Source organism: Longispora urticae (assembly GCF_053902585.1).
Map to the genome: position 1 here is coordinate 1 of NZ_JAQZSH010000012.1, position 114,938 is coordinate 114,938.

A 114,938-nucleotide genomic window follows, 5' to 3' on the forward strand; every position below is an offset into this window, starting at 1 on the left:
CACGTCCTCGTAGCCGTACGCGTCGATCCCGGAGTAGCCGAGGTGGCGCTGCCAGGCGGCGTACGCCGAGACCGTCGAGGAGCCGAAGTGGCCGTCCACGGCGGACGCCGCGAGCAGGCCCCTGCTGTTGAGGGCCTGCTCGACGGCGAGCACGTGGGCCTTGGCGCCCGGGGTGAGGCCGGTGTCCGGCTTGGGCGGGTCGAGCTGGGCGGCGAGGAGGACGAGTTCCATGTCGACCACGGGGAGGGCCGCGGCTCGGGCACCGGGTACGACCCCGGTCGCCGCGGCGGGTGCGGCTCCGAGGGGGAGGGCGGCGATCGTCGCGGCGGTGAGCGCGGCCCGGGTCAGCAGCCAGCGCCTGGTGGGAAGCTCCATCGTGTCGCTCCGTCCTCCGTGGGGGTGGAGGTCCGAGCCTGGCCGGGGCGCCTCCAGCCGGGCTCCAGATCGGCTCCAGACCCGCGCTGCCGGCGCGCCCCGTCCGGTACCCCGCTGGTGGGTCCTCTGGTGTTGCGCTCTTCCCGCGCGGTCACCGGAAGGCCGGCAGGTTGCGCGTGACCCAGTCGGCGAACGGGCTGGCCGGGCGGCCGAGGACGGCGGCCACGTCGGGGCTGACGACCTGCTCGGCCGGCAGCGGGACGCCGAGGACGTCGAGGGTGCCGCCGATGACCTCCTCGGGCATGAACCGCGCCAGGTGCGCGCGGGCCTCGGCGCGGGACAGCTCCACGAAGGCCACCTCCTCCCCCAGCGCCCCGGCGAGCACCTCGGCCTGCCGGCGTGGGCTGATCGCCTCCGGGCCGGTCAACTCGTAGACGCGGCCGGCGTGGCCGGGGCCGGTCAGCGCGGCGGCGGCGACCTCGGCGATGTCGGCCGGGTCGACGACGGGCAGGGCCACGTCCGCGAACGGGGCGAGAACCACGCGTCGGGTACGGACCGACTCGGCCCAGGCGAACGCGTTGGACGCGAACCCGCCGGGGCGCAGGATCGTGTGGTCCACCCCGGACGCGCGCACCGCCGCCTCGAACTGGCGGAGCCGGTGGTGCGAGGGCGCGTCCGGGCGGGTGGCGCTGACCTGGGAGGAGACCAGGACGATCCGCTTGACCCCGGCGTCGACCGCCGCGTCCAGCAGGGCGGCGGGGTGCTCGCCGTGGCCGTTGAGCTCGCCGCCCAGCAGGAGGAAGAGCGCGTCGGCGCCGTCGAGGACCGGCCGCATGTCCGCGGCGGAGCCGAGGTCGGCGACGGCGGGCCGGACGCCGGCCCCCGCGGGCTGTGGCCGGCGCGAGACCGCCACGACCTGCTCGCCCGCCCCGGCCAGCAGCGGCACCAGCGTCCGACCGATGTTGCCGGTGGCACCCGTTACTACGATCATCGTGAACCCCAAGTTAGTTAGTTGGCTGACTTGGAAGAAGGTAGCACAGCTCCCCCGCGGCTTGTCTATAGTTGGTTGGGTGACTAACTCAGTACCGACGCGGGCGGTCCGGGCGGCCGACAAACGCCGCCGGCTCACCGCCGCGGCGGCCCAGGTCCTGCACGAACGGGGCGTCGAGCGCACCACGCTCGCCGACATCGCCAGTGTGGCAGAGGTACCCGTCGGGAATGTGTACTACTACTTCAAGACCAAGGACGACCTGGTCCGCGCCGCGCTGTCCGAGCACACCGCGCACCTGGACGCACTCACCGGCCGGCTCGACCAGGTGCCCGATCCGCTCGACCGCCTCAAGGCGCTCGTGGAGGCCTGGGTGGGTCAGCGCGACCTCGCCGCCCGGTACGGCTGCCCGACCGGCACCCTGGCCGCCGAACTCGACAAGCGCGCGGACGGCACCCTCGACGCCGAGGCCGCGGTGGTGATCCGGCGGCTCCTCGACTGGGCGGCATCTCAGTTCCGGGCGCTGGGACTGGCCGATCCGGACGGGCTCGCCCTCACGCTCGTGGCCGGGTACCAGGGCATGTCGCTGCTGGCCAACGCGCTGCGGGATCCGGGGGTCATGGACCGCGAGGGTGACCGGCTGCTCCGCTGGCTGGACTCGCTCGGGAAGCCCTAGAGGCTTCGGGGGGCCGGGCAGCCGGGCTGGGCCGGGAACCGAGGGATGGCCGGTCGGGGCCGAGGGCTGGCGACGGTGGCTTTCGACGCCATCTGGGGACCGGCGGTGGCGAATTCCGGGTGCCGGTGGCGGTGGGTGCCGCTAGTGACTATCGGCCATGGTCCGTAGACGAAAGACAGTGCCAGGGGCCGCTCCGGCGGCGGACGATGAACAGGTAACGCCCGCTCACCGCCGTGTCCGCACGGCTCCTGGACCTGGAGACGCCCCTGACCGGAACCCACGACTCCCCCCGCCGGTACGAGCCCGTGGTCATGTGCGCCATCGACGACCGGGCCGCCGCCGACGCCCGGGGCCGCCGACTGCGCGTGATCACCGTCGAGGGGCCCGACACCGTGCGGTCCAGGAAGGACACGTTCGTGGACTCCTACCTCAACTTCCACGTGGTCAACGGCGCCGTGCTCACCGCCCAGTTCGGGGACCGGGCGAAGGACGCGGCGGCGCGGGCGGCCCTGGCGGCGGCGTACCCCGGGCGGGAGGTCGTCCAGCTCGACGTGGACCGGCTGATGTCCGGTGGCGGCGGGATCCACTGCTCGACGATGCAGGAGCCGCTCCCCTAGCGGTGCGCGCGATCGACCACGAAGGGCGAATCCTCTTCGGTACCGTGATCAATGAACCATTCTCATCCCGGAGTACCCCATATGTCAGGTTTTATGGTGTCCCGTCGGACGGTGCTGCGCTCCCTGGCGGGGGCCGGCGCGGTGGCGCTCGGCGCGGCGGCCTGCTCGTCGCCCGACGACGCGGACGGGCCCGACCCCGCACCGTCCACCGGCGGCGGCACCCCCTCGGGCCGGCGGTTCGGCGCCGAATGGGAGCCGCACGCGCGCACCTTCATGGCCTGGCCCGCCTCCACCGGCATCTGGGGCGGACAGCTCGGGGCCGTGCGCCAGGACATCGCCGGGATCGCCCGCGCCGTCGCCCGCTACGAACCGGTGGTCCTCCTCGCCCGCCCCGGCCAGGAGGACGAGGCCCGGCGCGCGTGCGGTGCGGACGTGGAGGTCGTCGCGATCCCGGTCGACGACCTGTGGACCCGGGACACGGTGCCGGTGTTCGTCGAGGACGCCGGCAAGGTTCTGGGCGTCGACGTCAACTTCAGCGGCTGGGGCGGCAAACAGCAGCACGCCAACGACGGCCACGTGGCGCGCGCCGTCCTCGCGAAGTACGGCATCGGGCGGGTCGAGACCCCCGTCGTGGCCGAGGGCGGCTCGTTCGAGACCGACGGCCAGGGCACGCTCCTGGTCACCGAGAGTTCCGTGGTCAACGACAACCGCAACCGGGGCAGGTCCCGCCAGCAGATCGAGACGGACCTCGTCGCGGCCCTGGGCGTCCGGAAGGTGATCTGGCTCGCGGGCGTCCGCGGCCAGGACATCACCGACGCGCACGTCGACACCCTGGTCCGCTACGTCGCCCCCGGGGTCGTCCTCCTCGACAAGCCCGCCCCCGACTCGCCCCCGGACGTGTGGTCCCGCTCCATCGACCAGGCCAGGGGTGTCCTGCGGGACGCCACGGACGCGCGCGGCAAGGGCATCGAGGTCATCGACCTGCCGCAGCCGGACCCCGACCGGATCACCGGGCAGGGCGAGGAGTTCGTGTCCTCCTACGTCAACTTCTACGTCGCCAACAAGGCCGTCTTCCTGCCCGGCTTCGGGGACGCGGCCGCCGACGACCGGGCCAAGCAGATCCTGCGGGACCATTTCCCGGACCGGGAGATCGTGCAGCTGAAGATCGACGCGATCGCGTCCGGGGGCGGGGGCATCCACTGCTCCACCCACGACCAGCCCGGCGGCCCGACCGGCTGAGCGGGAGGCCGGGGTGGTGGCGTGGCCGAGTTGTCGGGTGGCGGCGCGAGGCACCCACCGTCGCGCGGTGGCGCCAGAGCTGAGGAACGGCTCGCCGGCACCCCGCCGCGGGCCAACCGGGATCGGACGGTGACGGGACCGTGGCGGAAGTCGGCTGTTTGTGTCGGTGGTCGGTGGCAGGATCACTCGGTATGGCAGGTGCTAGCAGTTTTCAGTTGAAGACCGTGGTGTTCGACGCGCGGGACCACCGGGGCCTGGCCCGGTTCTACGTCGCCCTGACCGGCGGCGACGAGCGCTACGCCGACGACGAGTGGGTGACGGCGTTCACCGGCGACGGTTGGCGGCTCGGCTTCCAGGCCGCCCCCGACCACGTCGCGCCGCGGTGGCCCGACCAGGGGCACCCGCAGCAGATGCACCTGGACTTCCAGGTGGCCGACCTGGCCGCGGCCACGGCGGAGGCGGAGAAGCTCGGCGCGCGCAGGATCGGCGGCGGCGCCACCTGGAACGTGCTGGCCGACCCGGCCGGGCACCCGTTCTGCCTGTGCGCCAACGAGCAGACCGAGCCGATCAGGACGTTCGCGGTCAACATCGACTGTCCTGACGGTGAGCCGCTGTCGGCGTTCTACGCTGCGCTGCTCGGATACCAGGTCAAATACCTACAGGACAAGATGGCCATGATCGGTACGGCGGAGCCGGCCCCCATGGGCGAGATCCTCTTCCAGCCTGTGGCCGACTACACCGCGCCCCGGTGGCCGGATCCGGCGCACCCGCAGCAGTTGCACCTGGACATCATGACCTCGGACATCGAAGAGGGCGAGCGCCGGGTACTGGAACTCGGCGCGACCAAGCTACCGGGCGAAGGCGAGAACTGGCGGGTGTACGCGGATCCCGCCGGTCACCCGTTCTGCCTGCTCTGGACGGTCTGATCCCGCGCTGGTCGGCGACGGGACGGTGCGCCTCGTCCCGCCGCCGACTGAGCCGCCTACCACCTGGCCGCCCCCTCGAGTTCTCTCCCGGGCCGGCGGCCTGACGCCTACCAGCTCCACAGTGGCGCCCCGTAGCCGTACCCGTGTCTAGGGGTTGTCCCTGACTCTTTTCAGGGCTTCGCCCCCGCCGCCCACCGATGCGCCTAGGGTCCCCGCCCCGGCAGGCTCACGATCATGAACGAGATCACCGACCTGCTGCACCAGGTCATGGGTTCCCCGTGGATCTACGTCGCCCTCTTCGCGCTCGCGTTCCTCGACGGCTTCTTCCCCGTCGTCCCCGGCGAGACCGCCGTCATCACCGCCGGCGTCTTCGCGGCCACCGGTTCCCCGAACCTCTACGGCGTCATCGCGGTCGCCGCCGTCGGCGCGTTCCTGGGCGACCACGTCTCCTACGCCATCGGCCGCACCTTCGGCGCCAGGATGCTGAGCCGGGTCAAGCCGGACACCCGGCGGCACCGGGCCCTGACCAGGGCACGGGAGGCGATCGACGTCCGGGGCGGGATGATCCTGGTGGTCGCGCGCTACATCCCGGGCGGGCGCACGGCGGTCACGCTCACGATGGGCTCGATGGGCTTCCCGCTGCGCAGGTTCGCGTTCTACGACGCGTTCGCGGCCCTGTCGTGGGCGGTCTACTCGACCCTGATCGGGTACTTCGGCGGGCTCGCGTTCGAGCAGGATCCGCTGCTGGGGCTGCTGCTCGGGCTGGGGATCGCGGTCTCGATCACGGCGGTCACGGAGCTGGTCCGGTTCGCGCTGGCCCGGCGGAGGCGGCGCGCGCCGGCCGGGCGGCGCGAGCTCGTCGGGGCGGAGCGCTGAACCCCCGACCCCGAAAACCTCGACGGGTACGCGTACGCGCGGGTCCATGATCACCGGCGCGCGGGGCCGCTCCGCTCTCCTTGATCAACTTGTGTACCCTGCCGGTCGGCACCTTTCGCGTGTCGACTCATCCACTGGGGAAGGATCCTGTTTTGAAGACCCTCGCAAGGATCGGCGCGCTCGTCACGCTCACGGCCGCCGCGGTGTTCGGCGTCACCGGCCCGGCCAGCGCCGGCCCCTCGGGCTGTTCCAGCGTCACCCAGATCGGTACGACGGGCGTCGCGTACATCGGCGGCTCGCCGTTCGCGTCGGTCAAGCAGTTCAAGGGCTGCGGCAAGAACTACGCCTACGCGTACGTGTGGACCAGCTACCGCAACAGCCACAGCTCGTGGGAGATCTGCACCGCCATCTTCGCGAACAACCGGTTCACCGACGGCAACTGCGCCTCGGGCCGGCCGGTCGAGGTGTGGTCCTGGGGCTCGAACACGCTGACCGCGTGCACGCACGCGGGCGGCTGGTGGGAGGGCGTGACCTCCGCGCGGACCGACGAGCGCTGCTAGTCGGAGGGGCGGAGGCCGGCGGCGCTGCTCCCGTCCGCCGGCTCCGCCCGGCCGACCGGAGTCCCCGGGCGGGGAGTCCCACCCTGCGGCGGGCACCCGCCGGAGCTACTCGCGGCCGACCCCGGTCGCGACGCACGCCTCGTCGCCCACGCCGCCGGCGGACGCGGCGGACCGCCCTCCGTCGGCGGTCACCCGGCGACGGGGGCGGGCCGCCGGATGTCAGCCGAGCAGGTGCCGGACCGCCTCGCGCTCTTCCTCCAGCTCGGCGATCGTGGTCCGGAGCCGCCCGGTGGCGCGGTCCCCGTGCTGGAGACCTTCCTGGACGCTCCACGTGCCGTCCGCCCGCGCGTTCACCGGGTAGCTGAAGAACAGCCCCTCCGGGACGCCGTACTCACCGCGGCTGGCGACGGCGACCGAGGTCCAGTCGCCGGCCGGAGTGCCCGCGTTCAGGGAACGGACGTTGTCGATCACGGCGTTCGCCGCCGACGCCGCCGACGACAGCCCGCGCGCCCTGATGATGGCCGCGCCCCGGGTCTGTACCGAGTGGATGAACTCCCCGTCCAGCCACGCGTCGTCGCCGATCACCTCCGTCGCCGGCTCACCGCCGATCCGGGCGTTGGCGAAGTCCGGGTACTGCGTCGCCGAGTGGTTGCCCCAGATCGCCAGGTTGCTCACCTCGCCGACCGGCACGCCCGCGCGGGCCGCGAGCTGGGACTTCGCCCGGTTCTCGTCCAGGCGCGTCATCGCGAACCAGCGGTCGGCCGGCACGTCCGGGGCGTTGGCCGCCGCGATCATCGCGTTCGTGTTGCACGGGTTGCCCACCACCAGCACCCGCACGTCCCGGGCCGCGCCCCGGTTGATGGCCCGCCCCTGGGGGCCGAACAGCGCGCCGTTCGCCGTGAGGAGGTCCCCCCGCTCCATGCCCTCCCTGCGCGGCGACGCGCCGAGCAGGAGGGCCCAGGAGGCGCTCTCGAATCCCCGGTCGGCGTCGTCGGTGACCACCACGTCGGACAGCAGCGGGAACGCCCCGTCGCTGAGCTCCATGGCCACGCCCTCCAGCGCGCCCAGCGCGGGGGTGATCTCCAACAGCCGGAGCACCACCGGGACTTCGGGCCCGAACACCTCGCCCGCCGCGATCCGGAACAGCAGGGCATATCCCACCTGGCCGGCCGCGCCGGTCACAGCGACGTGCACCGGGCTTCGCTTACTCACAGTCATCTCCTCCGGGGCCAGCGCGGCCAGGGAAGATCGCACCGCCCCCGGGTCGCGCTCAGATACGAGTCACGCGGTGGCCGCTCCGTGGCGGACCCACCGCGTGCTCAGGCTACAAAAGATGGTCCGCCCGGGTGGGCCGGTACGTGTGCGTCATATGTCACGGCGAGCCGGACCGGACGCCCCATGTGGTGCGTGACCGTCGCGCGGTTCGTCGAACCGGCCGCCGGCACGTCCGACGCGGAGCGGGCGTCGTACCGGTCTTAAATCCCTTATGGAAACACACAGGAGCACTTAACCGATCGTTCCCGATACTTCACCCTGCGGTCCGGCACGTCCGGTTGCGCCCCCGGGGAGCCGTGGCCGCGCCGTGGCACAACTACACCCAGGAGTCCACCGATGGCGACCCGCACCCGCCTGCGCCGTTCACTGTCCGGGGCGGACATGGTGATGTTCGGGCTGGTGGCGATGGTGCCGCTGGCCCCGTTCGGGGCGTTCGGGCAGATGTACCAGGTCAGCGGCGGCATGATCGCCCTCGGGTACCTGGCCGGGGCGGCGGTGGCCGTCGTCACCGCGTACGGGTATGCGGCCCTGACCCGCGCCGCGCCCTCCGCCGGTTCCGTGTACCACTTCGGCACCGCGCTGATCGGCCGGCCGGTCGGGTTCCTCGGCGGCTGGGTGACCCTGCTGTGCTACCTCGGCGCGCCGACGCTGGCGTGCGTGGTGACCGGGTACACCCTGGCGGGTCTCGTACCCGCCGTGCCCTGGTGGCTGTGGGCGGTCGTGTTCGTCGGGGTCGGCGGGGCGGTCAACTGCCTGGGCACCCGGGTCACGATGCGGGTGATCCGGGTGCTGCTGGCGGTGGAGCTGTTCATTCTCGCCGTCGTCCTGCTGTTCGGGGTGCTCACCCTGGCCATGGGCGTCAACCAGGGGCTGCGGCTCACCCCGCTGTACGACCCGGCGACCTTCACCGCGGGCACGGTGACCGGTTCCCTGGCGCTGGCGGTCTTCGGCTTCGTCGGGTTCGACGGCGTGGCCACGCTCGCCGAGGAGAGCCGGGACGGCACGGCCAGGACCGCCCGCGCGATCGTGTTCGCCGCGCTCGCCGCCGCCGCGGTCTTCGTCGTGCAGAGCTGGGTGTTCACGCTGTTCGTGGACCCGGAGACCAGCGGGCGCCTGCTCGCCGAGGGCGATCCGGCCGGCACGGCCCTCCTGGACATCGCGACCGGCTTCGGCGGCCCCCTCGTCGCGGTGGCCTGCGCGGTGGCCCTGTCCCTCGCGATGGGCATGGCGGGGGTCCCGGTGCAGGCCTCCGCCGCCCGGATCCTGTACGCGATGGCGCGCGACGGGCACCTGCCCGGCCGCCTGGCGCGGCTGAGCCCCCGGCGCGGGGTGCCCGCCACCGCGACCGTCGTCGGCGCCGCTGTCTCCGCGTCGGGCGTCGGCCTGATGGCGTTCGGCCCCGAGGTGGGCGCGTACCTCACCGACACGGTGTTCGACGCCGCGCTGGGCATGTTCCTGCTCGTCCACGTGTGCTGGGCGGTGCACCTCGTCCGCACGCACCGCCGGGCCGCGCTGCCGCGCCTGCTCGCCCCGGTCGGCGGCGCGGCCGTCACGGTCTACCTCCTGTACCGGATGTGGAGCCCCACCACCGTCGTCCTCGGCGTCTGGCTGCTCGCCGGGCTGGCCGCGCTCGGGTACGGCTGGCTCCGCCGCCGGCGCACCGCAGCCGTCCGGCCGGGGCACGCGCCGGGCGGGCCGAACCTGGGCCCGTACCCCTTTCTGTGGTTGGGGCGGTTCACGCTCTCGCTCGGGGAGGGCGGCCGGGTGCAGGCGCTGGTGGCCGTCGGCTACCGGCACGGCCGGGGCGACCTCCTCGACCTGCGGTTCCACCCGGACGACACCCCGGCCTGGCAGCCGTTCCTCGACGGGCTCGTGCACCGCGGCCTCGCCGGGGTCCGCCTGGTCAGCTCCGACGACCACGAGGGCCTGTCCGGGGCCGTCGGCGAGGCGCTGCCGGCGGCCCGGTGGCTGTGGCGGGTACTCCCCCAGACCCACGACCTGGTGCACCGGGCCGCCCCCGAGAATCAGCTCTGGATGGCCGCCCGGCTCCGGGGCCTCGTCGACGAGCACGACACGGTGGGTACCCGCAACCGGCTGACCGCGTTCGTCGCCGCCCTGCGCGCCGAGGCCCCCGACCTCGCCGACCACCTCTGGGCGGCCCGCGACGAACTGGTCACGCACCCGTTGTGCGCGCCCGACGCGCCGTGCGACCGGCGGCACTCCCCGTACCAGGCCAGCCGGGTCATCCAGCGGCGGCTCGACGGGACCGGGGCCTTCGCCCACGAGGCACACGCCGCCGCCGTGCTCACCGCGCTGGTCGAGCACGTGGCGGGATCGCGTCGAACCGCGCCGATCGGCGGCTGATGATCATCCGGCGGTCCCCGGTTATGGCGCGGAGTTCACCTGCTGTTCGGCCGGGTGGTCTTGGATCGGGTCATCCGTACCCGACTTCCGGAGGTTGCACGTGCGCGCGCTCACCATCACGGCGGCCGCGGCGACGCTGGCCCTGCTCGCCGCCGGTTCGCCGGCCGCCAGCCAGCCGCCACCCGCGAACGGCGCGGCCTGCTCCGCAGACGCCGCGCTGCTCGGTTTCTCCGACCAGCTCGACAAGACCACCTTCGAGGGTACGGCCGTCGCCGGCCTGTCCGCGGTGGCGTTCAACCGGCCCGGCGAGCGCCCGTTCGCACTGGTCGACAACATCGGCACCTCCCCGGCCCGCATGTACGAGCTGGACCTCACCGCGCACTCGGCGAGCGTGAAGGACGTCATCACGCTGACCCGCCCCGACGGCACCCCCTACACCGGGGCGGACTTCGACGGCGAGGGCCTGGTCGTGGAGGCCAGCGCGCGCTACGCGTGGGCCAGCTCCGAGACCGAGCCGTCGATCCGCCGGTTCCGGCTGCGCGACGGCCGGCAGGTCGACGAGCTGCCCGTGCCGGCCCGGTTCCGGGTCGCCCCCGCCGGGGACGCCGTCCGCAACCAGACGTTCGAGGCGCTGACCCTGAGCCCGAACGGCCGCGACCTGTACGCCGGCATGGAGGGCGCCCTCGCCGCCGACGGCCCCGGCCGCAACCGCGTCCTGCACTACCGCGACTCCCAGCTCGTCGGCCAGTACGCCTACCAGCCCGACGCCGGCCTCGGCCTCGTCGAGCTCACGGCCCTCGGGGACGACCAGCTGCTGGCCCTGGAGCGCGGGTTCACCCCGGGCGTCGGCAACACCGTCCGGGTGTACCGGGTGTCCGCGACCGGCGTCCCCGACGTCACCGACACCGCCTCGCTCGGCACCCTGAACGACCCGCGGGCCTTCCTCGGCAAGCAGCTGCTGTTCGACCTGGGCGCCTGCCCGGCCTCCGGCGCGACCGCGAAGCAGCCCCAGCCGAACCCGCTGCTGGACAACGTGGAGGGCATGGCCCTCGGCGCGGAGCTGCCCGACGGCCGGCGCGCCCTGCACCTGATCTCCGACGACAACGGCAGCGCCACCCAGATCACCCGGACCTACACGCTCAGCGTCAAGCTGCGCGCCGAGGCCCGGCTGCTGTCCCGGGCGATCCTGCCGGCCACCGCGTACCAGCCGGGTCCGGTCTCCGGCACCCAGCTGTCCACCGCCCCGGTCAACGGGATCAGCGCGCCGTTCCCCGGCCAGCCGATCCCCGGCTTCTCCGCCGTGCTCCAGGGTAAGGACGGCCGGCTGCTGGCCATGCCCGACAACGGGTTCGGCTCCAAGGGCAACTCGGCGGACTTCCTGCTCCGCGCGTACGACATCACCCCGCGCTACCACCAGCACGAGGTGAAGGTCAACGGGTTCATCAGCTTCGCAGACCCCGACCACATGGTGCCGTTCCCGCTGACCCGCCCCGACCGGCTGCTCACCGGCGCGGACTTCGACATCGAGTCCATGGCCCGCGACGCGCGCGGCGACCTGTGGCTGGGCGAGGAGTTCGGCCCGTACCTGCTCCGCACCGACCCGAACGGCAAGGTGCTCCAGGCGCCGATCCCGCTGCCCGACGGTGGCAAGTCCCCGCAGTCCCCGGACCTGAAGCCGGGCGAGGAGCCGACCGTGCGGGGCAGCCGGGGCTTCGAGGCCCTGGCGGTCAGCGCCGACGGCTGGACCCTGTACCCGATCCTGGAGGGCCCGAAGACCGACGACCCCGACCAGCGCCGGCGGATCGTCTACGAGTTCGACGTGAAGGCCAACGCGTACACGTCGCGGACCTGGTCGTTGCGGGTGGACAGCCCCGAGCTGGTCGTGGGCGACGCCGCGGTGCTCGACGGCCGCCGCCTCGTGTTCATCGAGCGCGACAACGAGATGGGCCGCGCCTCGCGGATCAAGAAGCTGGTGGTCACGGACCTCGACCAGGTCGGCCCCGACGGGTACCTGACCCGGCGCACCGCCGTGGACCTGATGCGGATCGCCGACCCGCGCGAACTGTCGGGACCGGCCCGGCCGGGCGAGTACGGCGTCGGCCCGCTGTTCTCCTTCCCGCTCCAGTCGGTGGAGACCGTCCTGCCGCTGGGCGGGGACCGGGTGCTCGTCGCCAACGACAACAACTTCCCCGGCAACGACGGGCGGATCCCGGGCCGGGCGGACGACACCGAGCTGATCGTGATCGAGGTGCCGGGCCTGCGGGACCGGTGACCTGACCCGATGCGGAGCCCCGTCCCGGCGGTCATGCCGGGGCGGGGCTCCGCCGTGCGCGGCCCCGCCCGGCGTCCCGGGTCACTGCCCGCGCCCGCCCCGGCGTCTCCGGCGCGGTCGACGCGGTGGCGGCGGAGGCGGCGGCCGGGTCGGATACGAGGGTTCCGGAGGCAGGGGCTTCGCGGCGAACCAGCTGAGCGCGAACAGCACGGCCACGAACGGGAGCGGATAGGTCCAGGCCCAGGGCGAGATTCCGCCCTCCTCCTCGACGACCTCCACCGGGACCGGGTGGAACAGTCCTTCCGGATCCACCACCACCACGATCGTGCCGCCCACCGGATGGCGCCCGCCCACCTGCGCGTGGCCCGGGATCCGCCGGCCCTCGCCGTCGGCGAGGGTGAGCACCCGGTCCTGCCCCTTGCCGTGTTCCTTGCGCTCGGCGACCACGGTCGCGTCGACCGTGACGCCCCGGGCGGCGAGCACGGACTCCGGCACCGCGAGGGCCGGGACCACGAACAGGAAGAAGGCCAGCACCCACACGCCGACCAGCCAGCCGGCCCTGGCCGTCGCGCCGAACAGGGTGAGGGAGAGGGTCAGGGCGCCGATGTAGGTCGTCAGCCACACCGTGAACTGGGTGTCCAGCGGGAACGGGGTGCTGGCCCCGATGACCGGCAGCGTCATCGCCACCAGCTGGATCGCCACCATCCCGCCGAACGTCACCAGCCGCGAGGGCGGGTCCCGCCGAAACCACATGCGCCCGAATCCTCCCTGGTCGTCGTCGCGGGACCGCCGTCCGGCCGCCCCGCCCCGGACCACGACGCGGGATCGCCCACGGGCGAAGAACGACCCTACCCGAGGGGTACGCCGGCCGCCCGCCCCCGACCGTCGGGAATTCGGCCCACATCCGGCACACCGAGCCGTCGATCTTGTCCGGCCCGTCGATCTACAGTGGATCCAATCCCGGCGATCGGGCCCGGGTCGTACTATCGGGGAGTTTTTCATGTTCTCAGCGAAGAGAGCCGTCGTCGCGGTCGTGGCGGCCGCCGCGTTCGGAGTGCTCGGGCTGACAGCGCCGGCCTCCGCCGACATCACCATCAACCACTATGTCGCGACCATCTCGAACGGCACCTGGTCCTTCAAGGTGCACCTGAGCGAGCAGACCGACATCACCGAGGCGTTCGCGTCGCTGAACAACACCAGCAACAAGCACGTCAACGGCGCGATCCTGCGCACCGGCCCCGAGTACAACGAGGGCTACAGCTGGCACCTGGACAGCCACGACGTGAACTTCGTGGACATCTCCATGGAGATCTGCGACGGCAGCCCGCAGGACGTCGAGGACGGCACCCTGAGCGGCAACCGGTACTGCCCGTGGGGCGGTCGGGTCGTCGCGATGGAGCAGGTCACCTTCTAGGGAGTTCCGGACGATCGGCGCCGCCCGCGGACAACCCGGGGCCCGACCACCGTCCGGACACGACAGTGGGGCCCCGCCGAGCACGGCGGGGCCCCGCCCGTCAGCCGCCCAGCGCCACCGCGTCGGCGTCCGCCTCGAAGTTCAGGTGCACGGCGCGGGTCTGGAACCCCAGTTCCCGGTTGATCCGCAGCATCGCGCCGTTGTCGTTCGCGTTGGCGGTGTGGATCCGCTCCACCTCCGGGTGCCCGGCGGCGATCCGGGCGAGCATCGCCGTCTTCATCGCCATGCCGAGGCCGTGGCCCCGGTGGTCGGCCAGCACGGCGGTGTCGTCCTGGTACGCGGTCGGGACACCGGCCCGGATGTTGACGACGGTGTGGCCGGCAACCTGGCCGGTGGCCTCGTGCACCGCCGCCACCACCAGGTGCGCCAGACCCGCCTCGCGCCGGGCGGCCTCGTGATCACGGACCCGCTCACCCGTCCAGCGCGGCGGCCGGTAGCTCATCTGGTGGAACGGGGCGTCGTCGATCGCCCGCCGGGCCCGGGCGTAGGACTCCAGCAACTCGTCGGGGGCGTGGCCGGTCCAGGTCTCCAGGCGGTACCCGGCGGCCGGCACGGTCACCTCGCGCGGTCCGTCGAGCTCCAACAGCTGGACGTGGTGGCGGTAGACCCGCTCGAAGCCGCGCCGCTCCGCCCACGCCGGGCCGGGGCCGGACTCGGTCACGCACGGGGTCAGCAGGCGGGTGCGGCCGAGGGACCCGGCGGACCGCACCGGGGGCGCGAGGAGGGCGGACCCGACGCCCCGGCCACGGTGGGCGGGGTGCACGTTGACGCAGATCGCGGCCAGTCCGTCGTTGGGGGCCTCGAGCTCGCCCAGCCAGGACAGCCCGACGAGCTCGCCGTCCTCGCGCGCCGCCCAGAACCGGTAGCGACCGGGCCACGAGGGCTGGTCGCGCAGCATCGCGTCGACGGCGGGCCGGGCGGGCGGGGGGAACTGGGGGGCGTCGGTGGCCACGGTCGCGGCGCGCAGCCGGTAGTGGGCATCGAAGTCGGATCCGGGAGCGGTGTGCGGGTCGAACGGCTCGACGATCATGGCATCCACGCTAACGGATCGGCCGCCGCCCGGCTGTCCCCCCGAACAGCGGGTCCGGATCCAGGCGGTGCGCGGGTTCGTCCGGCTCGCCGACGTGGCCGGCGCGGTCCTGGCGACCGGCGACGGCGCGCGCGAGGTCCGGGACGCCGACGCGGACGTGCGCGCCTAAGCCCGCCGGGCGCTGCGATGCCCGATTTAAGCTAACGTGCCAATCTATGGGCATCTATATCTTCTTCGGTCGGCCGGCGGCATCCTGCTCTCATGTGGATCAGAGCCGTCGCCACCGCGACCCTCCTCGCCGGCCTGTTGGCGCCGGCCGCCCCCGCCGCCGCCTCCCCCTCGCTCGCCGCCCTCGAGGAACGGGTCTATGTGGAGACCACCGTCGACTCCGACCACGACGGGAGGAAGGACCGGGTCGCCCTCGACATCGCCCGCCCCGCCAGCGGCGGCCCGGTGCCCGTCATCTTCGAGCACAGCCCCTACCGCACCGGACTCAACGCGGTCACCAACCACAACGTCAACGTCGACCGGTTGCCGCAGGAGAACCAGCTCCAGGGGGGTACCGGCGACGGGCCGACCGTCCTGAAGGCCATGCCGGACCTGCCCGGCTGGTACGACGAGTACTTCGTGCCCAAGGGTTACGCCGTCGTCCTCGGGCACAGCATCGGCACCGGCTCCTCCGACGGCTGCCCGACCAGCGGGGACGCCGCCGAGACCCTGTCCACCACGGCCGTCATCGACTGGCTCAACGGCCGGGCCAAGGGCTACTCCCCCACCGGAGCGCTGGTCACCGCCTCCTGGAGCACCGGCAAGGTCGGGATGACCGGCATCTCCTACAACGGCACCCTGCCGAACATGGCCGCCACCACCGGCGTGGACGGGCTGAAGACCATCGTGCCGATCTCGGCCATCTCCAGCTGGTACGACTACTACCGCGCCAACGGCCTCGTCGTCGCGCCCGGCGGGTACCAGGGCGAGGACGCCGACATCCTCGCCAAGGCCGTCGTGCAGCGCCCCGGGTGCGCGGACGAGATCGCGACCCTGACCGGCCAGCAGGACCGGACCACCGGCGACTACCAGCAGTTCTGGCGGGACCGGGACTACACCCGGCTGGCGTCCGGGGTGAAGGCCTCCGTGTTCGTCATGCACGGGCAGGGCGACTGGAACGTGAAGGGCAAGCAGTACTCGTCGTGGTGGGACGCCCTGGCCCGCAACAACGTGCCCCGCAAGATCTGGCTGCACCGCGGCGGGCACGGCGCGCCCTCCCGGACCGACTACCAGGCGACCCTGGGCCGGTGGTTCGAGTACTGGCTCAAGGGTGTGAACAACGGGATCATGGACGAGCCGACGGCGGACGTGCAGTACGCGGACGGCACGTGGAAGCAGTACGCGAACTGGCCGGACCCCGCCGCCCGGGACGTCACCCTGAACCTGACCGCGACCGGTGAACTGGCGACCGCCCCAGTGCCCAGCGAGACCCGGCAGGCGTTCACCGACGAGGGCCGGACGAAGACCCCGGCGACCCTGGTCGCGAACCCCGACACGGCCAACCCCAACCGGCTCGTCTACCGGACCGCCCCGCTGGCCTCCGCCGTGCGGCTGTCGGGCACGCCGAGGGTGTCGTTGCAGGCGGCCGTGACCAACCGGCCCGACGCGAACCTGACCGCGCTGCTCGTCGACTACGGCACCGGCACGCCGGTCATCGTCACCCGGGGCTGGCTCGACCCGCAGAACCGGACCGGCGCGGACGTCACGACGCCGTTGACGCAGGGCACGGAGTACACGCTCCGGTTCGACATGCAGCCCAAGGACCACGTGTTCGCGGCCGGCCGGCGGATCGGGCTCGTCGTGATCTCCACCGACTACGACTTCACGCTCCGCCCGCTCGGCGGCACCGGACTGCGGCTCGCCCCCGCGTACAGCTCGCTGACCGTGCCCGTGGTGGGCCTGAACCCGGGCACCGTGGTCTTCGGCGACGACTTCGAGACCGACCGGGGCTGGCAGGTCGACCCCGACGGCACCGACACCGCCACCGCCGGCCGGTTCGAGCGGGGCAACCCGGAGACCACGACCAGCGGCGGGACGATCCAGGAGGGCACCACCCCGTCGGGCTCGTACGACCTGGTCACCGGGGCGCTCGCCGGGTCCTCGGTCGGGGCCAACGACCTCGACGGCGGCGTGACCAGCGTCCGGTCGCCGGCGATCGCGTTGGCGGCGGGGTCCTCGTACACCCTGAGCTTCGCCTGCTACCTGGCGCACCTGAACAACGCGTCGGGCGCCGACTACCTGCGGGTCCGGGTCGTGCACTCCGGCGGCACCACGACCGTGTTCACCCGGGTCGGCGCGGCCAGCCAGGTCGGGGCCGCGTGGACCGTGGAGTCCGTGGACCTGTCCGCGTACGCCGGGCAGAGCATCCGGATCCTGGTCGAGGCCGCCGACACCGATCCCGGGTCGCTGCTGGAGGCCGGGGTGGACGACGTGCGGGTGCTGCGGGTCTGACCGGGGCCGGCGGGGCCGGCGGCCGGCCCCGCGTGCCGGGTGGACCGCCGCCCTGGGCCGGCGCGGGCCGGCCACCCCTGGCCTGCCCGCCCCGCGCCGGCCCCACCCTCGGCCTGGCCGGCGCGGGGCGGCCACTCCCGGCCTGGCCGGCGCGGGTCAGCCGCCCTGGTCCGCCGCACGGGGCGCGGCCGGTTCCGCCCGCCCCGGCCCCGCGCGGCGGGCCGCGACATGGCCGCGTATCGCCGCGGCCCACGGCGGCGTGGCGTAGGTTCACGGAGGTCGGGGAACCTTCTCCGACGCCTGGACGTCGTCGTGCGGCGCGGGTGTGGCCGCCCGACGGAGCCCCACCGGGAGGCCGCAGACCATGACCGACTCCGAACTGGCCGACCTGCGCCGACGCGCCGACGACGGCGACCCGGACGCGCTGGACGAGCTCATCGAACTCGCCGGCGAGCGCGGCGACATGGCCGAACTGCGCCGCCTGTCCGACGGCGGCAACGCCACCGCGACCGACCAGCTGATCGAACTCGCCGGGGAGCTGGGCGACATGGCCGAGCTGCGGCGGCTCGCCGACGACGGCAACCGGACCGCCGCCGACCAGCTGATCGAGGTGGCGACCGAACTCGGCGACATGGCCGAACTGCGCAGGCTCGCCGACGCGGGCGACACCACGGCCGCCGAGCAGTTGGCCGAACTCACCGCCGAGTGAACTGAGCCCTCCGGCCCGGCGCCGGGTGGGCAACGTCGCCGCCGGCATCGGACCCCGCCCGGCGCCGGGCCGTACCCATCTGCGTTGTTCCATGGGTTTCCCCGGGGGCCCGCCCGGGTTCCGTGGAGCGCTCCCCCGCGGCCGTTCTATGCGGATCCGGGTGTTGCAAATGTGGAACACGGATCCGCCGGACGGCGGGTGTCACCCCTGTCCGGCGGCGCGGCGCGAACGTAGCGTGTTTCGCGGGAGCGACCACAGGGAGCCACGGGGAGGGTGCGGTGCGCGGACCGGACGAACGCCCACCGACCGCGGCGGAGGAGCTGATCACCGCGATCGACGCGGCGTGGAAGGACTCCGACAGCAGGCGGTCGGGACGCCGCAGGGCCGCCGTGGCTCCCCACGCCACGGACCGGGGCAGGTCCGCGGGTGCGTCGCCGGGTCACGTCGCCGGTCCCCTCGGCACCGGTGGTGTGGCCGTCGAGCCCTCCGGCGCCGTCGCCGCGCTCCCCGACCCCGCCCACGCGGGTTCGGGTGCCGTGCCCTTCGACTCCGGCGTCGAGCCTCTCGCATCCGGTGCCGCGCCGTTGAGCCTCGCCGACGAGCTCTTCGGTTCCGGTGTCGGGCCGGTGGGCCCCGCCGACGTTTCGCTCGACGCCGCTGACGGGGCCCGGGTGCGGGGCGGGACGGGATGAGGCTGCTGCCGGATCCCGCCGACCGGGTCGCCTGGGCCCAGCTCGTCGCCCTCGCCCGGGCGGTGCTGGACGACCACCACCGGGGTGAGGAGACCTCCTCGTGTGTCCGGTGCGGGGTGCGCTGGCCCTGTCACGCCGCCGACCTCGCCGACCTGGCCTTGTCCACCGCACCCGGCCGCTGAGACCCTGCGCACCCGGTCGCCGAGTGCGCGACCGGCCGGGCCGCCGCACCGGGCCGCTGACGCCGGCTCAGCGGGACGCGTAGGCGGAGGCGTCCTCCCGGATGGCGCGCAGCTGGAGCAGTACCTGCGGCCTGAGGCGTTTCCTGAGCAGCGCGTCCGCGGAGCCCGCCGTCTCCGGGCGGCCCGGGAGCAGCTGCGGCGCGAGGTCGCGGGCCGCGAGGAGGGCGCTGGCGGCGTGGTCGACCTCGTTGAGCCGGAGGTTGACGGTGCACATGTTGAGCTGCCAGAGCAGTGCCGTGAACGGTTCCGGCGGCGGGGTGCCGGCGAGGGCGTGCGCGCTGTGGAAGTCCCGGCGGGCGACGGCGATCTTCATGTGCCACAGGTCCAGATCGGAAGGACGGAAGATGCCGGTACCGAGGAGGTCGGCCGTGCCGGCGGACCGCGCCAGGAGCCGCCGGGCCCGGTGGACCTGGTCGCTGCCGTCGGACCGGCGGGTGTGGGCGTGGGCGAGTCCCTCGATGAGCGCGAGGGTGGCGTGGCCGGCCGCCGCCGCCGGACCGTCGACGGGGGCCGGGCGGGCGTGCTCGACCAGGGCCAGGGCGGTGGCGGGCTCCTCGTCCTCCAGGGCGAAGACACCCCGCAGGGCCGTCACGACAGGCGACAGCGCGGCGGTCGCCACGGCCAGGTCCGCCGCCTGTTGGGCGATGTTCAGGGCGATGAACGCCGTGCTGAGGTGGCCGAGCATGCGCAGCGCCAGCGCGACGTCGTAGCACGCGTGGGTGGTGTCGTCGGGACGGTCCCGCACGGACAGCGCGCGCAGGACCGGCGGCGCGACGGCCAGGACCTGGACGAAGTCGCAGGCCACCCGGGCGGTGCGGAGCGCGGCCAGGTCGGCGGCGAACTGCGGGTACGGGGTGGCGGCCCGGTGGGGGGCGGTCAGGGGGAGCAGGGACCGGTACACCTGGTGGGCCAGGTCGTTGACCGCCTGACGGGTCGGCGGGCCGCCGAGGAGGAGGACGGAGACCTCGCACTCCAGGGCCCTGGCCAGCATCGTCACGATGGTGAGGCTGACGCCGTGCCCGGTGCCGGACTCGATCCGCGACACGGTGGCGTTGCTGATCTGGGCCCTGGCAGCCAGTTTCCGTTGGCTCCAACCGCGTTGCCGACGCAGGGCGTACAGGCGGTCGGCGAGGGTGGGGAGAATCGGTGACATCGTCTGGAGATGACCTTCGCGACGTGGGCTACCAGTCTCCCACGCGGGTCGCCCGCGCCGCCCGTGGACACAGCCGGGTGTCGGACCTCCGACTCCCCGAAAACACCGCCGGCGGCATGACCGGGCACCGGGCCCGTGGCACCCGAGGACGCTCCGGCGGCACGTCAGGTGCCGTGCTCCCGCGCCCCGTCGGGCCCGGGGCCGACCGGGAACGGACCGCGGCCCCCAGCGGGGTGTCGGCGTGGGCGCGTCCGACATTCCGCTGGGGGCCGCCCGGGGAGTTCAGCTCACGGCCTGTTCCAGGAGCGCGGCGATCCGCTTCCCGGCGGCGGGGGTCAGTTCGGTCAGCGCGAACGAGTTCGGCCACAGGGTGCCGTCGTCCAGGTTGGCCTCGTCGCTGAAGGCGAACGTCGCGTACCGGGTCTTGAACTTCCCGGCGGCCACGAAGTGGCACACGATCCTGCCGTCGCGGGCGTAGGCGGGCATGCCGTACCACAGCTTCGCCGTGAGGACCGGCGCGTGGGCCTTGATCAGGGCGTGCAGCCCCTCGGCGAGCGCGCGGTCGGCGTCCGACATCTCGGCGATCTTCGCGAGCACCTCGACCTCCGGGTCGACCTTGACGCGCTTGGCGCCCGCCTTCAGTTCCTTGGCGCGCTCCTTCATCGCGGCGCGCTCCTCCTCGGTGAAGCCGTCGTACTTCTCGCCGGTCGTCGTGCTGGCCTTCTTGGTGGTCGCCATGACTAGGTTCCTCTCAGAAAAGTGGACGGACTGCCCGGCGGGCGTACCCACCGATTGTGGCATTGTTGATCTTGTGGTTGGAGCTGGATCAGGAACAGCCGGCCTGCTGGCGGGTCGGCGCGTTGAGCCGGTTGTAGGCGTTGGTGAGCGCGATGTTGAGCAGCAGCGCGGCCAGTTCCCGCTGGTCGAAGTGCTTGGCGGCCAGGTCCCACACGTGGTCCGGCACCGGGTCCGCGCTGTCGGCGAGCCGGGTCACCGCCTCGGTCAGGGCCAGCGCGGCCCGCTCCGGCCCGCTGAACCAGGGCGTCTCCCGCCACGCGGCGACGGCGTGCACCTGCTCGGCGGTCGCGCCGTGCCGGACCGCCCGGTCGGCGCCCCCGGCCACGCACGGGCCGCAGCCGTTGATCTGGCTGGCCCGCAGGTGGCTCAGCGCCAGCAGCCTGCCGTCCAGCCCGGTACCGGCGATGGCCTGCTCGACGCCCGTCAGGGCCTCCATCGCCCCGGGGATCAGAACCGCCGGGTTCGGCATGCGCTCGGTCGACATCGTGTCCTCCTCCGTGGGCGTCGCTGACAGGAGTCATCCGACCATCGACGCCCCCGTCCCCGCGCCGCCCGTGGGACACCGTGGGACACCCGCGACCCCTTCCACCAGGGCAGACGTGGCTCAGAACAAAAATCGGGCAACGGGACGGGTACGGTGTTGCACGTGTCCAGCCCCCACGACCACCTGGTCGGCCAGCTCTCCCGGATCAAGGAGCTGAGCGGTCTCAGCCTGCGCGCCCTCGCCGTCCGGGCGGGCCTGAGCAGCTCGTCGCTGTCGCGGTACCTGGCCGGTCGGCTCGTGCCGCCGTGGGAGGCCGTCGTGGCGCTGTGCCGGGTCGTGGGCCGCGACCCCCGACCGCTGCGCGCCGTGTGGGCCGAGGCCGCCAGGGCCGGTGCGGCCCCCGCCCCGCGCCGCAACGACCTGCCCGCCGACCTGTTCGACTTCACCGGGCGGGAGGCTGAGTCCGCGCTGGTCGAGGAGCTGCTGCGCACGGCCGGCGCGGTCGCGGTCGACGGGATGGGCGGCGTCGGCAAGACCAGCCTCGCGGTGCACTTGGCCCACCGGCTGGCCCCGGCGTACCCGGACGGCGGGCTCTACCTCGACCTGCACGGCTTCACCCCCGGCCAGGAACCCCTGGAGCCGCAGGCCGCACTGGGCCGACTGCTCGCCGCGCTGGACATCGCGCACCCGCCGGCCGGCGCGGCCGAACGCGCGGCGCTCTGGCGGTCGGAGCTGTCCCGCCGCCGGGCCCTCGTCGTTCTCGACAACGCCGCCGACGCCGAACAGGTGCGCCCGCTGCTGCCGGGCGCGGGAAGGTCCGCCGTCTTGGTCACCAGCCGGCACCGGCTCGTCAGCCTCGACGGGGTGCCCCCGGTGTCCCTGGAACCGCTGGCCGACGGGGACGCGGAGCGCCTGTTCGGCCGGGCCGCCGGGCTCACCCTCACCGGGAAGGACGCGGTCAGCCAGGTACTGCGGCAGTGCGGCGGACTCCCCCTCGCCCTGCGGATGGCCGGCGCGCGGCTCCGGCACCGCCCCGGTTGGACGGTGGCGGTGCTGGCCGAACGGCTCCGGGACAACGCCGGCCGGTTCGACGCCGTGTTCGGCATGTCGTACCAGCAGCTCGACACCGACCAGCGCCGGATGTTCCGGCTCCTGGGCGTGCTGCCCGGCACCGACTTCGACGCGGCCGCGGCGGGCGCGCTCGCCGACACCGCGCCCGACCAGGTGCTGGAGGAACTCGTCGACGCGCACCTGGTGCAGGAGCCGGCCCCGGGCCGGTACCGGATGCACGACCTGATCCGGCGGTACGCGGCCGACCTCGCCGCCGAGGAGGAGCCGCGGGCCGGGGCCGCCCTGCGCCGGGTCCTGGACCACTACCTGGCGCGGGCCGTCGCCCACGACGCGACCCTGCCCTCCCCGCACCGCCCCCGGCCCGCGCCGGGCGATCCGGCGGCGGCGATGGCCTGGTTCGACCTCGAGTACGTCAACCTGGTCGCCTGCTTCGACGCCGCCGTACGCCTCGGCGCGGACGAGATCGTGGCCGCCCTGCCACAGGCCATGCGGGTCTGGTTCTTCCGGCACCGGGGCACCGACGACCAAGCCCGGCTCCTCGAGGCCGCGGCGGCCGCGGCCGGGCGTCTCGGCCGCGACCGGGAGCGGGCGTCGCTCCTCGCGGACCTCGGCTTCGCCCACGCCGCCGCCGGCCGCCTCACCGAGGCCCTCGCCGCCTACGAACGGGCCGCGCGGTCCGGCCCGGACGACGACGAGCTCGCGGCGGGCCTCGCGCTGCGGACCGGTTTCGCGCTCCGGGATCTCGGCGACCTGGAGGCCGCCCGGGAGCGGTTCCGGTGGGCGGGCGCGCTGTTCGGGAAGCTCGGCCGGCCCGCCGGACGGTCCCAGGCGCTGGCGTTCGAGGCCTGGGTGACCCTGCACCTCGGGCGGCCCGGCGAGGCCGTCGACCTCGCCCGCGCGTCCCTGGCCCTGGCCGACGGGCCCGCCCGGATCACCGGACTCGTCACCCTCGGCCTCGCCCTGGCCCCGGATGAACCGGCGGAGGCGTTGCGCCTGATCCGGGAGGCGTTGGAGCTGGCCGAGCGGAACAACCTCGCGCACAACCAGGCGTGGTGCCACAACTACCTCGGCGTCGCGCTGCGGATCACGGGTGCGTACGAGGAGGCCCTCGCAGAACACCGGCGCGCCTCCGAGCTGCTGGAGCCGCTGGCCGAGGTGCAGTTGGAGATGAACGTGCTGCACAGCTACGCCGAGACCTGCCGGGTGGCGGGGCGCCGCGAGGAGGCGTTGGGGCTGCTGGAGCGGACGATCGGGCTGGCGCGGGAGCTGGGGCGGCCGTACGACGAGAAGGTGGCGCGGGAAGCCGTCGGCCTAATCCGGTAGCGGCAACGGTCGGGGCCTGGTGGGATACCGCCTGACGTTGTCGAACACACCAGGGGGTCCTCATGGCCACGTTCCGGGTCACGGTCTGCCTGCCGCCGACCGAACCGGCGGACGTGGTGGCCGCGCTGACGGCGGCCCTGGCCCCCTTTGACATGAACCGGCCCGGCGAGTGGAACGAACAAGGCCACTGGGACTGGTGGACCGTCCGCGCGGGCCGTGAGCGCCTCCTGGTGAAGGCCGGACACATCGGCGACGCCCGGCTGGTCCACCAGGGCGTCGAGCGGGGCGAGGCACCGCCGGAGCCGCCGTCGGCCGGGTGCGACGGCGGGCCGAGGGGTCTGCTGGACCTCGACGCGACCCGGGAACGGGCGGCGCGGATCGTCCGCGAGGAGTGGGACGCCGCGTTCGCGGACTGGGAGCGGGCCGTCGCCGACCATCCACCGGCGCGACCGTGGGCATGGTTCCAGGACCGGCACGAGGCTGACCCCCGACGGTACCCGCTGGAGCAGGCGCGGATCGACCACCGGGAACAGCCGCTGAACCAGGCCCTGGCCGACCACACCGTGACGAGCCGCTATCCGAACGTCGGCATGTGGTGTCTGGGCAGCGACCCGGTCGCCTACTTCGCCTGCGGCGGGCAGCAGCAGTTCGATCTGGCAGCGGACTACGCCGTCGCGACGTGGGCTCTGTTGACCACCGACGGGACGTGGATCGACGGCGACCAGGACGACCAGGGCACGGGCGACGCCCACCTGCGGAGCGTCGCCGCGTACCTCGAGGCGCTGGACGACGACGTGCTGATGATCCAGGTGCTCTGCCACTGCTGACGCCGCGCGGCCCGGCCCCGCGCCGGCCGGCGGGGTCAGTCCGCCGCACGGGGTCAGTTCCACCCGGCCGGCCGACCCGGGGACCAGGGCGTGGATCCGCACCGCGTCCAGGGCGGAGGGCAGGCCGGCGATCGTCGCGCGCAGGCCCGGGTGGGCCCCGACGAGCGCGTTGACGACCGCGCCGGCCCCGTTGCCGACGGCGGCGAGGGCGGGCACGGTCGACCAGTCGTAGGCGGTGACCACGGCAGGGGCGACCCAGAGGGCGGTCTCCTCGATCGCCGAGCGGGCCGAGACGACGCCGACTGAGGGTGCCTTGCCTATCCGGCGTTCCGCGCGGGGGTCAGCCGCGCCAGGTACCCGTCGAGAAGTCGGATCTGTCGTTCCGGCGGGTAGTCGTCCGCGCCGCCGAGCAGCACCTGCACGATGAGCCCCAGAACGAACGACTGGATGTCCGCCGCGAGCTCGGCCGGGTCGCCCGGCGACAGCTCCCCCCGCGCCTGCGCCGCCCGGACGAGCAGACCGAGGCGCTCGCGCGACCGGGCGTAGCGGGCCGCGTGCCCGGCCGCGAGCTCCGGATCGGCCAGCGCGGTGTCCCAGGAGCTGACCCAGATCCGGTTGTCGGCGGCGGCGTCGGGCGTCAGCGGGAGGATGTCCAGCAGCGCGGCGCGCAGCGCGGAGAACCCTTCGAGACCCTCCTGAGGGGTACGCCGCGGCCGGGTCGCCCGGTGCTCGTCCAGCAGCGCCAACGCGTGGGCGACCAGGTCCTTCTTGCTGGGGAAGTAGTGCGTGAGCAGGCCGGTCGTGGCGCCCATCTCGGTGGCGACCGCGCGCATCGTCAGGCCGCCGAACCCGTGCGCGGCCAGCACCCGCCACACGGCCGCCGACACGTCCCGGCGGCGGGCGTCGTGATCTCCCTTGTGGCGTGGCATGCCGCCAGGATACATTCGCGAAACACTTGTTATGTAAATGGAGGGCCGATGTTCGTCATCCCGCTGCGCGACAACGCCGAGCTGCGCGCGCTCGAGCCGTGGCACGCCGAGGAGTTCCTGGCCCACCTCGACCGCGCCCGGACCCATATCGCACCCTGGGTCGGGGCGGGCTTCGTCGCGACCGACATCGCCGGCGCGCGGGCGGTGCTCCAGCGCTACGCCGACGAGGGCGCCGCGGACCGGCGACGGATCTACGGCATCTGGCGCGACGGCACCCTCGTCGGCGGCACCATGTTCGTCAGCCTGGACGCGGCCACGGGCGTGTGCGAGCTCGGCTGCTGGCTCGAACCGGCCGCCGAGGGCCGGGGGCTCGTCACGCCCGTGATCCGGATGATGATCGACTGGGCGTTCGGGCGCGGGCTGAGCCGCGCGGAGTGGCGCACGCTGCCGGAGAACGCGCGCAGCATCGCCGTCGCCCGGCGGCTGGGGATGAGCCTCGACGGCACGCTGCGGCAGTTCCATCCCGGGGCCGACGGGGTCCGGCGCGACCAGCAGATCTGGGCGGTGCTGGCCACCGAGTGGGCCGGGGCCGGGCCGGACACCGCGACGCCGCCGGCCGGGGCCGGGGCCGCGGCTCGGCCCGGCGGCCCGAACGCCGCCGACACGGTTGGCGGCCCGGACACCGCTGTCACGGCCGGCGGTCCGGACGCCGCCGTCACGGCCGGCGGCCCCGACGCCGGGATCACGGCCGGCGGTGTCGACGCCGACGTCAAGGCCGAGCTCGACCGGCTGACCCGCACCTTCCTCGGCGCGTTCACCAACACCGGCGGCACCCTCCCGAACGTCGACGTCATCCGCGACGTGTTCATCCCGGAGGGCCGGATCATCAGCAACGTCGGACCCGAACCCGTGCTGTACGACCTCGACGGCTTCATCGCGCCCCGGCGGAAGATCCTCACCGACGGGACGCTGACGGAGTTCTCCGAGTGGGAGGTCGCCGAGCGGACCGAGATCTTCGGGGGCGTCGCGCACCGGTTCAGCGAGTACCACAAGAAGGGGTTTCTGCGTGGCGCGTGGTTCGAGGGCGCGGGCCACAAGACCACCCAGTTCGTGCGGACGCCGGCCGGGTGGCGGATGAGCTCGATGGCCTGGGACGACGTGTAGGGCCGAACGGTGAGGGGCGCCGGTGTGGCCTGCGGGACGTGTGGGCGGTGCAGGTGAGCTGGTCTTTCAACTATTGGGTTGACAGGCTTATCGCACCCGAGTAGCGTCACTTTCAACTGAAAGGTTGAAAGTCTATGGGCCCAGCGATGACGACTGACACGCTGTCGCGGATCTTCGCGGCGCTCGCGGATCCGACCCGGCGCGACCTGGTGGCCCGACTCTCGGCCGGCGACGCGACCGTGAGCCAGCTCGCCGAGCCCTACGAGATGACGCTGCAGGCGGTCTACAAGCACCTCAGAGTGCTCGAGGACGCCGGGGTGGTGAGCCGGCCACCCGGACCGCAGCCTCGGCCGGTGCGGCTGGAAATGGATGTCTTCGACGTGATGGACAGCTGGATCGAGCGCTACCGACGCCAGGCGGAGGAGCGATACCGCCGCCTGGACGCGGTGCTGGCGCGGATGAACGAAGAGACACCGACCGATCCCGACAACCAGGATGCGAACAGGAGCGCGACATGAACACCATCCCCGAAGCCACGATCGAGGCCGATCCGAAGGTGCCGGTCATCTGGATGACCCGCGACTTCAACGGCACGCCCGAGCAGCTGTTGCGGGCACACACCGATCCCGAGCTGTTCGCGCAGTGGGTCGGGCCGAGCACGACGCGGACGCGCGTGGTCGAGTGGGATGCGCGCTCCGGGGGCAGTTGGCGGTTCGTGTCCACCCACGACGGCGTCGAGTACGGATTCCGCGGCTGCTTCCACGAGGTCGGGCCGGGCCGGATCGTGCAGACGTTCACGTTCGAGGGGCAGCCCGACGGCGTGGCGCTGGAGACGCTGTGGTTCGAGGATCTCGGCAACGGGCGCACCCGGCTGCGCGCACAGTCCCTCGTGGACAGTTTCGAGAGCCGTGACGCGTGGCTCGCCAGCGGCATGGAGACCGGGGTCAACGACGGCTACGCGAAGCTCGAGAAGATGATCGCCGATGGCACTGTCTGACCGGCCCGCCGAGCGACACCGGGAGATCGGCCGGGTCTTCACCGACCGGGTCCGGGGTACCCGCTCGTGGGACGCGCCCGCTCCGGTCGCCGGCTGGGCCGCCCGCGACGTCGTGCGTCACCTCGTCGAATGGTTGCCGTCGTTCCTCGCCGGCGGCTCGGGCGTGCGGCTGCCCGCCGTACCCTCGGTCGATGACGACCCGGCCGGCGCCTGGCAGGCGCACTTCGATGCCGTGCAGGCGCTGCTCGACGACCCGGCGACCGCCGGACTGACCCTGTCCAACCGGCACATCGGCGACGTGCCACTGGACCGCGCGATCGACCAGTTCTACACCACCGACGTGTTCATGCACACCTGGGACCTGGCGCGGGCCACCGGCCAGGACGACCGCCTCGATCAGGAGTCCTGCGCCGTGTTGCTGGCGGGAATGGAACCACTGGAGGACGTCATCCGGTCGTCCGGACAGTACGGACCGAAGGTGCCGGTGAGCGGAACCGCCGACCCCCAGACCCGGCTGCTGGCCTTCATCGGCCGGGATCCGCACTGGACAGCGACCGGTACCGCCGCCTGACCCGCGCCGCCGGGCGTCATCCGCTCGGCGGCGTTGGGCGACAGAGCCGTGGCCGGCGCCGGGCGCATTGCCCGCCTGCCGCGACGGCAGCCAGGTCGTGACCTACCGAGGGCCACGAGTGGGCCCGGCGCCACCACGGGCAGGCGCGCGGTGCGAGCCGAACTGGCGGCGCTCGCACCCGCCCGATCACGCCTCCCGAGTGAAGCTGGTGATCCGTGAGCGCACGTGCCAGCCCAGGCCCTCGTAGAGCGCGCGCCCTTCGTCCGTGCCATGGAGCACGGCGGTCACCGCCCCCTGGTCCATGGCCGCGACGGTGAGCGCGTTCATCACCGCTGTGCCCAGGCCACGGCGCTGATGCGCCGGATCTGTGGCGACACGATCCACGACGGCGACACCGTCGACCACGGCGGTGTATCCCGCCGCGGCGACCTCGCCCTCGGACTGGACGCGCACGTGGATGACGCCCGCGTCGATCGTGGTGCTGAGCTCGTAGCCGGCGGGCACGCTCCACGCGACCCGCCGCAGCGTGGTCGTCATGAGCGGCTCCGGCGGCGTCCGCGTCCAGGCCGGCCCGAGCAGGGCTGCCACCGCGTCCTCGGCGGCGACAACGATGACCACGCCGTGCGGAGCGGTCGCCTCCTTCGCCGCGCCGCGCGCCGCCTCGAGGTCGTCGCGGAACACCAGACAGCGGGAGCGGGTCTTCGGCCGGACCTCGTCGATCCGCAGACCCCAGGTGGTCTCGACGGGCACGGAGTTGCGCCTGACGGCGGCCAAGCCCTGTGCCCAGTGGCGGAGTACGTCTGTCACCTCATGCAAGATCATCCGCACGAGAGTACTCGCAGGTCCTCGAACTGCACCCTCGTCCCAACGCTCCGCCTCCCTGGCCGCGTGTCCGCCTCGGTGCCACCGTTCGGCCGTGATGCAGGCACGACCGCATCACCTGGGTTTGAGCCGTTCTACTCGGTTTCGCGGAAGATTCGTTGTCATCGACGGGGGCTTCTCATGAGCACCTGCGTCGGGGAGGGCCCCGTCCTCGACGTCGACGCCGGCACACGGCGGTTCGCGGTGGCCCGTCCCGCCGGCCCCGACCACGCGGTCAGGGCCCGGTCTCGACCGCCGCGCGGCTCGGCCGGAGGCCCGGGTCCGTCTACAGCCAGCCCCGTTGTCCGGCGCGGAGACCGGCCTGGAACCGGGAACCGGCGTCGAGGCGGCGCGTGAGTTCCTCCATCCGTCGTTTGACGGTGCGGACGGACACGTTGAGGCGTTTGGCTGCGGCCTCGTCGGTGAGGCCCCCGGCCAGTAGGCGCAGAAGTTCGGTTTCCGAGGCGGTCAGCCCGGTGCTCTGGTCGACGTGGGCGGCTTCTTCGAGGGGTGTGCCGTCGGCCCACAGCCGGTCGAACAGGCTGAGGAGCGCCCGCAACATGCCGGGGGCGGTGATCAGGACCGCGCCGTTCCTGGAAGCGTCCGGGTCGACGGGGAGGACCGCCGTGGCGGCGTCGACGACGAGCAGCCGGATGGGCAGTGCCGGGGCGGTGCGGATCCGGGCTCCGGACGCCGACATCTGGCGGGCGTAGGCCAGGGCGCCCGGGTTGGCGCGGATCCCCTCGTGGCACAGGTTGAGCACCCGGACGTCGCGGGCGAGGAGATCGAGGTCGAGTTGGCGGGCCTCGTGCAGCGCCTCGGTGGACATGACGGTGGGCACGATCGACATGCAGCTCACCCGCGCGCCCTGCAGGAGGCTCTCCATCCGGGTCTGGATCACGTCCAGGTCGGTCAACAGCTCCACTCCGGACTGGGACCGGGCGCGTGCGGCAGTCTCGACCGCCTCGTTGGCGGCTGTGCGCTGCGCGGCGAGGGCCCGCTGCCGGGCCGCCAGTTCGGCCTCCCGTCGGGAGAGGAGAAGCGCGACGCCGCGGTCGAGGCTGACCGCGCGGGGGCGGGTGGGTTCGGTGCGTGACATGCGCAGCAGCGCCAGGTCGGCGAGTTCGTCCAAGGAGGCCGACACCTCACTGTGCGTCAGACCGAGCCGGTCGGCCACGTCAGCCCCGGCCAGGGTCGGATCGTCCAGGAGAGCGCGGTACACCCGCTCACACACGGCATTCAGTCCCAGTTCTCGTAACACATTCGCCCCCCGTGGCGGTGTCGAACAACGGCTGGAGCCTGCCACGGGACCGCTGTCGCGGCAAGACCGCCCGCAGCCCAACGTCACGCCACCACTGCGAACCGGGCCGACGCGACCGGGGTGATGGCCCGATCGGGCCATGGCCCGATGACGCCATGGGTGGACCCTTTCCCTTGCCGTGACCTGCGGGAATAGTTGTCCTCACCGGAGGCCGCAAGGCCAGCGGGACCGAGCAGGGGCCACAGGCGCCGGTCGCTCACCCTCCATCACCACACCTGTGAGGACACCGCCATGCCCAAAGCATCCAGTATTGCGACTTTCGCCCTACTTGCTGTTCTTATGGCGCTGCCGTTGTCCACCGTGGCACAGGGCACCGGAGCCCTGGCCACCACCTCGGCACCGTGCACCGCATGTTGGGAGTAGGCGGCCGGTACGCGGTCGCCACCCGGTTGGACGGCCCTCCTGGGCGGCTCAACCCGGAGACGCTCGTGGACCTGCTCTGGGCACACGCGCTGCCGGCCGACCAGCTCGACCACGTCCGCGCCCGGGCACCCGACCCCGACCAGCCCGGACGCCTGGAGACCGTCCTGATCCTGCGCGCCGCCGGACCGACCGAGGCGGCGGCCGCGGCCCGGACAGTACTGGACCGCGCGGTCGCCGCGCCACCGCTGCGCGACTGGGCCGTCACCGGCCTCCATGCCCTGCCACTGGCCGACCTGCCCCTGTGACCAGCCGGTCCCCAGCCCACTGCCGTCGATGTCACACGAAGCCAGCCCCCACCATCCCACCTCTCCTCGAACGGAGCCCTCTTCGTGAACTCCCTGGTCCGCCGCGCCCTCGTCGGCGTCCTCACAGCGACAGCCCTGGCCGCCAGCCTCCTAGGCGCGGTGTCCCCCGCCCATGCCGCCGGGCCCCGGCCGCTGTTCCAGATGCCCTTCCCCTGTGGGGAACAGTGGCGAATGGCCACCTATGCCGGTCACGACGACTATGACATCGACATGACCCATCCCAAATGGGATGCCTACACCAATGACAAACCGATCGTCGCCTCCTTCGCCGGCACCGTCTCCTTCCGCGGCTACGACAGCGGTGGCGGGAACATGGTGACCCTCGATCACGGAAACGGCTGGAAAACCGACTACCTGCACATGATCAGGCCCGCACCCGTCAGCCAGGGCCAGTCCGTCACCCGCGGCCAGCACATCGGCAACGTCGGCTCCACGGGCCAGAGCAGCGGCCCGCACCTGCACTACGCCCAGCGGCGCGACAGCGTCGTCGTCCAGTCCTACTTCGACGGCGCGGCCGTCGACATCACCGACGATGACCGCGCCAACAGCTTCTTCCTGACCAGCAACAACTGTGCCGATACCCCGCCCCCGGCACCCGTGCCGGTCCCCGTCAAGGCCGGTTCCCGCGCCGTGCACAACGCGGGGACCTACCATGTGTTCGACCGGGCCGCGGACAACACGCTCCAGCAGGCGTACTTCGCCAACAACCAGTGGTACAACCGCTCGCTCGGCGGCTCCCTGGCCGGTGACCCGACCGCCATCACCGGCGCCGGCGGGGAGCCGATGGTCTTCGCCCGGGGCACCGACAACAGGCTCATCCAGTGGTACTACTACAGCGACGCCTGGTACAGCCGCCCGCTGAGCGACGACACTCTGGCCAGCGACCCCACGGCCACCGTCGACGCGTCCGGTACCCCCATGGTCTTCGCCCGGGGCACCGACAACAAGCTGATCCAGTGGTACTACTACAGCAACGCCTGGTACAGCCGCACCGTCACCAACGACACGTTCACCGGTGACCCCGCAGCGGTGAGCACCAACGGCGGCGCGCCGACTGTCTACGCCCGCGGCACCGACAACCGCATGGTCCAGTGGTACTACCACGACAACGCCTGGGTCGGCCGCACCATCACCACCAGCGCCGTCGTCGGCGGAGACCCGACGGTCACCACGGGTTCCGACGGAGTGCCCGTCCTCTTCGCCCGGGGCACCGACAACCGGATGTGGCAGTGGTACTACCACAACAACGTCTGGTACGACCGTGCGGTGACCGCGGACGCCTCTGTGGCCAGCAACCCGTCAGTGGTACGCAGTTCTGACGGCAACCCCGTCGTGTTCGCCCGCACCACGGGTAACCAGATGGGCCAGTGGTACTACTACAACAACATCTGGCACAGCCGGACGATCACCTCGGACGCTCTCACGGGCGACCCGGCGGCCGTCACCTCTCAGGACGGCGACCCGATGGCCTTCGCCCGGGGGTCCAGCGGCCTGCTCGCCCAGTGGTACTACCACGACAACGCCTGGCACAGCAGGACGCTCCCGAGCGCGGCGCTGCACAGCTAGCCGACCTTCGACCACGAAGCCGCTGGCCGAGCACCAACTCTTCGGGCTTCGGGGCACAGACCAGCCGGTCTGTGCCCCGAAGTCGTTGTTCTGAGTCCAGCGCGCCCGGCAGCGGGGCAGGATCGTGCCCGCCGGCCTGTCGGACATTCCGCTCACCGCGGTCGCACCCACCCGGGAGGACGTGGGCCGGCTCGCGGTCGAGTTCCTGCTGCGCAAGCTGTACAGCGGGCGGTCCGGGCGGGCGGAACTGCACGTCCACGTCCTCCCCCGGGTGATCGTCCGCGCGTCGACCGCCCGGCCCCGCTCGGCCGCACCGGTGTCCGCGCCCGAGGCCGGGGTCGGCGCCTTCTGGTGACACCGCGCCGGCGTCCGCGTACCTCAAAAGTTCCCTAAATACTCGGCGGATTCCTTCCAGTCACCTCTCGGGGCACATAGCGTCGCGGGGCAGACAACCCGAGTGAGGTAACGATGCCGACCGACGCGTCCTTCGGGGACCGTTCCGCGATCGACGCCCTGCACGCCCGGCACTACGACGGGGTGGTGGGCTTCCTGCACCGACTGACCGGCGACCGGCGCCTCGCCGAGGACGCGGCCCGGGAGTCGTTCCGCGACGCGTGGCACCAGACCACCGACCGGCCGCTGACCTACCCCCTGCTGCCCTGGTTCCTGGGCACCGCCCGCCGCCGGGCCACCGCCCGGTCGGCGAACCTCAGCCCCCGGCGCAGCACGGTCCTCGAACTCTCGGTCTACTGGAACCTGACCACCCCCGAGATCAGCCGGGTACTCGACATCAGCCGGGTCAGCGCGGCGCTCCTCGTGCTCCGGACCGGCCGGCTGTTCACCGGCTCCCCCGAGCTGCTCGCCACGAGGTTCGCCGAGGCCGACCGGCACGACCACGCGTCCGTCGACCTGGGGCCGCTCCCCGCCGGCGGCAGGGCCACCCGGACCCTGCTGGTGGCCTCGCTGGCGGCGGCCGCCGTCCTCGCGGTGCTGGGCGGCACGGCGGCGTACCGGCTGCGGCCCACCGACGCGTCGTCCGGGCCGCCGCCGTCGTCGTCCGTCCCGGAACCCGCGCCGGAGACCAGCGCGAACCCGGTGCCGTCGCCCTCGGCCCCGCCGTCGCCGTCCCCCTCGCCGTCGCCGACGGTGGCTCCGAGTCCCACGCCGGCCAGGCCGTCGCCCACGAAGGCGAAACCCACGTCGGCCAAGCCGGTCCCGGTGCCGCCGAGGCCGACCGGCGTCAGCGACGTGGAGGCGGAGGTCCTCGCGCTCGTCAACCAGCGCCGCGCCGAGGCGGGCTGCTCGGCGGTCCGCTACGAGGTGCAGCTCGCCCAGGCCTCCTACGACCACAGCGCCGACATGGTCGCCCGCGACTACTTCTCGCACACCACCCCCGAAGGGGTCAGCCCGTGGGACCGCGCCAAGCGGGCCGGGTACCTGACGCCGTCGGCCGAGAACATCGCCTCCGGCAGCACCACGGCCCAGAGCACCATGGACATGTGGATGAACTCGGCCGGGCACCGGGCCAACATCCTCAACTGCGCGTCGAAGGCGATGGGCGTGGGCAAGGCGTCCGGCAGTGGCCGGATCTACTGGACCCAGATGTTCGGCACGCAGTAGTCACGCCGCGTGGAGCAAGGGACATGGTGCGCGCCCGCGATGCCGACCCTGTCGCGGACCGCGAGATCGCGTTCCCGGCGGGCTGCGCCGAACCCGTGGTCGGGCTAGCCGCCCGCCGCGTTGTGCTCCGCGACCAGGCCCGGGAGTTCGTCCAGCGCGTCGACGCGGAACAGGCACCGCCCGGCCACGTCCGGCAGGTCGAGGACGTGTCCCCACGGGCCGCGCCGGATCAGGCACGCCGGCATGCCGGCCGCCATGGCGGGGCGCGCGTCGTTGTCGGGCCGGTCGCCGACGTACAGGATCGAGGACGCGTCGCCGCCGCCCTCGCGGACCACCCGTTCGAAGAAGGCCGGCGCGGGCTTGGCCACGCCCCAGCCGTCCGACGTGCCGATCACGTCCACGGGGAGGTCGAGGGCGCGGAGGATCGTCTCCGCGTGAGCGGGCTGGTTGCCGGCCAGGCCCACGAACAGGCCCTGGTCCTTCAGGGCGGACAGGCAACCCCGCGCGTCGGGGTACAGATCGGCCTCGCCGAACGACTCCGACCTGCCGGCGGCCGCCCGGCGCTCGCGCTCGACGGCGAGGTCCACCCCGGGTCGGAACGTACGGAACGTCTCCTGCCAGTCCTGGCCCCGGGCGATCACCGCGCCGAGGACCGCCGACATCGTGTGCCGGGGCACGCCGAACCAGTCCGCCCAGCCGTCGAACTCGTAGGACTCGTCGACGATCGTCCCACCGATGTCGAAGAAGATCGCGTCGATCACTGGCGTACCCCCGTCATGGTCGCGGTGCCAGTGGATCATAGATGGGCGTGCCCCTCGCGAGCCGGCGGCGGGCGGGCGCACAGGGTCGTGGACGGTGCGCGTCGCGGCTGCCGGCGGTGGCTCCGGCTCCCGGTTTCGCGAGGGAAACGCGCACGCCGTGCGCTTTTGATCAAAGCGCAGCGGCCCTAGAGGCCCATCGGGATCGGCCGCCGGGGCGGCCCGCCCGCGAGCAGGGCGGCCAGCCCGGTCGGCAGGGCGCGCGGGGCGAACACCGCCGGCCCCTCGTACCCGTCGAGTTCTTCGGGGGTCCACCACCGGAAGCCGGTGACGTTCTCGGCGGCGAGTTCCGCGTCGGTCATCGAGCCCCGGGGCTCGAACGGGGCGGTCCGGACCAGGAAGAAGTCGTTGATCACCCCGTCGTAGCCCTTCGCGTGCCCCTCGGCCACCACCACCTGGTGCCAGACGTGCGGCGGGTCGTCCCCGGTGATCCGCAGGCCGATCTCCTCGACGAGCTCGCGGCGCAGCGCGTCCAGGGGCGACTCGTCGGGTTCGACCCCGCCGCCCGGGGTGGCCCAGACCTCGAAGCGGCCCTCCGGCCGGTCGAACGCGAACCGGCACAACAGGACCCGGCCGGCGTCGTCGACGATGATTGCCCGCGCGGCGGGTCGGAGGCGGGGTTCCATGCCGGCCAACCTACCCGGAGGTCAGGGCCGACCGCAGGCCCGCCGACTCAGGCCCAGGCCGCGCCCTCCGCGAGCGCCGGCAGCATCTCGTCCGCCGTGAGCCGGCGCAGCAGCGCCACCGCGTCGGTCCGGACGTGCGCGCCGGTCGAGCGGCGCTCACTGATGTACTCGGCGAGCATGCACGCCAGCACCCGCTCGCCCCGGCCCTCGACATCGTGGATCAGCGCGACGGGTACGCCGGTGTGCACGCACCGGAGCACCGCCTCCCGCCACGTCACGTCGTCGAGGTGCGCCGAGTACGGCCCCATGGCGGCGCCGAGCAGAATCGGATCCTTGCCGTCGACGGCCTCCCTGAGCAGGGGCAGCGCGCACCCGCCGATCTCCAGCAGGGGCAGGGCGCGCAGCACCGCGAGCCGCTCCCGACCGTCGCCGAACTGGTACAGCGGCCCGATGGCCCCGGCGAGTTCCCGGCCCCGCATCGGCAGGACGGTCAGGAGCAGCACCCGGGCGGCGACGTCGGCGGTCCAGCCGGGTGCGGCGGGCAGGGCCAGGTGCCCGCAGCGGCGGCCGGCGACGGCGTACAGGCCGGCGATGGTGCGCGGTTCCTCGACGACGCGCAGCAGCGCGCCGCACAGCCAGTCCCGGTCGGGGACGGCCACCAGCGCGGCACGGAGCTGGTCCGGATCCATCGGGTCCTCCTGGGCGGCGGGGACGGGGACCGTGTCGGCGGGGAGCGTCCGAGGGGACGGCCGGGAAGAGCCACTTCGATCATCCGGCCTGCGCGGAGATCTGGGGCCGTTCGGTGCCGACCGGGCGGTCCGGGAGTCGTCGGTGGCGGGCCGCGGTCCACCGTCCGCTGCCCGCCCCGACAACGAAAACTTCAACACAGAGTGCCGACCTGGTCAACACGGGTCCACAGAATGGCACTCCCCTTCCGCGCGGTTTCCGCTGCGGCGATCCCTTGCACACCACCGTCAGCACGGCGATACGCCCTGCCTGACCCGGCATTTCCCCGGCCGCGGGGCCGTGACGCTGAGCGTTGGTCCCTCCACAGCCGAGTCCGGTCAGAATTCGTTGTCCCGTTGTGAACGTTGCCGCGGTCCGCGAGCAAACGTTGCGGAAAGCCGCAGGGGTCGCGCTCATTCATGCTCGAAACTGCGCGTTCCCGTTCATCGCTTGACATCGATTCCTGGTCGCCGGTAGATGGGAAACGTGCCACATGACACCCGAAGCCCGCCGGTGGGCCGGGGCGGCTCCGCCACCAGGGTCCCGCGCCGCACCCACTGACCACAGCGGACGCTCAGACCCCCGCGGGATCGCCCGCCGGCGTGACGGCCCGGCTCCGGTCGGCGGGCCGGAGCGCCGCGTCCCGGGTCAGGTCAGGGTGCCCAGGTCGAGGACGTGCCAGGTCAGCCGGTCGTTGTCGCCGGTGGACCACCACAGGGCCGCGCCGTGGCCGAGGACGGTGCCCACGGGACCGGCCACCCGGACCAGGCGGCGGCGGGTGGTGTCGTAGAGGAACATGTCGGTCGTACCCAGCAGGATCTCGAAGCGGTCGAGGAGCGCGACGTCCCGCAGGGCCGGGCGCAGGTCCCCGGCCGCGAGCCGCCGCCGGTCCCCGCCGTCCGGGCGCATGAGTTCGTGCCGGGCGACGCCGTCCTGCCGGAGCACCCGGACCCGGCACCAGGCGGGGCCGCAGTCGAGGATCTCGGTGGCCTCGCCGCGCACCGGGGTGCTCCGCCCGGTGGCGACGTCGATCAGGTCGGTGGAGCCCGGTTGTTCGACGGCGGCGCTGACGGCCCAGGGCCAGGCGGCGAGCGAGTACCGCCCGGGAAGGGTCGTGCTGTGCACCGCTCCCCCGGTCAGCGCGACGGAACGGATCTCTGTGACCGGGCCCGGGACGCTCGCGGCCCAGCTCACGGTGTCCCCGTGCACGACCAGGTCGCCCTGGGCGCCGAACACGACCATGCGGCCGGTGTCGGCGGTCACCGGGGCGGGTCCGGTGCCGTCGGGTCCGGCGCGCCAGATCTCGCCGGTACCCGTCGTCCCGGTTTCGAAGGTCTCCGCCCAGACCAGGCCGGCCGCGGTGGCGGTGACGCCGACGAAGCGCGGGGACCGGTCGGCCGGCAGCGCCCGGACCACGCGCGGCGGTCTCCCGGCACGGAGGAGCACCAGGCGGACCTGGGTGCCGTCGGCGGAGGGGGACACGCCCACGGAAAAGCCCGAACCCACGACCATCGGGGTGTACGAGGCACCGCCGTCCAGGTTCCCCGGCAGCTCGACGGGCCTCGCGTGCGGCCACACGTCCCCGAGGGCGGCCGGCTCTCCCCCGCGCGGCGCGGGTCCCGGGCGCACCGGGGACGGCAGCGCGACCACGACCGCGCCGAGGACGAGCGCGACGATCAGCGGGGCCTTCCGGAGTGCCGCCCGGGCGGCGGCGCGGGGCGTCCCTGCGGCGCCGCTCCGGTCCGGCGCCCGGCCCGGGGGCGGCACCGCGGCGGTGCCGGGGACGTCGACCGGGGCCGGTCCGTGGGCGCGGGGCGTCACGGCACGGGGGCCGGGGAGGTCGCGCCGGTGCGCAGGGGGCGGGGTGTGCCGGTGCCGTCGGCGGGCACCGCGAACAGGGTGGGGCGGCCGCCCTCGGGCCGGGTGTAGGCGATGGTGGCCCCGTCGAGCCAGGTGGGCTGGTCGTCGACGTGCGCGGACTCGGCGAGGGGCACGTCGGCCCCGGTGGCCAGGGTGAGCACGTGCAGCCGCCACCGGTCGCCGGTCCGGAACTTGTAGGCGATCCGGGTGCCGTCCGGGGACAGCGACGGGCATTCGACGTTGCCGCGTTCGGCCGTCATCCGGCGGGTGCCGAGGTCGCCGCGCATCAGCCAGGTCCGGCCGCCCGAGGACATCGTGGCGTAGAACGTGCGGTCGTCGCGGGCGAAGGTGACGCCCCAGAAGTTCAGGTCGGGCGCGGAGTACGGGCGGCCGTCGACGGTGACCGCGTAGTCCTCCAGGGAGCCGTGGTGGGTGCCCGTCTCCAGGTCGTAGAGGCCGGCGGTGGTGGAGAACTGCCCGTTGTTCAGGTACGAGTCGCCGCTGCGGAACACGGTCCACGCGACGAACCGGCCCGACGGGGAGACCCGCGCCCGGCTCGGGGTGCCCCACGCGGACAGGGTGAGGCGCTCGGCCAGGCGGCCGTCGTACACGACGATCCGGGTCGAGCCCGGGGCCGCGTCCGTCCGCAGGCAGACGAGGGTGCCGGCGGCGGCGTACGCGCGCTCGCAGGTCGGTCCCGAGCCCAGGACGCGCCCCGGTTCGGCGAGCGCCGCCTGCCGGACCCGGCCGGGTGAGCCGTCCACGTACAGCAGGGTGCCCGGCCGGGTCAGGTCCAGCGGGGTGCCGCCGGACGCGTCGTGGGCGGACGGGCGGAGGGCGACGTACGCGCCGCCGGCCAGCAGGGTCGCGGCGATCAGGGCGATGCCGAGGAGCGGGCGGCGGCGGTCGGGGCGGGTGGTGCGGTCGGGCGGGGCGAGGGTGGCGGTCACCGGGGGGCCTCCTGACGGTCGGGCGGGACGAAGGTGGCGGCCACCGGTGACCTTCCGATGCGGGCGCTGGCGACCAGGGCGACGCCGAGGGCCGCGGCGAACACGAGGAACGCGGAGCGCAGGGTGAGATTCTGGGCGAGGAGTCCGAACGCGACCGCGCCGCCGGCCCGGGTGAGCGCCTGGGCCGTCTGGACCACGGCCAGGCCGGTGGCGCGGACCGCCTCGGGGATCAGGGGCGCCGCGCAGGCCATCAGGACCCCGTCGGTGGCGGCGTAGAAGAGGCCGTGGCAGGCGAGGACGGCGGCGGCGACGGGCCAACCGGGTACGCCCGCGACGAGCAGGTACCCGGCGAGCAGCAGCACGTGGCCGGCGAGGAACACCCGCCACCGGCCGAGCCGGTCCGCGATCCGCCCGACCGGGGCGGCGGCGAGCATGAACGTCAGCGCGGTACCCAGCGGGAGCAGCGGGAGGACGGCCGGGTCGAGTCCGGCGCGCTGCTGCAGGGCCAGGTACAGGAACATGTCGCCGACCGTGCACAGTCCCAGCAGCCCGGCGGCGACCGCGATCCGGCGCGGGCCCGCCCGGCCGAGGACTGCCAGCCCCGCCCGCAGGTCGGCCCTGGGGCGCGCGGCCGGACCGGCACCGTCACCGGGGACGCGGGCGGTGGGCACGGGGACGAGGAACAGCAGGATCAGGACGCCGACCAGGCCGAGGCAGAAGCTGACCGCGAACACGGAGTCGTACCCGGTGGCCAGGCCCGCCACCAGGCCGAACGCGATCACCGGCCCGAGGAGCGCCCCGGCGGTGTCCAGGGCCCGGTGCACGCCGAACGCCCGGCCCAGGGCGGCCGGCGGGGTGGCGAGGGTGATCAGGGCGTCGCGGGGCGCGGTACGGACGCCCTTGCCGGCCCGGTCGGCGGCCAGCACCAGGGAGATGCCGGTCAGGGAGCCGCCGACGAGGGGGAAGCCGAGTTTGGTGAGCGCGGACAGCGCGTAGCCGAGGGCCGCGACCAGGCGGGGCCGCCGGAGCCGGTCGGCGAGGTGGCCGCCGACGAGCCGGAGCGCGGCGGTCGCCCCGGTGTAGAGGCCGTCGATCGCGCCGAGCTGGGCGTAGCCGACGCCGATCCGGTAGACGAGGTACAGGGGCAGGATCGCGGTGACCATCTCGGCGGACATGTCGGTGACCATGCTGACCAGGCCGAGCCCGACCACCGTGCCGGAGACGCGGGTGGCGGCGCGCGCGCCGGGTTCGCTCCCGGCGGCGGCGGGCATTCCGTCAGTCGCAAGTGGACCGTCGGCGGCAAGCGGGGCGCCGGTGGGCGCGGGATCACCGTCGGTGGCCGGTACAGGGGTGGCGCGCGCGCTGGACAGGTACACCCGGAAGCTCCTTTCGTCGGGGTGGCCCCGGGTCCGCGGGCACGCCCACGGACCCGGGGCCGCTGTCAGCCGGCCGTGACCGCGAGGTCGTCGACCGCCGCCTCCCAGAGGCTGCCGGTCCCGCCGTCGGAGGTCTCGACCAGGAGCTGGACCGTCCGGCCGGCGTAGGCCGACAGGTCCACCGTCTGGGCGCGCCAGGCGCCGTCGGCCTCGGTGCTGGCGGTGCCGAGTTTCTCGAACACCGTGGTCACCGTGCCGCCGTCGATCACCTTGATCCGCAGGTAGTCCTCGGCGGTGGCGTTGCTGCCGTGCGCCAGGTTGTACTGGAACGTCAGGCTCGCCGCGCCCGGCACCACGATCTGCGGCGACCGGACGGAGGTGACGCCGCCGTCCACGTCGTTCGCGCCGTCGCTGGCCCCGGCGAGCCTGCCGGTGACCAGGCACGTGACGCCGCTGGTGGTGTCGCCCAGCTGCTTGACCTGGTTGACGTTCGTGGCGATGGTCTGCTCCGGGTCGCCGCGTTCCCACTTCCCGGAGGTGGCCGTGTCGGTGCCGGCCGGGTTGACGGTCCAGCCCTTGTCGGTCTCGAAGTCGTCGGCGAACCCGCCACTGGTGGCCCCGGTGACCGTGACCCGGACGGTGGCCGTGCGCGACAGGGCGCCGCCGGCCGCCGTCACGGTCAGGTCGTACGTGCCGGTGGCCGTGGTGGCCGTGGTGGCGACCGCCAACCGCGCGGTGGCGGTGCCGTTGGCCGGGGGCGTGACCGGGTTGTTCTCCCACAGGGTCGACAGGCCCGCCGGGGCGCCGGAGACGGCCAGCGCCGTGGACTCCGAGTACCCGTTGACGCTGGTGACCTTGATCGTGCTCGCGTTCTTCTGGCCCTGCGGGATGGTCACCGCCGTCGGGTCGGCCGCGACCGTGAAGTCCGCCGCCCCGGTGCCACTGGTGGTGATCCGCACGTCGTCCACGGCGGCCTCGACGAGGCTGGCGGTCGACGCGTCGGCGGTCTCGACGAGCAGGTGCACGGTGCGGCCGGCGTAGGCCGACAGGTTGACGGTGGCCTGCTGCCAGACCCCGGCCACCTTGACACCCGAGCCGAGCTTCTCCAGCACCGTGGTGCCGGTGGTGCCGTCGACCACCTTCACCCGCAGGTAGTCGGCGGCGGTGGCGTTGTTGCCGAACGCGTAGGTGTAGGAGAAGGAGAGCGAGGAACTTCCACTCGCCGGTACCGTGATCTGCGGGGACCGGACCGTGGTGACCCCGCCGTCCACGTCGTTCGCCCCGTCACCGGTGCCGGCGAGCCGACCGGTGACCAGGCAGTTCACGCCGCTGGTGGTGTCGCCGCGCTGCTCGATCATCGCGGTGGTCGGGTCGGTGGTCTGCTCGGGGTCGCCGCGCTCGTACCGGCCGGACGTGGCGGTGTCGGTGCCGGCCGGGTTCACGGTCCAGCCCTTGTCCGTCTCGAAGTCGTCGGCGAACACCGTGGTGCCGCCGCCCCCGGCCGGGGACACCGTGAGTTGCAGGGTCGCGGTGTGGGTGAGCGCGCCGGAGGTGCCGGTGACCGTGACGGTGCTGGTCCCGGTGGCCGCCGACGCCGAGGCGGTCAGCGACAGGGTGGCCGTGGCGGTGCCGTTCGCGGCCGGGGTGACCGGGTTCGGCGAGAACGACGCCTGCACGCCGGCCGGCAGCCCGGAGGCGGTGAGGCTGGTCGCGCCGGTGAACCCGTTGAGGCTGGCCACCGAGACGGTCGCCGAGCCGCTGGCGGCCTGGGGCACGGACAGCGAGGTCGGGTTGACCGTGACGCCGAAGTCCGGGCCCGTGGTCGCCTTGTGGCAGGTGCCGGAGACGGTGTCGGTGAAGGTACGCCCCGCCACCGGCACGAAGTCGGCCTTGTACCCGGTCGCCGACAGCGTCAGCCTGCCCACGCCGAAGGTGTCGGCGTTGCCCTTCTCGCGCTCGGCGGCCGTGTTGGAGTCCAGGCCGTACACGCCGGTGCCTCCGGTGCCGATCAGAAGCTCGCGCAGCCCGTTGACGTCGTCGCGGGTGCCGTCGGGCTTCGACGGCGCGAACCGCTGGTAGTTGTGGTCGTGCCCGACGACGACCAGGTCGGCGCGCGCGTTGTACAGCGCCGTGAACAGCGGGTTCACCGCGGTCTGGTCGCCGTGGCTGCTGCCGCTGAACCGGGGGTGGTGCCAGTAGCCGGCGGTGCACGGCTTGGTGTTGGCGGCCAGGTCGTTCTTCAGCCAGGTCACCTGCGGGGAGCTGGAGCCCATGTCGATGTTGGAGTTGAGCGACACGAAGTGCCAGTCGCCCACGTCGAAGCTGTAGTAGCCCTTGCCCGCCGGGCCGGCCCGGGTACCGAAGTAGCCGAAGTAGCCGCTGGCGTTGGACGTGTTGTACTCGTGGTTGCCCGGCGACGGATACGTCTTGTCCTTGAACTTGCCGTAGTACGGGTCGTACTTGTCGCGGTACTCGGAGGCGCTGCCGCTGTTGTAGGCGTTGTCCCCGGCCAGGATCAGCGCGTCCGGGTTCATGGTGGTCACCAGGGCGGCCGTCTGGTTGCACCCGCTGCCGCACAGGTCGCCGACGGCCGCGACGGTCACCGAGGCGGCCGCGAGGTCCGTCGCACCGGCCTGGTAGGAGTCGACGGCGAACCGGCTGCCCGGTTCCGTCAACTGTGGACTGATCTGCACGCAGTTCCCCGCGAAGGCCTGGGTGGTGAACGCCCGGCCCGGCCAGTTCGCGGCCGTGAACGTGTACCCGCCGCCGGCGGTGCCGGAGACGGTCACGGAGTCGGCTCCCCGCAGGGACAGGTCGGTGAACCGCAGCCGCAGCCAGCGCGCGCCCTGCTGGCACACGGTGCGGGGCGCGGCCCCGCGAGCGCCCGTGATCGCCGCCCGGCCGGTCACGGTGTTCGGTTCCGCCAGTTGGGGGGTCTGGTCGGCGGGTTCGGGGGCGGCCATGGCCGCCAGGTCGGGTCGCGGGCCGGTGGCCGCCGACGTGCTGGCGACGGTGAGCACCGTGGCCAGCGCGACCGCGCAGCCCAGGGCGGCGGCCAGCGTCGTCCTTCTTCTGGTTGTTCTCGTGGTTCGCATCTGTCCTCTTCGGTGAGGGGGAAAGACGGTGGCCGGGCCGGAGGGAGTGGCCCGGCCACCGGAGGGGGCGCCGCGGTGGGCGGCGGGGAGGTGTCAGGTGGTGCGATCGGGGCGTCCGCGGTCCGCCGAGGGGCGGCCCCCACGGGCCGGTCGGACGCCGGGGGAAACTCGGTGGGGGTGTCGGTCACCTCCTCGGGAGAAGTCCCGGGATCACCGGTGTCGTGACCATAACCAGGGTCGATGCGAGGTGTCCGTGACTTCCGCGCCGGTACTGGATAAGTCTGGTCGTCAGAACGTCAGACTCCACCGGTCCAGGTAACCGGTGTCGAACCCGACCGTGTCCTGCACCCGCAGCTGCCAGACCCCGTCGGCCGCCTCCCCGGACGCGTCCACCGTGTAGGTCGCGACCACGTCGTCGGCGAGGTCGGACATCAGGGCGGTCTTCAGGACGTAGGTGCTGCCGTCCGGCGCGACGAGGGTCAGGGCCACGTCGCCCCGGTACGGGTGCCGCACCTCCACGGCGACCTTCAGCGCGGCCGGCGCGGGACCCGACCGACCGGAGACGGTGATCGCTCCCGTGGCCGTGGACCAGTCCGGGACCGGCACGTCGGTGGCGTTCTCGTAGCTGGCGGGCTGCGCGGCCCCGCACGGCACGAACAGCAGCAGGTTCGGCGAACCCGTTCCCGCGCCGGTCACCTTGTCCGGCGTCGCGCAGCCGACCAGCGCGTCGCGGACCTGCCGCGGGCTGGCCGTCGGGTTCGTGGCCAGGTACATCGCCGCCGCCCCGGCGACCAGCGGCGCGGACATCGAGGTACCGGACAGGATCCTGGTGCCCGTGTCCGAGGTGTGGCTCGCCGACGTGATGTCCGAACCCGGGGCGAACAGGTCCAGGCAGGTGCCGTAGTTGGAGTCCGACCGGCGCGCGTCGGTGTTCGTGGTGTTGCCCACCGTGATCGCCTCCGGCACCCGGGCCGGCGACTGGCCGCACGCCGAGGCCGTCTGGTTGCCGGCCGCGACCGTGTACGTGATCCCCGACGCGATGGAGTTCCGTACCGCCTCGTCCAACCCGCCGGCGGAGCTGTGCATGCTCATGTTCACGATCGCGGGCTTGACGGCGTTCTCGGTCACCCAGTCGATGGCGGCGAGCGTGTCGGAGTCGGAGGCGCTGTCATTGCAGTCGATGACCCGGACGGAGTACACCTTCGCGCCCTTCGCCGCGCCCCAGGCCGTACCGGCGACGGTGCCGGCCACGTGCGTGCCGTGCCCCAGGCAGTCGCTGGCGTCGGTGTCGTTGTCCACGAAGTCGTAGCCGCTGACCGCCCGGCCACCGAAGTCCTGGTGGGACATGCGGATCCCGGAGTCGATGATGTACACGTTCACCCCGGCCCCGGTGTTGGCCGCGGTGTACGTCGTCGACAGCGGCAGTGACCGTTGGTCGACCCGGTCGAGGTTCCACGGCGCGGCGTCGGAGTGCCCGACGGTGTCCTGCCGGACGCCCGCCACCCGGGGGTCGGCGGCGAGCGCCCGCGCCTGGGCGGCCGTCATCCGGGCGGAGAACCCGTGCAGGGCCGAGGAGTACACGCGGCGCACGGTGCCCCCGTGCCGGCCGGCGAGGTCACCGGCGACGGAGCCGACCGCCGCCCGGGCCGGCGACCGGCTGAGCTTCGCCGCCGCGTCGTCGAGGGTGACGATGTAGCTGTCGGGGACGAGTTCGGCGCCGGCGGGGACGAGTACCGGTCCGGTGGGGGTCGGGGTCTGTGCGACGGCGGGCGGGGCGGTGGCCACGAGGGCGGCCAGCAGCGCCACGGGGACCGCGAGGGAACGGCGGGTGTTCACGGACTTCTCCTCAAGGGGGATCGACACGGCACCTCTGCGTGACCGTGGATTCCGCCCCTCGATCCCTGGCCGTCCGCCGTGCGGTCAGCCAGGTAAGGCGCCACTATACGAAGCGCTCCGCCGCAGGTCAACGGCCGCCAGAGTGTCCAGTCTCGGTTCCCACGATGCGGCGGTACGCGCCCACGATGATCGATCCTGGTCTTAGAATGGAGCCCGCAGTGCCGAGGTACCGGACGCCCGCACCTCCCCTCCACCGTCCCGGCGTCCATGGCTGAACGAGGTCCCCCACATGGACATAACCTCACAAACCACACCCACCGCGACGGGTACGCTGCTCGCCGGCACCAGCGCCTTCGGCGCCGCCCTGCGCCGGGCCATCCAACACAGCGGGCTCAGCCTGGAGGAGTTGTCCCAGCGGCTGCGGGACCGCCGCACCCCGGTCAGTGCCAGCGCCCTGAGCTACTGGCAGAACGGCGACAACCAGCCCGAACGCGCCCGCTCCCTGGCCGCCGTCACGGTCCTCGAGGACCTCCTGGACCTGCCCCCCGGCGCGCTCACCGAACTCATCGGCCCCCGACGCCCCCGGGGCCGGTGGGTCCCGCGCACCAGCGGCATGGGCTTCGACAAACTGTGGCGGCTCCCCGACGCCGTGGTCCGCGCGCTGGCGAAGGTCGACGCGACCCCCGACGACCTCAACCACCCCCTGAAGGTGTCGCAGCACCTGTCCTACCGGGTCGACGCCAGCGGCCACGAGGAGTCGGTCCGCGTCCGCCGCCTGATCCGCGCCGACCGGGACAACACCACCCGGGTCATCTTCGTGTCCCGGTGCAGCACCCTCCCCCAGCCGCCCATGGTGACCTTCGCCGACGGCTGCCAGCCCGGCAGGTTCCGGGCCGACGTGCCGACCAACACCTGCGTGTTCGAGTTCCTCCTGCCCCGGCCACTGCGGGCGGGCGAGATGGCGGCCGTCGAGTTCGGCCTGCGCTACCCGCCCGGGCAGACCGACCGGCACGCCGAGATCGCCATCTACCAGCCCGTGCGGGACCTCGTCCTGCAGGTGACGTTCGACCCGCACCGGTTGCCGGCCCGCTGCTACGCCTACTGGCAGGGGCATGTCAGCCAGCCGGCCGAGAGGCGCGAGGAGCGGACGCTGGACTGCGAGGCGCGGTCGTTCCAGTTCATCAACCTGGATCCGGCGCCGGGCCAGTACGGCATCGCCTGGCAGTGGACCTGACCCGCTAGTGCTCTGAAGCCGAAACGGCCCGCACCGCGCGATAAGCAAGCCCCTGGATGGCCTTCAATAGGCTGGAAAAGTCGTCAACCAACTCTCGAGGATCGGATAGCAGTCCGAAATCGTCTTCCCACCGCCGCATTTCCATTCGAACGTCCTCCGACTCTCGGGAAGCGTCTAGTTGGCTGGAGATCTCCTCGATCAGGTCGAGTACATCTTCTCGACGTGCCGAGCTCTTGCGCGTTCGAATGAAGTCACGCTTGATACGATTTATGCGGCTCGATATCTTCTCGACATCCTCGGCACGCTCGGCATCACGCTGACTTTTCGCAAGTACAGATAACAACCCATGGAAGTTGTCGTGAGCTCGCTGGACTTCAACCTGATCGGAATGGGTGCCGCGCGCTCCGCCAAGTAACACTTCAATTACCGCCCGGGCAAAGGCAACTTTATCGAGATGGAAGCGTTCGTTGCCGCTTTTGTTCGCCACGGCCACCTGAAGTGCTTTTAGAAGTCCAGGATTGCCCCCTTGACCGTTCTTCGCATTGTCGAAAACCTCGTCCAGAGTGAGATCAAGGGAAGGAATGCTGATGTCCGGAACGAACTCAGAACAGTAGATATCCACCGCCGCTATCGCGATCCCAAATGGAACAATGTCCTCAATGCCGACAATCCCCCCTGGATTGTCAGTTGCGAGGTCCGCTAGGTCATTCCGGCCGAGCTGGATTACCAAATGGTCCTTGATAAGGGCCGCCCCATAGGCGCCGCCAGCTTTAAGGGCCGCCCGAGCCTCGTCGCCAGCTCGATCATTGTCAATGAGAACAATCACCGGCGGCTTCTCAACGTCACGGCCACGGGCTAGATACACAAGATAGGGAATGTGCCGCGTACCACCCGCCGGCACGATCGTGATCTTGTTTAGGTCCAAGCGGTCTCGCGCAACGACCCCTCGGGCAGCGAGCCATCGCGAAGCACCCGCCAACAATACCTGATCAGACGGACCTTCTACCATTAGGTTGCAGTTGCCGATAAAAGTGGTCTCGGCGACAAAGCTACCGAAGGCTGATCTCAATGGCTCATAGTGGTTGGCGGCAGTATTCGTCACAACACGCGTACCTTCGTCGTATTCACCTTTCTCAAGTACTCGAATGCGATCCGCCTCGTTCTTGTCAATCAGGAAAGGCGAATGAGTCACGTACACCACCTGTACCGGTGAGCGCTTAGCATCTTGCGGTCGCGCAAAGTCCTCGAATATCCTTAAAAGGTCCTGCTGGCCCGACGAGGAAAGATACCGGTCCGGCTCGTCCATGAGAAGGATTTCACTGGCCCCATCCGCTCGTGGTTCATGGGCGAGATACTGCACAAAATAGCTTAGGAAATATTTGAGGCCATCGCTGCGTTCGTCGAAGCCATACGTTCGCCCCGTTCGATCTCGGATCATGAAGACCAAATCATACTCGTACAGTGATACGAAGAGTTCAAATTTGGAATCCTGGGACCACCAGTGCGGAAAGTTAAGGGCCCTTGCTAGCTCAGAATTGATCGTATCGACGATGCTGTTGGCGTAGCCATTCTTTGCCTTGACGGCGGTTTGCAGCTCAGCAAAAAGCGCCCGTTGAAGCCCAGCGACTTTTAATAGAAGATCCACAGCCAGGTCGTAAGTGTGCAACTCCTCAGGTGTGGCCTCACGGAGCGGACGGAATACTGCGGATATCTCCCCGGCTTTACTCGTGACGGTAGTCCCGTCATCAAACCAGCTGCGGTGTTCAACAAGCGCATCCCACACTCGACGCAAGAATTCACGCCCCACAGCCGCGACCGGCTTGCCTGTCACGATGTACTGAATGGGGACACTGTCAGGCAAGGGGACGTCGGCATCGATGCGGAATGGGATTGGCATCCCCATGCTTGACAACACAGAAGGCGACTTAACATGGGCCGGTGCGGACCATGCGCCGTTCTGACGGACATAAACCCTCAGATGCGGAGTTTCGTTCATCCGAAAGATCGCGACTCGGTCGACGTTTTCCAGCCCAGTCATGCTTGACATCTGCTGAATTTTGGCCACCTCATCAGTACTTACATCCGTGAAGAGCGCTCCAAATTCAGGTTTGATCAATGACTTATCAACCCCAAAGAACCGAGAATAGCGACAGAAATCGCTCCGCTCGTAACCGTCTCCAGTCAAAGCAGATTCAATCGCATGTAGAATTTGAGTTTTGCCAGACTCATTTCCACCCACGATAGTCGTGATATCCGGACGGAGCCGGATACGCACGAACGGATAATCGCCATCCCGGGTGGCGTCCCATGGATCAGGAGAATAGTTTTCTCCTGATGCACGAATGAAATCGTAGTTTAGCGACCTATAGAATCGTGCATATACCGAATGCAGCTTCAAGATTTCCTCCACATGCCGCGTGCAGATGCGCCACTCACGTAAACGTCCCTGCGTGCTGAGCGTCAAAATTGCGGCACCTGGGACCCACAGTTGAACGGTACGCCGCTGCGGAGTTGAAATCGAGCACACCAGATTCAAATCGTGGAAGTTCCCCAACTTCGTTCAGGCTCACTCGACTAGGGTGTCGATGGAGCATGGTTACCCAAAGCTCCAGTAGGCCCCATATCTAGTGATTACCTCGCCCAGTCCACAGCAGAGCACGCGGTACACGCGTACCTGCCTACGTGGCAGTCGCTAGGCTGTGGCCACCAGCTCAGTAGGAACGACCGAAACGGCGGCCCGGCCTGGTTGGGCGCGAGCCGCCGTGCGTCGGGCCTAGCTGATCGGAAGGTGTGCGTTGGCGGCCTTGGCTGCGGAGGCGAGTTCGGGCATCTGGATGACCGTGACGCCGGCCGCTTCCAGGGTCTCGACGCCCACGCAGTCGGCGACGAAGTAGTCGGGCTCGGTCCAGGCGATGACGACGACCTTGATTCCGGCACGGAGAATGAGCGCCGTGCAGCTACCCAGGGTGCCGGACATGCGCCCGGATTTACGCTCGGTGCACGGCTCCAGGGTCGAGTAGATCGTCGCGGTCGCCAGCCGGGGGTCCTCGGCGTCCAGCTTCTCGAGCGCGGATTCCTCGGCGTGGAACCGGCCGACCTCTCGCGAGAAGCCGCGTGACAGCTCCTTGCCGTCGGAGCCCACGATGATCGCTCCGACGGAGTACGCCTTCTCGTCGGGCGGGCACTTGTCCGCCTCGCGGATCGCCTCGCCCATCCAGTACAGATGAGCGAGGTAGTCGGGGTGGTCTTCGGTGAGGATCATCGGTACTCCGTGGGCTGTGCGAGAGCGGTCATGGCGTCGAGGAAGTCACGGACCAGGTTGTTAGTTTGCCAGGGTGCCAGTGCGTACTGGAGTTCGGTCAGTTCGGTCAGCGCGCGCCGGGATCCGGTGTCGACCCCGATGATCAAGGCTTGCATGCCGAGCGTAGCGGCGCGTTCGGCCTCGCTGTCACCAGCGCAGGCGCGGGCCTCGCGGGCCAGGTAGACGCCTTGGTCTCTGCGGTAGTCCGGGGTCAGTTGCCGCAGCGCGGCGTCGAAGGCCACGGTGGCGAACTGGAAGTCGCCGAGTAGCGTGCGGCTCTGGGCACGGTTGATTTTGATGTAGGTGGGGTTGAAGTACGCCCCGAAGGGACTGTCGTCGGGCTCAGCCTCGGCGAGCAGGCTCTGCGCTCGGTCGTAGTAGCGCTCGGACTCGTCGGCCTGCCCCAGGATCGCGTACCCGTGCCCGGCGTAGGTCGCAGCGATGGCGGCCATCCGGGACCGTGGTGGGGCCGTTCGCATAGCGGCTTCGGCGAGTTCGACGGCCTCGGTGCCGTCGTGCATGTCGCCGGAGAGCTGAGCCTTGCGCGCCAGGATGAAAGCCGTCGCGTCGGGGTTGCCCGTCATGTGGGTCCACTCCAGGGCTCGGTCGAGCCAGTACTGCGCCGCTGAGTGTTCGCCGGTGTCCTGGAGGAACCACCCGAGTAGATCGGCGTACTCGGCCAGAATGCTGAACCAGTCCCGCAATGCGCTGGTACCAAACGACTTGCGGGTGTCCTGAATGCGGTTGATCTCCTCCAGCGTCAAACCGATCAGATGACGGGGACCGAACCTGTTGTCGCTCTCCGCGAGGAACAGCCGGTTCGTCTTGTAGTGCTGCAGCGGCATCAGGATCTCGCCGTGGCGGTTCTTCTTCAGTGGCGGATCGTCGGTCGGGTGCGCTTGCACGTGGACGAACCTTCCCCCCGCAACGCGTGCCGGAACCACCATCAGGAACGGTTCCAAGAGTGCATGGCGCACCTTCTGAACGGCGATGGCGTCGCCCGGATTGGATACATCGTCAGCGGGATTGGATACATCCCCGTCGTGTCCCACATCGACCAGAGCGAACGCTCGAATCAGCGCCCCACCCGCGTCGAGCGCCTGGTCACAGCGGGCGGCGACATCGGCGGTGATCAGGCGCGAGGCGTCTTCGAGCTTGGCGACCTGGCCAGCACTGAGGTGAACCACGCGCGCCACGCCTGCCTGCGACCAGCCGCGGTGCAGCCTCCATTGCCGCAGCTCGGAGCCCCAGAAATGCCGAGGTCCAAGGTGTGGAGTCAACTCCTTAGGCCGCTGTCCCACACCACCTCCCATGTGCCCATGTATCCGACTTGATTGGCGACATGTCGAGTCTGCCCTGTGGGTCAAATCACCGCCACTCTGAGTTGCACACGAACAAGTCGACCCATGGACCAGCGGGGTCCGTGTCAGGGACCGGTTGGGACTCATCCACATCACCGGGAAGGAAGCGAGATGTCGAGAAATCTCTCTGTCGAGGCACAGCGCCGCTGGCGGCTGGTTTTCGTTGCGATGTTCCTCGCCACTCTGGTGGTGTGCGGTGCCGGGACGGTGTACCTGGCGATCAAGGGCCGGGCGCACGCAAACATGCCACGGTGAGCAACCACGCCGCCTGGCTCGATGCCAACCATCACCAGATGACGAACCCCGGGGACCTGCGCTGCGCGGCCATCCGTCCGAAGCACTGGATGCCGACTCCATGGATTCGCCGTGAGGTATGCGACCGAGCGGGTAGCTGCGGGGGCTACCCGCCCATCCCCAGACGTCCCCATACCCGGGAGGAAACAGATGAACGACCTGCTCACCACCGATGGCAACCCGTTCGAGCTCAACGTCGAGATCGTTGTGGCGGGGCCGCCGGCCGCCGCGCTGCTGTCGAGCACCGACGACGGCTGCGACACCGTGCAGGGCGGCGACTGCTAGCCCCTGGAACGCCCGGTTCCGGCGGACGACTCCGCCGGAACCTCCATCGACCACACCCACAATCGAGAGGAGTGGAACCGTGACGGTTAAGGCAGGGGCGTATCGGCACGCCGACGCAGCGGTGCTGCGCGCCGTCGCGTCCCCGGACCTGCGAATGGTCGCGGCTTGGCCAGACGTGGATGGTCCCAAGCAGATCGCGACCTGGTTGGTACGGACCTGGAGTCAGGCCGATGTGGCGAACGCGGTGCGGCTGGCCAGCCCGGCGCTCGCTAACCGCCTCGACTCCGTTTCGTCTGGGACAACACCGGAGGCAGGGCAAGTCCGCCGGATGGCCCTGGCCCTGGCCAGGTACGTGCTTCGGATGCAGCACAGGCCCACTCCGTTCGGGTTGTTCGCGGGGGTGAGCCCAACCGGCTTCGGGCAGCTGTCGATTGGCGTCAGCGGTGGGCATGCGACACGGACCAGAGCGGACGGGGCGTGGCTGGCCGCAGTTGTCGCTCGTTTGGAAGCCGACCAGGTCCTTCGCGAGCGGTTGCTGGTACAGGCCAACAACCTAATAGCCGTGAGGGGTACCCGGCTCGTCGTGCTTCACCAGCCGCATGTGACCTCGTCGTCCGGCACGGAGGTGTTGGAGTCGTCCATCGACAACACGCCAGTCGTCCGGCTGGCAGTCAGGTTCGCGGCGATGCCACTGCCGGGCGGTGAGCTGGCTGTGAAGATTGCATCTCACTTCCCTGATTCGCCATTCAAATCCGTGCAGCGGCTGGTCGCGGAGCTGGTCGCCAGGGGCGTGCTGATCACGAACTTGAGGCCTCCTTCTACCATCGTCGATCCGTTTGGCCATGTCCTGGACCAACTAGCCGTCGCCCAAGCGACGAATATTGAGTCGTTGGCCGAATTGGTCGGTGAGTTGCACTCGATTCGTGCAGACCTTCAGGCCGTGGATAGGACCGGCCCACCTGAGAGTTGGGCGGGGCATCAGGTCGCTGGCCGGATGCGCGCGGTGGCCCCGGCCGTGCAGCCTCTCGCGGTGGACCTGCGCCTAGGGCTGGATGTGGTGCTGCCCGAGGACGTGGCGGCCGAGGTGGAAGCCGCAGTCGACGTGCTGCGTCGGCTGTCGCCGCACCCTGCGGGCCGACCTGAATGGCGGACCTATCGCAACCGCTTCACCAACCGGTACGGAGCGGGCGTCCTGGTCCCGCTCACCCAACTCCTCGACCAGGTGACCGGGCTTGGTTACCCCGACCACTTCCACAACCTGCCCGATGCGACTCACGGTGCTGATGTGCGCTCGGGTCGGGAAGGAAAATTGTTCGCATTGGCGCAGCAGGCGCTGCTGGACGGTGTCCGTGAGGTGATCCTGGACGACCACGCCGTGACCGCCCTCGCAGGAGCCGCACCGGATGAGATTCGAGCCAGTCCGCATGTCGACGTGCGTGCGCAGATTCGCGCGGCCTCGCCCCAGGCGCTGGCCGCTGGTCGGTTCACGCTTGCGGTGCTCGGGATGGGCCGGTCGGGGATGGCCACCACCGGCCGTTTTCTGGATGTTCTGCCCGTCGGCGACCGCGAGCGGATGGCAGCCGAATTCAGTCGACTGCCCGTCGTAATCGCCGGCGCGCTCGCGGTGCAGTTGAGCTATCCGCCACGTAAAGCCCGAACGGAGAACGTGCTACGGACCCCTCCTGTGCTCCCAGAAATTGTGTGTCTAGCCGAGCACCGCGCCCCCGACCCGGGCATCATCGGGCTGGACGACTTGGCGGTGACTGTCGACCAGGGTCGACTGCTGCTGGTTTCGGTTTCGCGCCGCCGGGTAATCGAACCCATGCTGGGGCACGCCGGGGCCACGCACACCATGCCGTTGGTAGCACGATTCCTGCTTGAGGTGCCCCGGTCCGGTGCGACAGGGATGACGCCGTTCGACTGGGGCGCGGCCTCCACCCTTCCGTTTCTGCCGGCGCTGCGCTTCGGCCGCACGGTGCTGTCTGCGGCCCGGTGGCGGGTCGACCCCGCCCGCCTGCCCGGTCCGTACGCTTCTACCGCAGAGTGGTCCACGGCGTGGACCGTGCTGCACGATCGGCTACGCCTGCCTGCCCGGGTCTTTGTCGGCACGGGCGGGCAGCGACTCCGCCTGAACCTGAACGCGGCTATGGACCGAGCAGTCCTACGCTCGCACTTCGACGCGGCAACCGATCCGGTCACCCTCGTGGACGCCGGCACCAACGCTGATCACGGCTGGCTCGGACGCGCCCATGAACTCGTCGTACCGCTGATCTCCACAGCCACTCCCAGCCCCGCGCCTGCCGTACTTCAGGGGACCAGGCCGTGGCCTCCGCGCCCCGCTGACCCGGTGCTACCCGGATCGGGGGTGCTGTCGGCGTCCCTGACCTGCGACGCGAAGGTCATGGACCTGATCCTGGCCAGAGGCCTGCCTGTCCTCCTCGCCCTGTGGGATCAGCGACCGGCATGCTGGTTCGTTCGGCTGCGCCATCCAGTGTCTTGCCTGCGAATCAGGTTCCCCACCATGGACTACGGCCAAGCCGCTGCCAGGGTCGGGCAATGGGCAGCGGAACTGCGCGAGCACGGCCTGATCGGGAACTTGACTCTCGACACCTACCATCCTGAAGCGGGCCGGTACGGCACTGGCAACGCGCTAGCCTCCGCCGAGGCCCTGTTCGCCGCAGACTCCGCCGCCGTTCTCGCCCAGCTCGCTGCCCTCGCCGCCGCCCCGGGCTTGCACCGGCAGGCGCTGATGGCCGCGAGCATGGTCAGCCTCACCGGAGCGATGCTCAGCAGCAGCACCGCCGGTTACGAATGGCTGGTCGAGCACCCCGAGCTGACTGGCCCCGCTCCCGTCGAACGCGACGTGCTCCGCCAGGCAGCCCAGCTCGACTCAACCACGCTGACCGCGCTGCCCAACGGTGCGTTGCTGGTTGACGCCTGGGAGCAGCGTCGCCGGGCGGCTGGCCGGTACGCGGCCGCACTCACGGCCAACGGCTCCGGGCTGACCCCTGCCTCGGTGCTGGTGTCCCTGCTGCACCTGCACCACGTGCGCGCCGAAGGCCCGAATCCCTCAGCCGAGGCCGCCACGCACCGGCTGGCCCGCTCCATCGCCCTCGCCGCTATCCGCCGCCGCACCCCGACCGGAGGAACACCGTGACGACCGCGTCACCATTGCTGACCAACTCCCCGCCGATGCACGCGGCGCAGGCCATGTCCGAATGCATCAGCGGCGCCCTCGCGATCCCGCCACCACCCACCTGGCGGCCGGATGACTACGGGCCGGCCAGCCAACGCTGGAACGACCAATCCCTGTCCCGGGGCGCGGCTGGGGTGGCGATTCTGCACGGCGTCCGCGCGCAGACCGGGCACGGCGACTGGGAGCCGGTGAAGACCTGGCTGGCACGGGCCACCGCCCAAGACCTCAACGGCGGCGACCTGGCGGGCCTGTGGGCAGGGGTTCCCGCAGTAGCCCACGCGATCGGCGTGGCCGCTCCCGGTGCGCTGATGAAGACCAGGGCGGTCCTGGACGAGGCGGTTGTGAGGATCACTGAGCGTCGTCTCGCCTCCGCGCACGCCCGTTTGGCGGCCCGAGCCCGACCGCGATTCCGGGAGTTCGACGTGGTGCACGGACTGACCGGCCTCGGCGCGCACCTGCTGCAACGCAATCCTGACGGCGAACTTGTCCGCCGCGTACTCGCGTATCTGGTCCTTCTCACCGAGCCCGTTGACGCCGACGACGCGCAGGGCCGGCTGGCGCCTGGCTGGTGGACTGCAGAGTCACCTACCCGCCACCCCGACACCTTCGGCGGGCACGCCGACTTCGGCATGGCTCACGGAATCGGCGGGCCATTGTCCCTGCTCGCCCTCTCATACCGAGCAGGAATCACCGTTGATGGTCAGGTCGAGGCGATCGGACAGATCTGCTCGTGGCTGGACACGTGGCGCCAACCCGGCGTGACTGGACCCTGGTGGCCGGAACGGCTCACGTGGCCGGAACTGCGTGCCGGCCGCCCGGACGCGACTGGACCGGCGAGGCCTTCCTGGTGCTACGGCACCCCTGGTTTAGCCCGCGCCCAGCAACTCGCCGGCATCGCACTGCACGATCCGGGCCGTCAGCAGGCGGCCGAGGACGCCCTGACCCGTTGCCTGGCTGACCAGGTCCAGCTCGACAGGATCATCGACCCGGCACTGTGCCACGGCTGGGCCGGCCTGGCTGCAACGGTCTGGTACGCAGCAGCCGACGCCCGCTCGACCGGACTGGCAGCCCACCTGCCCCGAGTTCTGTGCGAACTCGTCCGCCACGCTACCGACTCCACCCCCACCCGTTCCGGATTGATCGAGGGCAGGGCCGGAGTCGCCCTTGTCCTGCACACCTTCGCCACCGGCACCACAGCTCCCTGGGCGACCAGCCTCCTACTCAACTAGCTGAGGAGAAGTCACCGTGTACCCCGAACCCGCTACCGCATGGCGGCAGGTCAACCTCCGGTTCGCTGACTGGCGCGCCGCCGAACGCCACGCCGCCTGCGATCTCGGGCCGGTGCTCATGGAGGCTGAGGAGACCGGACTCATCATGACCTGGTGGTTCATCCGCAAAGGCGACACGTGGCGGCTGCGGATACTGCCCGGTGACGACCCCACCCGTCTCAACGCGCTACTGGCCCGGATCGCCTGCCACGAAAATGTCCTCGGTCACAGCATGCCGATCTACGAACCCGAGGTCCATGCCTTCGGCGGCCCCGAGGGCATGTCGATCACACACAACCTCGCCCATGCCGACAGCCGGCACATCCTGCGACACCTCGCGGTCGGAGGCGATGACCGCCGCGAACTCGGCCTGCTGCTGGCCAGCCGGATGATGACCGCCGCCGGACTCGACTGGTACGAACGCGGCGCGGTATGGCACAACGTCGCCGTCCACCGCGCCAACCCGGACGCGTCCCCGCCGCCGCCCACCCCGGGGCTGATCTCTGCCGTGCGGCGGCTCATCACCGCCTTGGCCGACGCCCCCGGCAGTCCGCTGCGCACAACACCGGACTGGCCAGCGGCTTACGAACGGGCCGGCCAGTGGACCGGATACCTGGCCCACCATGGCGAGCTGACCCGGGGCCTGCGCGCGGTCCTCACCCACCACGTGCTGTTCGCGTTCAACCGCCTCGGCATCGCCGCCGACCACCAACACCTCCTGGCGTCCGCCGCCAGCACCGTCGCGTTCCATACCGACCACGACACCGGCCCCGACACACGCGAGGGCCGGCCGACCGACAGTAGGGTGACCATGGTGACCGCCGACCACACCGACACGAAACCATCCGACGCCGCCGTACTGCGCAATGCGCTGGCGGACACCATCAAAGGGCGCGGGACGTTTCGCACCGCTGCCGTGGAGGAGGCGTTCAGGACCGTACCGAGGGAAGAGTTCCTCCCCGGAGTTGACCTTGAGATCGTCTACGGGCCCCGGCAGGTCGTCATCAAATCCGACCCGGCCACAGGCTCGGCCGATTCGTCGCTGTCAGACCCCAACCTGGTCGCCGGCATGGACGAAGACCTCGAAATCCAGCCCGGCGACAATGTCTTGGAGGTCGGCACCGCCACGGGATTCCAGGCCGCCGTCGCCCAGGCGCTCACCGGCCCCACGGGCAGGGTCATCACGATTGAGTATGACGCTGAACTGGCAGACGGAGCGCGTACGAACCTGGCTAGTGCCGGCTATCCGCAGGTCACGGTCGTTACCGGCGACGGCGCCCTCGGCCACGCCGAAGCCGCTCCCTACCAGCGCATGATCATCACTGCCGGGGCGTGGGACATCAGCGAAGCCTGGTGGGACCAGCTCGCCGCAGGAGGCCGCATCGTCGTTCCGCTACGACTACATGGCAGCGGACTCACCCGAAGCCTGGCATTCGATCGCACAGGCCCTGACCAGCTCGTGAGCACCAGCGCACGGGTCTGCGGTTTCGTGCCCATGCGCGGCTCCGGCCGTCACGACGACGACCACATCCGCCTCGACACCGACGTGGTCCTCAAAGTCGACGCAGACGACCAGCCCGACCGCGCGGCCCTCTCCCGCGTCCTGCAACACCCACGCCGGGAGACCTGGACCGGCCTCACAGTCCACGACAACGACCCGATCGGCCATCTCGACCTGTGGCTGTTCCACCACACGCAGAAACCATTCGCCCGCCTGGGAGTCGGCAAGGCCGCCAAGGACAGCGGACTGGTCACACCGGCCTACCGCTGGGCCGGGGCCGGGCTCTACGACGCCGGTACCGTCGCCTACCTGGCGTTCCGCCCGGCAGGTGACGGCAACCAGGACCTCGGCGTGATCTCCCACGGCCCCGACGCTCACAAACTCGGAGCCGAACTGACCGACCTCCTGCACAGCTGGACCGAACTGGGCCGCCCCAACGAACCGACCATAACCGCGCGCCGAACCGGCACCGGTCCCACACCTCCAGGAGCGATCACCCGACCGTGCACGACCCTGACGATCGAGATCTGAAGCCGGCAAACGGGGGCGCGCCACTGGCCGAAGGTCACCATCGAAATCCATTCACCCCTTTCGTACCTGAGGCACCCACGACGTGCCCGACGGAGAGCGCACCGCCGACCATCTGACCCGTGAACGAGAGGAACCCTGCGATGCCTGAGTCCTTCCCCGTCGAGGTGATCGGCCACGTCATCGGCGGACGCACCGAACCCACCGACGACAACTGGGGCGGCAGCCGCTGCGTCATCCGCATCGACCCCGACACCTTCCCCACCGACGCCACCCAGGGCCTGGAGGACTTCTCCCACCTCGAAGTCGTCTGGCACTTCCACCTCCAGGACCTCGACAACCTGTTCCTCGGCGCCCGCAGCGCCCGCGACAACCCCGCCTGGCCCAAAGCCGGCAGCCTCGCCCACCGCAACATGAAACGCGTCAACCGCATCGGCGTCTCCCGCTGCCGCCTCCTGAAAGTCGACGGACTCGACCTGCACGTCGAAGACCTCGACGCCGTCCACGGCAGCCCCGTACTCGACATCAAACCCTGGTTCCCCGAGTTCGGCCCCCGCGGCCCCATCCACCAAGCCAACTGGTCGCGAGAGATGCTCAGCGAGTACTTCTCGCCTTCGGCGATCAGCGAGCGGCCCTGATCGTCCTGTCGATCATGACGGCTACCGTGGTGGAATGCCGGTCGAGCTGATGTCACGCTTCCCTGTCGAGGACGAGGCGCTCAGTGCGCTGCACGCGCGGGCCTTCGGCGGTGACAGCCAGGCGACCCCGTGGCGCGAGCGCCTCGACCGGCACGCGCTGAGCTGGGTGGGCGCCTTCGACGCCGGCCGCCTGGTGGGGTTCGTCCAGTTGTGCTGGGACGGCGGCGCCCACGCGTTCCTGCTGGACACCGCCGTGGATCCGTCATGGCAGCACCAGGGCATCGGCCAGCGGCTCGTCGCGGCAGCGGTGGCCGACGCCCGGGAGGCCGGCTGCCAATGGCTGCACGTCGACTTCGAGCCTGACCTGGAGGAGTTCTACCTGGACAGGTGCGGCTTCCGTCCGACCCGAGCCGGCCTCCTGGCCCTCGACGCCTAGGTTCGCGACAGTCGCCCGGGGCCGGTCCGCCACCCCGACCCCCGGCCCACGCTTAACCCTTCTCCTGACCGGTGGCGAACAGCACCATGCTGATCCCGAGCAGTACGGCGCCAGCGAAGGTCGTGCCGCCCAGTTTCGCCAGTTCCAACACGTCGAGGTTCTTCACCCAGCCTGCGAGGGTCACAAGCCCCGCCAGCAACATGGATCCCTGCGTCACGTGCAACAGCCATGCCGTTCGTGTTCTCACTGTCAGCCTCCTGTCGAGGGTTCCGAGCGCATACGTCGACGATGGCCCGCCGGAAAGGCCGATGAACGGCTGAACACTCATACTGTTCAACGGACGAACACCGCTGTACGAAACAGAACGCCACCGAGACGGAAGGCCACATGCCTCCCCTGAAGCGAAGCGACACCCCGCCCGGCCCGATCACGGATCTGTTCGACCGACTGCATGAGCTGCATCTGGACGCCGGCGAGCCGAGTACCCGTCGGATCGCCAAGTTGACGGACGGCATCGTCGCCTTCTCGACGGTCTACTCGATCTTCCGCGGGCCGAAGGTGCCGGGGTGGGGCCTGTTGGAACTCGTCGTAGACGCGCTCGGCGGCGACGAGGACGAGTTCCGGCGGCTGTGGAAGGCCGCGATCCAGGCAGAGCGTCAGGCCCAGGGGCACGAGACGCACAGCGTCGCCGATCTGGGGAAGCTGACGAGCCGGACCCACGAGGAAGCAGGCGGGCGGGTTAGCGGTGGGGCCACGTCGGGCCTGCTGCTGAGCGACACGCTGGAGTTGGCTCTCGATACCATCGCGACGATGGGCGACACCCCTATCGCTGTGCCGACGGGTTTCGTCGACCTGGACCGGTTGTTGGGCGGGCTGCAACCCGGCACGATCACCGCGATCACGGGCGAGCCTTCGGCCGGCAAACTGACCCTGGCGATGGACCTGTTGCGATCGGCGGCGATCCGCCATGGTCTGCCGGCCATCCTGTACACGGCAAGCCTGACCCAGGTCGACGCGACGTTCAGGATCCTGTCCGCCGAGGCGCGGGTGCCGCTCCATGCCATCCGCTCGGGTCAGTTGTCCGAGGACGACTGGACTAAGCTCTCCCGGCGGATCGGTGCGGTGTCAGAGGCGCCCCTGCTGATCGATGACGCCGCGCTGCTCACGGTCGAGGAGATCTGCGCCCAGGCCGCCGCCGTGGACGCGGAGTTGGACCTGCGCCTGATCGTGGTCGACACCCTCCTGCCGCAGCAGCGGGCCGAGGCCCGCCGGTCGCTGGCCGACCTGAGGGCGTTGGCACGACGGTTGCACTGCCCGGTCGTGGTTGTCGGCCCCTTGGACTCGTTGCCGGCGCCGGGTACCGCGCCGGGAGCCGCCCAAGTCGATTCGGTCGTTTTCGAGTGTGCGGACGTCGTGATCGTGCTGCACAGGGAGGACCTGCACGACGTCGAGACGGCACGGGCCGGCGAGGCCGACCTGGTGGTGGTCAAGCACCGAAACGGGCCCCGGGACACGATCACCGTGGCCGCGCAACTGCACCTGTGCCGCTTCGTGGACATCGCGTACTGACCCACTGGCTGCCGACCGGCGATCACGGCTCGTGAGCGTCCCAGCCTGCCGGGCCCAGCGGAGTATCCAGAGTTATTCAGTCGGCAACCCGGTCCCGTTGACCGGCGGACCCGCGTGCCGCAGGGTCGGTGCGAGAGACGGATCCGGGGTCCGTCCGGCCGCCGGGGAGGCACTCGCGCATGTCCGACAGCCGCATCTTCCACCAGCTGACCAGCTACTCCCCCGAGCGCCCCTGGTACCAGCCGATCGACGACCCCCGGGTCACCGGCGGCTTCGTGACCAGCGATCCGGCGTTGCGGCCGGCGGCGTTCAAGGAGTACGACGACGAGCTGCCCACTGTGGAGCTTCCCGTCGCGCTGCCCCGGCCCGGGGGCTCGGCGGCGGCGGTGCTGTCCGGCGGCTCCGGGCCGGCCCGGCTCCCGGATCTCGGGCACCTCGCCCGGTTGTTGTTCCGTTCGACGGGCGTCGTGCGCTACCGCGACACCCCCGAGGGCCCGGTGCGCTACCGGGCTGCCGGTTCGGCGGGCAACCGCCACCCCCTCGAGGTGTACGTCGTCACCGCCGGCCTGCCCGGCCTCCCCGGCGGGGTCTGGCACCACGATCCGCTGGGGCACCGCCTGCGCCGGGTGGGTCCCGCGCCCGGCGACGGGCCCACCTTCCTTGTCCTCACGGGTGTGCCGTGGCGGTCCGCGTGGCGGTACGCCGAGCGGTCCTGGCGGCACCTGTGGTGGGACAGCGGCACGGTGTTGTCGCATCTGCTCGCGCTCGCCGCGGACGCGGGCATTCCCGCGCGGGTGCGGCTGCGGTTTCCCGATCAGCTGGTCGGGGAGCTGGTGGGCGCCGCCCCGGAGCAGGAGTACCCCCTGGTGCTGCTCGTGCTGGGCGCGGGTGAGCCGGCGTTGCGTCCGGTGCGTCCGGCGGTGTCGGGACGGTTGCCCGCCGCGCCGGCGGAGTTTCCCCTGATCGGGGCGACGCACAAGGCGACGGAGGAAGCGTCGGGCGGGTGGCTCGCGAGTCCGGCGGAGGTCGCTCCCGGGCCGCCGTGGGCCTCGTGGGACTCCCTGGACGAGGTCATCGCGCGGCGTGGCTCCGCCCGACGGTTCGACCCCGGTGCGACGCTGCCGGCCTCGCAGCTGCGCTGGGCGATGGCGGTGGCGACCCGGCCGGTGCCGTGGGACGCCGGCCCGAGCCTGCTGACCCATCATGTGGTCGCCCACGCGGTCGAGCCCGTCGACCCGGGCGTGTACCGCTGGTTCGGCGACCTGCTGCCCGGCACGGACGGCGACCAGCGCGAGGCCGCGCACCGGTTCTGCCTGGGCTCGGACCTGGCCCGCGACGCCGCGTACCTGGTGGTGCACTGTGCGGACCTCGCCGCGACGGTGGACCGGCTGGGTGAGCGCGGCTACCGGGCCGCGAACGTGGAGGCCGGCATCGTGAAGGGGCGGCTGCACCTGGCCGCGCACACACTGGGCCACGGGGCGTCCGGCATGGTCTTCAACGACGAGCTCGTGCCGGCCTTCCTGCGCGCGGACACCACGGGCCTGCTGGCGACCGTCGCGGGTGTCCCCACCCACAAGGCCGCCCCGGGCGGTACTCCCCTGGATCCGACCAGGCTGCGTCCGCGGCGGTAGAACGTCCCCGACGGCCCGAACCGGTGCCGCGGGGACCTCCGGGATCCGGCCCCGTGGCCCGCGGTCACCGGGCCGCGTCGCGCGGGACGGCTCGTCCCCGGTGGGCTACTCGTAGGCCCGGGCGGGTGCCGGCACCTCGCGGTAGGACTCCACCAGCAGGTACGGCACCGTCTCCCCGTTGACCGGGTCGCGGGCCGTCCTCGACGAGTACCGTCCGACGACCTCGATCCACGTGTCGGGCGCCAGTCCGCCGGGCACGTCCCCGGCGAGCCCCACCTTGACCGGTCGGGCGTCGGCGGCGCAGCAGGTCAGGATCATCCGGGTGAGCTGCACGTCGCCGCCCGGCCCGTCGGTGGTGAAGCCGGTCAGGAGGACCCGCCGGCCGTCGAGGGTGCGGCCCTGGTCGAAGACCGCCCGCGAGGCGTAGTCGAGGAGGCCCACCCGGGCCGGGTCGCCGGCGGACAGCGGCGGGAAGTCGGCGTCGGCGCGGCTGCCGAGCGCGGTGCCGGCCCGGCCGGCGGCGTCGGCGCCGAGTGGTCGCGGCCCGACCAGGACCAGGGCGACAACCGGAAGAACCAGGAGCCATGCCACGGGGGTACGACCGTGCGCGTGCCCGTGGCCACCCCGGACCGCGCCGGCACGCACCGGCTCGACCTGATGCGGATCAGTCCCGTGCGGACCGGCCGGGCGGTGGCGGCGGAAATCCTCGGACCACAGCGTCGCCCCGGCGGTGACCAGCAACAGGACCCCGGCCGCGACGAGGAACGGCCGCAGCCCCTCCCGCACGTAGCTCAGGTACTGGTCCGTCAGGCTGACCCGCAGCACCGCGCCCCCGACCAGCCCCACGACCACCGACTCGGCCGCCCGGTTCACAGCAGCACCGCCCCGACGGCCACGGCCACCACGACGGCCGTCACGAACGTGGCCGGGGCGAACCGGAGCGCGAACCCGCGGCCGAACGTGCCGGCCTGCAACGCGAACAGCTTCAGGTCGATCATCGGCCCGACGACGAGGAACGCCAGCCGGGCGGTGAGCGAGAACTGGCTCAGCGACGCCGCCACGAACGCGTCGGCCTCCGAGCAGATCGACAGCACGACGGCCAGGGCGGCGAGGACCAGGACCGACAGCCACGGACTGTCGGCCAGCGCGGTCAGCCACCGGGGCGGGACGGTCACGTTCAGGGTGGCCGCCGCGAGGCCGCCGATCACCAGGTACCCGCCGGCGTGCACCACGTCGTGCCGGCAGGACGCCCAGAACGCGGGCCACCGGGCGAGCCCCGCCAGGTCGGGCCGGCCGGGGAGCCGGATCCAGTCGGCGCGGCCGAGCCGGAGCCACAGCCAGCCGACGAGTACCGAGGTGATCAGGCCGGCGAGTCCCCGGGCGACGACCATCCGGGGCGCGCCCGGGAACGCCACGGCCGTGGAGGTGAGCACGATCGGGTTGATGGCCGGCGCGGACAGCAGGAACGCGAACGCGGCGGCCGGCGTGACTCCCCGGCGGACGAGCGCCCCGGCGACGGGTACGGACCCGCACTCGCATCCGGGCAGCACCACCCCGGCCGCCGCGGCGACGGGTACGGCGAGCGCGGGGCGGCTCGGCAGCGCCCGGGCGAGGAAGCCCGCGGGGACGAACACCGCGATCACGGCGGACAGCGCGACGCCGAACACGAGGAACGGCACGGCCTGCACGACGATGGACACGAAGACGGTCGACCAGGTCCGGAGCCGGGGCGCGTCGAGCAGGTCCGCGAGCGGGCCCCGGGACACCACGACGAGGACGAGCACGACGACGAGCACCTCGACGGACCCGGGCCGCCACCGCGCGCTCAGCATTCGATGACGTTGACCGCGAGGCCGCCCCGGGCGGTCTCCTTGTACTTGTCCTTCATGTCCGCCCCCGTTTCCCGCATGGTCTTGATGACCTTGTCGAGGGAGACGAAATGGTCGCCGTCGCCGCGCAGTGCGAGTCGGGCGGCGGTGATGGCCTTGATCGAGGCGACGGCGTTGCGTTCGATGCACGGGATCTGCACCAGGCCGCCGATCGGGTCGCAGGTCAGCCCCAGGTTGTGTTCCATCGCGATCTCCGCGGCGTTCTCCACCTGGTCAGGGGTACCGCCGAGCACCTCGGCGAGCCCGGCGGCGGCCATCGAACACGCCGACCCGACCTCGCCCTGACACCCCACCTCGGCACCGGAGATCGACGCGTTCTCCTTGAACAGCACACCCACGGCCCCGGCGGCGAGCAGGAACCGGACGATGCCGTCGTCGTCCGCGCCGGGCACGAAGCGCCAGTAGAAGTGCAGGACGGCCGGGACGATCCCGGCGGCCCCGTTCGTCGGGGCGGTGACGACCCTCCCGCCGGCGGCGTTCTCCTCGTTGACGGCCAGCGCGAACAGGGTCACCCAGTCCATCGCCCGCAGCGGGTCGGCCACGCTGTGCCAGCCGCCGCCCTCCGCGTCGTGTTCGCGGCCGAGTTCGCGGGCCAGTTCCACGGCGCGGCGGCGGACCTTGAGCCCGCCGGGGAGGACGCCCTCGGTGGAGCAGCCGGCCCGCACGCAGTCGCGCATCACCTGCCAGATGTGCAGCAGGCCGGCCCGGACGTCGGCCTCGGAGCGCCACGTCAGCTCGTTGGCCAGCACGATCTCCGAGATCGACCTCCCCGATTCCCGGGTCATCCGCAGCAGCTCGTCGCCGGTCCTGAAGGGGTAGGCGACGGGGGAACTGTCGACGAAGCCGCCGGTGTACCGGGTCCGGGCGGTGTGCTCGTCGACGACGAACCCGCCGCCGACCGAGTAGTACGTCCGGGCGCGCAGGACGTGGCCCTCGGCGTCGACGGCCGTGAACCGCATCCCGTTCGGGTGCAGCGGCAGCGACTTGCGCCGGTGCAGGGTCAGTTCGAACCTCGCCGGGTGCACGCCGAGGAGTTCCACCACCCCGGCGGCCCGGATCCCGGCCACCCGGGCGTCCGCGGTCGCCGTGTCCACGGTCTCGGGTGCCTCGCCGGTCAGGCCCAGGAGCACGGCCTTGTCGCTGCCGTGGCCCCGACCGGTCGCGCCGAGGGAGCCGAACAGCTGCGCGTCGACCGCCGCGACCTCGGCGAGGACCCCGTCGGCCTTCATCCCCGCCACGAACGTCCGGGCGGCCCGCATCGGGCCCACCGTGTGCGAGCTCGACGGACCGATGCCGACCTTGAACAGGTCGAAGACGCTGATCACCGGGCCATCCCGTCCCCGCGCCGCCAGGACTCCAGGGCGTGCAGGGCCAGGGCCCGGCGCGCCCACCGGCCGGCCGGGCAGGGCCAGGGCCGGGCGCAGCCGTCACAGGTCTGGCGCTGCGGCACCGGAACGGGCCACGCCCACCGCCACGGCGGCCGGTCCGGTCGGTGCGCACCGGCCAGGAGCCGCGCGAGCGCCGGCGCGGACCCGAAGTCCACGGCCGGTGCCCGACCATCCACCACGATCGCCATCGCGCGCTCCCGACTCCGCTGCCGCCCGTGGCGCGGATCGGCCGCGCCGGCGTGACACGTTGATTAACCCGCACGGACGGGTGTCGGCCAACGAAGTCGTTCCCGGCAACTGGATAGCTCTGGACGCCGCTACGCGTCCCACTCCAGCGGCAGGGTGTCCAGGCACCGGATCAGGCTGTTCGCCCGCAGCCGGACCTCCCCCACCGGCGCGGCCAGCCGGAACCCGGGCAGCCGGTCCAGCACCGCCGCGAGCGCCTCGCGCAGCTCCAGCCGGGCCAGCTGCGCGCCGAGGCAGTGGTGCGCGCCGTTGCCGAAGGACAGGTGCCGGTTGTCGGCGCGCCCGAGGTCCAGGGTGTGCGGGTCGGTGAAGACGGCCGGGTCGTGGTTGGCGGCCTCCGTGGCGGGGAGGACGACGGAGCCGGCCGGGATCTCGGTACCGGCGAGTTCGATGTCCTCCAGGGCGATCCGGGGCAGCGCGCCGCCGATGGTGCTGAGCGGCTGGAGCCGGAGCAGTTCCTCCACGGCGGCCGGCAGCAGGGCCGGGTCGGCGCGCAGCCGGTCGGCGAGGTCGGTGCGCCGGGTCAGTTCGAGGATGTACAGGCCGAGCTGTGAGGTGGTGGTCTCGTTGCCGGCGACGAGCAGGATCGAGGCCAGGTTGACGATCTCCTTGTCGGTGAGCTGGTCGTCGCCCTCCTGGGCCAGGTGCAGCGCGGACAACAGGTCGGCGCCGGGGGCGGCCCGTTTGGCGGCGAGCAGCCCGTGCAGGTACCCGTCGAGTTCCGCTCCCGCTTTCGCGACCAGGTCCATGTCCCCGTCCATGCTGCTGACCAGGGCGTTGGACCAGGCCCGGAACCGCTCGTCGTCCTCCGGCGGCACGCCCAGCATCAGGCAGATCACCCGCACCGGCAGCGGCACGGCGAGCACGGCCATCAGGTCCGCCGAGGTCCGGCCGGCGACGGTGTCGAGCAGTTCGGCGATGATGGCGCGGATGCCGGGCCGCAGGCGTTCGACCTGGTGGTGGGTGAACGCGCGCGCGACCAGCCGGCGGATCCGGGTGTGGTCGGGCGGGTCGAGCCCGAGCAGGGACTCGTCGACGATCCGGCCCGGCACGAGTTTGCCGGTGTCGGGGCCGACCGTGGCGGCCCGGGAGAACCGGGGGTCGACCAGGACCCGGCGGACCTCCTCGTGGCCGGTGACGAGGAAGGCTGGTGTCAGGTCGGGCAGCACGATCCGGCGGACCGGGCTGGTCCGGCGCAGTTCGTCGTAGAGCGCGTCGGGGTGGTCGAAGGGGTCCAGCGAGGCGGGGGGCGGGAAGGACAACACCGATTCGGGGGTACCAGAGGGCATCGGACCACTCCTGTCAGTGAGCGAACCCCCAGCGTAGGGTGATGGCTACCCACTGTCGACTGTGGAGGCAGAAGGTGCACCTACCGGGTCGCCACCCGCCGCCGCGCCAGCCCCCGCAGCGCCGCGGCGCACCGCTTCGCGTAGACCCGCTGCGCCACCGGCACCAGCGGGCCGGCGAGGCGCGCCCACCACACGGCCGGCCGGCTGAACAGGGTCACCGTGAGCCACACGTGCCCGTCGCCGTCCCGCTCCAGGACGAACGACTCCTCCCCGTGCTCCGGATGCCCCGCCAGGGTCCCGTACGCCCAGCCGCGGCGGTCGGGCTCCTCCACGGTCCACACCACCCGGCACGGCGCGAGCACGAACCCCAGCCGGACGGTCACGTCCAGCCCGGGGGCTGCCCGTCCGGTGGTCGCGATACCCACCGGGATCGCCCGGTGCATCCGCCAGCCGAACAGGTCCTCGGTGGCGGCGTCGAGGTCGATCGGGCCGAGGGCGGTGCGGACCCGCAGGTGCCCGTACCCCTCGGGGAGCGGCCAGTGTTCCGTCGCGCCGACCTCTGCGTAGCTGTGGCCGGTCATACCAGCTCCTTCTTCCAGGCGAGCAGTCCGCAGAGGGCGAAGCCGAGCGCGTTGCCGAGCCCGTGGGTGGCGGCCATCCAGGTCAGCCCGGGGTGCGGGGTGCCGAACGCCTCTCCGGCCGCCCAGACCACCGCGAGCGCCATGGTGACCACGAGCACGGCCGAGCTGATCCGGAACAGGATCCCGTCCCGCCACAGCAGCCAACCGACGAGCCACATGCCGGCGGTGAGGACGAGCGCGCCGAGGAGTTCGACGCGGTCGTCGACGAAGTACCCGATGAGGACGATCTCGGTGCCGACCGGGACGGTGAGGGCGGCGATCCGGGCGACCGTCGAGTCCCGTTCGGCCCGGCAGACCAGGCCGGCGACGAGGGCGGCGGTGAACCCGGCGTAGTGGAAGTGCGGCACCGTGAGCGCGAGGATCTCCAGGTCGAAGCCGAACAGGGCGACGCCGGCGCGTTCGGCGAGCAGCGCGGTGGCCGCGATCACGGGGCTGACCAGGGCGGTGCGGATCGCGAGTTCCCGGGGGCCCCAGCCGACCCGCCGCACGGCCTGGAAGGCGACGACCACGGTCATCATGAGGTACGCCGCCGCCAGCGCCGCCGCCGTCTCCCCGCGCGGGAGCCACAGGCTGATCGCGCCGGGCACCGCCGCCAGCGGCCAGAAGGTGCGCAGGGCCGGCGGCAGGTCGAGGAGCCGGAGGCCGAGGGGCAGGATGACGAGCATGCCGAGGGTGACGATCAGGTTGACGAGAATGGTCATGGCGTCCCCTTTTCTTGAACGCGTTCAAGTTACCATCGGCGGTTGAACGTGTTCAATGTGATCCGGGTCGCCGATCCGGGTCGCCGCGCATTCGCCGACGGCGGCGGCTACTGGTGGCCGCGGATCGCCGCGAACACCGCGCCCAGCGGCTCCGTCCGGGCGTCGAACGTCCGGCCCCCGGTCAGCTCGGCGAGGACCCGCATCCGGGCGGCGTCGCTGTCGGCGAACAGCACCGGATAGACCGGCACCGACCGCAGCTCCGGCGGCAGCCCGCCATGGAACGCCACGAAAGCGGCCAGATCCCGGCCCGTGGTGTTCTCCCCGTCGGTGAGCAGCACGATCGAGGTGATCCGGTCCGGGTCCGCCGCCGCCTGGCCGGCCAGCACGCGGTACGCCTCGACCAGCGCGTCGTAGATGGCCGTGCCCCCCGCGGCGGACAGCCCCTCGCCGAACGCCCGGATCCGGTCCAGTACCGGCCCCGGGTCCTCCGGCGGCAGGTCGAACGTGGTCGCCGGGGAGGGCTGGGCACCGAACGGCAGCAGGGTGGTCTGCTCGCGTTCCCGGAACCGCGCCCCGGGCCCCGCCCCCGGACCGGGTCCCGGAACCGGCCCCACCCCCTGCCCCGCGCCGGTCAGGACGTTCAGGGCGGCCCGCAGGTCGGCCAGCCGGGGGCCGGCCATCGAGCCGGAGGTGTCGAGGACGTACACCGTGCGGGCGGGTCGGCGCAGGGTGCCCTCGTACGCGTCGACCAGGTCGTCGATGACGGCGGCGCTGCCCGGGAACGGCAGTTCGAAGATCCGGTGGTCGCCGAATCCCGCGTCCGGGCGGACCGCCGGCACCGCGGGCCGCCGCCGGGTGTCCCGCATGATCTCGCGCTGCACGGCCGGGGAGCGCAGGTACCGCACCAGCCGGACGTAGGCGTTCCTCGCGCCGGGCGACGCGGAGGCCAGCAGGCTCAGCGGGTAGTGGGCGGTGACGACCCCGTCGGTGGGGTAGACCAGGGTCAGGGGCTCGCGCAGCGCCCCCGAGGCGTTGAGGGCCAGCAGCTCCGACTCGTAGTCGAACAGGCCGTCGACGGCGGGCACCTGGCCCTGGTGCCGGGCGAACGCGTCGGACAGCTCCCCCGAGCCGGCGACCCGCAGGGTCTGCGCGCCGAACAGGTCCCGCAGCGGCCGGCTGGCCCGGACCACGTCGTCGCGCCGCAGCGCCGCCCCCTCACCGGCCAGCGCGGTGGCCGCGCCGAGCAGGGCGGAGACCGCCGAGTGCGAGTCGTGCGGGTCGCTCATCGCGAAGCCGAACCGGTGCGCTCCCCCGGCGGCGGCGATGTCCGACCAGCTCACCGGCCGGGCGTCCCAGCCGAGCTGGCGAGCGACGGAGGTCCGCAGTCCGAGGATCACGGGCGAGGACGTGATCTGGGTACGCGCGCCCAGCCGGCCCATGGCGCCCGGCGACACGGTCAGATAGTCGTCGGAGGCCGGCCACACGGCGTCGTACCCGTCGAGGCCCCGTCCCGTCGCCACCCGGCGGGCGATCTCCCGGCTCCCCGCGTGCCCGAACCGGACCGTGACCCCGGTGGCGGCGGCCGCCCGGTCCAGCACCGGTGCCAGGTCGGCCAGTTCGTCGCCGGCCAGCACCCGCAGCGTCCAGGGTTCGCCGGCCGGTCCGTCGGCGGCCCCGGGCCCGTCGCCGTCGACCGCGCACACCCCGGCGAGCAGCAGCGCGACCAGTCCGGCCCGCCACCAGCCGCGGCTACCTCGGGACGATCGCATCGACGAGCCGTTCGAGGAGGTGGCCCTTGGGCGGGTTGACGGTGGTCAGGGTGCGGGCGACGGTCAGCCCGTGCCTGGCCATGTCGGCCTGGTAGTCGCCGGTGTTCGTGCGGTAGCCCCACCTGTCGCGGGCCATGCGCTGGAGATCCGGGTCCGCGTTCAGGAGCCGGCCCAGCTTCTCGCCGGCCGGGGTGAGCGGGGTGAAGACGTGGGCCGGCAGGATGTTCGGCCTCGGGTAGAGCAGCACCATGTCGTCGGTCATGGAGCCGGGCTCGGAGATCCGGCCCGCCACGAAGTCGTTCTCGTAGACCAGCGCCATCGGCACCGCCGGCCCCAGGTCGCGCCCGACCAGGAACTCGCGGAACAGGTCGGCGGTCTTGACCGGCAGATTGCCCTGGGCCGAGAAGCACGGGGCGATCTGGGGCAGGACCCGGTCCGCCGCGGCCTCGTCGGCGATCACCTCGCCGCCGTTGAGGACGTGGCTGGTGATCGCGACGAACATCTCGGCCGAGTTGGAGTACGCCGGATTCGTCGTGGCCAGCAGCACCCGGTTCGGGTTCGGGTAGGTCGTGTTGCCGCCTATCTGCGACCACCGGGTCCTCGCCGCCACCAGTCGCAGATAGGCGGACACGTCGAAGACCCAGGTGCCGTCCGGTTGGAGTTCGGCGACCCCGACCTTGCGGAGCAGCTCCACGATCCGGGTGTAACTGGCCACGGCCATCGGGGAGGAGAACGGCGAGTACCGGGCGGTCCGGCGACCGAGCCTGCCCTCCAGGTGCTCGGCGGCCACCGTGCTGGCGGACACCACGATGTCGTACTGCGACAGGTCCACGCTCTCCGCGATCTGCCGAGTGCCGAACTCGGTCTGCTCGACCCGCAGCCCGTGCCCGGCGAGCACGCGGCGCACCTCGGGGTCGTTGAACATGCCCAGGCTGCCGGCCAGGCGGACCGTGGCCGGTTCCGGGCGGCTGACCAGGACGGCGCCGACGATGACCGTGGCCGCCAGGACCAGTACGGCGGCGAAGATCAGGCCGACGTGCCGGGGGCCGGACGGTCCGGCCGGGGGCACGGGGGGTTGGGAAGGGGCAGGTTGCCGGGGCCTGGCATTGCGAACCGCCATGGCCGCATCATATTCCGGATCGGGTGTCTAAAATGGATTGCGGGCCGCCGGATGGGCCGGCGATCGGTCGGATTGTCGACGGGTCCGCGGCCCGTCCGCCTGGGATCATGGGCGGATGTCCACGGTAGACGGGGTCGCCGCGCTCGCGACGGCGGTGAGCGGGGTACTGGCCGCCGCCGCCGGGCTGGTCAACGCGCTGCGCCGGCCCCCCGAGGCCCCCGGTACGGCGCGTCGCCCGCCACCCGGCCGCCGGGCGGGCGGCGACTGGCTGTCCCTCGGCTTCGGCCTGTTCGCCTGGCTGGTGGCCGCCGTGCTCGTCGCCGTCGTCGGCACCGCCGGTCCGGGGGCGCGCCCGGCCACGGTCACGGTCCTGGCCTACGGAGTCGCGGTGCCGGTGGCCCTGGCCGTGTTCTTCGGCGTGCGGAGCCTGTCGGGCGGGCGGTCCGCCTCGTCGGCGCTGGTCCCGGCGGCCGGGATCCTGGCGGCGGTGGCGGCGGTCGTGGCGACGTTCATCGCGGCCGGCCCGGCCCCGTCGTAGCGGGCGGGCCGCAAGGGGTGCGGCCCGCCCGCCCGGTCACGCGGTGGTGAGGGTGAGGCTGTCGAGCAGGAAGTCGGTCCGCAGGTTGGTGTCCTCGACGCTGACGAACTTCAGGGTGACCGTCTTCCCGCGGTAGCCGCTGAGGTTGACGGAGCGGGCGACGTACCCGGCGCTGGGGTTGGCGTTGGAGAACGTCGCGAGGGTCGTCGTGGTGCCGCCGTCGACGACCTGCACCTTGAACGTGTCGTAGACGGTGCTGCCGGTCTCCTGGGTGACGATCCGCAGCTGGTAGTTGAGGGTCGCCGACGTCCCGGTCGACGGGACGGTGATCTGCTGGCTCAGCGTGTCGGTGTTGGCGGAGCCGTTGCCGCCCATCCACGCGTACCAGGAGCCGGCCTGGGCCGGGTAGGTGGTCCAGTTGCCGACGACGCCGCCGGTGATGGTCCAGTTCGCGGTGCCGCTCTCGAAACCGCCGTTGACCAGGCCGCCGCCGGGGGTGGTGGTGCGGTAGTCGATCGTGTGGGTGTACACGAGGTCGCGGGCGGCGGCGCTGGTGCTCAGCCCTGTCAGCGGCCGGTCGAGCGTGAACCACTCCCGGAACGAGGTCGACTGGTACTGCCGCATGTTGTCGAACGTGCCCGCCGGGCCGCCGTCCACGTTGCGCCACAGGTCGATGATCGCGCCGGCCACCCGGAGCTCGACGGTCTCGCCGTCCTGGGGGTTGGTGTTGCTGGCGGTCTGGTTCGGGTTGTTCCAGGCGGTCTGCATCAGGTCGGCGTAGGCGCCGTTGGCCCAGTAGAACCGGCCGTCGCCCTTGAGGTAGCCGGCGATGGCGTTGGCGAAGCCCTCGGTCCAGGCGCACATGTTCCCGGAGCGCAGGTGCAGGTAGTGCGGGCTCGGGCAGTCGCTCGCGGGCCACCAGCCGGCGTAGAGCAGGTCCATGAACGCGTGCCCGGCCTCGTGCAGGACCAGGTGCTCGGAGTCGGGGTCCGCGTCGGCGAACGCCACGTAGCGCTGCCCGACGGGCACCGAGTTGTCGAAGTACGTGCCGTCGGTGCTGCCCGGCTGCCAGTGCAGGGTGATCTTCGTGCAGGCGCTGGACTCGCGCGCCGTCCAGCAGTTGGTGCTCGAGCCCCGGCCGAACCACAGCAGGTTCAGGGTGTCGAACGCGTGCCAGCCGCGCATGTGGGTCGCGGAGGGGGTGGTCGTCCCGAAGGCCTGGTCGGTGCCGGACGGCACGTTGGACTTCGCCGTGGTGGTCACCGTGTAGGTGCTGTTGCCGGCGTTGTTGGTGACCCGCCACAGGGAGCCGTTGGTGCTGAACTGCACCCACAGCTGGTACAGGGTCGCCGAGGCGTTGAAGCAGACGGAGTACGAGCCGTCCGTGCTGGACGTCAGGCCCGTGCCGTACGTCTGGGTGGCCGAGGACGAGGTGGCCTTGCCCAGGACGGTGACCGGGATGTTGCGCCCGGCCAGCCACGTACCGGCCTTGTCGGACACCGAGAAGGCGCCCTTGGCACAGATCTGGCCGGGTACGGCCGACGGCGCCAGCGACGGCGCGACCTTCGCGGGGCCGGTGCCGGGCGCGAGGGTGACGGCCGCGGCGTCCTCGCCGGTCACGCCGGCCCGCGAGCTGCCGGGGCGGTCACCGACGGTGAGCAGGGCGGAGCCGCGTCCGGACCGGTCGGGGGTCACGGCGTCCAGGTCGGTCACCGCGGCCTCGATCTGCGCCGGACCGGCGGCCAGCGCCGTGACCGTGAAGGTGACGGTCCGTCCCTTCCGGGACAGGGCGAACGTCCGCTCCGACACCTGGTTCGGGCCGACCGTCCGAGGGGCCGACAGGCCGGACCCGCCGTTGCTCAGGCGCAGGGTGGCGGGCAGCTGGACGGACAGCCGGGCGCGGGAGATGTCGACCTGGGAGCCCAGCGTGACCCGCACGGTCGCGGTCTCACCGACGGCGGGCAGCCGGTCGAGGGTGACGTCGGCGGTCACGCAGGGGCGCGGGGCCTCCGAACGGGGGTGGGCGCCGCCCGGCGCCACACAGGACTGGACGGTTTCCGCGGAGGCCGTGGCCAGCGGGGCCAGGACGGCGCAGAACGCCGCCGCGACCGCCGTGGCGACGACGCGCCGGAGGTGTCTGGAAGACATGAGGGGTGCCTTTCCTGACGGCGGTCCGAGCACCGCCGTCCGACTGAGGGGGTGGACGCACCATGATGCGCACCGCGCTCAGCTCAGTGCAATATCACACCCCACCCGACTTGCGCCCCGGTCAATACTGTGATCCCGGCGCGCCCAGGCCCGGGCATTGTCCACAGTTTGGCGGCGTTTCAGCAGGTCAAAGACTTGAAATTCCACAGTTTGGGTACCGGGTCAGGGGCCGGGTGTCGGAGATGGAAAGTTTGGTCGACCCCTCGGCGGGTCCTCACCACTCCCAGCGCATCCCGCACAGGCCCGGGGACAGGTCCCGCTCGACCAGGACGGCCGTGTTGGAGGAGCCGATCGACAGCGGCCGGGAGTCCTGGTCGGGCCCCGCGAGGCTGGACCGCCGGTAGCTGTGGCACCGGGTCGGGGCGTCGCCGAGGAACCGGGCCTGCAGCACGTACTCCCGGGTCGCGCTGTGCAGGCGGGTGTGGAAGTAGTCCATCGGCTTGCCGGGCGCGAACCGGTACCCGTACTCGATGACGGTGTCCTCCCCCTCCGCCAGGGTCCGGTCGAACAGCAGTTCCACGGCCAGCAGCCTGAGTTCGGGATCGTAGCGGGTCCGGCCCACGGCGCAGGACCGGGTGTCCACGATGTCCGGTGGCGCCTGGTCGGGGTCCTCCGCCTGGTGGAAGACCAGGCACCGGTCCGCCCGGTCCCGCAGGGAACGCAGCACCGGCCGGCACAGCACGCTGTGCTCCGAACGGTCGGCGGCCACCGTCAGCACCTCGTGGGTGGACACGAGGTCGAAGCGGCCGCGCGGTTCGGCGTCCAGCTGGGCCATGACGGGCGCGCCGCTGGGCCACAGGTAGTCGCGGTCGCTGCCGTTGAGCCACCTGCCCCGGGGCCGGGGCGGGCCGAGCAGCGCCACCAGGGAGGCGGCCGGCAGGCCCAGCAGGGACTCCAGCTCCCCCACGGCCCGCAGTGACGTGCCCCGTTCGGGGCGGGAGCGGTTGCGCCGCCAGTAGCTCAGCGTGGTCTGGCTGACCGTGACCCCGCGCTCCGCCAGGTGGTACCGCAGCCGGTCGAGGGTCAGGCCGCGCGCCGTGATCGCGGCGTCCAGGGCCTCGGCGAACGTCCCGGTCCGCAGCACCCTGGTCAGGTGCCGGCCGGTCGGCGGAGTCGGCGGCATCGGCGCCCCCTGGGTCGCAGCGGTCGCGCCCCGTGGTGACCGCCGTCGGGGGCGGTCGCGCGCACCCCCCAATATCGCCGCATCGACTGGCGCTGTCCAGCCGTTCCCGGATACCGATATGCCTTTAACCTGCGCTTATGCCAGCGGCAAGGCAGCGCGGACGGGTACCGGGCCCCGCGCGCACGGACGTGCCCCTCCCCCGACCCGGCGGCCGGAGGAGGAGCCGCCCGCCGGTCAGCTGTTGACGATGTCGGTGCGGATCTCGTTGTAGATCAGGTGGATCTTCGCGCCCTGGTTGCTCGGGCAGCCGCCCAGGTGGTGCAGGGCGACCACCTTGTGGTTCGCGTTCAGCACCGGCGAGCCGGAGTTGCCGCCGGACGTGTCACACGAGTACGAGATGTTGTAGGTGTTGTAGTTGGCGTTCTTGACCGTGCAGTTCGTCCCGCCCTGGGTGTCCTCGTAGATGGACACCCGCTTGGGCGAGCCGTCGCCGTGGCCGGGGATGTAGATCCGGGTGCCGTTCGTCGAGGCCGTGGTCTCCAGCACCAGGTAGCCGAAGCTGGAGATGTTGGCGAAGTTGTTCACGGAGTACAGCGCGTAGTCGAGCTGACTGGAGCTGCCCGGGGCGACCTTGATCAGGGTCGCGCCGCTGACCTTCGTACCCGCGCCGGGGTTGTTGCCGCCGCACGTGGCGCACTGGTAGTTGAACTGCACCTCACTGCTCGACACCTCGGACTGGGTGGAGAAGCAGTGCTTGTTGGTGAGCAGCCGGTTGGTGGAACCGACCCGCCACGTGGTGCACAGGCCGCCGCCGCCGATCAGGAGCCGCGCGACGGCCTTCGCCCGGGTCGACTCGGTCGGGTGGCTGGTCTGGTAGCACACCGCGTCCCGGCGCGCGTCGGTGCTGCACACGCTGGACAGGCTCGGGTTGGCGGCGGTGATCTCCGCGGGGGTCAGGCCCCGCCAGTAGCCGTCGATCCGGGCGCCGTAGTCGCGCCGGGCCAGGTCCGCCGCGTCCGCGCCGCGCCGGGTGGAGTGCAGGGTCACGACCGCCGTGTCCCCGTCGACCGACATGGCCGCGAAGCCGGCGCGGCCGTGCAGGGTGACGTCGGCGTCCCCGTCGGCGCGGGTGCCGTGGTAGGTGTGCACCTCGGTGCCGGCCGGGTTGGCCACCGTGATGTAGTCGCCCCGGGCGAGCTTGAGGGCCGAGAAGTGCACCTTCACGTAGGCCGCGCCGGGATGGCGGACCTCGTGGGCGGCGGCCCGCGCGCCGGCTGTGTAGTCGATCCGCGCGGACAGGGGTAGTTCCTCGCCGACGGTCCGGGCCTGGGGTACGGACTCGGCGGGCGGTGCGGCGGCCGTCGTGGCCGAGGGGCCGATCGCGGCGAACACGGGTACGACCAGGGCGAGGGCGCAGAGCAGGCGTCGAGCAGGGGTTGTTCTCATCGCCGTCCTCCAGAAAATCCACAGAGGTGAATGAAAGGGGTGACGGCTACGTTGTCTGTTCACACTTCCACGAGTCAAGACAACGTGAACTATTGGGCACGGTCGGTCCCCGCGGCGGGAGCACAGCGGCCGGGTGCCGCGCCGGCGTCGACGACCCGGCCCGCGCGGATCGTCGACGCCGGACTGCGCCGGCGGGTTGTCAGGCGGGGTTCACCACCACCTCCGCGAGGGACAGTGCCTGGTTCGTGGACGTCAGTTGCACCCGGACGTAGCGCCCGGTCCGGCCGACGTTGATCGTGGTGGGTGTTCCGGCCCGGCCCGTCTGCCGGGAGGACCAGACGCCGGGTTGGGCCAGGATCTGGGCGAGGGTGCCGGTGAACGCACCAGAGGGTCTTCCGTGAACCGGTCCATCCGGGACAGCCCGAACAGTCCCCTTACAAAAAGCTCGGCGAAGCGGCCATCATCGATCAGGTTCCGCCGGAACGCGCACCGGGGCCGCTCAATCCCTGCGCGATCCCGCTCGGTTCAGGCGATCCATTGACATGAATATTCATGGCGTTCGTCAATGGGACAGGAACAACCCCTCGCGGACTCCGACGGCCCCTCGAACGACCACCCGTCGGCACAGGCCCTGAGCGCGGTGCCGATCGCGCCGCGCGGGCGGCCACCCGCGCGGCGCGGCACCCACCCCTCAGAAGGAGAAGGCATGTCCCACACGCGCAGTCGAACAGGAATCATCACCGGCGGATCCGTCCTCGCGGTCGCCGCGGGGCTCGCGGTCCTGGTCGCGTCGGCGGTACCGGCCGCCGCGCAGACCTACGGCGGCAACGTCAGCGTGAGCTGGTCCGTCCCGGGCGCCCCGTCGGCGGGCCTGACCAACGTCAGCTTCCCGATCACGGTCAGCCCCGCCACGGTGCACGCCGCCGGTACGTACTTCGCCCAGCAGTTCAACTTCACGAACGCGGGCACCGGCGGGTACACCGGCCTGCAGCCCCGGGCGAACCTCAACGGCCGCGAGCGGCTGCGCGGCGTGTTCTCCAGCTTCCAGAGCGGCGCCACCACCACCGACCCGAACTGTCACGCCGGAGCCGACGGCGGCCCCGGGGTCAGCTGCGGCTACGAGTTCGACGCCGTCTACGGGCACACCTACACGCTCACCGTGGCCCGCACCGGGACCGACACCTGGACGGGTACGGCCACCGACACGGTCAGCGGGGTCGCCACCCACATCGGCACGTGGCGGAACCCCGCCAACAGCGGCAACCTCAACGCCGCCCACAGCGGGTTCGTCGAGTACTACAGCGCCCCGGAGGACTGCTCCAAGCTCGCCAGGATCGATGTGGTCTTCGGCGGGCCCACGTCCACCGACGGGAACCTGACCGGCGGCACCCGGGCCAACTACGAGTACGGCAACTGCACCGGTCGGGCCAACTACCGGTCGGAGGCGGCCGGCAACGGTACCCGCGTCACCCGGGGTTGGATCGGAGGCGGCACGCCGACGCCCACGGCGGCTCCCGGCGCGATCGTGAGGAACACCGGCTCCGGGCGGTGCCTCGACGACCCGGCCGGCAACACCACCAACGGCACCCGGATGGAGATCTGGGACTGCACCGGGGCCGCCAACCAGAAGTGGACGGCCACCGCCGCCAACGCCCTGACCATCGGCGGCAAGTGCCTCGACGCGAACGGCGGCGGGACCTCGCCGGGCACCAGCGTCATCCTCTACAGCTGCCACGGCGGCACCAACCAGCGGTGGACGTTCCAGGCGGACGGCTCGCTGCGGGGCGTCGGCTCGGGCCTGTGCGTGGCCCCGTCCGGGGGCGGCACCGGCAACGGGACGTTCGTGGTGCTCGCCACGTGCGACGGGCAGGCCATTCAGCGCTGGACCCGCGACTGAGGCGGGTGCCGAGGGCGCGATCGTGGCGGGTCGGTGGACAACGCGGCCGGGCTTCCGGCCCCCGGGGTGTCGGTGCTCAGCTGCGGGGTCGGAGGGTGAGCTCCTGGCCGTCCAGGTGGCGGAGGGCCCGGTCCAGGGTCGCCGAGCGGTAGGTGCCGTCCGAGCGGTCGTCGAGCAGGGTGCGCCGCTGGGCGTCGAGGACCAGGAGCATCAGCTCCCGGTACTGCTCGCGGCCGGGGCCGGTCGGGTGCGACTCGGACGGCCGGTCGCGGATCCCGGCGTCGGCGCGGACCCGGTCCAGGAGTACGGGGTCCGCCTCGACCCGCCCGAGGGCCGCGGCGCCGGAGGCCGACAGCTCCCCGATGAGGCGTTCGTACTCCTCGCGCAGCTCCGCCGGGTCGTCCCGCGGCACCCGGGCCGCCCGGATCACGGCGGGCAGGGTCAGGCCCTGGGTGAGCAGGGTGGCCGCGGCGACGACGTAGGCGATCAGCAGCAGCTGGGCCCGGTGCGGGGTGTCGGCGGGCAGGGTCTGGGCGGCGGCGACGGTGATCGCGCCGCGCATGCCCGACCAGGCGAGGACGACCGCGCCGCGCCAGCCGAGGCCCTGGCTCAGCTTGAACTGGGCGTCGGCGCCGACCCGGGTGATCCGGCGCTGGAACCGGGCGAGGTCCCTGGCTGGCCGGTCGGCCCACCTGCCCCCGTCGAGGGCGGACTGGAGCTGGTCGAGTCGGGGCTGGGTGCCGGCGGCGCGGCGTTCGTCGCGGCGGACCAGGGCCATCAGGGGCGGGATGAAGGCGATCCGGAACACGACGACCAGCGCGGTGAGCGCGAGGCCGAGGAGCAGGCTGCGTCCGAGGCCGTCGGCACCGCGGTCGACCTCGTCCACGAGCGGCGCGAGGCTCAGACCCATCAGGAGGAAGATCGCGCCTTCGAGCAGAAAGGAGATGGTCCGCCAGTTGGTGGTCTCGGTGAGCCGGTCGCGGGCGGACAGCCGGCGCGGACCGAGGTGGCCGATGACGATCCCGGTGACGACCACCGCGAGGACGCCGGACGCGCCGAGCTCCTCCGCCGGCCAGTAGGCGACGAACGGCACGACGAACGACACCGCCGTACTCAGCACCGCGTCGCCGAGCATCGCCCGGACCCGGACGGCGACCACGCCGAGGAGCAGGCCGAGCGCCGTGGCGACGAGTACCGCGTACCCGAATCTTCCGATCGTGCCCCAGACCGACGCCGCCCCGGCCATCGCCGCGACCGCCGAGCGCAGCAGTACCAGGGCGGACGCGTCGTTGACCAGGCCCTCGCCCTCCAGGATGGTCAGCAGCCGGGACGGCAGACCGAGTCGCCGGCCGACGGAGGTGGCCGCGACCGCGTCGGTGGGGCTGACCACCGCGCCGATCGCCAGCGCCGCCGGCCAGCCGAGGCCGGGGACGAGCGCGTGCAGCACCCAACCGACGCCGAGCGTGGTGACCACGACCAGTACGACCGCCAGGCCGCTGATCACGCCGAAGTTGCGGCGGAAGTCGGTGGCGGGCATGTTCACGGCGGCCGAGTAGAGCAGCGGGGGCAGCACCCCGGCCAGGATCAGCTCGGGCTCGACGTGCACGGCGGGCACGCCCGGCACGAAGCCGAGTCCGCCGCCGACGAGGACGAGCAGGAGAGGGGCCGCGAGGCCGAGGCGGCCGGAGAGCGCGGCGACGGCCACGATGCTGACCACGCCCACGACGACGATCAGCGTCGAGATCACCCCGACTCACTCGCACGCGTTCTGCGCGCCGCCCTCGACCAGGTGCTCGCTGCGGGTCCAGCCGGTGGTGCCGTCCTGGAGCTTCGTCAGGTACGTCCAGGCGGTGCCGTCCTCGCCCTGGCCGTAGCACCAGTAGATGAGCCGGTCCTCGGGCAGGGCGCTGGCGATGCCCGGACAGTACGCGCTCGGCCCGGTCTTGATCTTGACTTCGAAGAACGTCGGATGGCCCAGCTTGCCCGTGCTGATGGGCGGCTGCCAGTCACAGAACCCGCGCGGGGCCTCCGCCTGGGCGGGAGCCGCGGGCACCAGGGTCACGGCCGCGAACGCGCCGATCGCGAACAGCACTCTCATGAGGTCCTCCGGTCGTGTCGGTCACCTCGGACCATCGTCGACCACCCGACCGGACCACGTACCCATATTGGGCAAATGTATTGACTGCCCGGATTCCCCCCGGTCGTCGGCCAGGGGGAATCCGGGCGGCTAGGCGAAGCGGAACACCAGCGGGAAGACGAGCACGACCGTCCAGGCCCAGGCCGCGTACACGAACACGTACCGGGTCTGCCAGTTCTCCAACCGGGCGAACGGCAGCTTGCCGCGCACGAACCCGAGGAACAGCCACGCCGACCATGCCAGGTTCGTGAGCAGGATGACGTTCTCACCCAGCGCCGCGGACTTGTTGGGCGTGAAGCCGAACTCGGTGATCCGACCCGTGATGGCGAGCAGCACCAGGATGTCGATGACCAGGGCGCTGACGACGAGGGCGAGCTGCAACCGGTCGAAGACACCCGGCCGGGCGGTGAGGTCCCGGGCGGAGAGGGAGTACAGCAGCAGGCCCAGGACGACGACGAGCAGCAGGTCGAACAGGATGAGCGCCTCGCGCTCCACGTCGATCCCGTTGTTGGTCCACACGATCGCGACCAGGAACGCCAGCAGGGCGGCCGCGAACAGCGGCGTGAACACCCGGGTCAGCACCGGCGCCATGTTCTCGATGACGCTCTGCTTGGCCTCCACGAGCCAGGCCGCCACGACGACCGCGGCCGAGGCCCCGCACGGCACCAGCCACGACGAGATGAACCCCTCGGCGTTCAGGCCGATCGCGTTGAAGGTGCCCACCGTGAACGCGGTCAGCACGCCGCCGCCCAGCGCGATGAGGACGAAGTAGATCAGCCACTCCCCGGTGAACCGGATGAAGTCCATCCGCCGCCGGCCCGAGCGCCAGTCCCCGCCCACGTACGCGACGCCGACGACCAGCCAGAGCGCGAGCGGCAGGTGGATCGCGGTGAGCGCGATGGACTGCGAGTCGTCGGCCAGCCGGTAGGCGTTCGCGCCGAACGCGCCGACGACGAACAGCGCCGCCAGGACCGCGATGACGCGCACCCCGACCCGGCGCTGCCAGGCGAAGTAGGCGGCCAGCGCCGGGAGGGCGAAGAGGCTGGCGTTGCGCGCGTAGAAGCCGGCGTCGTCGTCCATGTCGACCCCGAACCAGCCCGGCAGCTTGACCGAGAGGGCCGCGACGGCCGCGCAGAGCACCATCACGGGCAGTTCGCGACGGGTACGGGCCGCGGCGGGCGCGTCCGGCTCCCCGGGCAGCACGAGCTGCTTCCACAGCCGCTCGGAGTGCTCGCGCGCGAACTCCCGGGACAGCTCGTCGAGGCCGCCCATCCGTTTGACGGCGATCAGGAACGCCTCGTCGGACCGCAGGCCCGCCTCCGTCAGCTCGGCGATCCGGCTGCGCAGGTGGTCCTCCAGCTCCTCGGCGTCGGCGTGGTCCAGCTCCCGGCGGCGGTGCATGTACGCCCGCCACTCGGCGATCTGACCCTTGAGGTCGTTGTCGACGGTCATCGTCCCGCCTCCCATGCCGGTGCCACGACGGGCCCGATGGACTGTGTCGAGTTCCAGACGCCCCGCAGGGTGTCGATGACCGCGGCCCACTGGCGACGCTGCTCGGCGAGCTCCGCCCGGCCCTGGTCGGTGATCCGGTAGTACTTGCGGCGGCGGCCACCGGGCGGGGTGTCCCAGGTGGCATCGACGTGGCCGAGGCGCTCCAGGCGGTGCAGCAGCGGGTAGAGCAGGCCGTCGGTCCACTCCAGTTGGCCGCCGGACAGCTCGTTGACCTGCTTGAGGATCGCGTAGCCGTAGCTCTCCCCCTCGGCGAGGATGCCCAGCACGAGCGGGGTGGCCGAGGCCGCGACGAGGTCCTTGGTGATACGCATCCGACTCCCTGACCCTAGATCTACGATGCATAGTAGTTCTAGGTATGGCGAGGGCACAATCCTCAGGCGCCGCCGTCGAGGGCGACCACCCGGGCGGAGTTCTTGCCGTCCTTCTTCGCCGCGTACATCGCCGAGTCCGCCGCGTGCAGCAGCGCGTCGGCGTCCTGCCGCCCGGTGCGGTCGATCGCGGCGCCGACACTCGCGCCCACCACCACCCGCTCGCCGGCGACCGGGCACGGGACGGCCACCGCCGCCACGATCCGCTCGGCGATGGCCGCGACCACCGCCGGGTCCGGGTCGGTGACCACGACCCCGAACTCGTCCCCGCCGAGCCGCGCCAGCACGTCGGTGTCCCGGACGCACCGCCGCAGCCGCGCGGCGATCGTGACCAGCAGCTCGTCACCGGCCCGGTGGCCGAACCGGTCGTTGACCGGCTTGAAGTCGTCCAGGTCGATGATGACCACGGCCGTACCGCCGGCCCCGCCGCGCGCGACGGCCTCGGTCAGGAACTCGGTGAACAACGCCCGGTTACCCAGTCCCGTCAACCGGTCGTGGTAGGCCTGGTGGCGCAGCGCCGCCGCCAGCCGTTGCCGCCGCCCGACCTCGGCGCTGAGTTCGTGGACCAGGCGCTCGTTGTCCCGGAACGCGAGGACCTGCCGGACGACGACCAGCAGGGTACAGAGGAACGCGCCCGCGACGGCCGCCCAGGCGCGCAGGTCCAGGCCGTTGCGCACCAGGGTGAGCACGAGGACGACGTACACGCTGGCGATGGCGGCGTAGGGCAGCAGGCTGAACCGGCGCCTGGGCGACCGACCGCGGCGGTCCTCGGACAGCTCGTGGAACTGGACGACGACGGCCGCCGTCACCAGCGCGTTGGCGACCACCGTCGCGGCGAGCAGCAGGTTCAACCGGTCGTTCTCCGCCCAGGCGAACCCACCGGTCGCCTGGATCGACGTCTCCAGGACCGCCGCGGCCACCGACAGCGTTCCCGCGGCCCGGGTGAAGGGCGGATCCCGGCTCAGGACGAGCCGAGTGATGGCGAACAGTTCGACCAGGAACAGCACGGGCGTGCCGATGAGTTCGGGCGCCGAGCGCAGGTCGAGGGTGGGTCGGGCGGCGAGGTAGAACCCCCAGGCCAGTCCTGCGGCCATCACGGTGCCCAGGTCGAACCAGAACCGCAGCCGTTCCCCGGGCGAGGACAGGCCGAGCGGGGTGGCCAGCGTGCCGAGCAGGAAGAGCACCACGCCGAGGGTCACCAGGACGGCCTGCGCGGGGACCCCGGTCACGGTCGCGGTCGTCGTCGGCCCGGACAGGATCGCCACGAGCTGCGCCACGTCGCCGAGCAGGAAGCAGGCCAGCGCGGCCGTCGCGGCCCACCACATCCGGCGGTGACCGGGTGACACGGCCCGGCGGGCGATCCCGGGCGCCAGGGCCAGGGCCCAGCCGTGCAGGACGAGCAGGGCCAGCCAGCACACCCGGTTCTGCACGGGCAGGCCGGCGGCGTCGGTCACGTACCACGCCGTCAGGGCGAGGACGCCGAGGGCGAGCGGTGCGAGCCGCCAGTCGCTCCACCAGCGGGACGTCCACCGCCTGCCGGGATCCGCGACGGGCACCGCCATCAGCCAGCCCCTTCCGCCACGGTCGAAGTTTACGCCCGCTGTGGCCTATTAAGAGCACTTTCAGGGGGTACGGGGACGGGCTCCGCCGCGTGCCGGCACCACGTCGGGGGCCGGCGGTAAATCGGTTGAGGCGCCTCCGGCGGCGTCCGTACCGTCACCCCCATGGTGCTGTGACGAGCCTCGCCCCCTTCCCGCCGCCGACCCGACCGTCGGCGCGCTCCCCCACCCGCCCGGCCGCGCGGCCGCCGTGGGCGGCTTCCGGCTTCCCCGAAAGGCTCGTCATGAACGTTTCCGACCTGCCGCGCCTCGGCGCGCAGCATCCGCTCATCCGCCAGGTCCGGCAGATCGCCGGCAACCTGGGGCCGCTGCGCCACCAGCTCTTCGTCGCCGAGGGCCTGTGGGCCCACCGGATGCTCGTCGAGCTGGGCGCGCACGTGGACACCTTCCTGTGGTGCCCCGAGTCCGGCACCTCCGCCGAGGCCCGCGCGCTCGCCGCCCGGGTCGCGGCCCGCGCGGCGGCGGCGTTCCGGATCTCGGAGCGGACCCTCGACCGGCTCCGGGACCGCGAACAACCCGAAGGGATGATCTCCCTGGTCACGGTGCCGACCTGGGGGCCGGCCGACGTCCCGCTGGCCGAGGAGGCGCTGGTCCTCGTCGCCGACGCGATCGAGATCCCCGGCAATCTGGGTACGCTGCTGCGCACCGCCGACGCGTGCGGGGCCGACTGCCTGATCGTGACGAACCGCCGGACCCGGCTGGCGCACCCGATGGTGTTCCGGGGCAGCCGGGGCATGAACCTGCGGGTGCCCGTCCTCGAGTTCGGCGCGCCGGCCGCCGCCCAGGACTGGTTGCGCGGCAACGGTTTCACGACATTCCTGGCGACGGTCCCCGGCGACGCCGTGCCGTTCCCGGAGGTCCGGTTCGGCGGCCGGACCGCCCTCGTGGTCGGCAACGAGCGCGTGGGCGTGGGCTCCGGGTGGCGCGACCTCGGACTGCCCCGGGTCACCATCCCGATGCACGGCCGGGCCGACTCCCTCAACGTCGCGGTCAGCGCCTCGGTGCTGCTGTACGCGGCCCGGGTGCAGCGCGCGGGGCACAGCGGTGCGGGGCACCTGATGGCGGAACCGCCCGACCGGGCGGCGAGGCGCGGCGCGGCGATCCGGCTCCCGACGGCGCACGGCGCCCCGACCCACCGGGTGGATCCCCGTCGGCGTCGCGGACCACGGCCGGACCCGGGCCGACCCCAGGTCTGGGGCGGGCGGGTCCGCCGATGTGGACGGTCGGGCTGATTCCCGCCTTGACTCGTCGACGCCCTGAACGTCCAGCGTCGGGCCATGGGGCTCAAGCCGGCGGCGTTCAACGAGGCCGTCCTGACCCATGCCACGTCGAACGTCGCGGGCGGCGCGATCGTCAGCAACGGGAAGAAGGTCGCGGCCGCGATCAGGATCGACTACTGAGGACCCCGGTCCAACCCGTGGGACGCCTGGCACGCCGAACCGGGGCGTTCAGCCGCGGTGCCCGCCGAGTTTTTCACAACCATCCACACTCGGAGCCACCGGGTGAACGCGCAGTTCAGCGCGCTGTCCGGCCGCGTCCGCCGCAGGTCGGACACGGCCCCGTGGCCGGTGCGGGCCGGCCGGCGACTGAGGTGTGATATTGCGTCTGATCAATGATTCGTGGAAGCTGGCCCCTCCTTGACGGTTCACCGGTCCAGGCGTGCCCGGACCGTTCAGAGAGGCCCCCTCATGCAACCCTCCCGTTGGCTACCCGTGGGCGTCGCACTCGCCCTCGCGGTCGTCCTGGCCCCCGCCTCCCCGGCGCAGGCCGATCCGGTGGCGCGCACCGCGTGCTCCGCCACCCCCTCCCCCGACCACCGCAGCGAGGTCACGCCCAGCTGCGTCGCCGCCGACGTGACCCTCGACCGGCTGCCCGCCGTGGGCGGGTCCGCGACCCTGCGGGTCACGCTGCGGTCCCAGGTCCCGGTCGACGCCGCCAGGCTGGCGGTCCGGCTGTCCCCGAACCTGCGGCTGACCACCGGCGCGGGCCTGTCCGCCCCGCGCCCGGTCGGCCTCGACCAGGTCGCCGAGCAGACGTTCGCGCTGTCGACCCGGGGGCGGACCCTGTCGCTGCGGGTCACCGCCGTCGGCGCCGGTCCGGCCCAGATCCAGGCCGACCTGACCGACGCCGCGCGGCCCGACGCGGAGCGCGCGGCGCACGCGACGACCGTGTTCACCGTCGGCGACCGGGCGGGCGGCTCGCACGCCGGCATCGTCGGCACCGACGGCGCGGCCGTGGCCGTGGACTCCGCGCGCCCGGTCGGCAACGGCGCCGCCGTGGCCCTGGCCCCGGCGTCGGCCTCCGCCGCGCTGGCCGGCCAGATCTGCGCGAAGGGCACGTTCACGTTCTCCAACCCGGCGGGTACGTGGCTCGCCGGGCGCAACGTGCCGGTGGCCGTGACCGGGAAGTCGACGTCCTCGGCGTCCACCGTGACGTACGCGTCGGGGCTGACGGGGACGGACGGGAAGTACAACCTGTGCTTCACCTCGCCGGTCACCCAGATGTACGCGCTGCAGGTGAAGTTCACCTCCGACTCGGCCCTGTGGCGGGTCACCAACAACGCCGGCTCGACCGCGTACACCGTGACCACGGCCACGAAGAGCAACGTGCCGGCCGGGGACCAGGACTTCGGGACGACCTCGCCGGCCAGTACCCAGATGCGGGGTTGGCACGCCTTCGACACGGTGAACCTGCTGTGGGGCATCCGCGCGTCGGGCACGAACTGCTGGACCGCGCGGGAGACCAGCAACTGTTCGCGGGTCACGGTGCACTGGCAGCCGGGCAGCACCGACGGCACGTACTTCAGCCCGAGCGGCAAGTACGTGGCGCTGATGGACGCCGACCCGGACTCCGAGCACCTGGTGCTGCACGAGACCGGGCACCACTTCATGGACCTGCTCTACGCTGGCTGGTGGCCGCCGTCGGACTGCCCGTCGCCGCACTACCTGCACCGCAAGAGCGGGTCGAGCTGCGCCTGGACCGAGGGGTTCGCCAACGCGGTCGCCGGCTTCGCCAAGGGTGACGGCATGTTCTACTGGCCCAACGGCGCGTTCATCGACCTGATGTCCACGACGCCGTTCGACTCCTCACAGCCGGCGAGCCGGACGAACATCGAGGACGGCGACCAGGTCGAGTGCCGGGTGGCCGGTTCCCTGATCGACCTGTGGCGGCAGGTGGACGGCGGGCCGGCGGGCACGTTCGACAACATGCGGCAGTACCGGTCGAGTTCGTTCCGTGAGGAGTTCAACGACGACCGGCCGCTGACCGGGCTGAGCACCTCGGCGGCGGCCCGCGACCTGGTGTACACGCACACGATCGACTACCGGCAGGCCCCGCCCGGCGGCGCCCTGGCCAACGGCGGGTTCGAGAGCGGCACCGCGAGCTGGACGATCACCGGCGGCGTGGTCACGAACTCCACGGCGTACCCGGCCCAGGCGGGTTCCTGGTACGCGCGGATGGGCGGCAACGGCAGCACCAACACCGACACGCTGTCCCAGTCGTTCGCCGTCCCGAACGGGGCGACCGCGACGCTCAACTACTACCTGCGGGTCGTCACGCTGGAGACCGAGCCGACCGTCTACGACACGCTCAAGGTGCAGGTGGTCGACGGCACGACCACCACGACCCTGGCCACGTGGTCGAACACCAACCCCAGCAGCGGGTACGTGGCCCGCACCGTCGACCTGAGCAGCTACCGGGGCCGCACGGTGACCCTGAAGTTCGTCAGCGTGGAGGACGCGTCGCTGCGCACGGACTTCCTCGTCGACTCCCTGACGGTCACCACGACCTGACCGGGCCGGTGGCCGGGCACCTTCCGGGGTCCGGCCACCGCGGTCCCCCATCCGACATTCCACAATGGAGCAATGCCTCTAGGGTCGATGGCATGACCCTGCTCGCCAGTCTCGTCGCCAGGACCGCCGACCCCGCCGTCCCCGTCTACTCCGTGGCCACGCTCGTCAACGGGCAGGTCGAGACCGCCACCCAGAGCTGCCGCCCGTCGCTGCTGTTCCAGGCCGCCTCGATCAGCAAGCCGGTCGCGGCCGTCGCGGCCCTCGTCCTGGTCGGACAGGGCAGGCTCGACCTCGACGAGGACATCAACGCCAAGCTGCGGTCCTGGAAGCTGCCCGCGCCCGCCGACTGGCCGGTCCGGGTGACCCTGCGGCACCTGCTCAGCCACGGCGGGGCGCTGACCGTGCGCGCGTTCCCCGGCTACCGGCACAACACCCCGCTGCCGGGCCTGCCCCAGATCCTCGGCGGACTCGCGCCGGCGAACAGCTCCGCCGTGCGGGTCACCGGGCTGCCGGGCCTGGTCCCCCGGTACTCCGGCGGCGGGTACACCGTCCTCCAGCTGCTGCTCCAGGACGCCACCGGTACGGAGTTCGGCACGCTCGTCACCGACCTGGTCCTCAAGCCGGCCGGCATGTTCTCCGCCCAGTACGCCCAGCCCGAACCGGCCGTCGCCGCGCCGGCCACCGCCGGGGGCCTTCCCGTGCCCAACGGCTGGAACATCCACCCGGAGCTGGCCGCCGCCGGGCTGTGGTGCACCCCGACGGACCTGGTCCGGTTCGCGGCGGCACTCCAGAGCGCGCTGGCCGGCACCGGCCCGGTTCCGAACCAGCCCCCGCTGCTGCCCGTGAAGATCGCCAAGGACCTGTTCGCCGAGCAGCTGCCCGGCTGGGGGCTCGGGGTCGAACTGGCCGGCACCGGCGCCGGCCGGCGGTTCGGCCACACCGGCAGCAACGAGGGCTACCGGTGCGAGGTGACCGCCACCGTCGCGCCCGGGCCGGCGATCGCGGTGATGACCGCCACGGACAAGGGCACCCAGCTGATCGACCGGTTGCTGCCGGAGATCCGGACCCAGCTGAGCTGGCCCGACCCGCCCAAGGCGCCGACGGCCACCGCCTACCGGCCCTCGGGCGCGGACATGGAGCAGCTGACGAAGCTGTACGGCGGCGACTACGAGACCCCGAAGGGCGAGAAGATCACCTTGACGGGTACCGGCTGGCGCTGGTCGATCACCCTGCCCGGCCAGCCGCCGCTGCCGCTGGAGCCGAAGTCGTACACGTCGGTGTCGCCGCCGACGTTCTGGGGCGTGGACATCGAGTTCCAGCTCGGTTCGGGCGGGCGGGCGACCGGGTTGACGATCAGCCAGGACGACGGGGTGATCCGGGCGAGGCGGGTCTAGGCGTCCGGGGGGCGGAGGCGGGTTCGGCCTCCGGCCGTGGACTGGGGCCGGCCGGCGTGACGGCGGTCGGCGCGGGCGGCGGTCGGCGCGGCGGCGGGCGGCGCGGCGGCGGTCTGCGCTTCGCCCGAGGGCGGACAGCGGCACGGCGACGGTCGGCGCCCTCGCCCGATCGTGGACGGCGGCGGCGGTCGGCGCCATCGCTCGACGGTGGACGGCGGCGGCGGTCGGTGCCCTCGCCCGACGGTGGGCGGCGCCGCCGCGACGGTGGACGCCGGCCCGGGCCGGCGCAGTACTTTGTGATCATGGTGAACTTCCTGGTCCTCGGCGCGCTGGAGGTGCGGCGCGGCCCGACCCGGATCCCGCTCGGCGGGCGCGGTCAGGAGCTGCTCGTCGGCGCGCTGGCCCTGCACGCCGGCCGGGTGCTGTCCGTCGACGAACTGGTCGAGGTGCTGTGGGGGGCGACCCCGCCGCGCACCGCCGTCGGTCAGGTCCGCGACCGGGTGCGCCGGCTGCGGGTGCTGTTCGGCGCCGACGGGGCCGGGTACCTGGTCACCCGGCAGGCCGGCTACTGCCTGGACGTACCCGCCGAAGCCCTGGACCTGCGGGTCTTCGACGCCCGGCTCGGGCGCGCCGCCGAGGCCCGGGACGCCGGACGGCTGGACGAGGCGGCGGCGGAGTGGTCGGCGGCCCTGGCCCTGTGGCGCGGCCGGCCGCTGTCGGGACTGGACTCCCCCGCGTTCGACAGCGCGGTGACCCGCTGGGAGGAACGCCGGCTCGGCGCGGTCGAGGACTGGGCGGCCGTCGAACTGGCCCGGGGCCGGCACCGCGACCTGGTGGCCGACCTGGGCGCGCTGGTCGGCGAGTACCCGCTGCGCGAACGGCTGCGCCGCCGACACATCACCGCCCTGTACCGCTCGGGCCGGCAGGCCGACGCGCTCGCCGCCTGCGCCGAAGCCCGCCGGGTCGCCTGGGCCGAACTGGGCGTCGAACCCGGCCCCCGGCTCCGCGAACTCGAACGCGCCGTGGCCACCGCCGACCCGGCCCTGGACCTGCCGCGCCCCGCCCCCGCCCCGCGGCACCTGCCGCCGGACACCGCGCCGCTCGTCGGCCGGTCCGACGCACTGGTCAGGATCACCGAGGGGACGCTCACCCTGGTCACCGGGCCGGCCGGCGTCGGCAAGACCACCCTGGCCGTGCACGCCGCGCACCGGATGCGCGCCCGGCACCCCGACGGGGAGCTGTTCGCCAACCTCGGCGGCGGGCTGCGCCGGGTCGACCCCGGCGACGTGCAGCGCCGGTTCCTGCACGCGCTCGGCGCGCCCGGGGTGCCGGCCGATCCCGACGAACGCACCGCCCTGTACCGCAGCACGCTCGCCGACCGGCGCCTGCTCGTGCTGCTCGACGACGCGGCCGACGAGGCGCAGGTCCGGCCGCTGCTGGTGGCCGGCGGCGCCACGGTGATCGTCACCAGCCGATCGCGGCTCCCCGGCCTGGTGACCGCCGACGTGCTGGCCGTGGCCGCGATGGAACCGGCCGAGTCGGTACGCCTGCTGGCCCAGGTCGTCGGCCCCGAACGGGTGGCGGCCGACCCGGCGGCGGCCGCGGCCCTGGCCGGCTACTGCGGACACCTGCCGCTGGCGTTGCGCACCGCCGCCGCCCGGCTGCTCACCCGGCCCCGGTGGAGCCTGGCGGACCTGACCGCCCGGCTCGCCGAGGAACGCGGCCGGCTCGACGAGCTGACCGCCGGCGACCTGACCGTGCGGGCCAGCCTCGGCGTGTCCTACGCCGGCCTGGACCCGCAGGCCGCGGTCGCGCTGCGCCGGCTGGCCCGGCTCGGGGTGCCGTCCGCACCGGCCTGGATCGTCGACGCGCTGCTCGACGCGCCGGCCGGCCCGGCCCTGGACCGGCTCGCCGACGCGCACCTGGTCGACGTGGAGGCCCCCGACGCGCACGGCCGGCCCCGGTACCGGCTGCACGACCTGGTCCGGCTGCACGCCGCCGAGCGGTCCGTCGCCGAGGACTCCGCCGGGGACTGGGCGGCGGCCACGGACCGGGTCCTCGGCGGCTGGCTGGCCCAGGCCGACGCCCAGGCCCCGGTGTTCCTGCCCCGGCTGGCCCCGGTGGCGGCGCGCTGGCCGGGCGCGCCGGCCCCGGACGACCGGGTGTGCTGGTACGAGGCGGAGCGGGAGGCGCTGCTGGCCACCGCGCGCGCCGCCGGCTCCCCCGCGCTCGGCGAGCTCGTCTACCAGCTCAGCGGACTGCTCAGCCTGCGCTCCGACTGGGCCGCCTGGCGCCCGCACGCCGAACGGGCCCTGGACCTGGCCCGGGCGGCCGGCGACCGGCGCGCCGAGGGCCGGCTGCTGTGCGTCCTCGGCGAGCTGCTCGTGCACCTGGCCGACCGGGGGACGGCGCGCGCACTGCTGGAGCGGGCGGTACCGGCGCTGGAGGAGGTGGGCGAACACCACCTGGCCGGGTACGCGCTGGACCTGCTCGGGGTGCTCGCCCGGATGCGGCGGGACCTGCCGGCGGCCGAGCGCCTGTTCCGGGCGGCGCTGCGGGTGATGACCGGAGCCGGGGACCGGTGCGGGGCCGGGCACGTCCGGCACGACCTGGGCCTGCTGCGCCACCGGCAGGGCCGACCGGGCGAGGCGGCCCGGTACCTGCGCCGGGGACTGGCCGACCACCACGCCGCCGGCTGCTACGACGCGGCCGGCCACGGCTGGTACTGGCTGGCCCGGGTGCTCCGCGAACGCGGCGACCTCGACGGGGCCGACCGCGCCCTGACCGCGTGCGCCGCGGACTTCGGCACGGCCGGCGACCTGCGTGGCCGGGCACTGTGCCGGGTGGAGCACGGCCGGCTGCTGCTGGAGCGCGGCGAGCTGTCCCGCGCGAGCGCGGAGCTGGACCGGGCGCTGGCCGTGTTCCTGGCCGACGGGGACCGGCGCGGGCAGGCGCTGTGCCTGCGGGTCCGGGGGGAGATCCGGTTGCGGGGCGGGCGGACGGCGGAGGCGCGTCGGGACCTGGCGGAGGCGCTGCGGCTGTGTGGGCTGCTGGATCACGACACGTGGGCGCGGGAGGTGCGGGCGCTGCTGGGCGGGATCGAGGGTGATGTCCGCGACCGTCCGGGCGGGATCGGCGGCGAGGTCCACGATGGGCTGGTCGGTGACGGCCAGGATCAGATCGGCCGCATCGGCGTCGGCGTCCGCGACCGACCGGGCGGCATCGACGGCGGCTGATCAGATCGGAATCAGATCCCGACGGTAAATGATCTTCCTCGTGCCGCCCGGCCAGCAGGTCGGGCGGATCGAGGGAGAGGGGAACGCTATGCCCACGACGCAGGTGACCGTCCCGAGCGCGGTCATCGCCGAGCTGGCGACCGTCGCGGAGCCGGCCGTCACGGTCGACTCCCCGGCCGAGCGCGGCTGGTACCCGAAGGACAACGGCTTCGCCGGCTAGTCCCGTCCCACGCGGCGCCCGGTCCCCCGGCCGGGCGCCGCACCCCGCTCCGTGAGGTGACCCGATGACGTCCGTGTCCGACACCGACCGCGCGCTGTCCGCGCACCCCGACTTCGGCGACGCCGGGGCCGTCCTGCGCCGGCAGGTCGCCCGGCTGCGGGTGGGCCTGCTGATGCTGCACCGCCGGCACGACCTGCCGGAGGCCGCGCGCCTGGCCGGCGGGGAGGACGCGGAACTGCGCGCCTTCCTGCACGACCCGGTGCTGCGCAACGCGTTCGAGACCGACCTGGCGATGGCCGGGGCCGGCCTGCCCGGCAGCGAACTCGGCGCGTTCCTGCCCGCCGCGCTCTGCCGCGACCTGAGCCCCGCCCCCGTGCCGGCCTGGCCCGGGCTGGGGCACGCGATCGTGTGGACCGGGCTGGACGGACCGGGCGACCCCGTCGCCGGACGGCTGGACCAGCTGCTCGCCGGCCTGTTCCCCGCCGCGACCGCCGAGGCGCCCATCGAACCGTCCGCCGCCCAGCTGGACTGCCTGGCCCGGGGCGCGGAGCTCCTCACCACCCTGCTGCCGCGGGTCGGCGCCGGGGTGCTCCGGCACGTCGGCCTCGTCGGCCTGGGCCGCGACGACTCCCCCGAGGGCCCGCTGTACTCCGTCTCCGGCGGCGACGGCCTGCCCGCCACGATCTTCCTGTCCCCCGAGCGGGTGACCAACCCGTGGGACGCGGCGGGCGCGATCCTGCACGAGGGCCTGCACCTGGTGCTGTTCGAGATCAGCCGGTCCGGCGCCCTGGTCGTCGACGGGGAGGCCGAGTCGACCGTGGACATCCCGTGGCGGGTCACGCCGTGGTCCACGATGCGGGTGCTGTTCGCCGTCCACGTGTACGCCCACCTGGTCGCCTTCACCGCCGCCGCCCGCCAGGCCCCGCCCGGGGTGACCGCCCGGTTCGGCCCGCCGCCGGAGCGCCCGGCGATGAGCGGCTCCACGCCCGGTCGGGCGGAGTACGCCACCCCGCTGGCCCGGGTCGCGTTCCTCGCCGAGCAGCTCGAACGGCACGTCGCCCACCGGCTCACCCCCTACGGCCGGCAGTTCGTCGGCTGGCTCGTCGACGCCCTCGAGGAGCTGGAGCCGGGGGTGCGCGCCGGCTGGCCGCCCGCCCCGGCCGCCACCCGGCCGGCAGGGGAGCCGCCGCGGCCGACCGGCACGTACACCCAGGTCCGGCCGGTGGACGCGGTGGAGCTGCCCGAGCAGGCCCGCCTGGTACTGGCCACCGCCGAGCCGCCCGGCGTGCACTGGCTGAACCTGTCCTCCTGGCTGACCTACGCGCTGTGCGACGGCCGGGACGCGGGCGCGATCGAGGCCGAGTACGTGCGGCTGACGTCGGGCACGGTGGACGAGGGGACGGCGCGCGGGCAGGTCCGGGCCGGGTTGGCGCAGCTGGTGGGGCTCGGGCTGGTGCGCTGACTCTCGTCGATACCGGCACCAGGACCGCGACGGGCTGGCAGTATCAACCGCTATGGGCTGAAAGGCCCAACCGCGCCACTTCCCAACATGGGTCAGCACGCCCACGGGTGTGCGCGTCAGCGGTGCGGGTCCCGTTCGGCACCCAGACGAGAGGCATCACCTGTGTCAGCTCGCGCAGTCAGTACCCACGGCGCCCTGTTCGCTCTCGCCACCGCCCTGGCCACCCTCACCCCGTTCCCGGCGGCCGCGGCACCGGCCGGCGGGTGCACGTTCGCTGGCCCGACGGCCGAGGATCCCCACGCGGTTCCCCGGTGCGTGGCCGCCGAGGTCACCCTGGACTCGCTGCCGGCCGTCGGGCAGGAGGCGACCGCGCGGGTCCGGTTGCGGGCCCAGGTCGACATCGCCAAAGCCCGGTTCACGCTGCGGCTACCGGCGTCGTTGCGGCTGGTCTCGGGGCTGCCCGCCCCGCGTGCCGTCGGCCTGACCCACGAGTCGAGCACGGAGTTCGCCCTGTCCACGGGCGGGCGCACCGTCACCGTGCGGGTGGCGGCCGTGTCCGAGGGACCGGCGCAGATCGAGGCGCTGGTCACCGACGCCGGACAGCCGGCCGAGGAGCGCTCCGTGCACGCCTCGGCCCTGCTGACCATCGGCACGCGGCCCGGATCGAGTCGCGCGGGCGCGGACGTCACCGTGTTGCCGGCCACCGCCGCGGGGGCGGTGTCCAGGGGGACGACGGCGGCGGCTCCGGTACCCGCCGGGCAGATCTGTGTCATCGGGTCCCTGGAGTACACCACCGCGGCCGGGGCGACGAAGAAGGTGCGCGCCGCCACGGTCGCGGTCGTCGGCAAGGAGCTGGGCACGAGCGCGGCGGTGGAGTACAAGACCGGGGTCACCGGCGCCGACGGCTCCTACACCGTGTGCTTCACGCCGCCGCGTACCCCGATGGCGGAGGTTTCGGCGGTCTTCCGGTCGCAGAACCCCTACCTGACGGTGAACGACTCCACCACCGTCTACACCACGACCACCCCGGTCCTCACCGAGGTCAACCCCAACACCGCCATGTTGTACGGGCCCAGAATGCCGGCCTCGGCGCAGATGCGCGCCTGGCGGGTGCTGGACACAGTCACCGACCTGTGGAACTTCCGCAGCTCCACGACCGGGTGCTGGACGGCACGGGAGACCGCGAACTGCTCGAGGATGACGTTCCGCTGGTGGCCCGCCTACACCGGCTGGCCGGACTACACCCCGGGCACGAACGCGACCAACAGCTACGTGCGGCTCACCGACGCCGCCGCGGACACCCCGCACACCGTGGTGCACGAGGGTGGCCACGCCTTCCAGCACATGCTCTACGGCTACTGGTGGCCCGCGATGGACTGTGGCGCCTCGCACGACATCTTTCTCAAGAGCGGGGCGATGTGCGCCTGGACCGAGGGGTTCGCCAACGCGGTCACCGGCACCGTCATGGGCGACAACCGCTACGTGTACCCGCAGGGCGGGGCCATCACCCTGATGAACACCACCCGCAACAACCCCGCCGCCGCGACCAGCACCACCAACTGGGACGACGGCGACCACGTCGAGGGCCGCGTCGCGGGCACGCTGATCGACCTGTGGACCCGGGTCGACGGCGGCCAGGCCGGCACGATCAACCTGATGCGCCAGAACAACCACAGCAACTTCGGCCAGTACTTCAACGCCCGCACCGCCGCCGGCCTGAGCACCACGGCGGCGACCCGGGACCTGGTCTACACGCACGCCATCGACTACCGCCTGGACCCGATCCTGGCCAACGGCGGCTTCGAGAACGGCACCGCGAACTGGGCCATCACCAACTTCGTCGTCGGCGAGTACGCCTACCACCGCGCGCAGCAGGGCACCTGGTACGCGTGGATGGGCGGCAACGGCGTCGCCAACACCGACACCCTGAGCCAGCAGATCACCATCCCCAACACCGTCACCACCGCGAACCTCACCTTCTACCTGCGCGTCGTCACCGCCGAGAGCGGCCCGACCGTCTACGACACGCTCAACCTCCGGGTCACCGACGGAGCCACCACCACGAACGTGGCCGCCTACTCCAACGCCGACGCGGGCGCCGGCTACGCCCAGCGCACCGTCAACCTGAACGCCTGGAGAGGACGCACCGTCACCCTCCAGTTCACCAGCATCGAGGACAGCGAAGCGCAGACCGACTTCCTCATCGACACCCTGCGCATCGCCACCACCTGACCGCACGGGGCCGGGGCCGCCTTCGGGTCGCCCCGGCACCGCGAGGCTTCCCGCGTCCCGCGTGGGACGACGGCTCAGTGGTCGGCTTCCGGGGACGCGGGCGGGCCCGCGAGGAACGCCGTACCCACCTCGTCCTGGCACACCTCCACCGAGTACGCCATCAGCGCCCCGGCCTGCGCGTCGCGGAAGTGCCGCTGGATCGGGGACGTCCGCAGATAGCCCGATCCGCCCCCGACCTTCACCCCGAGCGCCGCCACGTCCTTGGCCACCTCGTTGGCCAGCAGCTTGGCCTCCAGCGAGGTCGGATTGGTCAGCGGCGAGCGCTGGTCGGCCAGCCAGGCCGTCTGGGCCGCCAGCAACGTGGCCGCCCGCAGCCGCACGTACTCCGCCGCGACGGCGAACCGGACCCACTGCATGTCGGCCAGCGGCTGCCCGGTGGTCGGGATGACCCGGTCGCGGGCGTGCGCGCGCAGGGTCTCCAGCGCCGCCTCGGCCACCCCGATCGACAGGAACGGCAGCCCGACCGGGATGGGGTTCGGCTCGTCGGTCCGCCGCACACACCGCCGGCCGGCCGGCAGCACCGTGCCGTCGAACGTGATCAGCTGGCTGCGGGTCGCGCGCAGACCCATGCTGTCCCAGATGGGTACGAGCTTGAGCGTCGCGTCCGGCGTGATGCCGAAGAACGCCGGCACGCCGTCGACGAGCGCGTTGACCAGCAGGTAGTCGGCCGCCTCACACCCGGAGACGAACCTCTTCGCCCCGTCCAGGACGAAGCCGTCGGGCACCGGCCGGGCCGCCTGGAGCGGCATCAGGAACAGGTTCCCGCCCGTCGGCTCCGACAGCGCGTTCGCGAAACGCCTCCCGCCGGCCAGTTCCCGTGCGAAGAACGCGGCGTTCGCGTCGTCGCTCATGTGCACCAGGCCGTAGGCGGCCCCCAGGTGCATCAGCCAGATCGTCGCCGTGGACGGACAGGCCCGCGCCAGCGTGGTCAGCACCGCGCCGAACGTGACCCAGGACAGGTCCTGTCCACCGTGCTCCGCGGGCAGCCAGGCGGTGTCGAAGCCGGCCTCGTGCAGCCGGCGCAGGTTGTCCACCGGCAGCTCGGCGGACTCGTCCAGCTCCGCCGCGTGACCGGCGAAGTCCGCCGCCAGGACCTCCGCCCGGTCCAGCCAGGACAGTTCCGCGGCGGGTGGGTCCAGCGGCGAGGGAGGCGAGCTGCGCATACCCACGATTCAACCACGAAACATCCGACGGGTACCGGCACAGGCGCCGCGTGGGGCCGGATCGAGGCCGAACCCGGCACCGAGGTGCTGGTCGCCATCTCCGACCAGTGCGTCCGCCCCACCGGTCTCCCCCGGTCGGGGTGTCACGCGCGGAGACGGGCGCCGCCGCGGTGCGTCGGAGGCGGTTCGTCTCCGTGGGTCGGGACCGTCAGGAGACCAGGGCGCGTCCGCGATCCGAACGCCGCCGGTCGAGCAACAGCACGACGGTCAACGGGGCCGCCACGAGGGCCACGAACGCGGCCTCGACGGGGATCGCGACCCCGGCCTGGACAAGCTGTTCCTGGGGGACGCTCGAGACGAACGTCGGGTACAGCGCCAGCAGGAAGGTGAGCCCACCGGCGAGGCCGCGGGCCCGGGTCAGAACGGACTGGTCGAGCCCGGAGCCGCCCCCGTCGGCGAGGGCCTGGCCCGCCGCCCGGACCGTGAGGGTCGCGAACAGCGTGAGGCCGGGCAACAGGACCACGTCCGTGGCGAACTCGTTCCTCCCCGCCACCGCGATCAGGAGGATCCCCTGCCCGAGCAGGCCGGCCACGGCCAGCGCCGCCACGAGCGCCGGCCGACCCGGCTCCGCCGGCCCCCGCGGGAGGCCCGGCGCGCGGTGCACGCCGCCGAGCCAGCCGACCAGCAGGGACACCACCCCCACCGTCCCGGCCGTCCACAGGAGGGGCGCGTAGCTGTCGAAATCGTCGTAGGCGCGTACCCCGAAACGCACGCCCTGGTAGTGGACCATGGTCACCAACGTGGCGCCCCAGGAGAACTCGGCGGTCGCGGCGGCCAGGATCAGCAGCCGGCTCCGGTGGGTGAGGCGCGCGCCGCGGACCGCCGGTGCGCCTTCCAACGGGTACCCGAGACCGGCGGCGACCACGTACATCGTGAGGGCGACGAGCGACGGGACGAGCAGTCGGCTGGCGGGGAGCACCGTGAGGACGGTGACGGCGCCCAGCACCTGGCCGAGCAGCGAGAACGAGTGGACCGCCGGGCCGACCACCCGGAACGTGCCGGCGGTGACGGGCTGCCGGAGGGCGGACAGCAGGCCGACCACGCACAGGAGCGGATAGCCCAACCAGGGGGTCGAAAGGTCGAGGACGAGGAGCACCCCCGCGGCGAGCGTCGCCAGCACCAGGACCGGGGACCGGTACACGGTCACGTGGGACAGGAGCGGGCCACGGATCGCCAGGTGCGCCGTGACGCTCGCCAGCACGGTGACCAGGGACACGGGGCCCAGGCCGTAGTCGTAGAAACTGATCAGGAACATGGGAACGGCGAGCAGCAGGGTACCGCAGGCCAGGCCGGCCAGGAGCTCGACGGCCACGGCCCTGCCGTACCCGCCGGGTGTCACCTGCCCCCGGAGCCGCGGCGAACCCCGCTCCGCGACCACCGGGGACCGGTCCTCCCCGGGCGAACCACCGACGGACGAGTGGTCCACGGTCGGCGAGGAGGCTCCACGGTCCACCGTCGGACCGGCACGTTCACCAGGCGGGCGCGCCACCGACGCGACCGGCGTAGGCGTCTCCCGGACGGCCAGGCCGTTCCCGTCCCGGATCCGGGCGAGCTTCCCTGCGGCTTCGTGGGCGCGGTCCCCGGGGTGGGAACCCTCACCGGCCGGGGTGCGGGCCAGGAGGAGCCGGCCCTCGACCTGGTCGGCGGTCCGGGTGGGCGTCTGCTCCGGTACCCGGCTGGTCACCTCGGCGTGCACGTAGTCGTACAGCTCGTCCACGCTGACGAACCCGTCCCCGTCCAGGTCGGCGGCCCCCGTCGCCAGCCCCGTGATCACCGCCTGGGTGAAGACGCTGGGCCGGGCGGGCGTGACGCTGGTGACGTCCTGCTCGTGCGCGTACTGCAACGCCGTGGACGACGTGATCACCACCCGGCCCCGCCCGTTGAACTGGTCGCTCAGGTCGGCCACCGGCTCGCCCCGGGTCCGGCGCAGCGTGGCGGCCCCGCTGTAGCAGCAGTCGAGCAGGACGACGACCCGCCGGGACAGCCCCCGGTCGATCCGCTGGTCGATGTACTCGAACGACACCCCGGTCGCGTCGAGGAACTCGTGCCGGGTGTTGGTCGCGGCGAAGTACCAGCGGCTCTCGTCGCGCCGGCCGTGCGCGGACACGTGCAGGAGCAGGACGTCGTCGCGGCGGGCGGAGGCGAAGAACTGCTGGATGGCGATCCGGATGTCGTCGGTGCGGCCGTTGCGCACCACCTCGACCTCGAACCCGCAGATCGCCGGGTCGGCCAGGACGGCACGCAGCCCGTACAGGTCCGCCTCCGCGCCGGGCAGCGGCCGGAACCGGGGATCCTCGTACCGGCCGTTGGCGATGATCAGCGCGCGCTTGGCCACCCGCTAGCGCCCGAGGACCTTGTGGACGTAGGCGTCGATGAGCTGGGCGCGTTCCGCCCGGGTGGTGCCGTCGATGATCAGCTGGTCCTCGCCGATCCGGATCTCGATCCTGCCCCGGCCCCGGCGGTCCAGCCAGCCCCACAGTCCGGACAGCACCGACGTGACCACCTCGGGGCTGCTGGCGAGGGTCACCAGGACCCCGCCGAGCGCGACCAGCTCGCCCGCGCGGGTCCCGTCCGGGGCGTCCCCGGCGGACGGCCGGCCGACGGCCTCGACCGGGTGCAGGGTCAGCTCGTCGAGCAGGCCGGTGACGGCGTCGTCGGTGTCCCCCTCGTCGACGCCGCGCACCGCCAGTCGGACGAGAAGGGTTGCGCTCATCCTGGCAACGTAGCCGACCCCACCGCGGGACAGAGTCCGATACCCGACCGGCCCGGTGATCCGGGACCGGCCGGGTGGGCGGGGCGGGTCCGCGCCGTCCACCCGGCCCGGGCAGCCCCCGCCGACCTCGGCCGCGACGCCCCGGGATCCTAGGGGGAACGCAGGTAGGCGAGGGCGAACCGGGAGTCGCCCGGAACGCCGGCCGCCGTGTAGCAGTGCACCACGACGTCGAGCCGGGGCGCGGCGCCGGAGTTGACGGTGACCAGCAGGCAGTACCCGCTGTCCGGGCCGGTCGCCGTGACCTGGACCGTGTCGCCGGCCCCACCCAGCGAGGCATAGGTGACCTGGTACTGGCCGAGTCCGGTCCGCGCCACCACCGGCTTCTCCCCGTTCGTGGCGAACGAGTGCCGGTCGTCGACGGTCGGGCTCGCGGGGTCCCCGGCCGTCGTCAGGTAGCCGGCGGGGGCACCGGGCGCGTGGTGCAGCCCCGATCCGTCCACATAGGTCAACAGCCAGGGCGCGTCGACGGGTACGGGGACGGCGGCGGAGGCGATCCGGTAACAGGCGACGGACACCTCCAGTTCCGCGCCCACCGGCCGGCTGCCCTGGGGTTGGCAGCGCACGGGCGCGCCGGTGGCCCAGGCGGTCACGTCGACGAAGCCCCGGTCGGCGGCGAACGGGGCGCCGGGAAGCACCGCGCGGTACCGTCCCGGGCCGTCGCGCACGACCCGGTTCACCCGGCCCGCGGAGTTGTAGCCGGTCGCGTCGGCGCCGTCGTAGCGCACCGTGGCCTGCGGGGCCGGCCCGCCCGACGGGGCCCCGAAGAACAGCGTGAACCACCAGTCCACCAGGGCGCCGTTCTGGTCGAAGCAGCGCACGTCGACCAGCTCGTCGGGCCCGGCGGCACGGTGGTCGGCGACGAGGCAGCTCCGCCCCCGGTACTGGGTCCGGTACGCCGTCGTGTGCGCCACGCCGCCGTCATCCGCCAGGTCGGGCAGCCGCACCGTGTACGTACCCGTGCCCGTGTGGGTGACCGTGATCGGCCGGGTCGACGTCGCCGAGCGGCTGGTGCGCCACTGGGTGTCCGACCGCACCGGGACCTCGGAGCCGATCGGCGCCTCCTCCGGGGTGGCCCGGTCCACATAGGCCATCGCCCAGCGCGGTGCGGCGGTCGAGATCGGCGCGGCCCCGTCCGGTCGGGACCCGGGCGACGTGGAGGTGCCCGGGTCCGCCCCCGGGCTCGGGGCGCCTCCGGTGGGTGGCGCGCCGGTGCCGGCGGTGGCGGGCGGGCGCGAGGACGGCGGCGGGGTCGGCCCGGCGAACGGGCCGGCAGGGGGTCTCGGCAGCAGGTTCAGGATCACGACGGCCGTGACCACGGCCGCGCCGCTGACCCCGCCGCCGACGGTCAGCAACCGCCGCACACTGATCCGGAGCCGGAGGCCCCCTTCGACGGGTACCGCCGGCGGCGGCGCGACCGGCGGCGGCACCGGGGTCCCGGACGACGGCGGGACGGTGGCGCCCGGGGTCGGCGGCGGCCCGAGGTCCTCCCCGTGGGTTGTCCCGGGCCGGGCGGCCCCCGGCGGGTCCTGCCGGTTCGGGTCAGGCAGCGACGGGTCGACGGGCGCACCGGTGAGGGTCACGCGCTGGTCGCGCACCCGGTCCAGCAGCGCCGCCGAGGCCGCCACCAACGGCACGGCCAGGAAGTTCCGCGTCACTCCCCGCGCGCGGGCGTCCCTCTCGAACGCCCGGCACTCCTCACAGTCCTTCTTGTGGCCCCGCACCAGGTTGCGGACCTCCGGAGTGAACCCGGCCCGGTCGGTGGGGTCGAACCTCCCGGCCAGTACCGCCACCAGGCCGGCGCACGGCTGCTCGCCGGAGGGCATGCCGCACCACCGCGCCAGGTACAGGTCCATGAACCGGTCGAGCACCCGCCGGAACGCGTCGTGCAACGCGTTGCTGTAGCGGTGCTCCTTGACCCCGACCCGGTCGGCGATCTCCGCCCGGCTCAGGGCCGAGTTCGTGGCCAGCCGGATGAACACCAGGTCCGTCGGCCGGTCGGCGGTCGCCTGACGCAGCCAGCGCACCAGTTCCTCGGTGTGGGCGAGCGCGGCGACGTCCGGAGGGGAACCCGGTTCGGGCAGCGACGCCGGGTCGGTGGGGACCGTCGTGGCGCGGCGGCGCAGGTACCGGCCGACGTCGTTGTCGGCGGACCGGAACACGTACAGGAAGAAGGATCTCGCGTCGTTCTCCAGGGTCAGGGCCCGGCGGGCGTGCGCGCGGCGTACCCGGAAGAGAAGGTCCGCGGTCAGGTCCTCCGCGTCGTGGGCCTGCACCCCCTTCGCCTGGAGATACAGGTGCAGGCGGCGGGTCTGCGACCAGCACAGCGCGTGGAACGCGGCGTCGGCGTCCGGCCCGCCGGCGCGCACCAGGGCGATCAGCGTGTCCCCGGCGGCCTCCCGGTCACGCTGGACGGCGCCGCCGCCGAGCCGGCCCGCCCGGGCGGCGAGGGCTTCCAGATCCGGGTTCACGACGCGCTCCGGGCCCGGGACGCGCGGGGCGAACGGCAGACGACCGCCCGGGGGCCCGCCGACGATGGTCCGGCGCCGGAGCCACCGGCCCCCTCGCCGTCCGGGACCGGACCGCACGCCCGCAGGAGCGCGAGGAACCACACGGGTACCGGCTCGGTGTCGTGTCCCACGACCATCCCCGCCGTCCTCATGACGCGTCCGCCCATCGGGTCGAGCCGGCCCGGCGCGCGCCGTCCTGCTCTGCCAGCGCGGCCCACCGCCGCCACCAGGATCGCAGATCCCGCCCGGCCGGGTCGAGCACGATGCCGTGGCTGTTCGCGTGCGCGACGCAGGCGGTGCCGAAACTGTGGACCAACGAACAGCCCACCGCGGTCCGGCGCCTCCGGTGGAGAATGTCGGTCGTGGTGCTCGGGGCGTGGGCCCCGCGCCCCGACCGGGCGAGGTCGCGGCAGGATGGGCGGCCCGTGCGCACGTGCAGGCGGCGCGGTCGCGCGCGCAGCGGGTTCGGGCCGGCGGGAACTCCCATGTGAATCTTCCTCTCGGTGCGGCTCGTACTGACACCGAGTCGCCCGAGGCCCTGATATCCGTCGGTTCCGAGAAATTCTCCTCGGCCGCGCGCGAAGTAGTGTGTGGTCGCGGGTCCCGGTGACGATCCGGGCGCTCCAGTCTTATGAGGACCGGCTGAGTCCCAGCGCTCCCCCGCGGTCGAGCGTTCCACAGCGGATGGCGACGTACCCCCGGCAGGATTCGAACCTGCGACCTTCCGGCTCGGAACCGGACACTCTCCTCCGCTGAGCTACGAGGGTATGGTGCGCGCCCCTGGTGCCGACCCAGGTCTGCCCGAAGGCGGCGGGGTTACAGCCCGCTGGACGTGCCGCCGTCCACGACGCGCTCAGGGTGTCCACGGGGAGTCGAACCCACGTCCGCCGGAGTCACAGACCGGCGTGCTTCCCTTACACCACGGACACCATGGCGTGCCGGGCCCGGAGTCCGGTCCCGGCGACGTACCCGCGGAGGGTGTCGAACCCCCGGCCCCCTCGTTGTAAGCGAGGTGCTCTTCCGTTGAGCTACGCGGGCATGCCCTGCGCGGAGGAGGTGGGATTCGAACCCACGACGCGCGAACGCGTCCGCCCTTTCCAGGGGCGGTTCCGAAGCCGGGCCGGCTCCTCCAGGTCACAGTTGCTCCGGTACCAGGACTCGAACCTGGAGTTGTCGCTGGTTAACAGCCAGCCGCCTCTACCAGTTCGGCCATACCGGATCGAGCGGCGTAGACGGGAGTCGAACCCGCACGATGACGCGGCTTGAAAGGCCGCCGACTCTACCTGTTCGTCCACTACGCCAGCGCCCCGCGGGGCCGTGCTCCAGCCCGGAGTCGAACCGGGGACCACCGCCATGTCGGGACGGCGCTCTACCAGCTGAGCTACCGGAGCGGGTACCCGCCGGGGCGGGACGTGCCTGCCCGCCGGGGCGGGACGTGGTTGCAGGGGCCGGATTCGAACCGACGACCTCGGGATTATGAGACCCGCGAGCACTCCGAGCTGCTCCACCCTGCTGGTGCCGCCCGTAGGAATCGAACCCACGCAGTCCGGAGCGGAAGTCCGGAGCCCGGCCATCGGGCGCGAGCGGCATTGGTCCCCCGCCCAGGACTCGAACCTGGAGCCTTCGCCTTAGAAGGGCGCCGCTCTCATCCATTGAGCTAGCGGGGGACGTGGTACGCCGTCGGGGACTCGAACCCCGGACATGCTGATTAAGAGTCAGCAGCTCTACCAGCTGAGCTAACGGCGCATGGCGGAAGCTGAAGGAGTCGAACCCTCGGGACCCCTCGGCCCCGGCCCGGTTTTCAAGACCGGTCGCCCACCGCTGGGCGCCAGCTTCCTGACAACGCACCCCGACCAGGAATCGAACCTGGGCCTCCGGCTTCGTAGACCGGCGCTCTGTCCGCTGAGCTATCAGGGCATGGGTCCCGCCTCCAGGAGTCGAACCTGGCAGAGCCGCTTCATCAGAGCGGTGCCGTCACCAGCTGGCTCAGGCGGGATGAGGGTGTTGCGCGCCCGGGACCGGATTCGAACCGGCGACCCCTCGCTCGACAGGCGAGTGCTCTGGACCAGGCTGAGCTACCAGGGCGTGTACTTCGCGTGGACCGACTCGGTGTCGAACCGAGGGGGCGCTCCTTGCAAGGGAGCACTGCGCACCGGCGCCCAGCCCCACATCTGTTGCGTACCCGGGAGAGGATTCGAACCTCCAACACACGCGGTCTGAGCGCGCGGCCTCTTCCGTTGGGCTACCCGGGCATGAGCCAACGGTCGGACTCGAAGCGACTACCTCCTGTTTACAAGACAGGTGCAGATCCTGTTCTGCTTCGCTGGCGTGCGTACCTTCGGCGGGAGTCGAACCCGCAACATCCAAGCTCTCGACCTGGCGCCTCTGCCTGTTGGGCCACGAAGGTGCGACCCGTGCCCGGCGACTGACCGGGCTCGGGCTGGCTCCTGCGGAAGGATTCGAACCCCCACTTCCCGGTTCAGAGCCGGGCGTCGCTACCTGGTTAGACGACGCAGGAAAGACACCCGGCGGGCGTGATGGTTCCCGCCGGGTGCTCAGCGCGCGATGAGCGAGCCCCACCCGGCGCCTGAGGCGTCCCGGGCAGGATCATCCGCGCTTCGGAGGGAGTCCGGTCGGCCCCGCGGTGGTCGCACCGCGAGCGGGCGGACACGGAGTTCTCCCTGGAGTTGGCGCCGCCCCGGGCCGGGGCGGATCCGTCGAGCTGCTGCCGGGATTCGAACCCGGGTCTCCGCGTTGGCAACGCGGCACACTCCCCCTGTGCTACAGCGGCATGAGCCCTCGGTAGCCGATCCGGGACTCGAACCCGGTCCTCCGCTGTGAGAGAGCGGTGACGCTACCCATGGTCGAATCGGCCTCGTCCGTGCGTGGACCCGTCGGGACTCGAACCCGAAACCACCCGCCAGCCAGACGGGAGCGCCACCGGTTGCGCCACAGGCCCTGGAGTGGTGGAGTACCCCCCGGCGCTCCACCACCTCGTCTGGGACCACGGAGTCGAACCGCGTGTCTCCCGCTTCCAAAGCGGGCGGATTTCCGTCTTCCTCGTCCCAGAAATGATGCCCGCACACTGTCGACGATTATTGTCTCGAGGCGTGCGGGACTTTCCGGCGCACGCAATGCGCGCCGGTATTCATGCCATCCGCTGTGGAATTCTCAAGAAACAATTCGCCGTGGGGTACGGCAATGGCACGGGCGGCAGGAATCGAACCTGCGACCGCCAGTTTTGGAGGCTGGTGCTCTTCCGATTGAGCTACACCCGTCCGCTGGAACGCGGAGGTGGGGAAAGAGAAAACCGCCCTGTCCTGGTGGACGGGCGGCGGCGGTAGCACTGGATGCGCTACGCCTGCCACCTGCCCGTTTCCAGGTACGGCTTCGGGTGGAGGTGCCCGAGGGGTCGGTTGGACATGTGCATGACGGCCTCGCCCGTGTGCACGGCGGCATTGCCCGCGAGCACGGCGACCGCGCCCGATCGCACAGCGATACCGCGCAGTGCGGTGTGCTGCCAGATGGTGGTGGCCTGCAACATTGTCTTCCCCTCCTTCGGTTCGTGTCTCTCTCAGTGCTGTGACAACCATAGGTCACGCCCGTGGGCGTCGCAATGCTTTTCCGAGCCGCGATTCCGGTGACGTCCTTCACGCGTGCTTTCGGCGCCGAATGCGTTGGGGTGGAAAGGATCCGTCGCGCCCGGACTTTGCCGGCGACCCGCGGATACGGAAAACCGCCGCCCGGCGACTGACCGGGCGGCGGTTTCGTTGTGCGTGGGGCTAGTCCGTGCCGGACTCCATGGCGGCGGCGTCGAGCAGTTCGTCGTTGTCGCCGGCCCGGCCCCGGGAGGCGATCGCCCGCGCGCCACCCTCCGGCATCGCGCCGATCAGCCCGGTCGAGGCCGGTTCCGCGGCGCCGATCAGGGCCGGGTGCGGCTGGCCGCCGACCATGCCGAGCCGGGCGTACTGCTCCAGCTTCGCGCGGGAGTCGGCGATGTCGAGGTTGCGCATGGTGAGCTGGCCGATCCGGTCCAGCGGGCCGAACGCGGAGTCCTCGGTGCGTTCCATCGACAGCTTGTCCGGGTGGTAGCTGAACGCGGGGCCGGCGGTGTCGATGATCGAGTAGTCGTCGCCGCGCCGGAGCCGGAGGGTGACCTCGCCGGTGATCGCGGAGCCGACCCAGCGCTGGAGGGACTCGCGGAGCATGAGAGCCTGGGGGTCGAGCCAGCGGCCCTCGTACATCAGGCGGCCGAGGCGCCGGCCCTCGTTGTGGTACGCGGCGACGGTGTCCTCGTTGTGGATCGCGTTGACGAGCCGCTCGTAGGCCGCGTACAGCAGGGCCATGCCGGGGGCCTCGTAGATGCCGCGGCTCTTGGCCTCGATCACCCGGTTCTCGATCTGGTCGCACATGCCCAGCCCGTGCCGGCCGCCGATCGCATTGGCCTCCAGCACCAGGTCCACGGCGGAGGCGAACTCCTTGCCGTTGATGGCCACCGGCCGGCCCTGTACGAAGCTGACCGTGACGTCCTCGGTGGCGATCTCGACGGCCGGGTCCCAGAACCGCACGCCCATGATGGGCTCGACGAGTTCGATGCCGACGTCGAGCTGTTCGAGGGACTTGGCCTCGTGGGTCGCGCCCCAGATGTTGGCGTCGGTGGAGTAGGCCTTCTCGGTGCTGTGCCGGTAGGGCAGGTCCCGGGCGAGCAGCCACTCGGACATCTCGGTCCGGCCGCCCAGCTCGGTGACGAAGTCGGCGTCCAGCCACGGCTTGTAGATCCGCAGGGACGGGTTGGCGAGCAGCCCGTACCGGTAGAAGCGCTCGATGTCGTTGCCCTTGTAGGTGGAGCCGTCGCCCCAGATCTGCACGCCGTCCTCGAGCATGGCGCGGACCAGCAGGGTGCCGGTCACGGCCCGGCCGAGCGGGGTGGTGTTGAAGTACGTCCGGCCGCCGGAGCGGATGTGGAACGCCCCGCAGGCCAGCGCCGCGAGGCCCTCCTCGACGAGCGCGGCCCGGCAGTCGACGAGCCGGGCGATCTCGGCGCCGTAGGCCTCGGCGCGGCCGGGGATGGTGTCCATGTCCGGCTCGTCGTACTGGCCGATGTCGGCGGTGTAGGTGCAGGGGATCGCGCCCTTCTCGCGCATCCACGCGACGGCGACGGAGGTGTCGAGACCCCCGGAGAAGGCGATTCCGACACGTTCACCAACAGGCAGAGACCCCAGCACCTTAGACATGGTAGAAGTATGCATCATGCTGCATGACCATGCAAATTCGCCCGATCGATGGGTACTTTCATCCCCATTCTTCCCTATCGGGGCCGGGTTCGCCGGGCACCCGGTCAGCCGATGGTGACCACCCGCGCCCAGTCCGGCGGCGTGTCCGGCACGTAGTCCGGGTCCCACTCCCGGACGTTCCCGTGCCGCTGGAACAGCCCCACCACGGTGCGGCACGCGGGCCGCCGGGCCGGCCAGGGCGTCTGCCCGTCGGTCAGCACCACGACCACGTCGGGGCGGGGGTTGGCGCGCAGCGCGGCGGCGAACCCCTCCCGCAGGTCCGTGCCGCCGCCACCCAGCAGCGTGATGCCCTCGGCACGGCACAGCGGTTCCGCGACATTGCTGGCGGCGTCGCACGACACCACGCTCACCAGGTCGCGCCGGCCGCCCACGCTCCGGGAGATCGCCGCGACCTCCAGGAGCGCGCTGCCCAGTTCGGCGTCGCTCACCGAACGGGACGTGTCGATGACCACGCAGACCCGGGGCGGCCGGCGGCGCAGGCTCGGCAGGACGACCCCGGGCAGGCCGGCGGCCCGGCGCGCGGGCCTGCCGTAGGTGTAGTCCTCCCCCACGCCCGCCCCGGTGGCGGCCGAGCGGACGGCGGCGCCGAGCAGGTCCCGCCACGGCTGCGGCGGATGGAACGCCTGCTCCGCCCACCGCCGCCACCCCCGCGGGACGCTGCCCGGATGGCCGATCACGCCCTGGGCCACCCGGAAGCGGACCGCGTCGCGTTCCTGCGCGCTGAGGCCGTGCGCGCCGTCGGGGCCCAGGTCCCAGTCGCGTTCGCCCCCGTCGGCGCCGCTGCCGCAGTCCAGCCAGGCCAGGTGCGCGGTGACCGCGCCGAGCCGGAACTGGCGCAGGTAGTCCTCCATCAGTTCGCCCGCGGCCAGCCTGAGGTCCCGCGGCTGGACGGCGCCCTCGGGGCGGGGCAGCCCGTCGCCGTACACGTCGTCGTTGATCTCGCAGTCCGCGGCGATGTTCATCCGCAGCCGTTCACCGGGCCCGGTCAACCCGTGCTCCAGCGCGAACCGGTCCCCGCGCCCGTGGTGGTCGCGCAGCAGGTGCGACACCTCGTGCACCCACACCCCGGCCAGTTCCTCCACCGGGGTGCGGTCCACGAACCCCGGTGACACGTAGCAGCGCCAGTGCCGGTCCACGGCCATCGTCGGCACCCGGCGCGACTCGACCACCTTCAGGGCGAAGAGCGCGGTCGCCAGGTACGGCCGGACCCGGGTGGCGTACAGCCGCGCGGCGTAGAGCTTCTCGCGGTCCAGCGTCGTCACCGGCCCGCCCCGACCTCGTACCGCGCGTCGGCGTGGTCCGCCAGCCGGGTCAGGGACACCGCGCCCGCCAGCCGTTCGATCGACGCCGGGAGTTCCCAGTCGTCGAGCCGCAACGAGGCGAGCGTGGCGGCCGGTACGACCACCAGGTCCGGGGCCCCGGTCTCCAGCGCCAGCACGAGCACGGCCCACGCCGCGTCCCACCGGGACCGTTCGGGTCGGCGGCGCACCGCCTCGACCACGCCGTCGAGGACCGCCTGGCGCAGGTCGCCCCGCTCGGGCAGCACCGCCGACGCCGGGTCCGCCAGCAGGTCCTCGGGGTCCGGGAGGTCCAGGCGGTCCAGGCTGGCCAGCAGTTCCAGCCCCGGACCGTCCCCGACCACGCCCCGGACCAGCATCGACAACACCTCCCTGCCCACCCCCGCCGCGGTGGCGAACGCCGTGAGGCGCAGCGCCATCTCCCAACTGCGGGGCGAGGGCCAGGGTCCGCCCCGGCGGGCCTCGCTGCCCGGCAACTGGTGCACGAGCGCCGGGCGCGCGGCCAGGATCCCGCACACCGCCCGCCGCGCGAACGCCACCGCACCGGTCAGCCGCCCGGGGTCGAGGGTGGGCAGCACCGCCCGGGGCCAGACCCCGCCGAGCCCGCGCACGACGACCTCCTGATCGCAGACCCATTGCAGGTGTACGAACCGGTTGGCCAGCGGCGCGCTCAGCTCCCAGCCGTCGGCGGCCGAGGAGCGCGGGTTGGCGGCGGCCACGATCCGCACGCCCGGCGGCAGGGTCAGGGCGCCGATCCGGCGTTCGAGCACCAGGCGCAGCAGGGCGGCCTGCACGGCGGGCGGGGCGGTGGACAGCTCGTCCAGGAAGAGCAGCCCCCGGCCGGCCCGCACCAGGCGCACCGCCCAGTCCGGCGGGGCCATCGGGACGCCCTGCACGGCGGGGTCGTCGCCGACCACCGGCAGTCCGGAGAAGTCGGACGGCTCGTGCACGCTGGCGATGACCGTGGTCAGCGGGAGGTCGAGTACCTCGGCGAGCTGGGTGAGGGCCGCGGTCTTGCCGATGCCGGGCTCGCCCCACAGCAGTACCGGCAGGTCGGCGGCCACGGCGAGGGTCAGCGCCTCCAGTTGGGTGTCGGGGCGCAGTTCGGTGGTGGTGTCGCGGAGGAGGGCGAGGAGGTCGGCGGCGGTGTCCATCGGGCGGGCGGGGTGCGGGTCCTTCGAGGAGCGGGGATCCGGCGCGGCGGACACGACCGTCAGCCGGCGGGGCTCGGCAGTGGAGGGCGCGGTCCGCGACGGGTGGGATTCGGCCGGGGTGGGCGTGGGCCGAATCGGATGGGATTCGGCCGGGCCGGACGCGGACCGAAGCGAATCGGAAGCCGCCGGGCCGGACGCGGACCGCGGTGAGTGGGAATCGGCCGGGGTTGGTGCGGACCGAAGCGGGTGGGAATCGGTCCGGGTCGGTGCGGACCGTGGCAGGTGGGTCTCGGCCCGGGTGGGGGCGTCAGTGGTGGGCGGGGTGGAGACAGACATGGGTGATCACCTTGGAGGTCGGGGCCGCACGGCGGCGGAGGGCAGGGTCGTGGTCGCCACGTCCGATGGCGGGGTGGCGGGGTGCGCGGGCGCTGGGGTCAGCGGGTTGAGGTGCGGCGCTTCCTCAGCCGCGGCGTGCGGCGTAGCTCGGGGGTGATCCGGGGTGATCCGGCGGCGAGCCCGGCCCGGTAGAGCGCGTGGGTGGCCTGTCGTCGCGCCGCCAGGTCGAGTTCGTCGCGCAGGGCGCCGTCGCGGAGTACCGCCTCGGGGCCCAGCAGGTTCTCGAGCACGGCGAGCGCCCCCGTGGCGTCGCCGTGGTCCAGACGGGCCCGGATGTCCGGGAGGCACTCCGGGTGCCGGTTCACCGCGTCGATGGCGCGCAGGCACGGCACCGGCGGGCCGCCCAGCGCGACCAGGAGCTCCTCGCGGTGCAGCTCGGCCGGATCGTGGTCGAGCGGGACGAGCGCGCCGTCGACGAAGCCGATCCGGTGCCGGGCTCCGCGACACTCGACGACGCGCGGACCGGTGGAAGCCGTGGCCCGCCCCGGACCGGCCGGACGGGAGCCCGGCACGAGTGCCGCCGCGACCAGGGGGTGCAGGAGATCGGGTCCGATCAGTCCGGCGCGCAGCAGCGCCAGGTCGGGGGGCACCCAGGTCGCCGCGTCCGGCAGTACCGGCCAGGATGTGGTCTGGCCCCTGGCCGGGGCGGCCGTGATCCGTGGCGGGTGCGTGTCGGCCACGTGCAGCAGGAGCCGCTGATGGCGGGAGAGGCGCACGGCGACCGTGCCGGTGTCCCGGCCCTGCGAGCGCAGCAGGATCGTCGCCTCGTCCGCCCAGCGGTGCACGGCGCAGCCTGTCCCCGCGGGGACCAGGCCTGCGGACAGCGGGCCCGCGGAGTCCGTGCCCACAGACCCGAGGCCTGCGGAGTCCGGGCCCACAGGGTCACAGCCTGCGAATTCCAGGCCCGCATGGTCACAGCTTGCGGAGTCCAGGCCCGCAGGGTCACGGCCTGCGATGCCAAGGCCTACGAGGTCACGGCGCGCGGGATCAAAGCCCTCGGGGTCAAGGGCGCCGGACGGTCGCACGCCGGACCGGGACCGGAGCTCGCCCGCCCGGTGCGCGTCCCACAGGTGGCGGTGCAGGTCGAGCCGGTACCGCCGGTCGGGGTGGGGATGCGGGTGCAGGCCGGCACCGGCGGTGGGCCGGGAGGCGTCCCAGAGGGCGAGGCTGACGCGCTGCCCCGCGTCGGCCCAGGCCGGAGGCGTCCGCACGACGAGGTGCACCGCGCCGTCCGGCGGGTAGCGGGTGAGGGACACGGTCAGGCCCGGGCGCAGCAGTCCGTCGGGGGCGATCCTCGGCAGGTGCCAGCGCAACAGGTCGGGGGCCAACAGGCGGAGATCGACGCGCACCAGGTCGGCGAACTCCCGGCCGTACGTCCGGGTGGTGGCCGGCAGGTCCACATCGACGTCGACGCGGGCGGCCGTGCACGCGCCGGCCCAGTCGCCCGCGGTGCGGCGGGCGGTCGCGGATTCGATCATCGACGGCGGGACGGCGAACTCGCGCACGCGCCGCCAGTACTGGAGTCGGGACTCCCCGTACACGGTCAAGGTGTGCATCAGCACTCACCTTGCGCGGACGGGACCCCCGATCTGTTCGAGAAGATGCTCATCGCCGGGAGCGTACAGCATCCCGGCCGGCGGCATCAGCCCCGTCGCCCGGCCTGGTCGGCACGGCGCGCATCGCCCGCGCGTAGACGTCGCGGAGTTCCGGGCGGGTCTCGGTGTCCGCGAGGTAGACGATGAGTTGTCGCGCGTGCCGGTATCGCGCGTCCGCCGCGTGGCGGAATCCCGGGTCGTCGCTCGCGGCCATCTTCCGGGGCAGATAGCCGGCGAGGAACACCGCCCTGACGAACGCGAACGCGCGGTACACCTGCCACAGGTCGTCGTCGCCGAACGGGTGCGGCTCTCCGACGAGCGCCAGTTCGTCCAGGTAGGCGCGGCACAGACCGAGTCGCCGCTCACGCGTCCCGTCCTCCGGCGGAAGCAGGGCGTGGTCCTCGATGAGCTGCACGGCCTCGTACAGCAGCGGGTGGCGCGGGTGATCCTCGAAGTCCAGGGCCGTCACCCCGCCGCTCGGGGTGACCAGCCAGTTCTCGGCGTGGCCGTCCCTGCCGGGCATGGCGATCGGCACGGGGGGCGCGTGCAGGGTCCACGCGGACGCCAGGCCGGTCGGGTCGCCGATACCGGCGCGCGCGCCGAACCGCTCCACGACCCTCGCGACCTGCCCGAGCGCACGGCCGTCATGATCCGCCGACCCGCCGCCCTGCGAGCAGTGGATCCGGGCCAGGAAGCGGAGCGCGCGTTCCGACGCCTCGAACAGGGCCGGGCCGCGGCGGCGAGCGGCGGTCAACTCCGCCAGACTGCGACCGAGGGCCCGGCGGGTCACGTAGGCGCTGTTCACCGTCACGCCGTCCAGGACCGTCGTGGGGATGTCGACCGCGTCGACGACCACCGGCAGCTGCATCCAGTGCGGAGCGCCCGAGGAACGCAGGTAGTGATCGAGCGACGTCGTCCGCGCGGCCTCCGCCGTCGCGAGCTCCCGGGAGGTCGGCTTGATCACCAGCGACACGGACAGGAGCCGGTGCGGGTCGTCCAGCACGAACGTCTGGGACCTGCCGCCGAGTACGTGCTGCTGGAACTGTCGGTTGCGCGCGGCGCGGTTCGCCACCTCGGCGCGCAGGGTGGTCGGTTCGGGCTCGAGGAACATCCGGGTCAGCTGGTCGTCGAGCGCGGGTTCGGCCGAGGCGATCGCGGAGATCTCACGCTGCCCGGCCACATCGCGGAGGTCGAGCAGCTGCACCATCGGCCACGGCCAGGCCCGGTCGGTGGCAGCGGCCTGCCAGGCGAACCCGACCGCGGCCACGAAGTCCGCGGGGTCGTGCCGGAGCTCCCACAGCGCCCGGTGGCTCGCCGCGCTCACGCTCCAGTTCTCCCGGCTGGCGACGCCGGGCAGCCCGGCCGCCCGCGCTCTCGCCTTGTGCGCCAACGCGATCTGGAAGGACGCGGGCGAGTTCGTCTCGCGTCCGTGGCGGTAGTGCGCGTCACCGAGCAGGCCGAACATCGCCTCGGATTCGTTGCCCGCGGCCGCCGACCGCTCCAACCATGTGATCGACCCGGCCAGGGCACTCGAGGCGCGGGTGAACGAATGCAGGCGGAGAAACGCCTCCCCGAGGTAGCTCGCGGTTTCCCGCACCGGCAACACGTACTGGCTCTCGGCCTCCGCGTCCAGGTCGCTGTCGCCGGCGACTCCCG

Annotated in this window: 94 protein-coding genes, 24 tRNA genes and 2 pseudogenes (1 of these 120 running past the window's edge); 44 read left to right on the top strand and 76 right to left on the bottom strand. The window is 72.5% G+C overall.

Translation table 11 applies throughout. The features are described 5' to 3' along the window. Both PT931_RS06295 and PT931_RS06300 read right to left on the bottom strand, forming a co-directional pair. On the bottom strand, positions 1-375 hold a 375-nt coding region (locus PT931_RS06295), incomplete at its 3' end, for a peptidoglycan-binding domain-containing protein (RefSeq protein ID WP_456244737.1). 151 nt (positions 376-526) lie between these two features. Continuing rightward, entirely contained in the window at positions 527-1,366 is an 840-nt protein-coding gene (locus PT931_RS06300) for an SDR family oxidoreductase (RefSeq protein WP_456244738.1), read from the bottom strand. Between the two features lie 79 nt (positions 1,367-1,445). On the opposite strand from PT931_RS06300, the gene PT931_RS06305 reads away from it, so the two are divergent. The 6 genes from PT931_RS06305 (at position 1,446) to PT931_RS06330 (ending at position 6,257) form a co-directional block, all read left to right on the top strand. Continuing rightward, positions 1,446-2,039, top strand: a complete 594-nt coding sequence (locus PT931_RS06305; protein WP_456244739.1) for a TetR/AcrR family transcriptional regulator — start codon at positions 1,446-1,448, stop codon at positions 2,037-2,039. 233 nt (positions 2,040-2,272) lie between these two features. Beyond that, positions 2,273-2,656 (top strand): agmatine deiminase family protein, encoded by a 384-nt coding sequence (locus tag PT931_RS06310; protein ID WP_456244740.1) that lies wholly within the window; start codon positions 2,273-2,275, stop codon positions 2,654-2,656. A 96-nt stretch (positions 2,657-2,752) separates the two neighbouring features. Further along, positions 2,753-3,895 carry an agmatine deiminase family protein gene (locus tag PT931_RS06315; protein WP_456244741.1) on the top strand — a complete coding sequence of 381 codons (1,143 nt, stop codon included), beginning with the start codon at positions 2,753-2,755 and terminating at the stop codon, positions 3,893-3,895. Positions 3,896-4,119: 224 nt separating this feature from the next. Next, entirely contained in the window at positions 4,120-4,821 is a 702-nt protein-coding gene (locus PT931_RS06320) for a VOC family protein (RefSeq protein ID WP_456244857.1), read from the top strand. A 234-nt stretch (positions 4,822-5,055) separates the two neighbouring features. Beyond that, positions 5,056-5,697 carry a DedA family protein gene (locus PT931_RS06325; RefSeq protein WP_456244742.1) on the top strand — a complete coding sequence of 214 codons (642 nt, stop codon included), beginning with the start codon at positions 5,056-5,058 and terminating at the stop codon, positions 5,695-5,697. Between the two features lie 152 nt (positions 5,698-5,849). Further along, positions 5,850-6,257: a hypothetical protein gene (locus PT931_RS06330; protein WP_456244743.1), complete on the top strand. Its 408-nt coding sequence runs from the start codon at positions 5,850-5,852 to the stop codon at positions 6,255-6,257. A gap of 219 nt (positions 6,258-6,476) precedes the next feature. Here the strand turns inward: PT931_RS06330 and PT931_RS06335 are convergent, their stop codons facing one another. Further along, positions 6,477-7,469, bottom strand: a complete 993-nt coding sequence (locus PT931_RS06335) for a malate dehydrogenase (protein WP_456244744.1) — start codon at positions 7,467-7,469, stop codon at positions 6,477-6,479. A gap of 399 nt (positions 7,470-7,868) precedes the next feature. Here PT931_RS06335 and PT931_RS06340 point away from each other — a divergent pair, with 399 nt between their 5' ends. Together PT931_RS06340 and PT931_RS06345 are read left to right on the top strand one after the other, a co-directional pair. Beyond that, on the top strand, positions 7,869-9,896 hold the full coding sequence (locus PT931_RS06340) for an amino acid permease (protein WP_456244745.1): 2,028 nt from the start codon (positions 7,869-7,871) through the stop codon (positions 9,894-9,896). A gap of 100 nt (positions 9,897-9,996) precedes the next feature. After that, positions 9,997-12,168, top strand: a complete 2,172-nt coding sequence (locus tag PT931_RS06345) for an esterase-like activity of phytase family protein (protein ID WP_456244746.1) — start codon at positions 9,997-9,999, stop codon at positions 12,166-12,168. 81 nt (positions 12,169-12,249) lie between these two features. Here the strand turns inward: PT931_RS06345 and PT931_RS06350 are convergent, their stop codons facing one another. After that, entirely contained in the window at positions 12,250-12,921 is a 672-nt protein-coding gene (locus PT931_RS06350) for a hypothetical protein (RefSeq protein ID WP_456244747.1), read from the bottom strand. A gap of 247 nt (positions 12,922-13,168) precedes the next feature. Between PT931_RS06350 and PT931_RS06355 the strand changes: the two genes are divergently transcribed. After that, a complete protein-coding gene (locus PT931_RS06355) occupies positions 13,169-13,582 on the top strand; it encodes a BP74-related protein (protein ID WP_456244748.1) in 414 nt (137 codons plus the stop codon). Between the two features lie 100 nt (positions 13,583-13,682). Here PT931_RS06355 and PT931_RS06360 read toward each other — a convergent pair whose 3' ends face one another. Next, a complete protein-coding gene (locus tag PT931_RS06360) occupies positions 13,683-14,672 on the bottom strand; it encodes a GNAT family N-acetyltransferase (protein WP_456244749.1) in 990 nt (329 codons plus the stop codon). Here PT931_RS06360 and PT931_RS06365 point away from each other — a divergent pair. The 5 genes from PT931_RS06365 (at position 14,671) to PT931_RS06385 (ending at position 18,754) form a co-directional block, all read left to right on the top strand. Further along, positions 14,671-14,841 (top strand): hypothetical protein, encoded by a 171-nt coding sequence (locus PT931_RS06365; protein ID WP_456244750.1) that lies wholly within the window; start codon positions 14,671-14,673, stop codon positions 14,839-14,841. The genes PT931_RS06360 and PT931_RS06365 overlap by 2 nt on opposite strands. A gap of 92 nt (positions 14,842-14,933) precedes the next feature. Next, entirely contained in the window at positions 14,934-17,171 is a 2,238-nt protein-coding gene (locus PT931_RS06370; RefSeq protein ID WP_456244751.1) for a Xaa-Pro dipeptidyl-peptidase, read from the top strand. Positions 17,172-17,535: 364 nt separating this feature from the next. Further along, entirely contained in the window at positions 17,536-17,880 is a 345-nt protein-coding gene (locus PT931_RS06375) for a hypothetical protein (protein WP_456244752.1), read from the top strand. A gap of 278 nt (positions 17,881-18,158) precedes the next feature. Beyond that, the gene (locus tag PT931_RS06380; RefSeq protein ID WP_456244753.1) at positions 18,159-18,572 is read left to right on the top strand and encodes a hypothetical protein; all 414 of its coding nucleotides are present in this window, start codon (positions 18,159-18,161) and stop codon (positions 18,570-18,572) included. After that, entirely contained in the window at positions 18,569-18,754 is a 186-nt protein-coding gene (locus tag PT931_RS06385; protein ID WP_456244754.1) for a hypothetical protein, read from the top strand. The genes PT931_RS06380 and PT931_RS06385 overlap by 4 nt, the downstream gene beginning before the upstream one ends. A gap of 67 nt (positions 18,755-18,821) precedes the next feature. Here the strand turns inward: PT931_RS06385 and PT931_RS06390 are convergent, their stop codons facing one another. From PT931_RS06390 to PT931_RS06400, 3 genes are all read right to left on the bottom strand, one after another. Next, complete coding sequence (locus tag PT931_RS06390; RefSeq protein ID WP_456244755.1) at positions 18,822-19,967, bottom strand: helix-turn-helix domain-containing protein; 1,146 nt, start codon at positions 19,965-19,967, stop codon at positions 18,822-18,824. A gap of 282 nt (positions 19,968-20,249) precedes the next feature. After that, entirely contained in the window at positions 20,250-20,705 is a 456-nt protein-coding gene (locus tag PT931_RS06395) for an iron chaperone (RefSeq protein ID WP_456244756.1), read from the bottom strand. An 88-nt stretch (positions 20,706-20,793) separates the two neighbouring features. Further along, complete coding sequence (locus PT931_RS06400) at positions 20,794-21,249, bottom strand: carboxymuconolactone decarboxylase family protein (protein WP_456244757.1); 456 nt, start codon at positions 21,247-21,249, stop codon at positions 20,794-20,796. 162 nt (positions 21,250-21,411) lie between these two features. Here PT931_RS06400 and PT931_RS06405 point away from each other — a divergent pair, with 162 nt between their 5' ends. Then, positions 21,412-23,643 carry an ATP-binding protein gene (locus PT931_RS06405; RefSeq protein WP_456244758.1) on the top strand — a complete coding sequence of 744 codons (2,232 nt, stop codon included), beginning with the start codon at positions 21,412-21,414 and terminating at the stop codon, positions 23,641-23,643. Between the two features lie 62 nt (positions 23,644-23,705). Next, positions 23,706-24,470 (top strand): hypothetical protein, encoded by a 765-nt coding sequence (locus PT931_RS06410; RefSeq protein ID WP_456244759.1) that lies wholly within the window; start codon positions 23,706-23,708, stop codon positions 24,468-24,470. A 69-nt stretch (positions 24,471-24,539) separates the two neighbouring features. Here PT931_RS06410 and PT931_RS06415 read toward each other — a convergent pair. Both PT931_RS06415 and PT931_RS06420 read right to left on the bottom strand, forming a co-directional pair. Next, a pseudogene (locus PT931_RS06415) lies at positions 24,540-24,791 on the bottom strand (methyltransferase); the annotation flags it as partial. Then, positions 24,788-25,399: a TetR/AcrR family transcriptional regulator gene (locus PT931_RS06420; RefSeq protein WP_456244760.1), complete on the bottom strand. Its 612-nt coding sequence runs from the start codon at positions 25,397-25,399 to the stop codon at positions 24,788-24,790. The gene PT931_RS06420 and the pseudogene PT931_RS06415, both read right to left, overlap by 4 nt. A 48-nt stretch (positions 25,400-25,447) precedes the next feature. Here PT931_RS06420 and PT931_RS06425 point away from each other — a divergent pair. The 4 genes and pseudogenes from PT931_RS06425 to PT931_RS06440 all read left to right on the top strand — a co-directional run. Further along, a pseudogene (locus tag PT931_RS06425) lies at positions 25,448-25,981 on the top strand (GNAT family N-acetyltransferase); the annotation flags it as partial. A gap of 728 nt (positions 25,982-26,709) precedes the next feature. Beyond that, a complete protein-coding gene (locus PT931_RS06430; protein ID WP_456244761.1) occupies positions 26,710-27,081 on the top strand; it encodes an ArsR/SmtB family transcription factor in 372 nt (123 codons plus the stop codon). After that, the gene (locus PT931_RS06435; RefSeq protein WP_456244762.1) at positions 27,078-27,560 is read left to right on the top strand and encodes an SRPBCC family protein; all 483 of its coding nucleotides are present in this window, start codon (positions 27,078-27,080) and stop codon (positions 27,558-27,560) included. Before PT931_RS06430 ends, PT931_RS06435 begins: the two co-directional genes overlap by 4 nt. Then, positions 27,547-28,131 carry a TIGR03086 family metal-binding protein gene (locus PT931_RS06440; protein ID WP_456244763.1) on the top strand — a complete coding sequence of 195 codons (585 nt, stop codon included), beginning with the start codon at positions 27,547-27,549 and terminating at the stop codon, positions 28,129-28,131. Before PT931_RS06435 ends, PT931_RS06440 begins: the two co-directional genes overlap by 14 nt. A 186-nt stretch (positions 28,132-28,317) precedes the next feature. Here the strand turns inward: PT931_RS06440 and PT931_RS06445 are convergent, their stop codons facing one another. Together PT931_RS06445 and PT931_RS06450 are read right to left on the bottom strand one after the other, a co-directional pair. Then, a complete protein-coding gene (locus tag PT931_RS06445) occupies positions 28,318-28,953 on the bottom strand; it encodes a GNAT family N-acetyltransferase (protein ID WP_456244764.1) in 636 nt (211 codons plus the stop codon). 325 nt (positions 28,954-29,278) lie between these two features. Next, complete coding sequence (locus PT931_RS06450; protein WP_456244765.1) at positions 29,279-30,214, bottom strand: helix-turn-helix transcriptional regulator; 936 nt, start codon at positions 30,212-30,214, stop codon at positions 29,279-29,281. 449 nt (positions 30,215-30,663) lie between these two features. Between PT931_RS06450 and PT931_RS06455 the strand changes: the two genes are divergently transcribed. From PT931_RS06455 to PT931_RS06470, 4 genes are all read left to right on the top strand, one after another. Then, positions 30,664-30,981 (top strand): hypothetical protein, encoded by a 318-nt coding sequence (locus PT931_RS06455; RefSeq protein WP_456244766.1) that lies wholly within the window; start codon positions 30,664-30,666, stop codon positions 30,979-30,981. A gap of 84 nt (positions 30,982-31,065) precedes the next feature. Further along, a complete protein-coding gene (locus PT931_RS06460) occupies positions 31,066-32,607 on the top strand; it encodes a peptidoglycan DD-metalloendopeptidase family protein (RefSeq protein ID WP_456244767.1) in 1,542 nt (513 codons plus the stop codon). Positions 32,608-32,731: 124 nt separating this feature from the next. After that, a complete protein-coding gene (locus tag PT931_RS06465; protein WP_456244768.1) occupies positions 32,732-32,962 on the top strand; it encodes a substrate-binding domain-containing protein in 231 nt (76 codons plus the stop codon). Positions 32,963-33,075: 113 nt separating this feature from the next. Continuing rightward, on the top strand, positions 33,076-34,227 hold the full coding sequence (locus PT931_RS06470; RefSeq protein ID WP_456244769.1) for a CAP domain-containing protein: 1,152 nt from the start codon (positions 33,076-33,078) through the stop codon (positions 34,225-34,227). Between the two features lie 104 nt (positions 34,228-34,331). On the opposite strand, the gene PT931_RS06475 is transcribed toward PT931_RS06470, so the two are convergent. From PT931_RS06475 to PT931_RS06510, 8 genes are all read right to left on the bottom strand, one after another. Next, on the bottom strand, positions 34,332-34,988 hold the full coding sequence (locus tag PT931_RS06475) for an HAD family hydrolase (protein WP_456244770.1): 657 nt from the start codon (positions 34,986-34,988) through the stop codon (positions 34,332-34,334). Positions 34,989-35,173: 185 nt separating this feature from the next. Continuing rightward, entirely contained in the window at positions 35,174-35,671 is a 498-nt protein-coding gene (locus PT931_RS06480; protein WP_456244771.1) for an NUDIX hydrolase, read from the bottom strand. Between the two features lie 47 nt (positions 35,672-35,718). Further along, on the bottom strand, positions 35,719-36,360 hold the full coding sequence (locus tag PT931_RS06485; RefSeq protein ID WP_456244772.1) for an EboA domain-containing protein: 642 nt from the start codon (positions 36,358-36,360) through the stop codon (positions 35,719-35,721). 685 nt (positions 36,361-37,045) lie between these two features. After that, entirely contained in the window at positions 37,046-38,218 is a 1,173-nt protein-coding gene (locus PT931_RS06490) for a hypothetical protein (RefSeq protein ID WP_456244773.1), read from the bottom strand. After that, on the bottom strand, positions 38,215-39,207 hold the full coding sequence (locus PT931_RS06495) for a TolB family protein (RefSeq protein WP_456244774.1): 993 nt from the start codon (positions 39,205-39,207) through the stop codon (positions 38,215-38,217). Before PT931_RS06495 ends, PT931_RS06490 begins: the two co-directional genes overlap by 4 nt. Continuing rightward, positions 39,204-40,478 carry an MFS transporter gene (locus PT931_RS06500; RefSeq protein WP_456244775.1) on the bottom strand — a complete coding sequence of 425 codons (1,275 nt, stop codon included), beginning with the start codon at positions 40,476-40,478 and terminating at the stop codon, positions 39,204-39,206. Before PT931_RS06500 ends, PT931_RS06495 begins: the two co-directional genes overlap by 4 nt. Positions 40,479-40,648: 170 nt before the next feature. After that, positions 40,649-43,678, bottom strand: a complete 3,030-nt coding sequence (locus tag PT931_RS06505) for a choice-of-anchor J domain-containing protein (RefSeq protein WP_456244776.1) — start codon at positions 43,676-43,678, stop codon at positions 40,649-40,651. A 288-nt stretch (positions 43,679-43,966) separates the two neighbouring features. After that, entirely contained in the window at positions 43,967-45,541 is a 1,575-nt protein-coding gene (locus PT931_RS06510) for a S8 family serine peptidase (protein WP_456244777.1), read from the bottom strand. A 262-nt stretch (positions 45,542-45,803) separates the two neighbouring features. Between PT931_RS06510 and PT931_RS06515 the strand changes: the two genes are divergently transcribed. Next, positions 45,804-46,748, top strand: coding sequence for a helix-turn-helix domain-containing protein (locus tag PT931_RS06515; protein ID WP_456244778.1), 945 nt, complete (start codon positions 45,804-45,806; stop codon positions 46,746-46,748). A gap of 4 nt (positions 46,749-46,752) precedes the next feature. Here the strand turns inward: PT931_RS06515 and PT931_RS06520 are convergent, their stop codons facing one another. From PT931_RS06520 to PT931_RS06530, 3 genes are all read right to left on the bottom strand, one after another. Then, positions 46,753-49,302, bottom strand: coding sequence for an AAA family ATPase (locus tag PT931_RS06520; protein WP_456244779.1), 2,550 nt, complete (start codon positions 49,300-49,302; stop codon positions 46,753-46,755). A gap of 219 nt (positions 49,303-49,521) precedes the next feature. Further along, positions 49,522-50,010: a dCMP deaminase gene (locus PT931_RS06525; RefSeq protein ID WP_456244780.1), complete on the bottom strand. Its 489-nt coding sequence runs from the start codon at positions 50,008-50,010 to the stop codon at positions 49,522-49,524. Further along, the gene (locus PT931_RS06530; protein WP_456244858.1) at positions 50,007-51,503 is read right to left on the bottom strand and encodes a helix-turn-helix domain-containing protein; all 1,497 of its coding nucleotides are present in this window, start codon (positions 51,501-51,503) and stop codon (positions 50,007-50,009) included. The genes PT931_RS06525 and PT931_RS06530 overlap by 4 nt, the downstream gene beginning before the upstream one ends. Positions 51,504-51,521: 18 nt before the next feature. Between PT931_RS06530 and PT931_RS06535 the strand changes: the two genes are divergently transcribed. The 7 genes from PT931_RS06535 (at position 51,522) to PT931_RS06565 (ending at position 59,556) form a co-directional block, all read left to right on the top strand. Next, on the top strand, positions 51,522-51,665 hold the full coding sequence (locus PT931_RS06535; RefSeq protein WP_456244862.1) for a hypothetical protein: 144 nt from the start codon (positions 51,522-51,524) through the stop codon (positions 51,663-51,665). Between the two features lie 189 nt (positions 51,666-51,854). Further along, entirely contained in the window at positions 51,855-51,989 is a 135-nt protein-coding gene (gene fxlA / locus PT931_RS06540; RefSeq protein WP_456244781.1) for an FxLD family lanthipeptide, read from the top strand. 79 nt (positions 51,990-52,068) lie between these two features. Next, positions 52,069-55,146, top strand: a complete 3,078-nt coding sequence (locus PT931_RS06545) for a lantibiotic dehydratase (protein ID WP_456244782.1) — start codon at positions 52,069-52,071, stop codon at positions 55,144-55,146. Then, the gene (locus tag PT931_RS06550) at positions 55,143-56,414 is read left to right on the top strand and encodes a lanthionine synthetase C family protein (protein ID WP_456244783.1); all 1,272 of its coding nucleotides are present in this window, start codon (positions 55,143-55,145) and stop codon (positions 56,412-56,414) included. The genes PT931_RS06545 and PT931_RS06550 overlap by 4 nt, the downstream gene beginning before the upstream one ends. 16 nt (positions 56,415-56,430) lie before the next feature. Continuing rightward, positions 56,431-58,485, top strand: a complete 2,055-nt coding sequence (gene fxlM, locus PT931_RS06555; protein WP_456244784.1) for a methyltransferase, FxLD system — start codon at positions 56,431-56,433, stop codon at positions 58,483-58,485. Positions 58,486-58,625: 140 nt separating this feature from the next. After that, complete coding sequence (locus tag PT931_RS06560) at positions 58,626-59,120, top strand: SAM-dependent methyltransferase (RefSeq protein WP_456244785.1); 495 nt, start codon at positions 58,626-58,628, stop codon at positions 59,118-59,120. 34 nt (positions 59,121-59,154) lie between these two features. After that, positions 59,155-59,556, top strand: a complete 402-nt coding sequence (locus PT931_RS06565) for a GNAT family N-acetyltransferase (RefSeq protein ID WP_456244786.1) — start codon at positions 59,155-59,157, stop codon at positions 59,554-59,556. A 52-nt stretch (positions 59,557-59,608) separates the two neighbouring features. Here the strand turns inward: PT931_RS06565 and PT931_RS06570 are convergent, their stop codons facing one another. Next, the gene (locus PT931_RS06570; protein WP_456244787.1) at positions 59,609-59,773 is read right to left on the bottom strand and encodes a hypothetical protein; all 165 of its coding nucleotides are present in this window, start codon (positions 59,771-59,773) and stop codon (positions 59,609-59,611) included. 593 nt (positions 59,774-60,366) lie between these two features. Here PT931_RS06570 and PT931_RS06575 point away from each other — a divergent pair. Continuing rightward, positions 60,367-61,125, top strand: a complete 759-nt coding sequence (locus PT931_RS06575; protein WP_456244859.1) for a DnaB-like helicase C-terminal domain-containing protein — start codon at positions 60,367-60,369, stop codon at positions 61,123-61,125. A gap of 179 nt (positions 61,126-61,304) precedes the next feature. Further along, positions 61,305-62,756, top strand: coding sequence for a hypothetical protein (locus tag PT931_RS06580; RefSeq protein ID WP_456244788.1), 1,452 nt, complete (start codon positions 61,305-61,307; stop codon positions 62,754-62,756). Positions 62,757-62,861: 105 nt separating this feature from the next. Here the strand turns inward: PT931_RS06580 and PT931_RS06585 are convergent, their stop codons facing one another. The 9 genes from PT931_RS06585 to PT931_RS06625 form a co-directional block, all read right to left on the bottom strand. Continuing rightward, positions 62,862-63,629, bottom strand: a complete 768-nt coding sequence (locus PT931_RS06585; protein WP_456244789.1) for a TIGR03943 family putative permease subunit — start codon at positions 63,627-63,629, stop codon at positions 62,862-62,864. After that, complete coding sequence (locus PT931_RS06590) at positions 63,626-64,588, bottom strand: permease (RefSeq protein WP_456244790.1); 963 nt, start codon at positions 64,586-64,588, stop codon at positions 63,626-63,628. The genes PT931_RS06585 and PT931_RS06590 overlap by 4 nt, the downstream gene beginning before the upstream one ends. Beyond that, on the bottom strand, positions 64,582-65,970 hold the full coding sequence (locus PT931_RS06595) for an L-serine ammonia-lyase (protein WP_456244791.1): 1,389 nt from the start codon (positions 65,968-65,970) through the stop codon (positions 64,582-64,584). The genes PT931_RS06590 and PT931_RS06595 overlap by 7 nt, the downstream gene beginning before the upstream one ends. Continuing rightward, positions 65,967-66,221 carry a hypothetical protein gene (locus PT931_RS06600; protein WP_456244792.1) on the bottom strand — a complete coding sequence of 85 codons (255 nt, stop codon included), beginning with the start codon at positions 66,219-66,221 and terminating at the stop codon, positions 65,967-65,969. Before PT931_RS06600 ends, PT931_RS06595 begins: the two co-directional genes overlap by 4 nt. Before the next feature lie 129 nt (positions 66,222-66,350). After that, the gene (locus PT931_RS06605) at positions 66,351-67,568 is read right to left on the bottom strand and encodes a cytochrome P450 (RefSeq protein WP_456244793.1); all 1,218 of its coding nucleotides are present in this window, start codon (positions 67,566-67,568) and stop codon (positions 66,351-66,353) included. Between the two features lie 80 nt (positions 67,569-67,648). After that, positions 67,649-68,149 carry a DUF1990 family protein gene (locus PT931_RS06610; protein WP_456244794.1) on the bottom strand — a complete coding sequence of 167 codons (501 nt, stop codon included), beginning with the start codon at positions 68,147-68,149 and terminating at the stop codon, positions 67,649-67,651. After that, complete coding sequence (locus PT931_RS06615) at positions 68,146-68,910, bottom strand: YndJ family protein (RefSeq protein ID WP_456244795.1); 765 nt, start codon at positions 68,908-68,910, stop codon at positions 68,146-68,148. The genes PT931_RS06610 and PT931_RS06615 overlap by 4 nt, the downstream gene beginning before the upstream one ends. 107 nt (positions 68,911-69,017) lie before the next feature. Beyond that, complete coding sequence (locus PT931_RS06620) at positions 69,018-70,679, bottom strand: substrate-binding domain-containing protein (RefSeq protein ID WP_456244796.1); 1,662 nt, start codon at positions 70,677-70,679, stop codon at positions 69,018-69,020. Beyond that, positions 70,660-71,799: a hypothetical protein gene (locus tag PT931_RS06625; protein ID WP_456244797.1), complete on the bottom strand. Its 1,140-nt coding sequence runs from the start codon at positions 71,797-71,799 to the stop codon at positions 70,660-70,662. The genes PT931_RS06620 and PT931_RS06625 overlap by 20 nt, the downstream gene beginning before the upstream one ends. 115 nt (positions 71,800-71,914) lie before the next feature. Here PT931_RS06625 and PT931_RS06630 point away from each other — a divergent pair, with 115 nt between their 5' ends. Next, complete coding sequence (locus PT931_RS06630) at positions 71,915-72,337, top strand: hypothetical protein (RefSeq protein WP_456244798.1); 423 nt, start codon at positions 71,915-71,917, stop codon at positions 72,335-72,337. A 36-nt stretch (positions 72,338-72,373) separates the two neighbouring features. Here PT931_RS06630 and PT931_RS06635 read toward each other — a convergent pair whose 3' ends face one another. From PT931_RS06635 to PT931_RS06645, 3 genes are all read right to left on the bottom strand, one after another. Continuing rightward, positions 72,374-74,485 (bottom strand): hypothetical protein, encoded by a 2,112-nt coding sequence (locus PT931_RS06635; RefSeq protein WP_456244799.1) that lies wholly within the window; start codon positions 74,483-74,485, stop codon positions 72,374-72,376. A gap of 274 nt (positions 74,486-74,759) precedes the next feature. Further along, entirely contained in the window at positions 74,760-75,668 is a 909-nt protein-coding gene (locus PT931_RS06640; RefSeq protein ID WP_456244800.1) for a hypothetical protein, read from the bottom strand. 234 nt (positions 75,669-75,902) lie between these two features. Then, entirely contained in the window at positions 75,903-77,114 is a 1,212-nt protein-coding gene (locus tag PT931_RS06645; protein ID WP_456244801.1) for a trypsin-like serine peptidase, read from the bottom strand. 706 nt (positions 77,115-77,820) lie between these two features. Between PT931_RS06645 and PT931_RS06650 the strand changes: the two genes are divergently transcribed. Then, on the top strand, positions 77,821-79,011 hold the full coding sequence (locus tag PT931_RS06650) for an RICIN domain-containing protein (protein ID WP_456244802.1): 1,191 nt from the start codon (positions 77,821-77,823) through the stop codon (positions 79,009-79,011). A gap of 76 nt (positions 79,012-79,087) precedes the next feature. Here the strand turns inward: PT931_RS06650 and PT931_RS06655 are convergent, their stop codons facing one another. The 5 genes from PT931_RS06655 to PT931_RS06675 form a co-directional block, all read right to left on the bottom strand. Next, entirely contained in the window at positions 79,088-80,758 is a 1,671-nt protein-coding gene (locus PT931_RS06655) for a cation:proton antiporter (protein ID WP_456244803.1), read from the bottom strand. Positions 80,759-80,764: 6 nt separating this feature from the next. Then, positions 80,765-81,109: a hypothetical protein gene (locus PT931_RS06660; protein WP_456244804.1), complete on the bottom strand. Its 345-nt coding sequence runs from the start codon at positions 81,107-81,109 to the stop codon at positions 80,765-80,767. A gap of 129 nt (positions 81,110-81,238) precedes the next feature. Further along, entirely contained in the window at positions 81,239-82,600 is a 1,362-nt protein-coding gene (locus PT931_RS06665; RefSeq protein WP_456244805.1) for a permease prefix domain 1-containing protein, read from the bottom strand. Continuing rightward, the gene (locus PT931_RS06670) at positions 82,597-82,971 is read right to left on the bottom strand and encodes a PadR family transcriptional regulator (RefSeq protein ID WP_456244806.1); all 375 of its coding nucleotides are present in this window, start codon (positions 82,969-82,971) and stop codon (positions 82,597-82,599) included. Before PT931_RS06670 ends, PT931_RS06665 begins: the two co-directional genes overlap by 4 nt. A gap of 62 nt (positions 82,972-83,033) precedes the next feature. Next, positions 83,034-84,590, bottom strand: coding sequence for a diguanylate cyclase domain-containing protein (locus tag PT931_RS06675; protein ID WP_456244807.1), 1,557 nt, complete (start codon positions 84,588-84,590; stop codon positions 83,034-83,036). Positions 84,591-84,871: 281 nt separating this feature from the next. Here PT931_RS06675 and PT931_RS06680 point away from each other — a divergent pair, with 281 nt between their 5' ends. The 8 genes from PT931_RS06680 (at position 84,872) to PT931_RS06715 (ending at position 96,982) form a co-directional block, all read left to right on the top strand. Further along, complete coding sequence (locus PT931_RS06680; protein ID WP_456244808.1) at positions 84,872-85,879, top strand: TrmH family RNA methyltransferase; 1,008 nt, start codon at positions 84,872-84,874, stop codon at positions 85,877-85,879. A 45-nt stretch (positions 85,880-85,924) separates the two neighbouring features. Further along, a complete protein-coding gene (locus tag PT931_RS06685) occupies positions 85,925-86,047 on the top strand; it encodes a hypothetical protein (RefSeq protein WP_456244809.1) in 123 nt (40 codons plus the stop codon). A gap of 288 nt (positions 86,048-86,335) precedes the next feature. Next, a complete protein-coding gene (locus PT931_RS06690) occupies positions 86,336-88,438 on the top strand; it encodes a hypothetical protein (protein ID WP_456244810.1) in 2,103 nt (700 codons plus the stop codon). Positions 88,439-88,530: 92 nt separating this feature from the next. Next, positions 88,531-89,832, top strand: coding sequence for a serine hydrolase domain-containing protein (locus tag PT931_RS06695; RefSeq protein ID WP_456244811.1), 1,302 nt, complete (start codon positions 88,531-88,533; stop codon positions 89,830-89,832). Positions 89,833-90,134: 302 nt separating this feature from the next. After that, entirely contained in the window at positions 90,135-93,068 is a 2,934-nt protein-coding gene (locus tag PT931_RS06700; RefSeq protein ID WP_456244812.1) for a BTAD domain-containing putative transcriptional regulator, read from the top strand. An 88-nt stretch (positions 93,069-93,156) separates the two neighbouring features. After that, on the top strand, positions 93,157-93,288 hold the full coding sequence (locus tag PT931_RS06705) for a hypothetical protein (protein WP_456244813.1): 132 nt from the start codon (positions 93,157-93,159) through the stop codon (positions 93,286-93,288). Positions 93,289-93,352: 64 nt separating this feature from the next. Next, the gene (locus PT931_RS06710; RefSeq protein ID WP_456244814.1) at positions 93,353-94,750 is read left to right on the top strand and encodes an aKG-HExxH-type peptide beta-hydroxylase; all 1,398 of its coding nucleotides are present in this window, start codon (positions 93,353-93,355) and stop codon (positions 94,748-94,750) included. A 162-nt stretch (positions 94,751-94,912) separates the two neighbouring features. Next, entirely contained in the window at positions 94,913-96,982 is a 2,070-nt protein-coding gene (locus tag PT931_RS06715; RefSeq protein WP_456244815.1) for a hypothetical protein, read from the top strand. Between the two features lie 74 nt (positions 96,983-97,056). Here PT931_RS06715 and PT931_RS06720 read toward each other — a convergent pair whose 3' ends face one another. From PT931_RS06720 to PT931_RS06890, 35 genes are all read right to left on the bottom strand, one after another. Then, on the bottom strand, positions 97,057-98,205 hold the full coding sequence (locus PT931_RS06720; RefSeq protein ID WP_456244816.1) for an acyl-CoA dehydrogenase family protein: 1,149 nt from the start codon (positions 98,203-98,205) through the stop codon (positions 97,057-97,059). A 208-nt stretch (positions 98,206-98,413) separates the two neighbouring features. Next, a complete protein-coding gene (locus PT931_RS06725) occupies positions 98,414-100,600 on the bottom strand; it encodes a caspase family protein (RefSeq protein ID WP_456244817.1) in 2,187 nt (728 codons plus the stop codon). A gap of 3 nt (positions 100,601-100,603) precedes the next feature. Beyond that, positions 100,604-100,978 (bottom strand): hypothetical protein, encoded by a 375-nt coding sequence (locus PT931_RS06730; RefSeq protein ID WP_456244818.1) that lies wholly within the window; start codon positions 100,976-100,978, stop codon positions 100,604-100,606. A 149-nt stretch (positions 100,979-101,127) separates the two neighbouring features. Continuing rightward, complete coding sequence (locus PT931_RS06735) at positions 101,128-103,506, bottom strand: hypothetical protein (protein ID WP_456244819.1); 2,379 nt, start codon at positions 103,504-103,506, stop codon at positions 101,128-101,130. Between the two features lie 187 nt (positions 103,507-103,693). Then, positions 103,694-104,032, bottom strand: a complete 339-nt coding sequence (locus tag PT931_RS06740) for a hypothetical protein (RefSeq protein ID WP_456244820.1) — start codon at positions 104,030-104,032, stop codon at positions 103,694-103,696. Positions 104,033-104,238: 206 nt separating this feature from the next. Next, positions 104,239-104,312 (bottom strand) — tRNA-Arg (locus PT931_RS06745). 89 nt (positions 104,313-104,401) lie between these two features. Then, a tRNA-His gene (locus tag PT931_RS06750) sits at positions 104,402-104,475 on the bottom strand. A 36-nt stretch (positions 104,476-104,511) separates the two neighbouring features. Further along, positions 104,512-104,583, bottom strand: a tRNA-Val gene (locus PT931_RS06755). Positions 104,584-104,593: 10 nt separating this feature from the next. Then, positions 104,594-104,676 (bottom strand) — tRNA-Ser (locus tag PT931_RS06760). A 12-nt stretch (positions 104,677-104,688) separates the two neighbouring features. Further along, positions 104,689-104,764: transfer RNA gene (locus tag PT931_RS06765), tRNA-Asn, on the bottom strand. A gap of 5 nt (positions 104,765-104,769) precedes the next feature. Then, positions 104,770-104,846 (bottom strand) — tRNA-Glu (locus PT931_RS06770). Between the two features lie 17 nt (positions 104,847-104,863). Next, positions 104,864-104,936 (bottom strand) — tRNA-Val (locus tag PT931_RS06775). Positions 104,937-104,981: 45 nt separating this feature from the next. After that, a tRNA-Met gene (locus PT931_RS06780) sits at positions 104,982-105,059 on the bottom strand. Further along, a tRNA-Gly gene (locus PT931_RS06785) sits at positions 105,059-105,133 on the bottom strand. The genes PT931_RS06780 and PT931_RS06785 overlap by 1 nt, the downstream gene beginning before the upstream one ends. Positions 105,134-105,135: 2 nt before the next feature. Next, a tRNA-Arg gene (locus tag PT931_RS06790) sits at positions 105,136-105,212 on the bottom strand. 3 nt (positions 105,213-105,215) lie between these two features. After that, positions 105,216-105,291 (bottom strand) — tRNA-Lys (locus tag PT931_RS06795). Position 105,292: 1 nt separating this feature from the next. Beyond that, a tRNA-OTHER gene (locus PT931_RS06800) sits at positions 105,293-105,382 on the bottom strand. An 8-nt stretch (positions 105,383-105,390) separates the two neighbouring features. Further along, a tRNA-Arg gene (locus PT931_RS06805) sits at positions 105,391-105,462 on the bottom strand. Between the two features lie 5 nt (positions 105,463-105,467). Then, positions 105,468-105,540: transfer RNA gene (locus tag PT931_RS06810), tRNA-Ile, on the bottom strand. 14 nt (positions 105,541-105,554) lie between these two features. After that, positions 105,555-105,630 (bottom strand) — tRNA-Asp (locus PT931_RS06815). Between the two features lie 94 nt (positions 105,631-105,724). Further along, positions 105,725-105,797: transfer RNA gene (locus PT931_RS06820), tRNA-Leu, on the bottom strand. Between the two features lie 3 nt (positions 105,798-105,800). Further along, positions 105,801-105,873: transfer RNA gene (locus PT931_RS06825), tRNA-Thr, on the bottom strand. Between the two features lie 5 nt (positions 105,874-105,878). After that, positions 105,879-105,952: transfer RNA gene (locus tag PT931_RS06830), tRNA-Leu, on the bottom strand. Positions 105,953-105,986: 34 nt separating this feature from the next. Beyond that, positions 105,987-106,063, bottom strand: a tRNA-Gln gene (locus PT931_RS06835). Positions 106,064-106,265: 202 nt separating this feature from the next. Next, positions 106,266-106,336, bottom strand: a tRNA-Gly gene (locus PT931_RS06840). Between the two features lie 12 nt (positions 106,337-106,348). After that, positions 106,349-106,420, bottom strand: a tRNA-Glu gene (locus tag PT931_RS06845). A gap of 11 nt (positions 106,421-106,431) precedes the next feature. After that, a tRNA-Ala gene (locus PT931_RS06850) sits at positions 106,432-106,504 on the bottom strand. 38 nt (positions 106,505-106,542) lie between these two features. Next, positions 106,543-106,614: transfer RNA gene (locus PT931_RS06855), tRNA-Pro, on the bottom strand. A gap of 133 nt (positions 106,615-106,747) precedes the next feature. Continuing rightward, positions 106,748-106,823, bottom strand: a tRNA-Trp gene (locus PT931_RS06860). A gap of 77 nt (positions 106,824-106,900) precedes the next feature. Then, complete coding sequence (locus PT931_RS06865) at positions 106,901-107,089, bottom strand: hypothetical protein (protein ID WP_456244821.1); 189 nt, start codon at positions 107,087-107,089, stop codon at positions 106,901-106,903. A 238-nt stretch (positions 107,090-107,327) separates the two neighbouring features. Continuing rightward, entirely contained in the window at positions 107,328-108,779 is a 1,452-nt protein-coding gene (gene argG / locus PT931_RS06870) for an argininosuccinate synthase (protein WP_456244822.1), read from the bottom strand. 104 nt (positions 108,780-108,883) lie between these two features. Next, complete coding sequence (locus tag PT931_RS06875) at positions 108,884-110,101, bottom strand: vWA domain-containing protein (protein ID WP_456244823.1); 1,218 nt, start codon at positions 110,099-110,101, stop codon at positions 108,884-108,886. Then, positions 110,098-111,291, bottom strand: a complete 1,194-nt coding sequence (locus PT931_RS06880; protein ID WP_456244860.1) for an AAA family ATPase — start codon at positions 111,289-111,291, stop codon at positions 110,098-110,100. The genes PT931_RS06875 and PT931_RS06880 overlap by 4 nt, the downstream gene beginning before the upstream one ends. A 434-nt stretch (positions 111,292-111,725) precedes the next feature. Continuing rightward, complete coding sequence (locus PT931_RS06885) at positions 111,726-113,243, bottom strand: hypothetical protein (RefSeq protein ID WP_456244824.1); 1,518 nt, start codon at positions 113,241-113,243, stop codon at positions 111,726-111,728. Positions 113,244-113,292: 49 nt separating this feature from the next. Then, on the bottom strand, positions 113,293-114,938 hold the final stretch of the coding sequence (locus PT931_RS06890; protein WP_456244825.1) for a hypothetical protein. The gene runs 1,825 nt beyond the window's last position; the window shows 1,646 of its 3,471 coding nt (coding positions 1,826-3,471); the start codon falls outside the window, past its right edge; the stop codon is at positions 113,293-113,295.

Excerpts from the sequence above, each read along its gene's own strand:
- PT931_RS06300 (WP_456244738.1), bottom strand. The coding sequence starts at position 1,366 with ATGATCGTAGTAACGGGTGCCACCGGCAACATCGGTCGGACGCTGGTG.
- PT931_RS06325 (WP_456244742.1), top strand. The coding sequence starts at position 5,056 with ATGAACGAGATCACCGACCTGCTGCACCAGGTCATGGGTTCCCCGTGG.
- PT931_RS06340 (WP_456244745.1), top strand. The coding sequence starts at position 7,869 with ATGGCGACCCGCACCCGCCTGCGCCGTTCACTGTCCGGGGCGGACATG.
- PT931_RS06350 (WP_456244747.1), bottom strand. The coding sequence starts at position 12,921 with ATGTGGTTTCGGCGGGACCCGCCCTCGCGGCTGGTGACGTTCGGCGGG.
- PT931_RS06355 (WP_456244748.1), top strand. The coding sequence starts at position 13,169 with ATGTTCTCAGCGAAGAGAGCCGTCGTCGCGGTCGTGGCGGCCGCCGCG.
- PT931_RS06365 (WP_456244750.1), top strand. The coding sequence starts at position 14,671 with ATGGCATCCACGCTAACGGATCGGCCGCCGCCCGGCTGTCCCCCCGAA.
- PT931_RS06360 (WP_456244749.1), bottom strand. The coding sequence starts at position 14,672 with ATGATCGTCGAGCCGTTCGACCCGCACACCGCTCCCGGATCCGACTTC.
- PT931_RS06370 (WP_456244751.1), top strand. The coding sequence starts at position 14,934 with ATGTGGATCAGAGCCGTCGCCACCGCGACCCTCCTCGCCGGCCTGTTG.
- PT931_RS06375 (WP_456244752.1), top strand. The coding sequence starts at position 17,536 with ATGACCGACTCCGAACTGGCCGACCTGCGCCGACGCGCCGACGACGGC.
- PT931_RS06385 (WP_456244754.1), top strand. The coding sequence starts at position 18,569 with ATGAGGCTGCTGCCGGATCCCGCCGACCGGGTCGCCTGGGCCCAGCTC.
- PT931_RS06390 (WP_456244755.1), bottom strand. The coding sequence starts at position 19,967 with ATGTCACCGATTCTCCCCACCCTCGCCGACCGCCTGTACGCCCTGCGT.
- PT931_RS06395 (WP_456244756.1), bottom strand. The coding sequence starts at position 20,705 with ATGGCGACCACCAAGAAGGCCAGCACGACGACCGGCGAGAAGTACGAC.
- PT931_RS06400 (WP_456244757.1), bottom strand. The coding sequence starts at position 21,249 with ATGTCGACCGAGCGCATGCCGAACCCGGCGGTTCTGATCCCCGGGGCG.
- PT931_RS06410 (WP_456244759.1), top strand. The coding sequence starts at position 23,706 with ATGGCCACGTTCCGGGTCACGGTCTGCCTGCCGCCGACCGAACCGGCG.
- PT931_RS06420 (WP_456244760.1), bottom strand. The coding sequence starts at position 25,399 with ATGCCACGCCACAAGGGAGATCACGACGCCCGCCGCCGGGACGTGTCG.
- PT931_RS06430 (WP_456244761.1), top strand. The coding sequence starts at position 26,710 with ATGACGACTGACACGCTGTCGCGGATCTTCGCGGCGCTCGCGGATCCG.
- PT931_RS06435 (WP_456244762.1), top strand. The coding sequence starts at position 27,078 with ATGAACACCATCCCCGAAGCCACGATCGAGGCCGATCCGAAGGTGCCG.
- PT931_RS06440 (WP_456244763.1), top strand. The coding sequence starts at position 27,547 with ATGGCACTGTCTGACCGGCCCGCCGAGCGACACCGGGAGATCGGCCGG.
- PT931_RS06445 (WP_456244764.1), bottom strand. The coding sequence starts at position 28,953 with ATGATCTTGCATGAGGTGACAGACGTACTCCGCCACTGGGCACAGGGC.
- PT931_RS06455 (WP_456244766.1), top strand. The coding sequence starts at position 30,664 with ATGTTGGGAGTAGGCGGCCGGTACGCGGTCGCCACCCGGTTGGACGGC.
- PT931_RS06470 (WP_456244769.1), top strand. The coding sequence starts at position 33,076 with ATGCCGACCGACGCGTCCTTCGGGGACCGTTCCGCGATCGACGCCCTG.
- PT931_RS06480 (WP_456244771.1), bottom strand. The coding sequence starts at position 35,671 with ATGGAACCCCGCCTCCGACCCGCCGCGCGGGCAATCATCGTCGACGAC.
- PT931_RS06485 (WP_456244772.1), bottom strand. The coding sequence starts at position 36,360 with ATGGATCCGGACCAGCTCCGTGCCGCGCTGGTGGCCGTCCCCGACCGG.
- PT931_RS06500 (WP_456244775.1), bottom strand. The coding sequence starts at position 40,478 with ATGCCCGCCGCCGCCGGGAGCGAACCCGGCGCGCGCGCCGCCACCCGC.
- PT931_RS06505 (WP_456244776.1), bottom strand. The coding sequence starts at position 43,678 with ATGCGAACCACGAGAACAACCAGAAGAAGGACGACGCTGGCCGCCGCC.
- PT931_RS06515 (WP_456244778.1), top strand. The coding sequence starts at position 45,804 with ATGGACATAACCTCACAAACCACACCCACCGCGACGGGTACGCTGCTC.
- PT931_RS06525 (WP_456244780.1), bottom strand. The coding sequence starts at position 50,010 with ATGATCCTCACCGAAGACCACCCCGACTACCTCGCTCATCTGTACTGG.
- PT931_RS06530 (WP_456244858.1), bottom strand. The coding sequence starts at position 51,503 with ATGTGGATGAGTCCCAACCGGTCCCTGACACGGACCCCGCTGGTCCAT.
- PT931_RS06535 (WP_456244862.1), top strand. The coding sequence starts at position 51,522 with ATGTCGAGAAATCTCTCTGTCGAGGCACAGCGCCGCTGGCGGCTGGTT.
- fxlA (WP_456244781.1), top strand. The coding sequence starts at position 51,855 with ATGAACGACCTGCTCACCACCGATGGCAACCCGTTCGAGCTCAACGTC.
- PT931_RS06560 (WP_456244785.1), top strand. The coding sequence starts at position 58,626 with ATGCCTGAGTCCTTCCCCGTCGAGGTGATCGGCCACGTCATCGGCGGA.
- PT931_RS06565 (WP_456244786.1), top strand. The coding sequence starts at position 59,155 with ATGCCGGTCGAGCTGATGTCACGCTTCCCTGTCGAGGACGAGGCGCTC.
- PT931_RS06575 (WP_456244859.1), top strand. The coding sequence starts at position 60,367 with ATGGGCGACACCCCTATCGCTGTGCCGACGGGTTTCGTCGACCTGGAC.
- PT931_RS06580 (WP_456244788.1), top strand. The coding sequence starts at position 61,305 with ATGTCCGACAGCCGCATCTTCCACCAGCTGACCAGCTACTCCCCCGAG.
- PT931_RS06590 (WP_456244790.1), bottom strand. The coding sequence starts at position 64,588 with ATGCTGAGCGCGCGGTGGCGGCCCGGGTCCGTCGAGGTGCTCGTCGTC.
- PT931_RS06600 (WP_456244792.1), bottom strand. The coding sequence starts at position 66,221 with ATGGCGATCGTGGTGGATGGTCGGGCACCGGCCGTGGACTTCGGGTCC.
- PT931_RS06605 (WP_456244793.1), bottom strand. The coding sequence starts at position 67,568 with ATGCCCTCTGGTACCCCCGAATCGGTGTTGTCCTTCCCGCCCCCCGCC.
- PT931_RS06610 (WP_456244794.1), bottom strand. The coding sequence starts at position 68,149 with ATGACCGGCCACAGCTACGCAGAGGTCGGCGCGACGGAACACTGGCCG.
- PT931_RS06615 (WP_456244795.1), bottom strand. The coding sequence starts at position 68,910 with ATGACCATTCTCGTCAACCTGATCGTCACCCTCGGCATGCTCGTCATC.
- PT931_RS06620 (WP_456244796.1), bottom strand. The coding sequence starts at position 70,679 with ATGCGATCGTCCCGAGGTAGCCGCGGCTGGTGGCGGGCCGGACTGGTC.
- PT931_RS06625 (WP_456244797.1), bottom strand. The coding sequence starts at position 71,799 with ATGGCGGTTCGCAATGCCAGGCCCCGGCAACCTGCCCCTTCCCAACCC.
- PT931_RS06630 (WP_456244798.1), top strand. The coding sequence starts at position 71,915 with ATGTCCACGGTAGACGGGGTCGCCGCGCTCGCGACGGCGGTGAGCGGG.
- PT931_RS06635 (WP_456244799.1), bottom strand. The coding sequence starts at position 74,485 with ATGTCTTCCAGACACCTCCGGCGCGTCGTCGCCACGGCGGTCGCGGCG.
- PT931_RS06640 (WP_456244800.1), bottom strand. The coding sequence starts at position 75,668 with ATGCCGCCGACTCCGCCGACCGGCCGGCACCTGACCAGGGTGCTGCGG.
- PT931_RS06645 (WP_456244801.1), bottom strand. The coding sequence starts at position 77,114 with ATGAGAACAACCCCTGCTCGACGCCTGCTCTGCGCCCTCGCCCTGGTC.
- PT931_RS06650 (WP_456244802.1), top strand. The coding sequence starts at position 77,821 with ATGTCCCACACGCGCAGTCGAACAGGAATCATCACCGGCGGATCCGTC.
- PT931_RS06660 (WP_456244804.1), bottom strand. The coding sequence starts at position 81,109 with ATGAGAGTGCTGTTCGCGATCGGCGCGTTCGCGGCCGTGACCCTGGTG.
- PT931_RS06665 (WP_456244805.1), bottom strand. The coding sequence starts at position 82,600 with ATGACCGTCGACAACGACCTCAAGGGTCAGATCGCCGAGTGGCGGGCG.
- PT931_RS06670 (WP_456244806.1), bottom strand. The coding sequence starts at position 82,971 with ATGCGTATCACCAAGGACCTCGTCGCGGCCTCGGCCACCCCGCTCGTG.
- PT931_RS06675 (WP_456244807.1), bottom strand. The coding sequence starts at position 84,590 with ATGGCGGTGCCCGTCGCGGATCCCGGCAGGCGGTGGACGTCCCGCTGG.
- PT931_RS06680 (WP_456244808.1), top strand. The coding sequence starts at position 84,872 with ATGAACGTTTCCGACCTGCCGCGCCTCGGCGCGCAGCATCCGCTCATC.
- PT931_RS06685 (WP_456244809.1), top strand. The coding sequence starts at position 85,925 with ATGGGGCTCAAGCCGGCGGCGTTCAACGAGGCCGTCCTGACCCATGCC.
- PT931_RS06690 (WP_456244810.1), top strand. The coding sequence starts at position 86,336 with ATGCAACCCTCCCGTTGGCTACCCGTGGGCGTCGCACTCGCCCTCGCG.
- PT931_RS06695 (WP_456244811.1), top strand. The coding sequence starts at position 88,531 with ATGACCCTGCTCGCCAGTCTCGTCGCCAGGACCGCCGACCCCGCCGTC.
- PT931_RS06700 (WP_456244812.1), top strand. The coding sequence starts at position 90,135 with ATGGTGAACTTCCTGGTCCTCGGCGCGCTGGAGGTGCGGCGCGGCCCG.
- PT931_RS06705 (WP_456244813.1), top strand. The coding sequence starts at position 93,157 with ATGCCCACGACGCAGGTGACCGTCCCGAGCGCGGTCATCGCCGAGCTG.
- PT931_RS06710 (WP_456244814.1), top strand. The coding sequence starts at position 93,353 with ATGACGTCCGTGTCCGACACCGACCGCGCGCTGTCCGCGCACCCCGAC.
- PT931_RS06720 (WP_456244816.1), bottom strand. The coding sequence starts at position 98,205 with ATGCGCAGCTCGCCTCCCTCGCCGCTGGACCCACCCGCCGCGGAACTG.
- PT931_RS06730 (WP_456244818.1), bottom strand. The coding sequence starts at position 100,978 with ATGAGCGCAACCCTTCTCGTCCGACTGGCGGTGCGCGGCGTCGACGAG.
- PT931_RS06740 (WP_456244820.1), bottom strand. The coding sequence starts at position 104,032 with ATGGGAGTTCCCGCCGGCCCGAACCCGCTGCGCGCGCGACCGCGCCGC.
- PT931_RS06865 (WP_456244821.1), bottom strand. The coding sequence starts at position 107,089 with ATGTTGCAGGCCACCACCATCTGGCAGCACACCGCACTGCGCGGTATC.
- argG (WP_456244822.1), bottom strand. The coding sequence starts at position 108,779 with ATGTCTAAGGTGCTGGGGTCTCTGCCTGTTGGTGAACGTGTCGGAATC.
- PT931_RS06880 (WP_456244860.1), bottom strand. The coding sequence starts at position 111,291 with ATGGACACCGCCGCCGACCTCCTCGCCCTCCTCCGCGACACCACCACC.
- PT931_RS06885 (WP_456244824.1), bottom strand. The coding sequence starts at position 113,243 with ATGCACACCTTGACCGTGTACGGGGAGTCCCGACTCCAGTACTGGCGG.